The following is a 91,933-nucleotide window of genomic DNA, read 5'->3' as shown; positions in this document are numbered from 1 at the left end:
GGGGGGGATTCGAACCCCCGTTAGGCTATTAACCTAAACACGCTTTCCAGGCGTGCGACTTAAACCACTCATCCACCTCTCCAGAACCCTGGATCGATACGCTGGGCGTTTCGTTCACAGAGGCTGCGCAGTATATAAGCCCTACTCATCCCGCGCAAGTGTTTTATAAGCCGAATGGGAAAATAACTGATCGACATAATCAGCCACGCCGTCGCGCTCGCGCCGCAGCCAATCGGCAATGGCCGAGCGGAAGCGCGGATCGGCGATATAGTGGGCGGAAACCGTCCGCTCCGGCTCGAAGCCCCGGGCTTGCTTGTGCTCGCCCTGGGCGCCGCCCTCGAACGTCCCCAGCCCCTGGCGGATGGCGTACTCCAGCCCCTGGTAATAACACAGCTCGAAATGCAGGCAGGGCACCTCCTCCAGCGCGCCCCAGTAGCGGCCGTACAGCGCGTCGCCGTCGCGGACGCACAGGCTGGCGGCGATGCCGCGCCCTTCCCGGCTGGCGATGAACATCACGCAATGCCCGGCCAGCCTCTCGCCTATCCGCCGGAAAAACTCCAGGTTCAGATAAGGCAGGGAACCATGCTCCAGATAGGTCTGCCGGTAGCAACGGAAGAACAGCTCCCAATCCGTCGCGGCGATGTCGCCGCCATCCAGCGCGCGCACCTCCACGCCGGCGTCCGCCACCTTGCGCCGCTCCTGGCGTATCTTCTTGCGCTTGTCGCGGCTCAGCGTGGCGAGAAAGTCGTCGAAATCGGCGTAGCCGCGGTTGCGCCAATGGAACTGCACGCCGTCGCGCAGCAGCCAGCCCGCTTCCCGCAGCCGGCCGGCCTCTTCCGCGGTCGGAAACAGCACGTGGGCCGACGACAAGCCATTGTCGTCCACCAGTTGCCGCAGGCCGGCGATCAGACTCGTCTGCTCGTCCGCGCCGCCCAGCAGCCGGCTGCCGGTGACCGGGGTGAACGGCGAGGCCACCACCAGCTTCGGGTAATAGTCCAACCCGGCGCGGGCGTAAGCCTCGGACCAGGACCAGTCGAACACGTACTCGCCGCGGCTGTGCCGCTTCAGATAGGCCGGCGCCAGCCCCACCGTTCGTCCGTCGCGCTCCAAGGCCAGCGGCAACGGCCGCCAGCCCGTCTCGCCGCCGACGCAGCCGGTTTCCTCCAGCGCCGCCAGCCATTCGCAGCCGACGAACACCTCCGCGCCCTCGCCGGCCGGCCACGCCGGTTGCGCGATGGCGGCCACGCCGTCATACAGTTGCAGCTGCAATGCTTTTCCTTTCTGAGAGCCTGTTCAGGTAAAATCGAACGATCAAGAATCATCGGTGCCCTCTCAAGATGCGTATCGCACTCGCCCAGTTCAACCCCGTGGTCGGCGACATCGCCGGCAATGCCAAAAAAATCGTCGACCTCGCCAACGCGGCCCTGGCCCAGGGCGCGGACATCCTGCTGACGCCCGAACTGGCGCTGACTGGATACAGCCCGGAAGACCTGCTGCTGCGCGACAGCTTCTACCGCGAGGTGGCCAAGGGCCTGGACGCCATCGAGCAACTGGACGGCATCACCGTGATCGTCGGCCATCCGGCGCGGATAGGCAATGAGCGCTTCAACGCCGCCACCGTGCTGCGCGACGGACATCGGCTGGGCCAGTATCACAAAATGCAGTTGCCCAATAATGAAGTCTTCGATGAATGCCGCTACTTCACCCCCGGTGCCGCGCCGCTGGTGTTCGAGCAAAACGGCGTCAAGGTGGGCGTGCTGATCTGCGAGGACATCTGGCATCTGGAGCCGGCCGCGGAAACCGCCGACGCCGGCGCCGAGCTGATCGTGGCGCTCAACGCCTCCCCCTTCCACCGCGACAAGATCGAAACCCGCCAGCAGATGGCGCGCTTCCGCGTCGAGGAAACCGGCTTGCCGATGGCCTATGTCCAGCTGGTGGGCGGCCAGGACGAACTGGTGTTCGACGGCGCGTCGTTCGCGCTGAACAAGGCAGGCGAAGTGGTCGCCCAGGCGAAGGCCTACGACGACGAACTGCTGCTGGTCGATTACGCCGACGGCGACTTCCAGCCCGGCAAGCGCGCCGCGCTGCCGGACGCGCTGGAAAGCGTCTACCGCGCGCTGGTGGTCGGCGTGCGCGACTACATCGGCAAGAACGGCTTCCCCGGCGCGCTCTTGGGCCTGTCCGGCGGCATCGACTCCGCGCTGACGCTGGCGGTGGCGGTGGACGCGCTGGGCGCGGACAAGGTGCACGCGGTGATGATGCCCTCGCGCTACACCGCCGACATTTCGGTGACCGACAGCCGCGACATGATCGCCCGCCTAGGCGTGAAGTACGACGAAATCGAGATCTGGCCGATGTACGAGAGCTTCATGGCCGCGCTCGCGCCGTCGTTCGCCGGCCTGGAAATGGACACCACCGAGGAAAACCTGCAGGCCCGCATCCGCGGCACGCTGCTGATGGCGCTGTCCAACAAGAGCGGCAAGCTAGTGCTGACCACGGGCAACAAGTCCGAGATGACCACCGGCTACTGCACGCTGTACGGCGACATGGCCGGCGGCTTCGCGGTGCTGAAAGACGTGGCCAAGACCCTGGTGTTCGAGCTCTGCCGCTGGCGCAACACCGTGTCCGACGTGATCCCGGAACGCATCATCACTCGCCCGCCGTCGGCCGAGCTGCGTCCGGACCAGAAGGATCAGGACAGCCTGCCGCCGTACGAGATTCTGGACGCCATCATGGCGCGCTACGTCGAGGATAACCAGTCCGCCGCCGACATCATCGCCGCCGGCTATGCCGAGGCGGACGTGAACCGCGTGGTGCGGCTGTTGAAGATCAACGAGTACAAGCGCCGCCAGGCGCCGGTGGGCCCGCGCGTCACCCCGCGCGGCTTCGGCAAGGACTGGCGCTACCCGATCACCAACAAATTCAGCTGACGCTCGCCCGGTCGGCCGCCTGCCAGCCGTCGACCGCGCGCGCAGGTCAAAAGCATAGTCATTTCAGCTGCGATATAATCCCGGGATACCCAGACGATCCGCCAAGATCGCGCACCATGGACATTAACAGGACCTTGACCACAATGACCCGCATGAAACTGGCGGCCGCCGCCGCTCTTTCCTCCCTCGCCCTGCTCACCGGCTGCGCCACGCCGCTGGCCGGCAAGACCCCCGACGAAGCCACCCGCAAGGTGATGCTGCAAAACTGGCAGAACGCCAGCTACAACTTCGACGCCCAGATCGGTTTCGACAAGCTGGCCTTCGCGGACGCCGACTCCGACGGCGGCGCCAAGTCGGCCAAACCCGACATCGCCGACATTATCGATCAGGTGGGCCGCTCCATCCGCGTCAACGTCACCGGCGCGGTCGACGCGCCGACCGGCCGCGTGGAAGCCATTCCCGAGCTGCGCTTCGAGCGCCGCAACCTGATGTCCAGCATCAAGGTCCCGCTGCAATTCCACGCCCAGGACATGTCGCTGCTGGTGGATCCGTCCGCCGTCGACCTGTTCCTGCCCTCGCTGCGCAAACAGTCCGGCAAATTCATCCGCGCCAAGCTGCCGGCCGAGATGGCCAGCCAGATTCCGCTGAAGGCCATGTACCAGGCGATGCCGAAGATCATCGACGACGCCTACGCCCAGGCGGACAAGCAGGCGTTCAGCTTCCAGCCGCTGGACGCCTATGCCGGCGAAATCGGCGCGCATTACAAGCTGCGGATGGATCTGAGCCGGGAACAGGAGCAAAAGCTGACCCTGCAGATGCTGGAAGGGCTGGCGAAAGTGGCGCACGAGCAGATCAAGCCCTCTGCAGACAAACCCGGCGAAGACAAGTCCGGCGCCGAGGCGATGATTCGCCTGGTGCAGGGCCTGGTCAAACTCGATCCGATCAGCGGCGACAAGAGCCGCACCGTCAGCGACATCTACGCCAGCCGCGGCGGCGACCTGCTGGCCCTGCGCCAGAAAGTCCACATCGAAGCGCCCGAGTTCAGCGGCGACGCCTACGTCAACGTGCGCTACAGCCATTACGGCAAGCCGCAATTCGTCTACCAGCTGAGCGAAAACGACATCGTCGACTTCGACAAGCTGGACCTGCCGGATTGGCTGAAGGACAGCGACAAGCTGCTGCCCGGCGAGCACGCCGAAGCCCCCGCGCCCGCCGCGGCGGCCGAGCCTCAGGCTCAGGTGGCCCAGCCCCAGGCCAAGCCCAAGAAGAAGCGCAAGACCCGCCGCGCGCAATAATCGCCAACACAATCGCCCGGCCCGGCGCTGAACCGGGCCGGCGCCACGCCGGTCTTATCCATTTTCACTCCGGCCCGCACCGCCCGCGAGGACATTGACGCCATGAAACCGTTTTTCCCGATGCTGGCCGCCGCCGCCATCGCCGCCAGCCTGGCCGCGCCGGCCCAGGCTTCCGCCATCGCCCAGCTCAAAGCCTTCGTCTCCGGCAGCAAGACGCTGTCCGCCGACTTCAGCCAGACCGTCAGCAACAAGGGCAAGCGCGAGGAAGCCAGCGGCCGGCTGGAAATCGCCCGCCCCGGCAAATTCCGCTGGGAATACAGCAAGCCCTACTCGCAACTGATCATCGGCGACGGCAAGACGCTGTGGATCTACGACCAGGACCTGGCCCAGGCCACCCGCAAGGCCCAGGGCGCCGCGCTCGGCTCCAGCCCGGCCGCGCTGTTGGCCGGCAGCAACGAGATCGAGCGCAGCTACAAGCTGAACGAGGCAGGCAAGCAAGGCGATCTGGAATGGCTGGCCGCCAGCCCGAAAAAACAGGACAACACCTTCAGCGCCATCCGCATGGGCTTCAAGAACAATATGCTGGTGGAAATGCAGCTGACCGACAGCTTCGGCAACGACACCCGCATCGTGTTCAGCAAGCCGCAGCAGAACGCCGCGTTGCCGGCCTCCCGCTTCGCCTTCGCTCCGCCCAAGGGCGTGGACGTGGTCAGCGGCGACTGATCTTGCTTTCCGCTTGAAAAAGCCCGCCGAGAACGGCGGGCTTTTTTTCGCGCGTCACGCCGGCTTGAGCGCCCGGGTGGCGATGAAGGTGGGCAGATAGCGGTCGATCAGGAAGCGCGGCCGCGGCTGCCAGTCCTCGTGGAAACCGGCGATTAGGAAGCCCACCGCCGTCTGCCCGCCGATCAGCTCGGCCAGGCTGTGGCCGAACACCAGCGCCTCCCCCCTGCCCCGCTTCGCCTGCAGCTCGGCCGCAGACAAATGCGCGGGATCGGCGTACGGGATGGCGAATCGCGGCCGGATCAGCCCCTGCTCCCGCAACGCCGGATCGCGGTCGGCGACGAACACCGCCGGATTGTAGAAGCTGGCCAGCAAGCGCCCGCCCGGCCTCAGCACGCGATGGCACTCGCGCCACACCGGCGCCACGTCCGGCACATAGAGATTGGAGATCGGGTGGAACACGCAGTCAAAGCTCGCGTCGGCGAAGCGCGACAGATCGCGCATATCGCCCTGTTCCAGCCGCAGCGCCAGGCTCTCGCGCTCGGCCACCTCGCGGTCGCGCGCCAGTTGTTCAGCGGACGCGACCACTCGCAATCGGCGCGCGCCTGGCGGTCCCAGGCGGCCTGGTTGTAATGGAAAACCTCGTGTTGTTGAACGGCATCGGGCATCTTGCCCTCCATTGAGGGAAGGGAAAGCAATACCGACGCGCGCGCTGCGCGGAAACCGCCCATCCCAGGCTCAAACGGGACAGGAAGGGTTCGGAACGGATTGTCGACAACAGGCAATGCGCACGCTCGCACGCGCCGGACGACGGAACGAATCGGGGATGCGGAGGCATCCGGGCATCACTTGTTCATTTCGACAGGGCTCCTGAGGATGAAATCGGGGTAGGAAGGGCCGGTTCTAGCGAAACGGCCATGACAAGACAATACCCGCTTACACGCCGCGGCGTTCGTACACCGCCTGCGCCAGCGTGCCCAGGTCGACATACTCCAGCTCGCCGCCCGCCGGCATGCCGCGCGCGATGCGCGTGACCGACAGGCCGCGCTCCTTGAACAGCTCGCTGAGCATGTGGGAAGTCACCTCGCCTTCCGCGGTGAAGTTGGTGGCGATCACGATCTCGCTCACCCGACCATCCAGCGCCCGCGTCAGCAGCTTGTCCAGGTGCAGATCCTTGGGGCCGATGTTGTCCAGCGGCGATATCCGCCCCATCAGCACGAAATACAGGCCTTCGAAGCACTTGGCCTGCTCCAGCATCATCAGGTCTGCCGGCATCTCGACGATGCACAGCTGATCCTGGCGGCGCTCCTCGTCGGCACAAATGGCGCACAGCTCGGCCTCGCTGAAGGTATTGCAGCGCTGGCAATGGGTGAGCTGGGTCAGCGCCCGGTCCAGTGCGCGCGCCAGCTTGTCGGCGCCCTGCTTGTCCCGCTGCAGCAGATGGAACGCCATCCGCTGCGCGGTTTTCGGCCCCACGCCCGGCAAGACTTTCAACGCGGAGATCAATTGCTCCAGCGCGGGAGGATTCTTCATCGACACGGCATCAACCTGGGAAAAGCGGCCAGACGGCCGCGATCGGAAATCATCAAAATCAGCGGTAGCGCCGGCGCAGTCGGTAATGGTGCCAGGCGAATACCAACCGGAACAAGGGCCGGCACACCGGCAGCATCCAGGCGCAACGCGGCTGGAACGCCACCCGGTCCACCACCTCGCAGCCGCCCGCTACCGCCCTCACGCGGCGGCGATGCCACCAGACGCGCTGCCCCAGCATGCTCGAGCGCTCGTCGAAGGCGCCGGGCTCGAGGCGCAGCAAGGTCAGGTCGTCGCACTCCACCGGCAGGCAACCCAGCAACAGCATCCAGCAGTGGCCTATGCGCGTCGGCTGCTCCAGCCGCGCGGGCAGATCGCCCGGCGGCAGCCGCATCCGCAGCCATGGAAAGAACTCGTCGTCAATGCCGCGCCGGCTGACCGCGTCGGCCCATACCGCCTCCGGCGGGCGCGGCAGACGGCTGCGCAAGGTGAAGTGTCCGAACACGGCGGCTCCGACAAAAAAGGCCCGTCGCCGGGCCCTGGGATCAGAACGGGAGCTTCATCCCGGCCGGAAGGTTCAGGCCGTTGGTGAAGCCGGACATCCGCTCCTGGGTGGTGGACTCGACCTTGCGCACCGCGTCGTTGAACGCGGCGGCGATCAGGTCTTCCAGCATCTCCTTGTCGTCCAGCACGCTGTCGTCGATGGCGACGCGCTTGACGTCGTGGGAGCAGGTCATGGTGACCTTGACCATGCCGGCGCCGGACTGGCCTTCCACTTCCACTTTGGCCAGCTCTTCCTGGGCCTTCTTCATGTTTTCCTGCATTTGCTGGGCCTGTTTCATCAGGCCGGCGATACCAGCTTTACCGAACATCGCGGTCACTCCTGTACGGGTTGAATGGTCTCGATGAGCAGCGTGGCGCCGAATTCGCGCACCATCTGCTGCACCACCGGATCGTTTTGCATGCACTCGCGGGCGACGGCCAGCTGCTCCTGGCGCAGCCGGGCGTCGGTCATCGCCGGGGTTTCCATCCCCAGCTCCTCCACCGTCACCGCGAGATCCACCGCGTGGCCGAAGCGTTCGGCCAGCGCGGCTTTGAGTTTTTCCTGATAATCGCGTCCGCTCATGTGGCGGAAGCTCTCCGGCACCGCCAGCTCCAGGCGGTCCTGGCTCCAGTTCTTCAAGACGGCGTTGTGCGCCAGCATCCGCGCGGCGCCGAGCTTGACGCCCAGATCCGCCACCAGCCGCTGCCAGTCGCCGTCGAAACTGTAGCTGGACGGCTCATCCTCCAGCGGCGGTTGCTGCATGTAGGCCGGCATCGCGTCGTCGTCGGACCACGGCGCGTCGATACTCTCCTCCTCGTCGCGCTCGTCCTCCGCCTCCTGAACGGCAGCCGCAGGCGCGGCGTGAACCGGTGCCGGCTGCAAACGCGGCTCAAGCTGGATTTCCGGCTTGGGCTGCGCCGGCGGAGTCGGATCCGCCGCGACCGGCTGCGACCGGGGCGCGGGCTCTGGCTCCGGCTCGGCGGCCGGGGGGGATTCCGCTGCGGCGCGGGGCTTGCCTTGCGGCTGCCCGCCAATGCCGGCGGCCTGCAGCGCGCGCGCGGCCGGCGACATGCCCCGCTCCGCCGGCACCGAAGCGCTGGCGACCGACGCGGCGGACACTGACGCCGGCGCGGGGCGCGGCGACGAAACCGCCGCGGCCGGGCGCGCCGGCGCCGCGCTCTCCGCCGGCGCGACGACCGGATGGAAGGCCAGCATCCGCAGCAGCGCCATATTGAAGCCGGCATGCTCGTCCGGCGCCAGCGCCAGGTCCTTGCGGCCGTGGATGGCGATCTGGTAGTACAGCTGAACGTCCTGCGGCGCGATGGCGTCGGCCAGCGCGAACAAGGCTTCGCGCTCGGGCTCGTCGTCGGGCAGCGCCGCCGGCACCGTCTGCGCCAGCGCCAGTTGCTGCAACAGCACCGCCAGCTCGGACAGCGCGGAATCGAAGCTGACGCCGCGCTCGGCCAGGCGGTCGGCCTCGGCCATCAGCGCCGGGCCGTCGGCCGCGGCCAGCGCCTGCAGCAGGGTGAACAGATAGCGGCGGTCCACCGCGCCCAGCATCGCGCGCACGCCGTCTTCCCTGACCTCGCCCAGGCCGTAGGCGATGGCCTGGTCCAGCAGCGACTGCGCGTCGCGCATCGAGCCGGACGCGGCGCGGCCCAGCAGCGCCAGCGCCGGCGCCTCGTACTGGATGCCCTCGACGTCCAGCATGTGGGCCAGGTGGGTCGACACCTGCTGCGGCGTCATGTTGCGCAAGGAAAACTGCAGGCAACGCGACAACACCGTCACCGGCACCTTCTGCGGGTCGGTGGTGGCCAGGATGAACTTGACGTGGCCCGGCGGCTCTTCCAGCGTCTTCAGCATCGCGTTGAACGCGCTCTTGGACAGCATGTGCACTTCGTCGATGATGTAGACCTTGAAGCGGCCCATCGTCGGCGCGTACTGCGCGTTTTCCAGCACTTCGCGGATGTTGTCGATGCCGGTGTTGGACGCGGCGTCGATCTCCAGGAGGTCGACGAAGCGGCCGGTGTCGATCTGGCGGCAGGCCTGGCACTCGCCGCAGGGCTCTGCCGTGGTGCCGGTTTCGCAGTTCAGGCTCTTGGCCAGAATCCGGGCGATGGTGGTCTTGCCTACTCCCCGGGTGCCGGTCAGCAGGTAGGCGTGGTGGAGCCGCTGCTCTTTCAGGGCGTTGGAGAGGGCGCGCACCACGTGCTCCTGGCCGACCAGGTCGGCGAAGCGTTTGGGGCGCCACTTGCGGGCAAGGACTTGATAGCTCATGGGGGCGGATTTTAATGGGAATTGCCGCGCAAGGCGACAGGTTTCACCGGCGCGGCCTTCCAGGCGGCGCCGGCGTCTTGTTGCGGGAGCCCGCGGCTTACTGCGCGGCGGAGGCCGGGTCCGGCCGCTGCGCCAGCGACGCGTAGTAGCGCTGGCGCAGCTGGCCGGCGATCTCCTGCACCGCCTTGGCGTACAGCGTGCTGCGGTTGTAGCGGGTGATCGCGTAGAAATTGTTCAGGCCCAGCCAGTACTCGGTGACGCCGGGCGCGGTCTCCAGCGAGAACAGCACCGCCGGCACGTTGTCGGCCAGCGGGGTTTGCGGGGCCACGCCCATCTTGCGCAGATCGCCCACCGTGTAGCGCAGGTTGAATTTGTCGGCCAGCAGCTTGTCGACCTGGGCCTCCGGCGCCACGCTGGCCGGCGCCACGATGTCGTCGCCGTGCCTCCAGCCGTGCAGCTGGAAGTAATGGGCGACGCTGCCGATGGCGTCGTGCGGGTTGCTCCAGATGTCGCGGTGGCCGCTGCCGTCGAAGTCCACCGCCCACTTGCGGTAGCTGGACGGCATGAACTGCGGCAGGCCCATGGCGCCGGCGTAGGAGCCCTTCAGCGTCAGCGGATCCTTGCCCTCCTCCTTGGCCAGCAGCAGGAACTGGGTCAGCTCGCCGCGGAAGTACTCGGCGCGGCGCGGGTAATCGAAGCCTATGGTGGACAGCGAGTCCACCAGCCGGAAGCTGCCGGTGTTGCGGCCGTAATGGGTTTCCACGCCCAGGATGGCGACGATCACCTCCGGCGCCACGCCGTACTCGCGCTCGGCGCGCGCCAGGGCGTCGGCGTTTTCCTGCCAGAACGCGGTGCCGTCGACGATCAGCCTGTCGTTGACGGTCGTCGCGCGGAACTGGTACCACGGCCGCGAGGTGGACGGCTTGTCGAGGATGCGGATGATGTTGGGCTTCAGTTCCACATTGGCGAACACCGCCTCCAGCTCGGGGCGGTTGAACTGGCCTGCGGCCACCTGCTCGTCGATGTAGCGCTGCACGTCGGGGCGCGCCAGAAAGGCGGCGTCGGCCTGGGCTGGCGGAGCGGTAAAGGCCGCGCCGGCCAGGGCGGCGGCGATGGCCAGTTTCAACATCGATTTCATGATTCTGCTTTCTTTTGGGTATGGCTCGAGTTCATTCGCGGAAGGACAGCGCGTTGCTGACCAGACGGGCGGTGATGTCGACGATGGGAATGACCCGCTCATAGGCCATGCGGGTGGGGCCGACCACCCCCAGCGTGCCCACCACCTGGCCGTTGATGCAGTAGGGCGCGGTCACCACCGAGCATTCGTCCAGCGTCATGACTCCAGACTCCTCGCCGATGAAAATGTTCACCCCCTGCGCCTCCCGGCCCTGCGCCAGCAGTTTCAGGAGTTCGGTCTTGCGCTCGAACACGCCGAACAGCTCCCGCAGCCGCGACAGGTCGTCGGACAGGTCGTGCACCTGCAGCAGCCGCGAGCCGCCGCTCACCACCACGTCCTCGTTGCGCTTGGCCAGCGTCTGCTGGCCCAGCCTCACCGCGGCGGCCATCAGCTCGGCGATGTCGCCCTGCAGCTGCGCGAGCTCGCTCTCCACCCGCGACGTGACGGCGCTCAGGCCTTGTCCCGCGTAATGCTGGTTGATGAAGTTGCCGGCCTCCACCAGCTCCGACGGCGTGTAGTCGCGCTCGGTGTTCAACAGGTGGTTCTGCACGTCGCCGTCCAGCGTCACCAATATCATCAGCACGCGTCGATCGGACAGGCGCAGGAATTCGATCTGGCGGAAGGCGACGTCGCTGCGCTGCGGCGTCAGCACCACGCCGGCGAAGCTGGTCAGCTCGGACAGCAGCGACGACGCCGCCTGGGCGATGCGCTGCGGACTGTCCGGCTGCAGATTGGCCTCCAGCTCGTGGCGCGACAACTCGTCCAGCGGCCGTATCGTCAACAGCCGGTCGACGAACAGCCGGTAGCCGCGCGCGGTGGGAATCCGTCCCGCCGAGGTGTGCGGCGAGGCGATCAGGCCCATGTTTTCCAGATCGGCCAGCACGTTGCGCACCGTGGCCGACGACAGCTCCACCCCTGGCAGCAGCGACAGGGTCTTGGAGGCGACCGGCTGACCGTCGGCGATGTACCGTTCGATCAGCGCCTTCAGCAAATGTTGGGCGCGTTCGTTCATCATGTCCCCATTGTACACATCCTGCACCGCGCCAAAAGGGGGCGTGGCGCGGCTTTACGACCATGGCACGAAAACCGCCCTCCCCAAGCTGCTGTTAGCCCTCTGGTTTTCTGCGATAATCGCCCCCATCATTGGTCCGACTACCCCATTGGAGACAGCATGGCTTCCGAAGACAAGAGCAAGGCGCTGGCCGCTGCCCTGGCCCAGATTGAAAAGCAGTTTGGCAAGGGCTCGATCATGCGCATGAGCGACAACCAGATCACCGAAAACCTGCAAGTGATCTCCACCGGCTCGCTGACCCTGGACCTGGCGCTGGGCGTCGGCGGCCTGCCGCGCGGCCGCGTGGTCGAAATCTACGGCCCGGAATCGTCCGGCAAGACCACCCTGTGTCTGCAGGCCGTGGCCGAAGCGCAAAAACTGGGCGGCACCTGCGCCTACATCGACGCCGAAAACGCGCTGGACCCGGTCTACGCGCAGAAGCTGGGCGTCAACGTCGAAGACCTGCTGATCTCGCAGCCGGACACCGGCGAGCAGGCGCTGGAAATCTGCGACATGCTGGTGCGCTCCAGCGGCGTGGACGTGATCGTGGTCGACTCCGTCGCCGCCCTGGTGCCGAAGGCGGAAATCGAAGGCGAGATGGGCGACAGCCACGTCGGCCTGCAGGCCCGCCTGATGAGCCAGGCGCTGCGCAAGCTGACCGGCAACATCAAGCGCACCAACACCCTGGTGATCTTCATCAACCAGATCCGCATGAAGATCGGCGTGATGTTCGGCAACCCGGAAACCACCACCGGCGGCAACGCGCTGAAGTTCTACGCCTCCGTGCGCCTGGACATCCGCCGCACCGGCGGCATCAAGAAGGGCGAGGAAGTGATCGGCAACGACACCCGCGTCAAAGTGGTGAAGAACAAGGTTTCCCCGCCGTTCCGCCAGGCCGATTTCGAAATCCTGTACGGCGAGGGCATCTCGCGCCAGGGCGAAATCATCGAGCTGGGCGTCAAGCACGGCTTCATCGACAAGTCCGGCGCCTGGTACGCCTACAACGGCCAGAAGATCGGCCAGGGCAAGGACAACACCCGCGAATGGCTGAAGGCCAACCCGGCCATCGCCGAGGAAATCGAACGCAAGATCCGCGAAGCGGTGGGCATCAAGATCGAGATCAATGAAGCCCAAGGCGACGAAGAGTTCGCCGACGACGCCTTCGACGCCTGATGGCGGCGGAAGGCAAAAGCCTGAAGGCGCGGGCCGCCGAACTGCTGTCCCGCCGGGAATACACCCGGCAGGAACTGGTTCGGCGGCTCGCGCCTTTTGCTGACAGCGAGGAAGAGCTGAACGCGGCGCTGGACGAGCTGGCCGCCTCGAACTGGCAGTCGGACGACCGCTTCGCCCGCCAGTTCGCCAGCAGCAAGGGCGCCAAGTTCGGCAGCCGCCGCCTGGCGCAGGAAATGCGCCAGCGCGGCGTGGACAGCGAAACCATACGCGAGGCGCTGTCCGGCCAGGACGACCTTGCCAGCGCGCGCGAACAGTGGCGCAAGAAATTCGGCCGGTCGCCGGCCGACGCCGCGGAAAAGGCCAAGCAGTACCGCTTCCTGGCGCAGCGCGGCTTTCCCGCCGACGTGATCCGCCAGGTGCTGGCGGGCGGCGGAGACGACGACTTCTACGAGGATTGAGCCATGGCCACGCGCAGCATCGCCACCGAAATCGACATCGCCGCCAGCCCGGAGCGGGTGTGGCAGGTGCTGGCCGACTGGCGGCGCTACCCGGAATGGAACCCGTTCATCGTCGGCCTGCATGGCCGCCACGAAGCCGGCGCCCGGCTGGTGGCCACCCTCCACCCGCCGGGCGGACGCCGTCTGACTTTCCGGCCGCGGCTGAGCGAATTCGCCGCCGGCAGCCTGATGGCTTGGCGCGGCAAGCTGCTGCTGCCCGGCCTGCTGGACAGCGAGCACCGCTTCCGGCTGGAGCCGCTGGACGGCGGCGGCGCCCGCCTCCGACATGACGAGAATTTCTCCGGCATTCTGCTGCCGCTGGTCGGCGACGGATTGCTGGAACGCTCGCGCCAAGGCTTCCTGCAGATGAACCAGGCCTTGAAGCGGCGCTGCGAAGCGCTTGCCAGCCAGGCCCCGGCTTGACACAATCGATGGATTCGTCCTGGCACGGCGCCCGGACCAGATTTTGAAAATTGACCGAAAATCATGAAAACTTCTGAAATTCGCAAGAAATTCCTGGATTTCTTCGCCTCCAAAGGCCACCAGGTTGTTCCCTCCAGCAGCCTGATCCCCGGCAACGACCCGACGCTGATGTTCACCGTCGCCGGCATGGTGCAGTTCAAGGACGTGTTCCTGGGCTTCGAGAAACGCGATTACACCCGCGCCACCACCAGCCAGAAATGCCTGCGCGCGGGCGGCAAGCACAACGACCTGGAAAACGTCGGCTACACCGCGCGCCACCACACCTTCTTCGAAATGTTGGGCAACTTCAGCTTCGGCGACTACTTCAAGCGCGACGCCATCACCTTCGCCTGGGAATTCCTCACCGGCGAGCAATGGCTGGCCCTGCCTAAAGAAAAGCTGATGGTCACGGTGTACGCGTCCGACGACGAAGCCTACGACATCTGGCACAACACCGTCGGCGTGCCGGCCGACAAGATCGTCCGCATCGGCGACAACAAGGGCGCGCCGTACGCGTCCGACAACTTCTGGACCATGGGCGACACCGGCCCATGCGGCCCGTGCACCGAGATCTTCTTCGACCACGGCCCGTCCGTCGCCGGCGGCCCTCCGGGCAGCCCGGACGAGGACGGCGACCGCTTCATGGAGATCTGGAACAACGTCTTCATGCAGTTCAACCGCGACGAAGCCGGCACGCTGCATCCGCTGCCCAAGCCATCGGTCGACACCGGCATGGGCCTGGAGCGACTGTCCACCGTGCTGCAGCACGTGAAGTCCAACTACGAGACCGACGCGCTGGCCTGTCTGGTGCGCGCCGCCGCCCGCGAAACCGGCGTGCCGTACAGCCAGGATGTGCCGTCGCTGAAAGTGATCGCCGACCACATCCGCGCCTGCTCCTTCATGGTGGCCGACGGCATCCTGCCGTCCAACGAGGGCCGCGGCTATGTGCTGCGCCGCATCGCCCGCCGCGCGATCCGCCACGGCTACAAGCTGGGCCAGAAGGGTCTGTTCTTCCACAAGATCGTCGCCGACCTGGTCGCCGAGATGGGCGACGCCTATCCGGACCTGCGCGAGAAGCAGGCGCATATCGAAGACGCGCTGCGCGCCGAGGAAATCAAGTTCGCCGAGACGCTGGAAATCGGCATGGGCCTGGTGGACTCCGCGCTGGAAGGCGGCAAGAAGGCGCTGGACGGCGACACCATCTTCAAGCTGTACGACACCTTCGGCTTCCCGGTGGACCTGACCGCCGACATCTGCCGCGAGCGCGGCATCCACGCCGATCTGGAAGGCTTCGAGCGCGCGATGGAAGCGCAACGCGAGCGCGGCCGCGCCGGCTCCAACTTCAAGATGAGCGGCAAGATCGCCTACAACGGCGACGACACCCGCTTCCACGGCTATGACAAGTCCAGCGTCGACGCCAAGGTGCTGGCGCTGTACAAGGGCACCGAGCCGGTCGACAGCCTGTCCGCCGGCGACGAAGGCATCGTGGTGCTGGACCACACCGCCTTCTACGCCGAAGGCGGCGGCCAGGTGGGCGACGTCGGCGAAATCTCCGCCGCCGGCGGCATCGCCGCGCTGTTCGACGTGGCCGACACCCAGAAAATCCAGGGCGCGGCCTTCGGCCACAAGGGCAAGCTGGCCCGCGGCGCGCTGAAGGTGGGCGACGCCGTCACCGCCACCATCGACCTGCACCAGCGCCAGGCCAGCGCCCGCAACCACTCCGCCACCCACCTGCTGCACGCGGCATTGCGCCATGTGCTGGGCGCCCACGTGGCGCAGAAGGGCTCGCTGGTCAACCCGGAGCGCACCCGCTTCGACTTCGCCCACGGCGAAGCCGTCACCGCCGCGCAGATCGCCGAGCTGGAGCGCGTGGTCAACCATGTGATCGCCGCCAACTACGAGGTCAAGGCCGAGCTGATGAGCATGGAAGCCGCGCAGAAATCCGGCGCGATGATGCTGTTCGGCGAGAAGTACGGCGATGAAGTGCGCGTGCTGACCATGGGCGACTTCTCCGCCGAACTGTGCGGCGGCACCCACGTCAAGCGCACCGGCGACATCGGCCTGTTCAAGATCGTCGCCGAAAGCGGCGTGGCCGCCGGCGTGCGCCGGATCGAGGCTGTCACCGGCGAAGGCGCGCTGGCCTACATCCAGGCCCAGGACGCGCTGATCAAGGAAGCCGCCGGCGCGCTGAAGGCGCAGACCAGCGACGAGGTGGTCGCCAAGATCGGCGCGCTGCAGGACAACGTGAAGGCGCTGGAGAAAGAGCTGGCCAAGCTGAAGGGCCAGCTGGCCGCCTCCGCCGGCGACAGCCTGTCCGACGCCGCCGCCGACGTGAACGGCGTCAAGGTGCTGGCTGCCGAACTGCCGGGCGCCGACAACACCGCGCTGCGCGAAACGCTGGACAAGCTGAAGGACAAGCTGGGTTCCGCCGCCATCGTGCTGGCCGCCAAGGGCGACGGCAAGGTGGCGCTGGTGGCGGGCGTCACCGCCGACCTGACCGGCAAGCTGAAAGCCGGCGAACTGGTCAACTTCGTCGCCCAGCAAGTGGGCGGCAAGGGCGGCGGCCGTCCGGACATGGCCCAGGCCGGCGGCACCCAGCCGGAAAACCTGGACGCCGCGCTGAAAGGCGTGCAAGCCTGGGTGGCGGGCAAGCTGTAAACCGCCGCTGTTGCGCAGAACAAACGGCCGCATGGATTCCATGTGGCCGTTTTTCATATGTTCATAATTTCTGGTTACACTCGACGGCGGCCCATCCTCAGGAGCACGCCATGAGCGATACCGCATTCCGCCTCGCCGGCTGGGACGACCTCCCCGCCATCCGCCTGTTGTTGCAGCAAGCCTTCACCCCCTTGCAAGAGATATTGCCCAGCCGCCCCACCGCATTGGACGAAACCATAGGCAGCCTGACCGGACACCTGGCCAGCGGCAGCCAGATCTTCGTCGCCGAGCGCGGAGGACAGCCGCTCTCCTGCCTGCTGGTGCTGCCGCCCGACGATGGCTGCGCGGAAGTCAAGCGCGTCTGCACCCATCCGGATTGGCAAGGCCACGGCCTGGGATCGGCGCTGATGAGCCATGCGGAACGGCAGCTCAGCCTGCAGGGCGTGCAAAGGCTGAAACTGTCCACCCGCCGCCGCCTGCCCGACAACCTGCGCTTCTACCAGCGGCTGGGCTACAGCCAGAGCGCGATCCAGCCCTACCCGGCCGGCATCGACGACGAGCGCATCGAACTGAGCAAGACGCTGGCGGCAGCCTGAGCGTCTTGTAATAGCCGGAACAATTCAAACCAACAAAATCTGTGAGTTTGTTTCAAGTCAAAGCACGAGAAATCATAAATTACTAATATAACCATGCTTCTTATGGCTTCTCCTTTGTTGTTTGCTTCGATGCCCCGGTACCCCCGGGGCTCTTTTTTTGTCCGTCGCGCTTATAGTGGGAAATGAAAACATGCTGCCGCACCGGAGACATCCATGCGCGTCGCCCTCATCGCCCTGCTCTGCCAATTCCTGGCCCTGCCCGCCCGCGCGGAAGCGCCGCCTCCCGAACTGTTCGCCCTGACCGAGTCCCTGCCCCCTCTCAGCTATGAGGAGGGAGGCGAACACAAAGGCTTTTCCAACGAATTGCTGCGGATGATGCTGCGCGAGAGCGGCTTGCGCGCCGTGATTGAAGTCAAGCCATGGAGCCGGGCACTGAGGGAGGCGCAGCAAACGCCCAATACCCTGCTCTATCTGACGGTCAGAACGCCGGAACGCGAAGCGTGGTTCAAATGGATAGGCCCGGCGCTGCCGCTGCCGATCGAGGTATTCCGGCTGGCCGGACCGCATGCGCCGCCGCCATCGCCGGACGAGATCCGGCGGGCCAAGATCGCGGTGGCGCGCGACACCCCGGGAGAGAAGATACTGGAGGAAAAGGGCCTCGCCGCCAACGACAATCTGGTGCTGACCAACGATGAGGCCCAATCGGCCAAACTGCTGTACGCGCGCCGCGTCCAGTTCAGCGCCGGCGTCGGCCTGTTCCAGCGCTACGCCGCGCGCCAGCAGGGGCAAAATCCGGAACGGCTGGAGCCGGTGCTGGTTCTGGACGACCGCACCCGCTTCTATTTCGCGCTGCAGAAAGACAGCAAGCCGGAATACGCCGCCCGGCTGCAGGCGGCGCTTGACAAGATCAAGCAGGATGGCCGCTACGCCGCGCTGCTGAAGGGTTACAGCCATCCATAGGCAGCAAGCGGCAAAGGAAGGTCGACGCAGAATCGAGCTTCGTCAAACGCCAGCGCCGCTGACAAAAGCCCCTAGCCAAGGCGCGCCGACGCAGACAGTACGCATGGCACGACAAGGAGGCTCAACGCAGGATAGGGGCTTTTGTCAGCGGCGCAAAAAATTACAGCACCAGCTTGCCGCCCGCCAACGCCAACATCACCGCCAGCGCTGGCCGCAGCCAGTGGTCCGACAGTCGGCCGGCCAAGCGGCTGCCCAGCCAGATGCCCGGCAGGGAGCCGCTGAGCAGCTTCAGCAGCAGCACCCAATCCAAATGGCCCATGCCGGCATGGCCCAGGCCGGCGACTAGCGTCAGCGGCACCGCATGGGCGATTTCGGTGCCGACCAGCCGCGAGGTGGGCAGGGCCGGGTACAGCATGAACAGCGCCAAGGTGCCCAGCGCCCCGGCGCCGATCGAGCTCAGCGTCACCAGCACGCCCAGCATCACGCCCACCAGCGCCGTCGGCCACCAGCGGCCATCGGCGCCCAGCTTGGCGGCATGATGGCCGCCGATCTTCAGCAGCCAGGGTTTGAACAGAATGGCGAAAGCCGTCAGCAGCAACGCCAGCCCCAGCACGAAGCGGAACAGCGCGTCCATCACCTGGGCCGGCACGTGCAGCCAGGACAGCAGGCCAAGCGTCAGCAGGGCGGCCGGCACGCTGCCCAGCGACAGGTGCCAGGTGATGCGCCAATCGATGTGGCGCTGCTTGTGGTGGACCGCCACGCCGCCGGCCTTGGTCACCGCGGCGTACAGCAGGTCGGTGCCGACGGCGGTCGCCGGCGAAATGCCGAACCACAGCAGGATGGGCGTCATCAGCGAGCCGCCGCCCACGCCGGTCAAGCCGACGATGAAACCGACGGCCAGACCCGCCATCGTATATCCCAAATCCATGGGAGCCCCCATTCATGCTGCAAGATGTCGTTGATCCTACGCGCTTTGCTTATAACAATTTAGACCAATTAGCTACAACTTTATGATCAAGAAAACTAACCCATGCCTCCATGCAGGTTTCACCGCAACGTCAAGCCGGCGTAACACGGCTCGACTATGTTTCGATATGAACAAAACGACAAGGAACGCCACAGCCCCTTCCCGATTTACACCCAAGTGCTTTACAAACCAGGCAAATCGCGTCAACTTGATACTGTCAGGGCGCAGCCTGACCGCTTGCGACACCCAACAGCACGCCAGCCGCCAGGCCCCCTGAGAAGCCCACGTTTCGAGATCGAAAGGTGCAGGATGATTTCTCGTATCCCCCTGAGCGTTCGCAGAAAACAAGCCCGTGACCAACATGAAAGCTTTCTCTACGCAGTAGCCAAGCCCCAGCTGAGCGACGAGGAACGATCCCGCCAGCAGAAGGTCCGCCAGCGCGCGCACGACCGCGATGACGCCCGCTTCCTCGCCGATCGCTGCGACGATCTGTTCTGAACCCCTCCGCCCGGGGCCGCTGTGGCCCCTACAGCCTTCCCCGCCCAAGGCTGAGCGCCTCCTGTTTTTCTTTACATCCCTCTCTCCCGCCCTAACGGCCCGTTGATGCCCGACGGACAAAGCCTCCAAACTCGCAGACATCCCGGCTCTCCAGCTAAAGAAAATCAAAAAAATAGCCAAACCGCTAATTAATCGATCAAAAAATTGTCAATTGAGATAATTTTTATAGTTTCTTTATGTCGCCCAGCGCTCTTTTGTCAGGTTTTTGACGCCGGTTTGATTACCTTCCACATCGCACATTACGCATGGAGATTTTCATTATGGATCTGCTCTACCTGGGCCTCATCGCGCTGTTCGGCGCGCTGACTTGGCTCTTGATCGCAGCCTGCGACCGTTTGGGAGGCAAGCAATGACTGCCTGGTACTTGATCAGCGCCTTGCTGGCGCTGGGACTGTTTGTCTACCTGATCTACGCATTGGTCAAACCGGAGAATTTCTAATCATGAGCACACCCGCCATGCTGCAACTGGGCTTGTTCCTGGTTGTGCTGATCGCGCTGGCTTGGCCGCTGGGCGCTTACATGACGCGCGTCATGCAGGGGGAAAATGTCGGGCCGGTCCGCTTCTTCGCTCCGCTTGAGCGCGCCTTCTACCGCCTGGCCGGCATCAAGCAGGATGAGGAGATGGGCTGGCGCGGCTACGCGGTGGCGCTGATCCTGTTCAACGTGCTGGGCGTGGCCGCCGTCTACGCGCTGCAACGGCTGCAAGGCATGCTGCCGTTCAATCCGCAGGCGATGGCCGCGGTATCGCCGGACTCCTCGTTCAACACCGCCATCTCCTTCGTCACCAACACCAACTGGCAAGGCTATGGCGGCGAAACCACGATGAGCTACCTGACCCAGATGCTGGGCCTGACGGTGCAGAACTTCGTGTCCGCCGCCACCGGCGCCGCCGTGGTGATCGCGCTGATCCGCGGCTTCGCCCGCCACAGCAGCGCCAAGATCGGCAACTTCTGGGTGGATGTCACCCGGATGACGCTGTACGTGCTGCTGCCGCTGTCGCTGGTGTTCGCGCTGGTTTTCACCCAGCAGGGCGCCATCCAGAACCTGTCCGCCTACAAGGACGTCCATACCGTCGAAACCGTCAAATACCAGCAGCCCAAGCAGGACGCCAAGGGCAACCCGGTGCTGGGCAAGGACGGCAAGCCGGTGATGGAGGACAAGACCAGCCAGACGCAGACGCTGCCGATGGGCCCGGTGGCCTCGCAGGAAGCGATCAAGATGCTGGGCACCAACGGCGGCGGCTTCTTCAACGCCAACTCCGCCCACCCGTATGAAAATCCGACCCCGCTGGCCAACTTCCTGCAGGACATCGCGATCTTCCTGATCCCGGCCGCGCTGTGCTTCCTGTTCGGCCGCATGGTCGGCGATCGCCGCCAGGGCTGGGCCATCCTCGCCGCGATGACCATCATGTTCGCCACCGCGGTAGTGGTGGAAACCAGCGCCGAGCAAGCCGGCGTGCCGCAATACAGCTCGCTGGGCATAGACCAGCGCGCCAGCCAGCTGCAATCCGGCGGCAATATGGAAGGCAAGGAAGCCCGCTTCGGCATCATCGACACTTCGCTGTTCGTCGCCGTGACCACCTCCGCCTCCTGCGGCGCGGTCAACGCGATGCACGATTCGCTGACGCCCGTCGGCGGCCTGGTGCCGATGTTCCTGATGCAGCTGGGCGAAGTCGTGTTCGGCGGTGTCGGCTCCGGCCTGTACGGCATGCTGATCTTCGCGATCCTGGCGGTGTTCATCGCCGGCCTGATGGTGGGCCGCACGCCGGAATACCTGGGCAAGAAGATCGAAACCTACGAGATGAAGATGACCGCGATCACCATCCTGGTGACGCCGACCCTGGTGCTGGCGCTGACCGCGATCGCCGTCAGTCTGGCGGCGGGCAAAGCCGGCATCGCCAATCCGGCCGCGCACGGCTTCAGCGAGATCCTGTACGCGTTCACCTCGGCCGCCAACAACAACGGCAGCGCCTTCGCCGGCCTGTCCGCCAACACGCCGTTCTACAACATCATGACCGGCATCGCGATGTTCTTCGGCCGCTTCTTCATGATCGTGCCCATCCTGGCGATCGCCGGCTCGCTGGCCGCCAAGAAGCGCCTGGCCGTCACCGGCGGCACCCTGCCGACCCATGGCCCGCTGTTCGTGGTATTGCTGATCGGCACCGTGCTGCTGGTTGGCGCGTTGAACTATGTTCCGGCCCTGGCACTGGGTCCGGTGGTTGAACATCTGCAGATGATCGCCGCCCGCTAAGCGCCCGTCAGTCAAGGAAACTCGATATGAACGACAAGAATCATTCCAAACCGCTGGCGGCCTCCCCCGCCGCCAGCCACAAGAGTGCGAGCAAGTCGATGTTCGACCCGGCGCTGGTGAAGCCGGCCATCGCCGACTCGTTCAAGAAACTGTCGCCGCGCACCCAATGGCGCAACCCGGTGATGTTCGTGGTGTACGCGGGCAGCATCCTGACCACTGGCCTGTGGATACAGTCGCTGGGCGGCCAGGGCGAAGCCCCGTCCGGCTTCATTCTGGGCATCGCGTTGTGGCTGTGGTTCACCGTGCTGTTCGCCAACTTCGCCGAGGCGCTGGCCGAGGGCCGCAGCAAGGCCCAGGCCGCCAGCCTGCGCTCCGCCAAGAAGAACGTGGTGGCCAAGAAGCTGGCCGGCGGCAATCACGGCGCGGCCAAGAGCATCGTCGACGGCGCCAGCCTGCGCAAGGGCGACTACGTGCTGGTGGAAGCCGGCGACGTGATCCCGGTGGACGGCGACGTGATCGAAGGCGTGGCCTCGGTGGACGAATCGGCCATCACCGGCGAATCGGCGCCGGTGATCCGCGAGTCCGGCGGCGACTTCTCCTCGGTCACCGGCGGCACCCGCGTGCTGTCCGACTGGATCGTGGTGAAGATCACCGCCAACCCGGGCGAAACCTTCCTCGACCGCATGATCGCGATGGTGGAAGGCGCCAAGCGCCAGAAGACGCCGAACGAGATCGCGCTGACCATCCTGCTGGTGGCGCTGACCATCGTGTTCCTGATCGTCACCGTGACGCTGCTGCCGTTTTCGCTGTTCAGCGTGGACGCGGCCAAGGCCGGCACGCCGATCAGCATCACCACCCTGGTGGCGCTGCTGGTCTGCCTGATTCCGACCACCATCGGCGGCCTGCTGTCCGCCATCGGCGTGGCCGGCATGAGCCGCATGATGGGCTCCAACGTGATCGCCACCTCCGGCCGCGCGGTGGAAGCCGCCGGCGACGTGGACGTGCTGCTGCTGGACAAGACCGGCACCATCACGCTGGGCAACCGCCAGGCGTCGACCTTCATTCCGGCGCCGGGCGTATCGGAGAAAGACCTGGCCGACGCCGCCCAGCTGGCGTCCTTGGCCGACGAAACGCCGGAAGGCCGCAGCGTGGTGGTGCTGGCCAAGCAGAAGTTCAACCTGCGCGAACGCCAGCTGGCCAGCCATGAAGCCGTGTTCATCCCGTTCACCGCGCAAACCCGGATGTCCGGCATCGACTACGACGGCCGCCAGATCCGCAAGGGCGCCATCGACGCCATCCGCCGCCACATCGCGGAACAAGGCGGACAGTTCCCGGACGCGCTGGCGAAAAGCGCAGAGGAAGTGGCCCGCCGCGGCTCCACCCCGCTGCTGGTGGCCGAAGGCGACCGCGCGCTGGGCGTGATCGAGCTGAAGGACATCGTCAAGGGCGGCATCAAGGAACGCTTCGCCGAGCTGCGCCAGATGGGCATCAAGACGGTGATGATCACCGGCGACAACCCGCTGACCGCCGCCGCCATCGCCGCCGAGGCCGGCGTGGACGACTACCTGGCCGAGGCCACGCCGGAAGCCAAGCTCAAGCTGATCCGCAGCCATCAGGCCGAAGGCAAGCTGGTGGCGATGACCGGCGACGGCACCAACGACGCCCCGGCGCTGGCCCAGGCCGACGTGGCGGTGGCGATGAACACCGGCACCCAGGCGGCCAAGGAAGCCGGCAACATGGTGGATCTGGACTCCAATCCCACCAAGCTGATCGAGATCGTCGAAATCGGCAAGCAGATGCTGATGACGCGGGGCTCGCTGACCACCTTCTCCATCGCCAACGACGTGGCCAAGTACTTCGCCATCATCCCGGCGGCGTTCGCCAGCACCTATCCGCAGCTGAACGCGCTGAACGTGATGGGTCTGAACAGCCCGGCCTCGGCCATCATGTCGGCGGTGATCTTCAACGCCGTCATCATCGTGGCGCTGATTCCGCTGGCGCTGAAGGGCGTGAAATACCACGCCCGAAGCGCGGCCGAACTGCTGCGCGGCAACCTGCTGGTCTACGGCCTGGGCGGCCTGCTGGTGCCCTTCGCCGGCATCAAGCTGATCGACATGCTGCTGGGCGCGATGGGCCTGGTGTAAGCGGCGGCCGCGGTTCCCGGCATGCCGGGAGCCCGGCGACGCGGCGCGCTCCGCGCCAACAGAATGGAAAGGATTATCATGAAAGTCATTCGTCCCCTGCTGGTGGTATTCGGCGGCCTGTCGCTGATCACCGGCCTCGCCTACCCGCTCGTCACCACCGGCATCGCCCAGGCGGCGTTCCCGGCCCAGGCCAACGGCAGCCTGATCGAGAAAGACGGCAAGGTGGTGGGCTCGCGCCTGATCGGCCAGAATTTCGCCGGCGAGCAATACTTCTGGGGCCGCCCGTCGGCCACCAGCCCGATGCCCTACAACGCCGGCAACTCCGGCGGCTCCAACCTGGGGCCGACCAATCCGGCGCAGCTGGCCGCGGTGAAAGGCAATGTGGAAGCCATCCGCAAGGCGCACCCGACCCAGACCGGCCCGGTGCCGGTGGACTTGGTGACCGCGTCCGCCAGCGGCCTGGACCCGGAAATCTCGGTGGCCTCCGCCTATTACCAGATTGACCGCGTCGCGGCCGCGCGTAAACTGCCGGCAGACGCGGTGCGCAAGCTGGTCGACAGCCGCATCGTCGGCGAAACCTTCGGCTTGCTGGGCGAGCCGCGCATCAACGTGCTGGAGCTGAATCTGGCGCTGGACGAACTCTCCAAGAAGGCTTAAACCCGCATGACCGATCAGCGCCCCGACCCGGATGCCCTGCTGGATGAACTGAAGCGCGAAGAGCTGGAGGCGCATCGCGGACGCCTGAAGATTTTCTTCGGCGCCTGCGCCGGCGTCGGCAAGACCTTCGCCATGCTGGCCGCCGCGCGGGTCAAGCAACAGGAAGGGGTCAAGGTGCTGGTCGGCGTGGTGGAAACCCATGGCCGCAAGGAAACCGCGGCCCAGCTGGACGGCCTGGAAGTGCTGCCGCCCAGCCGGATCGAGTACAAGGGCCGCGCGCTGTCGGAATTCGACATCGACGCGGCGCTGGCCATCAATCCGCAACTGATCCTGATCGACGAGTTCGCCCACTCCAACGCCCCCGGCTCGCGCCACCCCAAGCGCTGGCAGGACGTGGAAGAGCTGCTCGCCGCCGGCATCGACGTCTACACCACTCTCAATGTGCAGCATTTGGAGAGCCTTAACGATGTGGTCGGCCAGATCACCGGCATCATCGTCAGGGAAACGCTGCCCGACCATGTGTTCGACATGGCCGATGAAGTCTCTCTGGTGGACCTGCCGCCGGACGAGCTGCTGTCCCGCCTGGCCGCCGGCAAGGTCTATCTGCCGCAGCAGGCCGAGCGCGCGGTCAAGAATTTCTTCCGCAAGGGCAATTTGCTGGCGCTGCGCGAGCTGGCCCTGCGCCGCACCGCCGACCGCGTCGACGCGCAGATGCGCGCCTACCGCGCCGACCAGTCGATCAAACCGGTCTGGCACGCGCGCGAGCGGCTGCTGGTCTGCGTCGGCCCCGGCCCGGGCACGGAAAAGCTGGTGCGCAGCGCCAAACGGCTGGCCGCCAACCTGGATGCCGACTGGATCGCCGTCTACGTGGAGACGCCCAAGCTGCAGCGGCTGCCGGAAGAGCAGCGCGCGCGGATCTTGAAGGGGCTGAGGCTGGCGCAGGAGCTGGGCGCCGAAACCACGGTGCTGGGCGGCAGTTCGCTGGCCGCCACCTTGCTGGCCTACGCCCGCACCCGCAACGTATCCAAGCTGGTGGTGGGCAAATCCAACCGCGGCTGGATCGCCCGGCGGTGGGAAGGCTCGCTGGTCGCCGAGCTAAGCCGCCTGTCCGGCGATGTCGACGTCTACGTGGTGGCGCATGAGCTGGAGGAAGACGCGGACAAACGCGGCAAGCGCGTGCCCAGCCTGCTGTTCAGTGACAGCGAGTCCGGCAACGCCGCGCGCGGCTACCTGGCCGCCGCCGCCATCTGCTTCGCCACCACCGAGCTCAACCACCTGCTGGTGCCCTACTTCGCGCTCTCCAACGTGATCATGGTGCACCTGCTGGCGGTGGTGCTGATCGCCACCCGCTACGGCCGCGGCCCCGGCGTGCTGGCGTCCTTCCTGTCGGTGGCGGCGTTCGATTTCTTCTTCGTGCCGCCGCAGCTGTCGTTCGCGGTGTCCGACACCCAGTACCTGCTGACCTTCATCGTGATGCTGGTGGTGGCGCTGATCATCAGCCAGCTGACCGCCCGCTTCCGCTTCGAAGCCACCATCGCCACCTACCGCGAGCGCCGCACCCGCGCGCTGTACGACCTGGGCCGCGAACTGGCCGGCGCGCTGACCGCCTCGCAAATCATCGAAACCGCGGTCGGCCGGCTGGAGCCGCTGTTCCGCGCCAAGGTGATGCTGTTCATTCCCGACAGCGAGGACCGCCTGCGCGCCGCCACCGACAGCGGCAACGACGCCGACGCCGGCGTCGCGCAGTGGGTGTTCGACAACCAACAGCCGGCCGGCCTCGGCACCAACACGCTGCCGTCCAACGCCGCGCTCTATGTGCCGCTGAAAGCGCCGATGCGGGTGCGCGGCGTCATCGCGCTGTTGCCGGAGGAAACCGTCCACCCCTTCCTGCCGGAGCAACAGCGGCTGCTGGAGACGTGCGCCGCCCAGATCGCGCTGGCGCTGGAGCGGGTGCATTACGTGGAAGTGGCCCAGGACGCCATCGTGGCGATGGAGTCGGAGCGGCTGCGCAACAGCGTGCTGTCGGTGGTGTCCCACGACCTGCGCACGCCGCTGACCAATATGCTGGGCATGGCCAATATGCTGAACGCCCCCGCCCTGCCGCCGGGCCAGCAAGCCGAAATCGCCCAATCCATCCAGGACGAGGCGCTGCGCATGACCAAGCTGGTGACCAATCTGCTGGACATGGCCAAGCTGCAGTCCGGCGTCAAGCTGAACAAGGAATGGCAGCTGCTGGACGAAGTCGTCGGCAGCGCCGTGCGCGCCTGCGAGCGCAGCCTGCGCCACCACAAGCTGGAGCTGGATCTCAGCCGCGACCTGCCGGTGCTGGAATACGACGCGGTGCTGATCGAGCGCGTGCTGGTCAACCTGCTGGAGAACGCCGGCAAGTACACGCCGGCCGGCTCGCGCATCGAACTGGCCGCCCGCCACGACGGCGACAAGGTGCGCATCACCGTCACCGACGACGGTCCGGGCCTGCCCGCCAGCATGGAGCACCGCGCCTTCGACAAATTCACGCGCGGCGCGCCGGAATCCACCACGCCCGGCGTCGGCCTGGGCCTGGCCATCTGCCGCGCCATCATTGAAAACCACGGCGGAACGATAGAAGCCGGCAATGCCCGTCCGCACGGCGCCCGCTTCTCCTTCACGCTGCCGGCCGGCTCGCCCCCCGCGCTGCCGCCGGACGATGCCTGAAACCACAAGAGCGACAAGACATGAACGACCCACCCATTTCCGTAGTGATCATCGAAGACGAAAAGCCGATCCGCCGCTTCCTGTCGGCGGCGCTGGAAGAGGAGAATCTTACCGTCTTCGAGGCCGAGACCGGCAAGCAGGGACAGATAGAGGCGGCGACCCGCAAGCCCGATCTGGTCATTCTGGACCTGGGCTTGCCGGACATGAACGGCATAGACGTGATCAAGAGCCTGCGCGAGTGGAGCGACATCCCCATCCTGGTGCTGTCGGCCCGCACTCAGGAGACCGAGAAAGTGGCGGCGCTGGACGCCGGCGCCGACGATTACCTGACCAAGCCCTTCGGCGTCGCCGAATGCCTGGCTCGAATCCGTGTGCTGCTGCGCCGACGCATCCATGGCAGCGCGGCGGCGCAGCAAACTTTCCAGTTCGGCGACATCAAGGTGGATCTGGTGAACCGCCTGGTGCACAAGGGCGAAACGCCGGTGCATCTGACGCCCATCGAATATCGGCTGCTGTCCACGCTGATCCGCAACGCCGGCAAGGTCATCACCCACCGCGAGCTGCTGCTGGCGGTATGGGGGCCGTCGTTCTCCGAGCACAACCAATATCTGCGCGTCTACATGGGGCATCTGCGGCAAAAACTGGAAGACAATCCGGCGATGCCGCGCCACATCGTCACCGAGACCGGCGTCGGCTACCGGCTGGTGGAGCAGGAGCTGCGCCAGCCTGCGGACTGAAAGACCCGGCCCGTCAGCGCGCGGCGGCGCCGGACAGCAGCATGCCGATGAAGGCGTCGATGTCGCGCTCGGCATCCAGTTGATCGGTCAACAGCCGATACCAACAGAAGCCGAATATCATGTCCAGCAACAGCTCCAGGTCGGCGTCCGCCGCCAGCTCGCCGCGACGCGCCGCGCTTTCCAGCAGCTGGCGCGGCAGCTCTCGCCGGCGGCCCATGAATTCGTTCTTCATCTGCAGCAAGGTCTGCGGGTCCAGCTGCGCCTCGGCGATCACGCTGCGGAACGCCTCGCCGCAGATCGAAGATCGCCATACCCGCCACAGATTGTGCAACAGAAAAGACAGATCCTCCTTCAGCGAGCCGCATTCCGGAAACTGCCTCACCTGCCCGCTTTCGCTTTCATATACCTCGGCGATCAGCGCCGCCTTGTTCGGCCACCAGCGATAGATGGTGGGCTTGCTGGCGCCCGCGCGCCGCGCCACCGACTCGATGCTGATGCCGCAGTAGCCGACTTCCTTGAGGATTTCTATCGTCGAAGCCAGGATCGCCTGATGCGTCTGCGGATTGCGCGCCGCCCCGGTCGAGCTTCTGATGGTGTTCTGCGACATGGAAAGCCATCCTCCTATTCTATTCATGATGAAGTGCCGCCGGCGCTCTGGCGCGCCTCTCCGGCAGATCTCGGCGCGGCATGGAAAGCTGCGCGGGCATGATAGCAAGACGGCCTGGGCGGCTTCTTAATCGAAAGAAAAACGAAACGTTTCGTTTTATTATCAAGAACGCGCACACAATGAAATGACGGCACCTGCGGACCATGAGCGCCTACCGCGCCGACATCCCGGCCTTGGCAATACAAGGAAAGGAATCGGCACCTGCGCGCGAGGCGACTGCGCCGAGATCAAAAATATCGTGAGCGGCAACATATCACCGAACCACCCGGCCGCAACACCCATCGCCGCCGCCTCCCGCCTCTTCTTCGCAAAAAAACAACAATGAATCGGCAAATCCCGCAGGTTGAAAATTAATTCAAAAATAAAATTCATATTAAAACAATATCAAAACAAACAAACTCAACTCCATCCGACGGCCCAACCTGACCTCCATCACCCAACAAGATTCCCAATCAAAAAACCTTGCCCTCGAACAACAAAACCATACAAGCGACAACAAAAATTTCCAACCCAAGCAAAAACTGTCCACTTTTCATCAATTGCGCGGCAAAAAAATCCCACTTTGCTTAGTCTAGATTGATTAATCATCAAGACAAACCAGACTAGAACAGACATTCACGCCGCGCTCACATCTGCCGTCCGGCATCGAATAATTCAAATCTTCAACCCTCATAAAGTTTCAACTCATTTATTTCAAACGTGAAAAAGATAATTGCTGTTCGGCTGAAATTATAAGTTCACGAAATTTACCATTGACACAAAATGCCATCGGCATGCTAACTAAAAAAAGGAAACGGTACGTTTCGTATTTTTTAGCGGCATGCCCATTCCATCGTGCCGGAAGCTTAGGCGCGGAAGCAGGCCACGCCGCCCACGCACAACCCGTTTAGCGAAAAGGAAGCGCCATGAAGAAGGCAGGCATAGTGAGCTATGGCAGCGCCGTCCCGGTTTGCCGGCTCAAGATAGAAGACGTCGTGGACGTCTGGAAAAACACCGAGGCCGCGCTGGTGCGCGACCATCTGGGGGTCAGCGAGCGCGCGGTGCTGCAACCCGACGAGGACGTGATCACGCTGGGCGTGCTGGCCGCGCAGCGCGCGCTGGAGCACGGCGGACATCCCAGGCTGGACGCGCTGTACCTGGGCACCTGCACCAACCCGTACGAATCCCGCGCCTCCGCCGCCGTGATCCTGGAAATGCTGGGCCAAGGCTATGACCTGTACTGCGCCGACATCCAGTTCGCCGGCAAATCCGGCACCTCCGCGCTGCAGATCGGGCAGGCGCTGGTCGCCGCCGGCATGGCGGAGCACGCGTTGATCGTCGCAGCCGACGCCATCGGCCGCCACACCGCGCCGGGCGATCTGACCGAGTCCTACGCCGGCGCCGGCGCCGCCGCGCTGGTGCTGGGCAGCGGCAAGGTCATCGCCGAGATCGACGCCACCTTCTCCTGCGCCGCCGACGTCGCCGACAACATCCGCCCGCAAGGCGAGCGCTACATCCGCTCCGGCATGGGCCTGGGCTCGGACAAGAACGGCATCGGCCTGGAAGAGCAGACCCGCCGCGCGGTGCGCGGCCTGCTGGACAAATTGAAGGCTTCGCCGTCGGACTTCGATTACGCGGTGTTCCAGCAAAACGTGGCATCGACGCCGCGCTCGCTGGGCCGCCAGCTGGGCTTCGCCGCCGAGCAGGTGGAAGCGGCGCTGTTCGCCGGCAGCGTCGGCGATACCGGATCGGCAAGCCCGCTGCTGGGCCTGATCCAGGTGCTGGACCAGGCCCAGCCCGGCCAACGCATCCTGCTCGCCTCCTACGGCTTCGGCGCAGGCAGCGACGCCGTGGCGCTGACGGTGACCGACGAAATCGTCGAACACCAGCGCCGCGCCAAGCCGCTGGCCGCGCAACTGGCCGCCAAGCGCCACATCGATTACGGCACCGCGATCAAGTACGAGTTCAAGTACCTGCGTCCGGACTACGCCCTGACCGCCTACCTCTGAGATCGAGCAACAGGAGAATAATCATGAGCGCACGACGCGTCGCCATCGTGGCCGCGGCCTACACGCCCAAGCCGGGCAGCAGCCGGGTCCGCCAAACCTTCAAGGAAATGATCGTCGAATCGTCCTACCAGGCCTTGTCCAACGCCGGCATGGACGCCCGCGAAATCCAGGGCGTGGCCTATGGCTACCACGGCGAGGGCATTTCGGAGTACGGCGGCCTGGGTCCGACCATTTCCGACACGCTGGGCGTCAGCCCCGCCCCCACCTTCATCACCAGCTCGAACTGCACCAGCAGCTCGGTATCGTTCCAGATGGGCCACCAGATGGTCGCGTCCGGCGAGTACGACATCGTGCTGTGCGGCGGTTTCGAGAAGATGACCGACCATTTCAACTACGCCGAATACATCGGTTCCAGCACCGAGTGCGAGTACGACTACTTCCTCGGCATCTCGCACACCGACGCCTTCGCGCTGGCCACCTCGGAATACTTCCATCGCTACGGCTACGCCGGCCGCGAAGCCGACGTGCTGGCCGCCTTCGGCCGCCAGATGCGCGTCTACGCCCACAACACGCCGACCGCCACCCGCTACGGCCAGCCCATTCCCTCGCTGGAAGAGCTGAAAAAGAGCGAGGCGCACGGCTCCATGCTGGCCTGGGGCGAGGCCAGCGGCTGCGCGATCCTGGTGGCCGAGCACCTGGCGCACAAGTACACCGACAAGCCGGTGTTCATCAAAGGCTGCGCCTACACCGGCGTGTCGCACTACTTCGGCACCCGCTACCACAATCCGACGCTGCGCCACCCCGGCCTCGCCACCGACACCGGCATGGCGCTGTCCGCCAACTCCGTCGCCTGCGCCGAGATCGCCTACAAGAAAGCCGGCATCAGCGCCAAGGACATCGACGTGGCCCAGGTTTATGACCTCTTGGGCGCCGGCCTGATCCAGATGGAGTCGATGGGCATCTGCAAGCCCGGCCAGGCCGGCCACTTCGTGCTGGAGGGCGGCATCGCCATCGACGGCGAAACCCCGCTGAACACCGACGGCGGCAACATCGGCCGCGGCCACGCCTCCGGCTGCGACGGCATCCTGCACATCACCGAGCTGTTCCGCCAGCTGCGCGGCGAATCCGACAACCAGGTGAAGAACGCGCGCATCGCGGTATCGCAGAACCTCGGCGGCTACGCCGCCCACAACTCGGTCATCGTACTGGGCAACGAATAAGGAGCGTAAGCATGTCCCTGTATCCGGAACACATCCACCGCATGACCACCGCCAGCATGCTGCGCGAATGGCGCGAGCATGGCGGCAAGTACCGACTGGAAGGCACGCGCTGCAAGGCGTGCGGCGAAATCTTCTTCCCGCGCCGCAGCGTGTGCGGCGCCTGCAATTCGCTGAGCGTGGAAACCTACCGCTGCGCCCGCGCCGGCGTCATCGTCGCGCTGTCGGAAGCCGCCAACCCCATTCTCGCCGGCATGGGCTACGGCGAGACCGTGCCGCGCCACATGGCGATGCTGAAGCTGGACGACGGCATCGGCCTCGCCTCCGAAGTGGTGGACGTGCTCGACCCGTCCCGGCTGAAAATCGGCGCCCGCGTGCGCATGGTGCTGCGCAAGCATGTGCGCGAGAGCAATCTGGCCTGGCAATACGCCTACAAGTTCGTGCTGGAAGACTGATCCCGGCCGGGCGGGACGCGTCGCCCCGCCCGGCGCCCTGAATGAAAACAACGCCACCCGAATCTTAGCCACTCACTGATATAAAGGTCCGAACCATGTCCACGCTCTGCCAACCGTCCGTGCTGTTCCCGCAATACAAGATCACCCAGGCCCAGATGATCGAGCACCTGGAAGAACTGCACGGCGATCACCCGCGCCTCCCGCTGGCGCGCAGAATGATCCAGAACACCGAGGTGAACACCCGCCACCTGGTGCTGCCGATCGACGAATTGTCGGTGCACACCGGCTTCACCCACCGCAGCATCGTCTACGAGCGAGAGGCGCGGGCGATGTCGTCCAAGGCCGCGCTGCAGGCGCTGGAAAGCGCCGGCCTGACGCCGCAAGACATCCGCATGGTGATCGTCACCTCGTGCACCGGCTTCATGATGCCGTCGCTGACCGCCCACCTGATCAATGATCTGAACATGGCGCAATCGACCATCCAGCTGCCCATCGCCCAGCTCGGCTGCGTGGCCGGCGCCGCCGCCATCAATCGCGCCCACGACTTCGCCAGCCTGGGCGGCCGCAACCACGTGCTGATCGTATCGCTGGAATTCTCGTCGCTGTGCTACCAGCCCGACGACACCAAGCTGCATGCCTTCATCTCGTCGGCGCTGTTCGGCGACGCCGTGTCGGCTTGCGTGGTGCGCGCCGACGACGAAGCCGCAGGCTTCCACATCAAGGGCACCCGCTCCTTCTTCCTGCCCAAAAGCGAGCACTTCATCCGCTACGACGTCAAGGACACCGGCTTCCACTTCACGCTGGACAAGGCGGTGATGAACTCGATCAAGGACGTGGCGCCGGTGATGGAGGAACTAAACCAGCAGGTGTACAACCAGCAGTGCGCGTACAACGACTTCTTCGTGTTCCACACCGGCGGCCGCAAGATTCTGGACGAGCTGGTCAACAAGCTGGAGCTGCCGGCCGAAAAGGTGGCCCACTCCCGCAACAGCCTGTCCGAAGCCGGCAACATCGCCAGCGTGGTGGTGTTCGACGTGCTGAGCCGCCGCTTCGCCGCCAACACCGAAGAAGGTTCGATCGGCATGCTGGCCGCCTTTGGCCCGGGCTTCACCGCCGAGATGGCGGTGGGCCAGTGGGCGGCCTGAGGCCATCCGCCTGACAGGCGCGCCAGGACGGCGCGCCTGCTCCCTCCCGTCGTCACCTTCCCTTTCGCCACTTCCGCCGCGGCTCGCCGCCGGCCATCGGCTCCCGATCCGCGCGGGCGGCCGCGGACCGGCGCGCCCGCCGGCGACGCCTCAGGAAAACGCGATGAACAAGACCACGCTGCCCGGCCCCGGCGCCGGGCGACACGAAACCATCATGGTGCTGCTGCTGTCGCTGGGCTTCGGCCTGGTGGGGCTGGACCGCTTCATCATCCTGCCCTTGTTCCCGGTCATCATGCGGGATCTGCAGATGAACTATCAGGACCTGGGCAACCTGTCCGCCGCGCTGGCCATGGCCTGGGGCCTGGCCGCGCTGACCGTGGGCGGCATGGTGGACCGCCTGGGCCGCAAGACGGTGCTGGTCGGCTCGCTGTTTCTGGTTTCGGCGCTGTCCGGCCTGTCCGCGCTGGCTGGCGGCCTGTTCGGGCTGCTGGCGCTGCGCGCGCTGATGGGCGTGTGCGAGGGCCTGTTCACGCCCGCCGGCATCACGGTCGCCACCGAGGTGTCCCACCCGGACCGGCGCGGCTTCAATCTGGGCGTGCAGCAGGCGTTGTTTCCAGTGCTGGGGCTGGCGCTGGGGCCGCTGATCGCCGTCTGGCTGCTGGAAACGCTGCACTCCTGGCGCGGCGTGTTCGCGGTGGTGGCGCTGCCCGGCTTCCTGCTGGCCTGGCTGATCCACCGCCACTACCGGCCCGAACTCGGCCACCAGCCCCCCGCGTCCGGCCGGCCCGCCGACGCCCCCCTGCCGTGGCGGCAATTGCTGCGGCTGGGCAATATCCGGCTCAACGTGCTGCTGATGTTCTGCATCCTGGCCTGCCAGTTCGTGCTGTGCGCGATGCTGCCCAACTACCTGACCGACCACCTGCGGCTGTCGACGATGGAAATGGCGTCGGTGATCTCCGCCATCGGCATCGGCGGCTTCATCGGCCAACTGATCGTGCCCGGCCTGTCGGACCTCTATGGCCGCAAACCGGCGGTGATGCTGTCGTTCGCCGCCAGCGCGGCGCTGGTGCTGCTGCTCAAGCTGGCGCCGGCCCAGCCCTGGCTGCTGTTCGTCCTGCTGTTCGGCATTTCCTTCTTCAACTGCAGCCTCACCTGCCTGACCGTGGGCCCGCTGACCGGGGAGTCGGTGCCCGCCGCGCTGCTGCCGGCCGCCACCGGCATCGTGGTGGGGCTGGGCGAGGTGCTGGGCGGCGGCGCGGCGCCGGCGCTGGCCGGTTTCGTCGCCACCCGCTTCGGCCTGCCCGCCATCCTCTACGTGGCGCTGGGCGGCAGCCTGGGCGGCCTGGCGCTTTCCACGCGGCTGAAGGGGCCCCGGGAAGAGCCTTCCAGCCTGCCGATACCGGATGAGATCCCGCCGTCTGCGCGCGCGCTGCCGGAACGGGGCTAGCGGAAACGCGGTGTTGACAGCCCGCTGCCATCGGCATAATCTAATGCTCATGCGCCGATTTGACACAGCTTGCGGGCGCTCGATAAATGCCAGCTAAAGCGTATCCGGATCAACCCGCTTGCGCTTAATGGCCAGCGGGTTTTTTCATGGCTGGCCGGCATGCTCTCCCGCAGGCGGTTTCGAATCGGTTCAGGCGCCGAGTTAATGACAACTTGCAGGGCGCCGAAAAATCCTGCTAAAGCGTCGCCGGCCATCCAGGCCCGGCACGCGCAGCGCGACCGAACCTGGGAGAGCCAAAAATGTACGACTGCCTGCAAGACAGCTATGCCGATTTCTCTTTTGCGATTTTTGATGCCGTGGGAAGACCTCGCCCCCTCTGTGGCAGCCTGAGCGCCACACCGCTGCCGTCCGGCGACGACAGCGCCCTGCACGACCTCGCCGCCTTCGCCCGCGACCAGGGCTATGACATAGACCGCTGCGAACAGCAACTGACCGTCCGCGACATCAGCCTGGCCGACGCGCTGGCGATCAACACCCGCTTCGGCGGCGAGCTGATCATCAGCTGCGATCTGCGGCGCGATCCGCCGGTGCGGTTCTAGACGCGTCAGGCGGCGCCCTGCCGAGCGCCGGGGTCGATACCCGGCCGCGCAGCGTGTCGATGTCCACGGGGCTTGGCCGTCCTCATGCAGACAGTATGCGGGCGGGACGGCTATAATCGGCAGTTTCTGCCCCAAATCCGCAGGACCGCATGCTGTTCGAACTCAACCGCGCCTCGCGCGCCGAAATCCTGGCCGAAGCGCGCCAGATCGCCAGCCTCGCGCTGCCGATGATGGTCGCCCAGATCGCCCAGGTGGCCACCAGCTTCGTCGACACCGTGATGGCCGGCCGCGTCGGCACCGACGACCTGGCCGCGGTGTCGCTGGGCGCCAGCGTGTTCATCACCGCCTACGTGACGCTGATGGGCGTGGTCGCCGCGCTCAACCCCATCCTGTCCCACCACCTGGGCTCCCGCGACCAGCGCGCCTTCGGCCGCGACGCGGCCCAGGGCCTGTGGTTCGGCCTGCTGCTCGGCATGCTGGGCGGCGGCCTGATGCTGGCGCTGGAAGCGCCGCTGCGCCACTGGCTGCACCTGCCGCCCGACGTCACCGACAAGGTGATGCTGTTCATCACCGGCGCGGCCGTCGGCATGCCGGCGGCGATGATTCACCGCGCCTTGCACGCCTACGCGTCCAGCCTGGGCCACCCCAAGGCCATCATGGTGGTCAGCCTCTTGGCGCTGGCGCTGAACATTCCGCTCAACTACATTCTGATCCACGGCCTGTTCGGCATGCCGAAAATGGGCGGCGCCGGCTGCGGCTGGGCCACCGGCATCGCGTTCTGGTTCAACTGCCTGGCGCTGCTCGCCTATGTCAGCTGGCACCGCAATTTCCGCGACAACCGCATCCTGGCCGGGCTGGCCGCGCCGGATTGGCGCCGCTTCCTCGCCTTCCTGAAGCTGGGCGTGCCCATCGGCCTGTCCTTCTTCGTCGAAGTCAGCCTGTTCTCCTTCATCGCGCTGCTGATCGCCGAGCTGGGCACCGTGGTCGTGGCCACCCACCAGTCGGTGCTGAACTTCTCCAGCCTGATCTACATGCTGCCGCAGAGCGTGGCCACCGCGCTGTCGGTGCGGGTCGGCCACCACGCCGGCGCCGGCGACTACAAGGCCGCCCGCTTCATCTCCGGCGTCGGCATGCTGATGGGGCTGGCGATGGCCGGCGGCGCGATGCTGCTGGTGCTGCTGCTGCGCGAGCCCATCATGTGGATGTACAGCGCCGATCCCAGAGTGATCGCGATGGGCACCACGCTGCTGTTGTTCGCCGCCGTCTATCAGTTGACCGACGCCGCCCAAACCATCGCCTCCGGCGCGCTGCGCGGCTACAAGCTGACCGCCGTGCCGATGCTGATCCACATCACCTCGTTCTGGATGGTGGGCCTGGGCCTGGGCATGCTGCTGGGGCTGACCGACTGGATCGTGCCGCGGATGGGCATCTACGGCTTCTGGACCGCGCTGGTGATCAGCCTGACCGTGGCCGGCCTGCTTCTGACCTATTATCTGGCCCGCGCCAGCCGCAAGCGGCTGCACCGCGACCAAGGAATCCTGTTATGACCCTGCAGTTTCGCGCGGCTGTCGACCTGCGCCCCCACAACACCTTCGGCATGGCGGTCCGCGCCGCTCACTTTTGCCAGCTGGACGATGCCGCCGACCTGCCGGCCCTGCTCGCGCATCCGCTATACCGGCAAGGCCCGGTGCTGTGGCTGGGCGGCGGCAGCAACCTGCTGCTGACCCGCGACTACCCCGGACTGGTGGTGAAGGTGGCGCTGACGGGCATCCGCCTGCTGGACGAGGACGGCGACGACGTGATCGTCGAGGCCGCCGCCGGCGAAAACTGGCACGGCTTCGTCCAATACGCGCTGGCCCAGGGCTGGTATGGCCTGGAGAACCTCAGCCTGATCCCCGGCACCGTCGGCGCGAGCCCGGTGCAGAACATCGGCGCCTACGGCGTCGAGGTGAAGGACCGCCTGCTGGAGGTAGTCTGCGCGCAGCTGGACCGGAACGGCGAGGCGCTGACGCTGTCGAACGCCGAGTGCCGCTTCGGCTACCGCGACAGCGTGTTCAAGCGCGAGGCCGCCGGCCGGCTGCTGGTGACGGCGGTCCGTTTCCGGCTGTCCCGCCGCGCGGATCTGCGCACCGGCTACGGCGACATCCAGAAACAGCTGCAGGCGGACGGCGTGGAGCAGCCGACGCCGCTGGACGTCAGCCGGGCGGTGGTCGCCATCCGCCGGAGCAAGCTGCCCGATCCCGCCGTGCTGGGCAACGCCGGCAGCTTCTTCAAGAATCCGGTCATCGACGCCGGGCAGGCCGCCGCGCTGCTGGAGCGTCATCCGCAACTGCCGCACTATCCCGCCGCCGACGGCCGGGTCAAGCTGGCCGCCGGCTGGCTGATCGATCAATGCGGGCTGAAAGGCTATCGCGACGGCGACGCCGGCGTGCACGACAAACAGGCGCTGGTGCTGGTCAATCACGGCCAAGCCACCGGCGCCCAAATGCATGCGCTGGCACGCAAGGTGCAGGACTCGGTAAGCGAGAAATTCGGCGTGGCGCTGGAACCGGAGCCGCTGATCCTGTAAGCGCCCATCCCCCGACAACGCAATGTCTTTGGAGAGCAAATGAGCAAGCAAGCGGAAGTGCTGGTATTCGATCTGGGCGGCGTGCTGGTGGACTGGAACGGCATCGACCCGCTGCTGCGGCTGTCCGGCGGCCGGCTGGAACGCGAACAGGCGCGCCTGTTCTGGATCGACAGCCCCTGGGTGGCCAAGCTGGATTTGGGCGAATGCGCGCCGCGCGAGTTCGCCGCCGCGATGACCGACACGCTGCAGCTGGGCGTGGACGCCGACGCGATGCTCGGGCAGCTGTCCGACTGGCTGGCCGGCGCCTACCCCGGCGCGGCGGAATTGCTGGCCGAACTGTCGCGCCGCTTTCCGCTGGCCGCGCTCAGCAACAACAACGCGCTGCACTGGGACAAGATAGACCGCGAATTCGGCCTGCTGCCCCACTTCCGGCACACCTTCGCCTCCCACTTACTGCATCTGCGCAAGCCGGACGCCGCCATCTACCGCCACGTCCAGCAAACTCTGGGCGTCGCGCCCGAAGCCATCGCCTTCTTCGACGACAACATCGAATGCGTGGAGGCCGCGCGCGCTCAGGGCTGGCAAGCCTTCCACACCGCGGGCCTGCCCCAGGTCCGCGCCGCGCTGCAGGCGCAGGGCTGGCTATAAGGCGATCACGCCGCCGGCGCGCAGGAACAGGTAAAGCACGGCCAACAGGCCGATCAGCCAGGCCAGCGAACGCAGCGCCGCCTTGTCCGCCACGTACAGCAGGCCATGCGCGACGCGCGCCAGCGCGAACACGGCGGCGGCGGCGTTCATCTCCGCCACCGGCACCTTCATCAGCCAGGCGGCCGTAACCGCCGCCAGATAGGTGGGCAGCGCCTCCCAGGCATTCTGCTGCGCCCAGTTGGCGCGCTGGCGGCGGCCGTCCAGCTGCGCCGCCCACTCCCGCGGACGATGGTTGTCGTAACGGACCCCGGCCTTGGCCACGCCGGCCCAGATCAGCGGCAGCGCCGCGGCCAACAACAGACTCCATAGCACGAACGGCATCGACTCCTCCTTGTTTTGACAGCGGCAAACGCCGCTCAGCCGGGGCCCGGCTTGCCTCCAAGGTAGCGCCCGTCATCGAAAGTCGCCACCCAGCGCGGCTTGTACACCACCAGCACCGCGAGCAGCAAGCCCGTGGTGAAGGCTTCCGACCACGACAGCAGAAAATAATAAGGCAGCGCCTCCTCCAACAACGCGTCCCAAGGATAGGCGCCGGCCAGCCCCAGCGCCAGCACGCCGCACAAGGCCGCCGCCAGCAGGCTGGCTCCGCCGGCCAAAAAGCCGTTGACGAAGACGTAGATGAAGAAATGCGCGGGCAAGCGCCGCCGCGCCAGCTCCAGCATGCCGGACGTCACCGCCACCGCGGGCAGCGCCGTCAATAGCCAATTGAGCCCCAGCGCCCGCCAGTCGGCGTGGCCGGCCGCGGCCAGGGCCAGCTGCACCGCCGCCAGCGCCAGCATGGCCAGCCACGGCCCCATCAGCAAAGCGAACAAGGCCGCGCCCAGCAGATGGAAGGACAAGCCCGGCTGCAGGCCGCCGCGCAGCAGCCATAGCGCCAGGTCCAGCACGCAGGCCCCCATCCAGGCGTTCAGCGCCGCCGGGTCGAGCGCGCGCCATTTGACCCGGCAGGCGGCAAAAGCCAGCGCCGCGGCCGCGAGCGCGCCGCCCAGCCACGGCGCCCAGCCGGCAAACAGCAATGCGGACAAATCCATGACGTTCAAATTAAAAGAAACCGGGCTCCAGCATAACAGATGCCCGCCTCCCTTCCCGGACTTTCGCCGCCGCCGGACGCGCCAACTCGGCCGCCTGCCGTTACAATACGCTTTTGGATGGAGACCTTCATGCTGCCTGCCCACCACCTGATCGCCCAACACGTATCTCTGGCCCTGGCCGAAGATATCGGCCCCTGCGACTGGACCGCCCGACTGATAGCCGCCGACAAAACCGGCGCCGCCCGCGTGATCGCGCGCGAAGACGGGGTGATCTGCGGCCAGGCCTGGTTCGACGAGTGCTTCCGCCAGGTGGATACTCGCTGCGCGGTGGAGTGGCTGGCGGCCGAGGGGGAACGCGTGGAAGCGGGCCGCGAGCTGTGCCGGATCAGCGGCCCGGCCCGCGCGCTGCTCACCGCCGAGCGCAGCGCGCTCAATTTCCTGCAGTTGCTGTCCGGCGTCGCCAGCGAGACCCGCCGCTATGTCGACGCGGCAGCCGGCCATCGCGCCCGCATCCTGGACACCCGCAAAACCGTGCCCGGCCTGCGCCTGGCGCAAAAGTACGCCGTCACCGTGGGCGGCGGCGCCAATCAGCGCATCGGCTTGTTCGACGGCATCCTGATCAAGGAAAACCACATCATGGCCGCCGGCGGCGTCGCCCAGGCGATGGCCCAGGCGCTGGCCGACCTGCCGCCGGGCGTCACGCTGCAGATCGAGGTGGAGTCGCTGCCGCAACTGGAGGACGCGCTGAACCACGGCACCAAACTGGTGCTGCTGGACAATATGTCGCTCGACGACATGCGCCGCGCGGTGAAGATCAGCGCAGGCCGCGCCGAACTCGAAGCCTCGGGCGGCATAGACCTCGACAGCGTGCGCGCCATCGCCGCCACCGGCGTCGACCGGATCTCCGTGGGCAAGCTGACCAAGGACGTGCGCGCGCTGGATCTGTCGATGCGCTTCACCCTGTAACGCGCTACGCAGCCATGGGCAGAGCTGTCATACTGGGGACATGCCTACTATAAGCAAAGCATAACCCTTACCGTTCATGGACATGACTCCGCCCAGATTCGGCTCCCGCTCCGCCCGCCACGCCAAATGGGGCGCCGCGCTATTGTTGCTGGTGACCCTCGCGCTGCTGGCAGTGGACCTGTCCACCAGCTACCGCCAGCAGGAAACCGAGGCCGGCCGGCAGGCCAGCGGCCTCAGCCAGCTGCTGGCGGAAAGGCTGAGCTCCGGCATACACGAAGCCGGCCTGATCCTGCAGAGCAGCAACCAGATTCCCGAAGTCCAGCACCTGCTGCGCAGCGGCGCGCTGGAGCCCGGCGCGCGCCAGAACCTGACGCAGAAACTGCAGCAGCAGCTGCAGCTGGCGCCCTACCTCAGCCGCGTCGAAATCGTGGACACCGCCTGCCAGACGGTGTTCAGCAGCAAGCGCGACAGCCCATCCCACCCGCACCACAACGAATTCTGCCGCTGGCTGCACCGGATCGATCCCCAGGAAAGCAACTACACCACGGTGATACACAGCCCCACCGACGGCGGCATCGTGCTGGCCAACAAGCTGTACGACGGCGAAGGCAATCTGATCGGCATGGCCACCGGCCTGATCAAGCACAACTTCATCCAGGACGAGGTCAGCCGGCTGACGGTGGGGGAGCACGGCGAGATCCTGGTGCTGGACCAGCGCCAGCTGACGGTGACGCGCTGGCCGCAAACCAACGGCAACGACCCGCAAAGCTACCGGCCGCTGCAGCCGCGCGAGATCCTGTCCCACGACCCCGGGCAGATGCTGTTCGACGCGCCGTCCAGCTTCGACGGCCGCGAGCGGCTGTACAGCATGCGCCAGACCGGCAACTACCCGTTCCAGGTGGCGGTGGGCCTGTCGCGGCGCGACTTCACCCGCTACGTCTGGGACAAGGCCTGGCTGGCGATCCCCGGCTGGCTGTTCCTCGCCGCGCTGACCCTGCTGGCGCTGCGCAAGCACCTGTCCAATCTGCGCCAGCACCAGCAGCTGCTGCAAGGCAACGAACGCATCCGCGCCAGCGAGGAGCAGGCCAGGCTGATTCTCGACACCGCGCCGCTGGCGCTGCTGCTGGTCAATCCCCAGACCATCCGCATCCGCCACGCCAACTCACCGGCGCGGGAAATGCTGGGCCTGCCGCCGCGCGACCCCGAACAGGCCGCCGACAATGAACTGAACCTCCCCTTGAAGCTGCAGCCGGTTGAGCAATGGCTGCGCGAGGGAGAGGACGCGTTGCAGCAAGAGGTGGAGCTGGAGCTGGAAGACAAGAGCAGGCTGTGGGCGATCGCCTCGCTGCGCCGGCTGGGACACGACAGCCAGCCATCCGCGCTGATCGCGCTGTACGACATCTCCGGCCGCAAGCTGCTGGAACAGCAATTGCACGAAAGCAATCAGCAACTGGCTGAAATGGCGGTCACCGACCCGCTGACCCGCCTGTACAACCGCCGCCACGCCGACATGGTGCTGCGCGACGAGATCAGCCGCTGCGAACGCTACGGCCAGACCATGGCCATCGCGGTGTTCGACATCGACCACTTCAAGCGCTTCAACGACCAATATGGCCACCAGGCCGGCGACGACGTGCTGGTGGCCGTCGCCAACGCGCTGCGCGACACCACCCGCAACACCGACATCAACGCGCGCATCGGCGGCGAGGAGTTCATGGTGATCTTCCCCTACACGCGGCTTCGCGACGCGCAAAAAGTGATGAGCCGGCTGCAGATCGCGTTGACCCACACCACCTTCCCCTTTGTCGAGCAGCGCATCACTTTCAGCGGCGGCGTCACCGACTGGCGGCCGGGCGACAGCCCGGCGCTGATGATGTCGCGCGCCGACAAGCTGCTGTACGACGCCAAGCAGTCAGGCCGCAACGTGGTGCTGTCGGATCAGGAAGAAGCGTAGAGCCTGGCCTGCCCGAGACGCCACGCTTGGCAATCCCGGGCGACGCGGCGGAGAACGGCGTGACAGGGATGACCCGCCCGCAGAACGGCTTTGGGTGGGCGCCTAAATCGATGCGCCGCCCAGCGCGTCGGCCAGCATCCACATCATCGCCGCGGTCGCGCCCCAGATGGTGTGCCGGTCCCACTGCAGCGACAAGTACTGGCCGGCCACGCCGTCGCGGACATAATCGTGGCGGCTGTACGCCTGCCGGTCCAGCAACAGCGGCAGCGGCACTTCGAACACCTCGGCCACCTCGTCCGGCGCCGGCGCCAGCGCCAGCGGCGGATGCAGCAGCCCCACCACCGGCGTGACCAGATAGCCGGTCACCGTCACGTATTCCGGCAGGCTGCCCAGCACCCGCACCGATGACTCCGGCAGGCCGGTCTCCTCGCGCGCCTCGCGTAGCGCGGCCGCCTGGGCCGAGGCGTCGCCGCTCTCCAGCTTGCCGCCGGGAAAGCTGACCTGGCCGGGATGGCTGGACAAATGGTCGGTGCGGCGGGTGAACAACACCGTGGCGCCGTCCGCATGCCACACCAGCGGCACCAGCACCGCGGCCGCCTTCAGCCCGGGCGACGCCGCCCGATAGGGCAGATCGGCCACCCGGCCGGTGAAATCGTAGGACTGCAGCCGTCCGGCGATCATCGCGGCGGCCTTGTCTGCCTCCATGGACCACATATCGTTATCCTTTTGTCTCCCGGCGCCCGCTCTTGCGGCGGACATGTCTCCAATGTACCAAAAAAAATGCCAGACCGGCATGGTCTGGCATCTTGGCTGGCGGATATCGCTCAGCGGCGCATCGAGTCGAAGAAAGCCTGGTTCGACTTGGTGGCCTTGATCTTGTCCTGCAGGAATTCCATCGCCTCCAGGTCGTCCATCGGGTACAGCAGCTTGCGCAGCACCCAGATGCGCTGCAGCTGATCCTGCGGAATCAGCAGCTCTTCGCGGCGGGTGCCGGAGCGGTTGATGTTCATCGCCGGGAAGATGCGCTTTTCGGCCATCTTGCGGTCCAGATGGATTTCGCAGTTGCCGGTGCCCTTGAATTCTTCGTAGATCACATCGTCCATGCGGCTGCCGGTGTCGATCAGCGCGGTGGCGATGATGGTCAGGCTGCCGCCCTCCTCCACATTGCGCGCGGCGCCGAAGAAGCGCTTGGGGCGCTGCAGCGCGTTGGCGTCCACGCCGCCGGTCAGCACCTTGCCGGAAGCCGGCACCACGGTGTTGTAGGCGCGGGCCAGACGGGTGACGGAATCCAGCAGGATGACCACGTCTTTCTTGTGCTCGACCAGGCGCTTGGCTTTCTCGATCACCATCTCGGCGACCTGCACGTGGCGGGTGGCCGGCTCGTCGAAGGTGGACGACACCACTTCGCCGCGCACCGAGCGTTGCATTTCCGTCACTTCTTCCGGACGCTCGTCGATCAGCAGCACGATCAGCACCGCGTCGGGGTGGTTGGCGGTGATGGCGTGGGCGATGTGCTGCAGCATCACGGTCTTGCCGGACTTCGGCGGCGCCACCAGCAGCGCGCGCTGGCCGCGGCCGATCGGCGCGATCAGGTCGATGATGCGGCCGGTGATGTTTTCTTCGGCGCGGATGTCGCGCTCCAGCTTGAACTGCTCGGTCGGGAACAGCGGCGTCAGATTCTCGAACAGAATCTTGTGCTTGGAGTTCTCCGGCGCCTCGCCGTTTACCTTATCCACTTTCACCAGCGCGAAATAGCGCTCGCCGTCCTTGGGCGTGCGGATCTCGCCTTCGATCGAATCGCCGGTATGCAGGTTGAAACGGCGGATCTGGGAAGGGCTGACGTAGATGTCGTCCGGGCCCGCCAGATAGGAGGTATCCGGGCTGCGCAGGAAACCGAAGCCATCCGGCAACACTTCCAGCGTACCCTCGCCGAAAATGCTCTCGCCCTTCTTGGCCTGGTTCTTCAAAAGCGCAAAGATCAGGTCCTGCTTGCGCAACCGGTTGGCGCCGTCGATCTCGTTGGAAATGGCCATTTCAACGAGCTCGGATACATGGAGATGTTTGAGATCAGATAAGTGCATAGCGGTCGTGAGGTCGACTCGGTAGTAATGAGGCGGAGCGCCTATCGGGGGTGTGGAAGCGTAAACGAAACGGGCGGCTTGCTTATGCCACCCGTCATGAAAGATTGTGCGTGGAGAATAGACGCTTTACAGTTGACTGTCAATGAAGGCGGTCAGCTGGCTCTTGGACAGCGCGCCGACCTTGGTGGCGGCGACTTGGCCGTCCTTGAACAGCATCAGGGTCGGGATGCCGCGGATGCCGAATTTGGGCGGAGTCTGCTCGTTCTGGTCGATGTTCAGCTTGGCGATTTTCAGCTTGCCTTCGTATTCCTTGGCCACTTCGTCCAGGATCGGGGCGATCATCTTGCACGGACCGCACCATTCGGCCCAGTAATCGACCAGCACCGGGCTGTCGGCCTTCAGGACTTCGTTTTCGAAAGAATCGTCGGTTACGTGCAGGATCAGATCGCTCATGGCTTCCTCGTCAAAATTTAGTGTGCTTAATTCGGGATGGTAGCAAGCGGCGGAGCGGGCGGCAACCTGCGCCACAAAGTTCCGATCCCCCTCCGCCCAAGGGGTTATCCTTGCCGAAACCGGCGCTTAGCTTCCACGACGCTGCTGCAAACCGCCGGCATTCGGTATAATGGCTGGCTGTTTACATATGAAGGACACCAAATGGGCTTTCTGCAAGGCAAGAAAATCCTGATCACCGGCATGATCTCCAACCGCTCGATCGCCTATGGCATCGCCCAGGCCTGTCATCGCGAAGGCGCCGAGCTGGCGTTCACTTACGTGGTGGACAAGCTGGAGGACCGTGTCCGCGAAATGGCGGCCGATTTCGGCTCCAAGCTGGTTTACCGCTGCGACGTGCAGAACGACGACGAGATCAATCAGCTGTTCGCCGACCTCGCCAAGCAATGGGACGGTCTGGACGGCCTGGTGCACTCGATCGGCTTCGCACCGCGCGAAGCGCTGGAAGGCGACTTCCTGGATTCTCTGAGCCGCGAAGCGTTCCAGATCGCCCACGACGTGTCGTCCTACAGCTTCCCGGCGCTGGCCAAGGCCGCGCGTCCGATGATGCAGGGCCGCAAGGCCGCGCTGCTGACGCTGTCCTACCTGGGCGCGGTGCGGGCGATTCCGAACTACAACGTGATGGGCCTGGCCAAGGCCAGCCTGGAAGCGTCGGTGCGCTTCATGGCCGCCAGCCTGGGCAAGGAAGGCATCCGCGTCAACGGCATCTCCGCCGGTCCGATCAAGACCCTGGCCGCCGCGGGCATCTCCGGCTTCTCCAAGTTGCTGAACATGGCCTCCAGCCAGGCCTGCCTGCGCCGCAACGTGACCACGGAAGAGGTGGGCAACGCCGCCGCCTTCATGCTGTCCGACCTGGCCTCCGGCATCACCGGCGAGATCACCTATGTCGACGCCGGCTACAGCGTCAATGCCTTGAACGTGCCGGAAGAATAAACGCCTCCGCGTTCCAGACGCCGACGGCGCAGGCACTGCCTGCGCCGTTTTACATTCAGGCCCCGCCAGCAAAGCCCTCTCCGCCTCTTGCGCGCCGCGCGCCATGCGCGTCAATCCAGCGCCTTCCCCTCGTCCAGCGCGCGCAGCGCCTCGATGGAGCAGCCGAAGGCCCGGTCCAGGTCCGGCAGCAGATTCACGGCCGACGCCAGATCCTCGCCCTTGCCCAGTTGCTCCAGCGCCAGGCACAGCGAGGCCAGCGGCTGGGCGCCCACGCTGCCGGCGCAATTCTTCAGCGCATGCGCCGCGCGGAACAGGCCGGCGCCATCTCCGGCGTCCACCGCCTGCCGAATGTCGATCAGCAGCCGCGGCCCCTCGTCCATCCAGGCGCTCAGCATGCGCGGCAGCAAATCCGCCTTGATTCCCCGGATCGCATCCAGCGTGCCGGCGTCCAGCCACTCTCCATCGCGGCGCTCCGCATCGCCCGCCGCCGCCGCCGGCCCGGCAGGCGCCTCATCCCCCAAAGGCAGCCAGCGTGCCAGCGCCGCCCCTAGCTCCTGCTGGGTAAAAGGTTTGGCCAGATAATCGTCCATGCCGGCCTCCAGGCAGCGCTCCCGCTCGCCCAGTCCGGCATTGGCGGTCAGGGCGACGATGGCCAGGCGCGCGCCATCGCCGCGCGCCTTCTCCCTTTCCCGGATCGCGCCGGTGGCCTGCCAGCCGTCCATCACCGGCATCTCGCAGTCCATCAGCGCCAGATCGAACGCGCCGTCCTGCCACAAGCGCAGCGCCTCTTCGCCATTGCGCGCCAGCGCCATCTCGCAACCCAGATTTCCCAACATCGCCGTCGCCAGTTCCTGATTGACCAGATTGTCCTCCACCAGCAGGACCCGGCCCTTCAACTTCGGCTGCCGGTCGTCTCCGCCCCCTTCCCCCGGCCCCGCCCTGGCGACGGACGATCCCAGCTGCAACAGGGCGTTGTACAGCTCGGACCGCCGCACCGGCTTGGTCAGCACCTGGCGCGCCAGTTGCGCGGCGCCGTTCAACTGCTGGAGGTCGTCGGCGGCGGAGCTGAGGATGATGGCCGGCGGCGCCGACGTCCCCAGCCGCTCCCGCACCAGGCTCAGGAACATCTGCCCGTCCATCTCCGGCATCATCATGTCGGAGATGATCAGATCCGCCTCATGCCCCGCAACCAGCCAGTCCAGCGCCTTCCCCGGCTCATGAAAGGCGTGGATGTGGCACTTCCACGACGCCAGCTGCTGTTCCAGGATTTCCAGATTGGTGACGTTGTCGTCCAGCACCAGCACCCTCATCCGCGCCACGCCGTCGGCCGGAGGCGGCGACGGCTGGCTGCTCGGCGCGCGCGGCAGGGTCAGCGTGAAGTGGAACTCGGCGCCGGCGCCGGGCTCGCTCGCCAATTCGATGCTTCCGCCCATCATGCCCACCAGCCGCTGGGAGATCACCAGGCCCAGCCCGGTGCCGCCGAAGCGCCGGGTGGTGGAGCTGTCGGCCTGGGAGAAAGGCTGGAACAGCCGCTTCTGCTGCTCCGGCGAGATGCCGATGCCGGTATCCCGGACGCTGATCCGGCATGTCAGCGCCGACGCCGTTTCCGCCACGCTGTCCACGCGCGCCAGCACCTGGCCGGACTCGGTGAACTTGATCGCGTTGCCCAGCAGATTGGTCAGCACCTGGCCCAGGCGCTTGCCGTCGCCGACCACGTCCACCGGCATCAGCGGCAGCGAGCACATCAGCTCCAGCCCCTTGCCATAGGCTACCGGCGCCAGCCGCTCGACGATTTCTTCTACCAGCAGATTGAGAGAAAACGGCCGGTTGTCCAATTCGAACTTGCCGGCTTCTATCTTGGAGAAGTCCAGGATGTCGCTGATGATGGCCAGCAGGTTCTCGCCGGAACGATGCACCACGCTGACGTAGTGGCGCTGCCGCTCGTCCAGCCGGGTTCGCCGCAGCAGATCGGTCATGCCGATCACGCCGTTGAGCGGCGTGCGGATTTCATGGCTCATCACCGCCAGGAATTCGCTTTTGGCGCGATTGGCCGCCTCCGCCGCGTCGCGCGCCTCGGTCAGTTGGGCGTTGGCATCCAGCAAGGCCTGGCTGCGGGCCTCCAGCGCCATCTCGCGCTCATGCAGCTTCTGGTACAGCCGGACGCGATTGAGCAGCAGGTTGTCGTCCAGCGGCTTCATCAGGTAATCCACCGCGCCCAGGCCGTAGCCGCGGCCGATGAATTCGTCGGCCTTGAAAATGGCGGTGACGAAAACGATGGGAATGCCGCGCGTGCGTTCGGTCATCTGCAGATGGCTGGCGGTTTCGAAGCCGTCCATGCCCGGCATCTGCACGTCGAGCAGGATCAAGTTGACCTCCCGCTCCAGCGTGATCAGCAGGGCCTCCTCGCCGGAGCCCGCCTCCAGCACCTCGCAATCGTCCAGCCGGCCCAGCAGAGCCTGCAGGGTGACGCGGTTGTTGCCGTTATCGTCCACCACCAGTATCACGAATTTCCGGCTCATGACGCGGCGCTCCGTCCCACGCGATAGATATGGCTGCCGCTGCGATAGAGCTCGAAGCCCATGTCCAGCGCCAGGCGGTTCAGGCCGTCCTGCGGCCCCAGCACCAGGAAGCCCTCGGCATGCAGCGATTGCGCGAAGCGCCGCAGCACCTGGCGCTGCAGTTCGGTGTCGAAATAGATCAGCACATTGCGGCAGACCACCAGCTGGAATTCATTGAAGATGCCCTCGTCGGTCAGCGAGTGGCGGTAGAACAGGATACGCTGGCGCAGATGGTCGTCGGCCTGCAAGAAGCGGCCGTTCCGCGACAGATAAGCGTCGAACAGCCGCTTGCCGCCGCTGCCCAGGTAGTTGGCGCGGTTGGCCTCCAGCGCCTGGGCGGGAAACAGCGCGCTGCTGCCCTGGGCCAGCAGATAGGGATTGAAGTCGGTGGCGAACAGGTGGCTGCGGTCCAGCAGGCCCAGCTCGTCCAGCACGATGGCCAGCGAGTAGGCTTCCTCGCCGCTGGAGCAGCCGGCCGACCACAGCTTGATCAGCGGAAAGCTGGACAGGTAGGGCAGGATTTCCTCGCGAAGCAGCTTCAGCTGCTCAGGATGGCGGAAGAAGCTGGTCACGCCCACCGGCAGCTCCGCGCACAGGCGTTCGAACAGCGACACGTCGGACAGCACCGCGCGCTGGAAATCGGCGAAGCCGCCCATGTGGAACTGCCCCATCAGGTTGCGGATGCGGCGCCTCAGGCTGTCGCGCTGGTAATTGCGGAAATCGTAGCCGTAATGGCTGACCAGCGCCGCCAGGAACAGCTCCAACAGCTCGCCCTCCGGCTGGGCCCCGGCGCCGGCCGCCGCGGCGGCGGCCACGCTGGCGATCGCCGGCAGCCTCATCAGGTAATCGTAATGGCCGGCGTTGCGCGCCGCGTCCGGCATCACGCGCGCCGGCGCGCATTCGCCGCCGTCCTGGATGATCACGCAGGCGCCGGCGGCGCGCAGCGCGGCGCAGCCGTCGGTGCCGTCCTGGCCGAAGCCGCACAGCAGCACCGCCATCGCCTCCGCGCCGTATTCGCCGGCCAGCGACTCGAACAACACGTCTATCGACGGCCGCGCGAACTGGATCTGGCGGTCTCGGGTGAGATAGACAAAGCCATGGCCCACCCGCATGTGGTGGCCGGGCGGGGCCACGTAGATCGTCCCCGGCTGCACCGGCGCCATATGCTGCGGCATTTCCACGCGGTAGCCGGTGCGCGACTTCAGCAACTGGTCGAGCAGATTCACCTGATTTTCCTGCACATGCTGGGCGACGAAGACCGCCATCTCCGACACCGGCAGCCGCTCGACGATGTGCAGGATGCATTCCAGGCTTTGCGCGGACCCCGCCAGCGCCAGCGCCCGCGGATTCGGCCGCGCTTCAACCGGCGCGGTCTGGCCGGACACCAGCCGCACGGGCAGGTTCAGCCGCGTCAGGCTGTGCGCCAGCAAGGCATGGTAGGCGACAATCTTCAGCTTGCCGCCGCCGTTCAGCCGATCCGCCATCGCGCACAACAGCTCCACGCACAACAGATCGGCGTCGTAAAAGCTCAACTCCAGCGCCTGCTCCGGATTGGCGCGCAGCAGATCCAGCACCACATTGCGGTCCTCCTGCCGGTCCAGCCGCCCCAGAATGGCGACCTTGCACTGGCCGGAGCGCTGCTGCACCGTCACGCTCACTTAGCCCGCCCCCCGCACCATTGCGCCACTTTGGCCACCAGCACGTCGTAATCGACCGGCTTGGACAGATAGTCGTCGGCGCCGGTGGCCAGGATCTTCTCGCGCTCGGCCGGCAGCGCCTTGGCCGTGATCGCCACCACCGGAATGTCCTTCCAGGCCGGATTGGCGCGGATGGCGGCGATGGCCTGGTAGCCGTCCATTTCCGGCATCATGATATCCATCAGCACCAGATCCACGGACTGGTGCTGCAGGAATTCCAGCGCCCGCCGGCCGTTGACCGCGCTGTTGAGCTTGGCGCCGTGCCGCTCCAGCGCCGCGGTGATCACGAACAGATTGCGCGGATCGTCATCCACCACCAGCACGTGCCGGTCGGCCAGCAGCTTGCTGCCAGGGGGCGCGATCGGGGCCTTGAGCTCGGCCCGCTGCCTGGGCACGTCCTGCAGGAAGCGCTCCACGTTTTCCAGCAGCCGCTGGCCGGCCTGCGGCGTCTTGACGATCACGCAGTCAGAATAGGCCCGCAACGCCGCCTCGTCCTCTTCGCTGGGCTTGCCGCTGGCGTAAAACACCAGCGAGATGTCGGGATCGACGCCGCGCAAGGCCTCGGCGACGGCCATGCTGTCGGCGATCTCCGCCTCGCCCAGGTCCAGCACCGCCAGTTGACTATGATGCCGCTTCAGCAGCGCCTTCCAGTCGGCGTCCGGCGCGGCCGCCACGATGTCGCCGCCGATGCCGCCCACCAACTTGGACACCTCGTCGCGGCTGATGCCGCCCCGCTCCACCACCAGGATGCCGCCGCTCTTGCCCCCCACCGCCTTGACCAGCTCGGCCTCGGCCGCCGCCAGCAGCTTGTCGCTGGCGGGCTTGCGCAGGAAGCCGATGGCGCCCTGCTGCAGCAGCGCCTCGTCGCGGTCGCGCGCCGACACGATGTAGACCGGGATGTCCGCCAGCGCAGGCCGCGTCTTGATCTCGTGCAGCACCTGGGTGCCGTCCATGTCGGGCAGACCAAGGTCCAGCAGGATGCCGGCTAGCCCGTGCTCGGCGGCCAGCGCCAGCCCCTCCTCGCCGGTCTGCGCCAGCAGCGTCTTGTAGCCCAGCCGCCGGTTCATCGCCACCAGCATCTGGCCGAACACCGGATCGTCGTCTATCAGCAGAATCGCCTTGTCGCCTCGCCGCAGCGCCGCCCTGTCGTCCGCCACCGCCAGCGAAACCGCCCCGGCCGACGCCGCTTCCGGCCTGCCGCGATCAGGCAGCCAGACGATGAACTCGCTGCCTTCGCCCGGCTCGCTTTCCAGCTCGATGGTGCCGCCCAGCATCTGGGCGAAACGCAGGCTGATGGTGAGGCCCAGGCCGGTGCCGCCGAATTCGCGCGAGGTGGAGCCGTCGGCCTGCTGAAACGCCTCGAAGATCACGCTTCGCTTCTCCGCCGGGATGCCGATGCCGCTGTCGCGCACGCTGATGCGTATCGGCAGCGCCGCGTCCGGGTGGCGGCTCATGGAGAGCGTGACGCCGCCGCTGCGGGTGAACTTGATCGCATTGGTCAGCAGATTGCGCAGGATCTGCGACAGCTTGTCCGGATCGGATACGAAATCGCTGTTCAGGCTGTCGTCGACGACGAAGTTCAGCCCCTTGTCGCGCGCCAGATGCTCGAACATGCCTTGCAGCTCGCTGCATACGTCCCGGCTGCTCAGCGTGGCCAGATGCACGTCCATCCGCCCGGCTTCCACCTTGGACAGATCCAGCACGTCGTTGATCAGCCGCAGCAAATCCTCGCCGGAGCGGTGGATCACCTGCGCCCATTTCAGCGCCTCGTCCTTCACCGTGCCGTCCTCGTTGTTCACCATCATCTTGGACAGCAGGATGATGGAGTTCAGCGGCGTGCGCAGCTCGTGCGACATATTGGCGAGGAACTCCGACTTGTACTTGCTGGCCTGGTCCAGCTGCTTCGCCCTGGCCTCCTGCAGCAGCCTCGACTCTTCGAGCTCGCGGTTCTGCTGCTCCAGCTGCTGCTGCGACTCCTCCATCTGCGCATTGGTCTGCTGCAGCTCTTCGGTCTGCTGCCGCAGTTGCTGCTGCGCCTCTTCCATCTGCGCGTTGCTCTGCTGCAGCTCCTCCGATTGCTGTTGCAGTTGCTGCTGCTGCTCCTCCATCCGCGCATTGCTTTCGCGCAGCTGCTCGCTCTGCTCCCGCATTTCCTTTTCCGCCGCCTCGCTGGCGGCCAGCAGCTTGCGGATATGGACCCGCTGCTCGGCGACGAACAGGAAAGACGCCAGCATGCCGCCGACATTGGACAGGAACTCCAGCTTGCGCTCGTCGAAATGCTCGAAGCTGGACAGCTCGATCACGCCGACCAGCTCTTTTTCGTGCAGCAAGGGATAGGTGTAGGTGTAGCGCGGCAGAGCCAGCATGGTGCCGGTGACGATGGGCGCGGCGGCGTCATCGCCGCCGACTTCCAGGATGATGGGCTTGCGCTCGCGCGCCACCTGCCCCACCGCGCCCTCGCCCAGCGCGAAGCTGGCGCCCAGGTTGTTGCGCTCGGTGTACATATAGCTGCCGACCAGATCCAGCCGCAGCTCGTCCTCGCGGTACAGATAGAACACGCCGCGCCCGGCGTCCAGGTAGCGGCCGATCAGGCCGATGGCGGCGTCCGCCAGCTGCTCGGTGGACAGATCCCCGGTCAGCGCGGCGGAGATCTGGCTGTAGCCGTCCTTCAGCCAGTTGCGCCGCTCGTCCTCGGCGCGGGCGCCGCGCAGCATCCGTATCATCTCGTTGATGGCGATGCCCAGCCTGTCCTTGTCCGACGCCAGCTTCACCTCCTGGCTCAGGTCGCCCTGGCCGATGGCGTAGGCCCGGCTGGCCAGATCCTCCAGCGACGCGATCAGGCATTGCAGCCGGGCCATCAGGCTGCTGTCGTCGCCGGGCCGCAACAGGATGTCGCTCGCCAGGTCGCCCTCCGCCAGCCGCGCCGCGATGGCCGCCGCCTCGGAAGGCTCGCCGCCCAGCTGCCCCAGTATGGAGCGGCTGGTCCAGTAGCCGATCAACGCGATGGCGATCAGCATCAGCGCGCAGATCACCAGCGTCAGCACGATGGCGTTGTGCTTGGTGACGACGGCCTCGTCGGAAAACTTCTTGGCGATGACGATGTTGTAATCGATATGCTTGTCGATCAAGTCCAGCATCTGATCCGAAATCGGGTCCAGCGCCAGCAGCAACTGATGCGCCCGGGCCGGGCCCTGCCCGCCGCTGGCACCGGCCTGCAAAACCAGGTCCAGGCCGGCCTGATAGCGCTGCCAGACCGGTTTTTCCTTCTCCAGCCAGGACTTGTCTATTTCGTCGGCGAAGCAATTGCCGCCGACGCAGCCATCCGTTTCATAAGACCGAATCGAATTGCTCACCAGCTCGCGGGCCGCCTTGACCTTCTTTTCTATCTTGGCCCGCTCGCCCTTTTCCGTGTCGTAGTCGAGCCGCCCCGCCTGCGTGCTGCAATCCTGGAAGCCGCGCCGCAGCTCGCCCAGCACCTTGAGGCTGGGCACCGCGTTGGCGTTGCCGAAGTTGGCGCCGTCGTACACCTTCTCCATCAGGTATTGCTCCAGACCGGTCAACAGCGCCAGGCCCAACAGCGCCGCCAACACCAGCAATGCCATGTTCTTGCCGACAGTAAGCTTCACTCCGCTCTCCCGATCGCCGCCATGCCGATGTTGAAGTGTAGACAATTAGGAATACTACTAATGGATTTGAAAACGACTAGACTGGATGTGGTGGAATTATTTGCGGGAGAAGCCGAATGCCGGTGCCAGGTGACATTCTGGTTGTCGACGACACCATGACCGCGCTGATGATGCTGGTGGCCCTGCTGTCCACTCAGGGCTATCAGGTCAGCTCCGCCCAGAGCGGGACCGAAGCGCTGGACCTGGTGCAAAAACATCCGCCCGACCTGATCCTGCTGGATTTCAGCATGCCAGACATGGATGGGCTTGCCGTGTGCCGCGAGCTCAAGCAGAGCCCGCGCACCCGCGACATTCCCGTGCTGTTCCTCAGTTCGGTCAACGATTCGCAAACCAAGGTCGACGGCTTCGCCGCCGGCGCGGTCGACTTCATCATCAAGCCTTTCGAGCGCAGCGAGCTGTTGGCGCGCGTCAACACCCACCTCGACCTGGCCCGGCTGAAGAAACGGCTGAGCAAGCTGGTGGAAGAAAAGACCGAATCGCTGCGGTTGAGCGAGCAGCGCTTTCGCGCGCTGATCGAACAGGCGCCGGAGGCCATCCTGGTGTACAACCTGGACAGCGGCCGCTTCGTCGACGCCAACCAACAGGCGGAGAAACTGACCGGCCGCTCGCTGCAGGCGCTGGTCGGCACCAGCCCCACCTCGCTGTACGCGCCGGAACAGCCCGACGGCCTGCCCGTCGCGGAAAGCGTCACCCTTCACGCCGAGCGGGCGCAACAAGGCGAGATCGCGCCGTTCGAACGCATCCTGCAGCGCCCCGACGGCAGCACCATTCCCTGCGAAGTCCGGCTGAGCAAGCTGCCCAGCGAAACCGGCCACTTGCTCCGCGTCAGCTACATCGACATTTCCTCGCGTGTGGCCGCCCAGGAAAAAATCAACCGCCTCGCCTATTTCGACACGCTGACCGGCCTGCACAATGAAAGCGGGCTGCTGGAGCAATTGAACGCCTTGTTCGCCATCTCCGACCACCCCTTCGCCGCGCTGCTGGTGGACCTGGGCGACTTCAAGTTCATCAACGACGTGTACGGCAACCGCATCGGCGACCTGCTGCTGCGCCATGTCGCGCAGCGGCTGCGGAAAACGCTGGGGACGCGGGGACACGCCGCCCGGCTGGGGGGCGTGGAGTTCGCGGCCATCCTCACCGGCGTGGCGGACGCCGCCGAGGCGGAGACCATCGCCGGGCAGGTGCTGGATGCGATCAGCGAACCGTTCCCGGTGGACGAGATGATGCTCAGCCTGACCGCCAGCGTAGGCGTCAGCCTGGGTCCGGCGCACGGCGCCGACGGGCAGGAACTGCTGACCCGCGCCGACATGGCGCTATACCAGGCCAAGCAGCGCGGCACCCGCAGGATCCAGGTCTACGAAGAAGAGCTGGGCCGCCAGATGCGGGAGCGCGTCGAGCTGGAAAAATCGCTGCGCCATGCGATAGACCATGGCGAGCTGGTGCTGCACTACCAGCCGCAGATCGAGCTGTCCACCGGCCGCGTGGTGGGGGTCGAGGCGCTGGTGCGCTGGCAGCATCCGAAAAAAGGCATGATCCCGCCGATGCAGTTCATCCCCATCGCCGAACAGTCGGGCCTGATCCTGCCGCTGGGGCGCTGGGTGCTGCGCGAAGCCTGCCGCCAGCTGAAGGCGTGGCAGGACAAGGGCGGCGCCGAGCTGAGGATGGCGGTGAACCTGAGCGTCGCGCAATTCACCGACCACGAGCTGCCGGAATTCGTCGCCGGCGTGCTGAAGGAAACCGGGGTGGCCGCCCGCCACCTGGAGCTGGAAATCACCGAATCCTGCACCATGCTGTCGCCGCAGCAATCCATCACCATGATGGAGCAGTTCCGCGCGATGGGCATACACAGCTCGATAGACGACTTCGGCACCGGCCATTCCGCGCTGGCCTACCTGATCCGCTTCCCGGTGGACACGCTGAAGATAGACCAGTCCTTCATCCGCAATATCAACAATGACGAAAAAGGCACCGCGCTGTGCGACACCATCGCCTACCTCGCCCACCGCATGGGCCTGCAGGTGGTGGCCGAAGGCGTGGAAACCCAGCAGCAGCTGACTTTCCTGACCAGCATCCACGTCGACGTGGTGCAAGGCTACCTGCTGTGCAAGCCGCTGCCGGCCGCCGAGGTGGAGGACTTCATCCTGCGCCAGGCAGACGCCAAGCCCCAGCCCGGCGTGGAATACTTCTGACCCCAGCCATTGCCGCGTCCGCCGATACGGTGTATCACTCCGGCATCAACGCCAGGAGCCCCTCATGCCGGACGACCATCAACTCGCCGCCCACGCCGCCGCCGCGGCCGCCCGATTGCTGCTGGACCTGCGCCGCCGCCACCCGGAGGGCGGCAAGGCGCTGGGCGCGCGCGGCGACGCCGAATCCAACGCCTTGATCCTTGAACTGCTGCGCGCGGCGCGCCCGGACGACGGCATTTTGTCCGAGGAGTCCGCGCCGGATCCCGCCCGCCTGGGCGGGCGCAGGGTCTGGATCGTCGACCCGCTGGACGGCACCCGCGAATATTGCGAGCCAGGCCGCGACGACTGGGCGGTGCACGTCGCGCTGGCGGTGGACGGCGCCCCCGCCGCCGCCGCCGTGGCGCTGCCAGCCCGCGGCGAGCTGTTCTCCACCCCCGCCCCCCGGCTTGCCGCCGCGCCGTCGGGCCGGCTGAAAATCCTGGTCAGCCGCAGCCGCGCGCCGGCGCTGGCCGAACGCGTCGCCGCCCGGCTGGACGCCGAGCTGGCGCCGATGGGCTCGGCCGGCGCCAAGGCGATGGCGGCGCTGCGCGGCGAGGCCCACGCCTATCTGCACGCCGGAGGCATGAATGAATGGGACACCTGCGCGCCGGTGGGCGTGGCCTTGGCCGCCGGCCTGCACGCGTCGCGGATAGACGGCGCCCCCTGCATGTTCAACCAGGCGGACGTGAAGATGCCGGACCTGCTGATCTGCCGGCCAGAACTGGCGGAGACGCTGCTGGCGGCGATCACGGCGGAGCGGACGCCGGGCGATTAAATACCGCCCCAAACTCGCGGCGCACCTAGGCAAAACACGCCGACACAGGCCGTCAATCAAACACAGCCCTGAAACTGTTTCTATCAGCCGATCTCAGGCAGCCAGCGTCGGATCGGCCCCAGATCGAGATGCTTCTCCAGCATGTCCGCCAGCTTGTCGATATTGGCCTCGCGCAGCGCCGGGTAGTCCAGCGCCTCCGGCTCCGCCAGCCCCGCCCAGCGCAAGATGGCCTGGCAGGCGGCGGGTTCGTCGAACACGCCGTGCAGATAGGTGGCGAAGATCTGGTCGTCTTCCGAGCGCGCGCCGTCGGCCGAGCCGTCGTCAAAGCGCACCGCGGGCCTGGCCAAGGCCGGCCCTTGGCTCACCCCCATGTGGATTTCGTAGCCGGCGGCCTCAGCGTCGTCCAATGTCAGCCGGCCGCGCATCCGCGTCAGCCGCTTCTCCGGCGCCAGCGTGGTTTCCATATCCAGCCAGCCCAAGCCGTCGCCGCTGCCCGGCTCGCCCTCCAATCCATCCGGATCGTGCAGCTTCTTGCCCAGCATCTGCAGGCCGCCGCAAATGCCCAGCACCTTGCCGCCGTAGCGCAGATGGCGGCGCAGCGCCGCCTCCCAGCCTTGGGCGCGCAGCCAGGCCAGGTCGGCCAGCACGTTCTTGCTGCCGGGCAGGACGATCAAATCGGCCGGCGGGATGGGCTGGCCGGCGCGCGCCAGCGTGAATTCCACCTGCGGGTGCAGGCGCAACGGATCGAAATCGGTGTGGTTGCTGACGCGCGGCGCGGCCGGCGCCACCACCCGCAGCTTGTCGCCGCCGCCCGATGCGCATCCGGGCTTGTCCAGCCCCATGCTGTCCTCGGCCTCCAGGTGCAGGTCGTACAGATAGGGCAGCACGCCCAGCACCGGCTTGCCGGTGTGGTTCTCCAGCCACTCGACGCCGGTTTTGAGCAAGGACGGATCGCCGCGGAAGCGGTTGATCACCAGGCCGACCACGCGGGCGCGTTCGGATTCTGACAATAGCGCCAGCGTGCCGGCCAGGTGGGCGAACACGCCGCCGCGCTCGATGTCGGCCACCAGGATCACCGGGCAGTCCACCGCTTCTGCGAAGCCCATATTGGCGATGTCGCCGTCGCGCAGATTGATCTCGGCCGGGCTGCCGGCGCCCTCGGCGACGATGCATTGATACTGTTCCGCCAGCCTGGCGTGCGACGCCAGCACCGCCTTCATCGCGACCGGCTTGTAGCCGTGATAGCCGCGCGCCTCCATATTGCCGATGGCGCGGCCCTGGATGATCACCTGCGAGCCGGTGTGGCTGTTGGGCTTGAGCAGCACCGGGTTCATGTCGGTGTGCGGCTCCACGCCGCAGGCCAGCGCCTGCACCGCCTGCGAGCGGCCGATCTCGCCGCCGTCCGCCGTCACCGCGCTGTTCAGCGCCATGTTCTGCGGCTTGAACGGCGCCACCCGCACGCCGCGCCGGGCCAGCAGCCGGCACAGACCGGTGGCCAGCGCGCTCTTGCCGGCGTCGGACGTGGCGCCCTGGATCATGATGGTTTTGGCGGTCATGGCGATCTCCCTGCGCATGGATGGCTGACAACGCTTAGAATGGCGGCTTGATTCATTCCGGCCGCCCAAAGCGCGACAGACTTGCGCATTGGATAATTCCCGGCGGCGGCCGGCCATTATATAGGGCTGTTCGTTGAATTCCGCACTGTTTCTGCCGATCGCGCTGCTGCTGGACCGCTTGCTGGGCGAACCGCCGCGCTGGCATCCGCTGGTCGGCTTCGGCCGGCTGGTCAAGGCCGTGGAGCGCTTGGCCTACCCGGCAGCGCCGGAGGCTGAGCCGGTCTGGCGCATGCGGCTGCGCGGCGCGGCGGCCATCGCGCTGCTATTGGCGCCCTTCACGCTGGCCGCCTGGGCGCTGGCGAGGCTGCCGCTGCTGGAGATTATGGTTCCGGTCGCCCTGCTCTATCTGGCCGTCGGCGCCCGCAGCCTGGCCCAGCACGCCGAGGTGGTGCGAAAAGCCTTGGCCGACTGCGACCTGGCCCTGGCCCGCGAGCGGGTGGGCTGGATCGTCAGCCGCGACACCAGCGAACTGGACGAAGCCGGCGTGGCGCGCGCGACGATTGAGTCGGTGCTGGAAAACGGCAGCGACGCCGTCTTCGCCGCGCTGTTCTGGTTTCTGGTCCTGGGCGCGCCCGGCGCGGTGCTGTACCGGCTGGCCAACACGCTGGACGCGATGTGGGGCTACAAGAACGATCACTACCTGCACTTCGGCTGGGCCGCCGCCCGCTTCGACGATGTTTTGAACTATATCCCGGCGCGTCTGGCCGCCCTCACCTATCTGCTGCTGGGCAATGCCGCAAAGGGCTGGCGCTGCTGGCGCACCCAGGCCCCCACTTGGTACAGCCCCAACGCCGGCCCGGTGATGGCCGCCGGCGCCGGCGCGCTGGGCGTCAGCCTGGGCGGCGGCGCGCGCTATCACGGCCAGTGGAAGGAACGTCCGCCGCTTGGCTGCGGTCCCACTCCCACGCACGAAGACATCGGCCGCGCGGTGCGGCTGGTCAACCGGGGCATGTGGCTGTGGGCGGCATTGTCGCTGGCGGCCGCCATCTTGATCGGAGCGATCCATGCTTGAACACGGAGGCGGCCTGCTGCGCGCCGCGGCCGAATACGGCATTCCGGCCGGAGACTGGCTGGACCTGTCCACCGGCGTCAATCCCAACGGCTGGCCGGTGCCGCCGCTGGCGGCCGACAGCTGGCTGCGGCTGCCGCAGAACCATGACGGGCTGGAGGCGGCGGCGGCGGAATATTACGGCAGCGACAAGCTGCTGGCCGTGGCCGGCTCGCAGCCGGCGATCCAGTTGTTGCCGCGGCTGCGCGCGCCCTGCCGTGTCGGCATGCTGGCGCTGTGCTACGCCGAGCACCCGCACCACTGGCAGAAGCGCGGGCACCAGCTGTTCCGGCTGTCGCCTGACGAGCTGGCCGCCGGCATAGACCAGCTGGACGTGGTGTTGCTGTGCAACCCCAACAACCCCACCGGCGACCGCTTCGACCCGGTGCTGCTGGAAAACTGGCGGCAGCGGCTGGCCGCGCGCGGTGGCTGGCTGGTGGTGGACGAAGCGTTTCTGGACGCCGCGCCGGAAGACAGCATGCTGCCGCGCATCGGCAAGCCGGGACTGATCGTGCTGCGCTCGATCGGCAAATTCTTCGGCCTGGCCGGCGCGCGCGCCGGATTCGTGTTCGGCTGGCCGGAACTGCTGAACGCCCTGGCCGAGGAACTGGGGCCATGGACGGTGGCTGGCCCGGCGCGCGAGGCGGTGAGGCTGGCGTTGCGCGACACGGCCTGGCAACAGGCGATGAAAACCAAGCTGCAACGCGACAGCTCCAGGCTGCAACGCTGCCTGGAGCGGCACGGCCTGCCGCCCGCCGGCGGCTGCGAGCTGTTTCAGTGGACGCCGGACGCAAACAGCTTGTCCACGCACCGCTACCTGGCCGGCCGCGGCATCCTGACCCGTTATTTCGAAGCCATACCCAGCCTGCGCTTCGGCCTGCCCAAGGCCGACGCCGACTGGGTGCGGCTGGAGCAGGCGCTCACCGACTGGCGGCGGCACGCGCTCGGCGCATGAGACCGCGCGACGGGCCCGGACGCCGCTCCGGCGCTACGGTTCACAGCATCGGCGTTGTCACGTATGATCCAGTCCAATCAATGACGGTGCCCCTTGATGGGTGAAACGGGAACGCGGTGCGAAACCGCGGCTGCCCCCGCAACTGTAAGCGCAGAGTCCACGCCTGACGCCACTGGCCCCTAGCAAGGTCGGGAAGGCGGCGCCGGACGACGACGCGCGAGCCAGGAGACCGGCCGTCATGCGTGTCGACGCAAGCAGAAACCGGGCGGGGTGTACCGGGGGATACGCACATGCGCCGCCCATGAAAAACCAGCGGACTGTGCCCTCGCTTGCGCGACGTGAATCGTCTTCGAGGGCACCATGCATCCATCCACCGCGCCGGCCGCCGGCCGCCGCCTGGCGCGCCACGCGCCCATTCTCGCCGGACTGATCCTGGCCAATCTATTGGCCTGGGCCTGGGCGTTCGCCGCCTTCGCCGATCACCCGGCCCAGCTCGCCACCGCGCTGCTGGCTTATCTGTTCGGCCTGCGCCACGCAGTGGACGCCGACCACATCGCCGCCATCGACAACACCGTGCGCAAGCTGATGCAGGAAGGCCGCCAACCGTCGGCGGTGGGCCTGTTCTTTTCGCTGGGCCACTCGGCGGTGGTCGTCATCGCCGTGGCGCTGATCGTGTTCGCCGCCAGCGCGCTGCAAAGCCGCGTCACTGGCTTCAAGGAGATAGGCAGCGTCATCGGCACCAGCGTGTCGGCCTTCTTCCTGCTGACCCTGGCCCTGATCAACCTGTCGTCCCTGCGCGCGGTGTGGGGGGCCTTCCGCCGCGCCCGCGCCGGCGAAGCCATCTGCGATGAACAACTGAATCTGCTGTTGAACAACCGCGGCCTGATCGCGCGCCTGCTGCGCCCGCTGTTCAAGATGGTGACCAAGAGCTGGCACATGCTGCCCATCGGCTTTTTGTTCGGCCTCGGCTTCGACACCGCCACCGAAATCGGCCTGTTCGCCATCGCCACCTCGCAAAGCGCCCACGGCGTGGCGCTGTGGCACATCATGGTATTCCCGGTGCTGTTCGCCGCCGGCATGGCGCTGGTGGACACGCTGGACAGCATGATGATGGTGGAAGTGTACGGCTGGGCCTTCGTCAATCCGGTGCGCAAGCTGTGGTACAACCTGACCATCACCTTCGTCTCCGTCGTCGTCGCCGTCGGCATCGGCGGGCTGGAAGGCCTGGGACTGCTGGCCGACAAGCTGCAGCTCACCGGCGCGTTCTGGGACTGGATCGCCGCGCTCAACGACAACCTGGCCCACTTCGGCTACTTAGTCGTCGCCGTCTTCCTGTTCACCTGGCTCGCCTCCGCCGGCATCTACAAATGGAAGCGTTTCGACCAACTGACGCCGGAGGCGCGATGAGAACCCACGACAAACACGTACTGATGTGCACCGGTCCGCGCTGCACGCCGGACGGCCAGGGATCCGAGGCGATGTTCCTGCACCTGGGCCGCGCCATAGACGCCTGCGAAGGCCTGCGCGCCAAGCGCACCCGCAGCCACTGCTTCGCGGTGTGCAAGGAAGGCCCGGTGATGGTGGTGTACCCGGACGGCGTCTGGTACCGCAAGGTCAGCGAAGCCGACGTCGAACGCATCGTCTGCCAGCATCTGAAGGGCGGCGTCCCGGTCGAAGAGCTGGTGTTCCATAAAACCGGCATCGGCGACATCGAAACGGAACCGCAGGCATGAACGCAGAAATCGCACTATTGAGCCACGCCGGCACCGACCTCGCCGCGCTGTCGCGCGCGCGTTGGCCGGAAGATTTTCCCGTTGTCGCCGGCATTTCGCTGCAAGGCATCGCCGACGAAGCCGCGATGCAGGCGCTGCTGGACGGCCAATTGGCCGATGTCCGCGCCATCGTGCTGCGCGTGCTGGGCCGCGCCGACGCGATACCGGGCCTGGAGTCGCTGCTGGCCCACGCTCGCCGGCTGCAGGCCGCCGTCATCGTGGTCAGCGGCACCGGCGAGCCGGACCCGGAGCTGCAGGCCCTGTGCAGCGCACCGGTATCGCTGCAGCAGGACGTCCACGCCTATCTGCAGGCAGGCGGCAGCGCCAACCTGGGCGAGATGATGCGCTGCCTGGCCGACCGGCTGCTGCTGACCGGCTTCGGCTACCAGAGCCCGCAGCCGCTGCCGGAGCACGGCGTCTACCACCCGGAGCTGGCCGCGCCCTGCTCGCTGGAAGATTGGCTCGAAATCCGCGATCCGGACTGGCCCACCATCGGCCTGTGCTTCTACCGCGCCCACTGGCTGTCCGGCAACACCCGCTTCATCGACCTGCTGGTGGATTGCCTGGCCGAGCGCGGCGTCAACGCGCTGCCGGTGTTCACCTCGTCATTGCGAACGATACAAGACGGTGGCCTGCCGGCGGCGCTGGCGTTGCTGGCCGACCCGCGCGCCCAAGTCTCCCTGCTGATCAACACCACCTCGTTCGCGATGGGCGACATCAACAACGACGGCCCCACCCAGCCCGGCTGGGCGGTGGAGGCGTCGGACCAACTCAACCTGCCGGTGCTGCAGGCCATCACCAGCAGCATGACCCGCGAGCAGTGGGAAGCGTCCGACCGCGGCTTCAATCCGCTGGACACCGCGATGAACGTGGCGCTGCCGGAATTCGACGGCCGCATCATAGGCGTGCCCCTGAGCTTCAAGCAGCCGGCGGAGGCAGGCCAGGCCGAGCAATACGCGCCGCTGCCTGACCGCGCCCGCCGCCTGGCCGGCATCGCCGCGCGCCTGGCGCGGCTGCGCCATGTGGAAAATGCCGACAAGCGCATCGCCTTCATCTTCACCAACTCCAACAGCAAGGCCTCGCAGATAGGCAATGCGGTGGGTCTGGATTCCCCCGCCTCGCTGTACGCGATGCTGCGCGGCATGCAAGGCCGCGGCTACCGGATGGATGAGCTGCCGCCGGACAGCGACGCGCTGATGCACGAGTTGATAGACCACGGCGCTTACGACCAGGACTACCTGAGCGCCGAGCAGATGCGCAAGGCCGCCGCCCGCGTGCCGGCCAAGCGCTACCAGGCTTGGTTCGACGAGCTGCCGGACGCGCTGCGCGGCAAGATGCTGCAACGCTGGGGCCAGCCGCCGGGCGGCGCCTACGTCGACGGCGACGAGCTGGTGTTCTCCGGCCTGGACTACGGCAATGTCTTCGTCGCGCTGCAGCCGCCGCGCGGCTACGGCATGGACCCGGACGCCATCTACCACACGCCGGACCTGCCGCCCACCCACCACTACTACGCGCTGTACCGCTGGCTGCGCGACGACTGGCGGGCCGACGCCATCGTCCACGTCGGCAAGCACGGCACGCTGGAATGGCTGCCGGGCAAGGGCGTGGGCCTGTCGCAGAACTGCTTCCCGGACGCGCTCTTGGGCGACATGCCGCTGTTCTACCCCTTCATCGTCAACGATCCGGGCGAAGGCTCGCAGGCCAAGCGCCGCGGCCACGCGGTGATCATCGACCACCTGACGCCGACCATGACCACCGCCGACAGCTACGGCCCGCTGGCGCAGCTGACCCAGCTGGTGGACGAGTACTACCAGGTGGAGCTCTTGGACCCAAACAAGCTGCCGCTGCTGCAGCAACAGATCTGGGACCTGATCAAGGAAGCCAAGCTCGACACCGACCTGGCGGCGATGCTGAAGCACGATCATGACCATGATCACGGGCACGAGCCTCACCACGAACACGGCCATGGCCATCATCACGACCATGATCACCCGCATGGCGGACACCAGCACGCGCCCGCCGCCGTCCACGGCAAATACCGGCCGCAGGCGGCCAAGCCGGCGGCCGCGATGAAGCCGGCGACGGCCGCGGCGGCGAAATACCGCCCGGCCAAGGCCGCGCACGGCCACGATCATGGACACCATCACCACCACGATCATGGCGACCATGGCCATCACCACGGCCACCATGACCACCATCATCATGATCATCACGGCCACAACCACGACCACCACGACCATGACCACGATTGGGACGACACGCTGAACGAGGACGGCGTGCCGCTGAGCCTGGCCAAGATGGACGGCGTCGACGTCGCCCACCTGATCGAGGACATAGACGGCTATCTGTGCGAGCTGAGCGCGGCGCAGATCCGCGACGGCCTGCACGTGCTGGGCAACGCGCCGCAGGGCGAGGCGCTGATCGACATGCTGCTGGCGCTGACCCGGCTGCCCAACCTCGGCATCCCGGGCCTGCCCGCCAGCGTGGCGGCGGCCTGCGGCGGCGACTGGCCGCTGTGGCAGCAGAATCAGGGCAAGCGGCTGGCCGATGCCCCAATTGAATTAGCTAGGCTAGCAGGCCAGGCCCTGGTCACCCGCGCCGACGCGCACGACGCGGTGCTGAAGCTGGCGCGCGCGCTGATCGCCGATCTGGCCGCGCGCGGCTACGACGCCGCCGCCATCCCGGCCGCCGTCGAAAACATCCTGCCCGGCATCGAGCCGAACACCGATCTGGAGCGGGTGCTGAACTTCGTCTGCGCCGAACTATGCCTCAAACTCGCCCGCACCGCCGAGGAGATAGACAACCTGCTGCGCGGCCTGGAAGGCGGCTACGTGCCGGCCGGCCCCAGCGGCGCGCCGACGCGCGGCATGGCCCACATCCTGCCCACCGGCCGCAATTTCTACTCGGTGGACCCGCGCAGCCTGCCGTCCAACGCCGCCTGGCGCATAGGCGATGGCCTGGCGCGCGAGATGCTGGCGCGCCATCTGAAGGAAACCGGCCAGTATCCGGAGTCAGTGGCCATCAGCGTGTGGGGCACCAGCGCAATGCGCACCCACGGCGACGACATCGCCGAAATCCTGTCCCTGCTCGGCGTCAAGCCGCGCTGGCAGCAGGAAAGCCGCCGGGTGCAGGGCCTGGAAGTCATTCCCCTGGCCGAACTGGGCCGGCCGCGCATCGACGTCACCGTGCGCATCAGCGGCTTCTTCCGCGACGCCTTCCCGCACCTGATTTCGCTGATCGACGAGGCGGTGCACACCGTGGCGCGGCTGGACGAGCCGGCGGAGCAGAACTTCCTGCGCAAGCACTACCTGGCCGACCTGAAAAACGAACTATTGAGCGCGCTGCCCGACGCCGACGCGCAATCGCTGTACCGCGTGTTCGGGGCCAAGCCGGGCAGCTACGGCGCCGGCATCCTGCCGCTGATCAACGAGCAGAACTGGCAGAACGACGCCGATTTCGCCACCGCCTACGTCAACTGGGGCGGCTACGCCTACGGCCGCGAGGCCAACGGCGCCGACGCCCGCGACGCGCTGCGCCATCGGCTGGCGGGCGTGGAAGTCGCCCTGCACAACCAGGACAACCGCGAGCACGACATCTTCGACAGCGACGACTACCTGCAATACCACGGCGGGATGATCGCGACGATACGCAGCCTCAGCGGCCGCCAGCCGCGCGCCTTCTTCGGCGACAGCCACAATCCGGAGCTGCCTGCGGTGCGCGGCCTGAAGGAGGAAGTGCTGCGCGTGTTCCGCTCGCGGGTGGCCAACCCCAAGTGGATCGCCGGCATCCAGAAGCACGGCTACAAGGGCGCGCTGGAGCTGACCGCCACCGTCGACTACCTGTTCGGCTACGACGCCACCGCCCAGGTGGTGGACGACTGGGTCTACGAGCAGTTGGCGCAAAGCTACGCGCTGGACCCGGCGATGCAGCAATTCTTCGCCGACAGCAACCCCTGGGCGCTGAACGCCATCACCGACCGCCTGCTGGAAGCGGCGCAGCGCCAGCTGTGGGCCGAGCCGGACCCGGAGACGCTGGCCGCCTTGCAACAGTTGCACCTGGATAGCGAAGCGCTGCTGGAAGCGCGTGGAGAAAACCAAGCATGAGCCCGATTTACCCGTTCGCCGCCATCGTCGGCCAGGAACAACTGAAGCAGGCGCTGCTGATCTGCGCGGTGGACCCGACGGTCGGCGGCGTGCTGGTGCGCGGCGACAAGGGCAGCGCCAAGAGCACCGCCGCGCGCGGCCTGGCCGCCGTGCTGCCAGCCATACGCCGGGCGAGCGGCTGCGGCTACAACTGCGAGCCCGACCATCCGCTGCCGCTGTGCCCGGTGTGCTCCGGCGACGCGCGCGCGCTGCATGACGGCCCGGTGCCCTTCATCAACCTGCCGCTGGGCGCCACCGAAGACCGGGTGCTGGGCAGCCTTGACTTCGAAAAGGCGCTGCAGGGCGGCAAGCAGGCGTTCAAGCCCGGCCTCTTGGCGGCGGCCCACCGCGGCATGCTCTACATCGACGAAGTGAACCTGCTGGCCGACCATCTGGTGGACGTGCTGCTGGACGCCGCTGCGATGGGCGTCAATACCGTGGAGCGCGAGGGCCTGGCGGTCAGCCACCCGGCGCGGGTGACGTTGCTCGGCACCATGAACCAGGAGGAAGGCGATCTGCGGCCGCAATTGCTGGACCGCTTCGGCCTGATGGTGGACGTGGCCGCGCCGCGCGAGCCTGTCCTGCGCGCCGAGGTGGTGCGCCGCCGCCTGGCCTTCGAGGCCGACCCGGCCGGCTTCGCCGCGCAATGGCAAACCGACAGTGAGGCGCTGCGCGAAAACATCGCCGCCGCCCGCGCGCTGCTGCCGCAAACCCAGCTCAGCGATAGCCTGTTCCACTTCGTCAGCGAACTGTGCTGCGAATTCGACGTCACCAGCCTGCGCGCCGACATCGTGCTGAACAAGGCCGCGCGCGCGCTGGCCGCGCTGGACGGCCGCATTGACGCCTCTGCTGAAGACATCCGCGACGCCGCCCGGCTGGTGCTGCCGCACCGCCGCCGCCGCAAGCCCTTCGAGCAGAGCGGGCTGGACCAGGACAAGCTGGAGCGGATGACGCAGCAGGCGTCCACGCCGCCTCCTCCGCCGACACAGGACCAGGACGAGGCCACGCAGCCGCCGCCGGACGCCGACGGCGAGCAGGAGCCGAAGCCTTCCGGCCATGGTTCGGAGCAGATCTTCTCCGCCGCCCCGGCCGGCGACATCGCCCGCATCCGCGTCCAGGCGCCATCCCTCAGCGACGCGGCCGGCCGCCGCAGCGACGGCGCCAGCCGCCAGCGCGGCCATTACGTGCGCGCCGAGGCCAATCCGCAGCCGGCACAGCTGGCGGTGGACGCCACGCTGCGCCACGCGATCTTGCGCGATCCGGGCAATTTTTCCGTCACCCGCGCCGACCTGCACGACAAGGTCCGCGTCGCCAAACAGGGCAACCTGATCCTGCTGGTCGTCGACGCGTCCGGATCGATGGCTGCCCGCCAACGGATGGAGCAAGTCAAGGGCACGGTGCTGAGCCTGTTGGAAGACGCCTACCGCAGGCGCGACCAGGTGGCGCTGATCGCCTTCCGCGGCCAGCAAGCCGAACTGTTGCTGCCGCCGTGCAACCGCGTAGAGCAGGCCGAAGCCGCGCTGCGCGAGCTGCCCACCGGCGGCCGCACGCCGCTGGCGCACGCGCTGGCGCTGGCCGCCGACACGCTGTCCCGCCAGTTGGGCGGCCCGGCGCCGCTGTTGGTGATCCTGAGCGACGGCCGCGCCAATGTGGCGCTGGACGGAGACGGCGACCCGTGGCGGCAGGCGCTGGACCTGGCCGGCCAGCTGGCCGGCGCGCCGGCGCTGGTGCTGGACACCGAGCAGGACTTCGTCCGCCTGGGCCGCGCCCGCGAGCTGGCCGAGGCGCTGGGCGCCGAATACCTGGCTTGCGACGCCCTCACCGGCGAGCAGCTGACATTGACGATTCAACAAAGACTGGGCCGCTGAGATGACGGGCAAGGTTTACCTGATAGGCGCCGGCCCCGGCGACCTGGACATGCTCACGCTGAAGGCCGCGCGCTGCCTAAAGCTGGCCGACGTGGCGCTGGTGGACGATCTGGTGCATCCGGACATTCGCACCCTGCTGCGGCCGGACGCCGAGATCGTACCGGTCGGCAAGCGCGGCGGCTGCCCGTCGACGCCGCAGGCGGCCATCGAGCAGCGCATGATAGACGAAGCCCGCGCCGGCAGGACGGTGGCGCGCCTCAAGGGCGGCGACCCCTTCGTCTTCGGCCGCGGCGGCGAGGAAATGCTGACGCTGCAAGCGGCCGGCGTCGAGGTGGAAATCGTCAACGGCCTCAGCGCCGGCCTGGCGGTGCCGGCCACGCTGGGCATCCCGCTGACCCACCGCCATTTCGTCCACGGCGTGACCTTCGTCTCCGGCCACCCGCACCAGGACGGCGACGAGCCCAATTGGCAGGCGCTGGCGCAAAGCGGCATGACGCTGGTGATCTATATGGGCGTCAAGCGGCTGCCCTTGATCCGCGCCGAGCTGCTGCGCCACGGCCTGAAACCCGACACCCCGGCGGCGGCGATAGAAAACGGCACGCTGCCGCAGCAACGCCAGGTGCTGAGCACGCTGGACGCGCTGGAACAAGACATGAGCGCGGCCGGCATCCACAGCCCGGCGCTGATCGTCATCGGACCGACGGTGGCGCTGGCGTCCTGTAGCCCGTCCGCCGCCAACGACATAACGAAGGAATACGCATGATCATCTGCATAGGCGCCGGCCCCGGCGACATCGGCTACCTGCCGCAGCGCTCGGCCCAACTGATACGCGAGGCCGACGTGGTGGCCGGCTTCAACGCGGTGGTGGACGTGGTCCGCCCGCTTATCCCGGACAGCGCCGAAGTGATCCAGATGGGCTACCGCGACCAGGTGGCCCAGCTGGACATCGTCGCCGAGCGCCACCGCGCCGGCAAGAAGTGCGTGGTGGTGTTCATGGGCGACATCCATTTCAGCGGCTTCCAGTACCTGGAGCGGGTGGAGCGCGCCTGCGGCCACCCGGTGGAAACGATACCGGGCATCTCCTCGGCGCAGATCCTGGCCTCGCGCGGCAAGGTGTGCTTCGACGAAACCAGCTTCATCACCTTCCACCGCCGCGGCGACCTGACCCCGTTCAAGCGCCATCTGGTGCATGTGCTGCAGGACGGCCGCAACGCCATCGTGATCCCCTGCCCGTGGGACGAGGCGCGCTCCTTCATGCCCTGGCACATCGCCGCCTACCTGCTGGAAAACGGCATCCCGGCCGGCCAGCGGGTGGAAGTGTGGGAAAACCTGACCCGCAACGAGGCGGAATGGCGCGGCACGCTGGCCGAGTGCGCAGAGCAGCGCTTCTCCGACATGAGCATCATGCTGATCCGCACGCTCGCGCCGATGGACAGCCAGATCGAGCCGACCCACAAATGAGCCCGCAAGACTACGCCATCGTGCTCGCCGGCCACGGCAGCCGCGACCCGGACGGGGTGAACGAGTTCATGCAGCTGGTGGACGCGCTGAAGGCGCGCGCCGGCGACCGCCCAATCGCCCACGGTTTTCTGGAATTCGCCCGCCCGACCATAGACGAGGCGGTGGAGCAGGTGCTGGCCGCCGGCGCCAAGACCGTGGTGATGGTGCCCGGCGTGCTGTTGGCCGCCACCCACGCCAAGAACGACATGCCCAGCGAGCTGTTGGCGCTGCGGCAAGCCCATCCGGGCGTCGACTTTCACTTCGGCGCGGCGCTGGACCTGCATCCGCGGCTGTTGGCGCTGTGCCGCCAGCGCATCGTCGAGTCCGAGGCCGCCTCGCCGCAGACCATCTCGCGCAACGACGCCTGTCTGGTCGTCGTCGGCCGCGGCACCTCGGACCCGGACGCCAATTCCGAAATCTCCAAGCTCGCGCGCATGCTGGAGGAAGGCCTGGGCTTCGCCGCCTCCTTCGTCTGCTATTCCGGCACCGCCAAGCCCCTGGTGGCCGATGGCCTGCGCGCCGCCGCCATGCTGGGCTACCGCCGCATCGTGGTGCTGCCCTACTTCCTGTTCGACGGCGTGCTGGTCAAGCGCATCTACGGCGCGGCGGCCGACCTGGCGGCGCGCCATCCGGAGATCGAGGTGCTGAGCGCCGGCTACCTGGGCCCGGACGCCCAAGTGGCCGAGGTGTTCCTGGAACGGGCGCAGGAAGGCGTGGAAGGCCGCGCCGCGATGAACTGCGCGCTGTGCAAGTACCGGGTGCAGATCGTCGGCTTCGAGCAGCAGGTGGGCGAGCCGCAGCGCGGCCACCACGGCAAGGTGCGCGGCCTGCTGGAACGCGAGCCTGCCGCCAATCAGCCGCCGGCCTGGAAGCGCTACGCCCCGCATCCGATCGAGGCGGAAAGCATGCGCATCATAGCCGAAGGCCGCGACTGGTCGGCCTTCCCGGCCGAGCAGCGCACCGCGCTGATGCGGCTGGTGCACACCACCGGCGACTTCAACAGCGTGGACGACCTGTTCTTCTCGCCCGGCGCTTGCGAAACCGGCATGCGCGCGCTGCTGCGCTGCCGCCGCGTGGTCACCGACGTCACCATGGTGGAAACCGGCCTCAAGCGCGAAGTGCTGCGCCAGCTGGAAGTGGAAACCTGGTGCGGCGTGCACGACGAGGAAACCCGGCTGCTGGCCGAGGCCAGCGGCCTTACCCGCTCCGCCGCCGGCATCCGCCGCGCCTGGCAGAAGTTCGGCAACGACTGCGTGGTGGCGATAGGCGACGCGCCGACCGCGATCCGCGAAGTGGTGCGGCTGGTGCGCGAGCACGGCTGGCGGCCGCAACTGGTGGTCGGCCTGCCGGTGGGCTTCGTCGGCACCCGCGAATGCAAGGAGGAGCTGCGCGCGCTGCTGCAAGTGCCGCGCATCACCAACCGCGGCACCCGCGGCGGCTCGCCGTGGGCGGCCACCGTGGTCAACGCGCTGATGATAGACGCGATCGAACACGTCCATCAGCAGCAGCAACGGGAAGAGTGAACCCGGTGCGCCAGCCTTACGACCTCGCCGCCCCCGCGCCCAACGGCATGCGCCGCGGCCGCACCACCGGCAGTTGCGCCACCGCCGCCGTCAAGGCGGCGCTGATGCTGTTGCTGGACGGCGTGGACGCCGACGAGGTCTTCATCAGCCTGCCTGACCCGGACTTCTACCTAGCGGTGCCGGTGCAAAGCGTGGCCTGGCTGGACGAAAACACCGTGCGCGCCGAAGTGCTGAAGTACGCCGGCGACGACCCGGACAACACCGACGGCGCGACGATCTTCGCCGAGGTGAAAGTGAACGGCAGCGGCGCGCTGCGCTTCCTGGCCGCGCCCGGCGTCGGCATGGTCACCCAGCCCGGCCTGCGCATCCCGCCCGGCGAGCCGGCGATCAACCCGGTGCCGCGCCAGATGATGCGGATGGCGGTGGAGGAAGCGCTGGCCGGCCGGCCCGACCCCGGCTTTGACCTGGCGATAGGCTGCGTCGACGGCGACAAGATCGCCAAGCGCACCTTCAACCCGATGCTGGGCATCGTCGGCGGCATCTCGATATTGGGCACCAGCGGCATCGTCGAGCCGATGTCGCAGGCGGCGTGGATCGCATCGATCGAGGTCTATGTGCGGGTGGCGCTGGGCGAGTTGCCGCCGGCCATCGCCTTCACCCCCGGCAAGATAGGCCGCGGCTACGCCGCCGACACGCTGGGGCTGGCCAAGAAACAGGTCGTCCAGATCGCCAACTTCGTCGGCGACTCGCTGGACTTCGCCGAGTCGGTGCTGATCGAGCAGGGCCGCATCCTGGACACGCTGTGGGTGCTGGGCCACCCGGGCAAGATCGCCAAGCTGCTGGACGGCGTGTGGGACACCCACTCCGGCAAGAGCGGCATGGCGATGGACGCCGTCGCCGGTGTCGCCGCCGACCTGGGCTATGCGCCCGGCCTGGTGGCGCAAATCAAACAAGCGAATACCGTGGAGAACGTAGTGCAGATCATGAGCAGCCAGCCGGACGCCCGCGGCTACTGGATGGAAATAGAACGCCGCACCGCCGCGCGGATGGCCACCAAGGTGCCCAGCGTGCGGCAAGTGGCGGTGCGCCTCTTTAGCATGGACGGCACGCCGCTGGGAGAAGCCGCATGAAGCTGGGCACGCTGATAGGCATAGGCGTCGGGCCGGGCCCGGCCGGGCTGATTCCGGTGGCGGCGCTGGCCGCCTTGCGCCAGGCCGACATCGTCTACCTGCCGCGCGCCACCTCCAGCGACACGTCCGTCGCCCGCCAGTGCCTGGCCGGGCTGGAATTGGATGAGAGCCGCTTTCGCGAAATCGAGTTCGAGATGAATCCGGACCGCGGCGCGCTGTCGCGCCATTACGGCGCGCTGGCCGAGCGACTGGCCGCCGAATTGGAAACCGGCCGGAACGTCGCCTACCTGACCATAGGCGATTCGATGACCTACTCCACTTACGGCTACCTGCTGGCGGCGCTGCGCGAAATGCTGCCGCAGCTGGAGACGCAGACCTTTCCCGGCGTCACCAGCTTCGCCGCCACCGCGTCGGCGCTGTCCTGGCCGCTGGGCGAAGGCAAGGAACGCATCCTGATCCTGCCCTGCCCCGACGACATGGCCGAGCTGCAAGCCGATATCGACAGCCACGACATCGTGGTGCTGATGAAGATAGGCAAGCGGCTGCCCGACGTGCTGGCGCTGCTTAACCAGATGGGCATCGCTCAGCTGTGCGCCTTCGCCCGCCGCATCGGCCTGCCCGGCGAAGTGCTGTGCGCCGACGCCTCGCAATTGACGGCCGACGCCAGCGGCTACCTCGCCACCATGCTGATCCGCAAAACAGCCAGAGAAAGACGCCATTCATGAAAGTGTATTTCATCGGCGCCGGCCCCGGCGCCGCCGATCTGATCACGCTGCGCGGCAGCCGCCTGTTGGCCGCCGCCCCCATGGTGCTGTACGCCGGCTCGCTGGTGCCGGCCGAGATGCTCAGCCACTGCCGTCCGGACGCCGAAATCCACGACACCGCCGAGCTGAACCTGGACCAGCAGGAAGCGCTGTACCGCCGCGCCCAGGCCGAGGACAAGGACGTGGCGCGGCTGCACTCCGGCGACCCGGCGATCTACGGCGCCACCAATGAGCAGATGCGCCGGCTGGAAGCGCTTGACATAGCTTATGAAGTCGTCCCCGGCGTGTCCTCGTTCACCGCCGCCGCCGCCGCGCTGGGCAGCGAACTGACCCGGCCCGAGGTGTCGCAATCCATCATCCTTACCCGCACCAGCGGCCGCGCCAGCGCGGTGCCGGAGACCGAATCCATCGCCAGTTTCGCCGCCCACCGCGCGACGATGTGCATCTTCCTGTCCGGCCAGCGGCTGAAGCAGACCGTCGCCGACCTGGCGCTGCACTACCCGCCCCACACCCCGGTGGCGCTGGTGCGCCGCGCCAGCTGGCCGGACCAGTCCGTCCACCGCAGCACGCTGGGCAAGATGCTGTCCGAGGTGAAGCAGAAAGACTGGCTGCTGACCACGCTGCTGTTGGTCGGCGAAGCGCTGTCGCGCGAAGGCGGCGTCGAATCCAGCCTGTACGCGGCCAGCTTCACCCACATCTTCCGCGACGGCGACGACCGCAAGACCAAGCGGGCCAGCCTGCAGAAAGAAAACCAGGCATGAGCCGCGCCGTGTGGCTGGTGCGCGCCGAGGCGCTGCCCTTGGGACAGAAACTGGCATCGGAGCTGGACGCCCGGCTGTACCAGCCGTGGCTAGAGCCCGGCATAAGCGGCCGCGAGCAATTCCGCGCCGCCTTCCATGCGCACAGCCACTGGGTGTTGGTGATGGCCAGCGGCATCGCCGTCCGCTATCTGGACGGCCTGCCGCAAAGCAAGTACAGCGACCCGGCGGTGGTGGTGATGGACGAAGCCGCCCGCTTCGCCATCCCGCTGTTGTCCGGCCACGAAGGCGGAGCGAATGACCTTGCCTACCAAGCGGCGCGGCTGACCGGTGCCATCCCGGCCGTCACCACCGCCACCGAAGCAGTGAAGCCGCTGACGCTGGGCATCGGCTGCCGCCGCGGCAAAAGCGCCGAAGCCATCGAACAAGCCGTGCTGCAAGCCCTGGCCGGCCGGCCGCTGACCGACGTGCGCGAAGCGGCGACGATAGACCTGAAGGCCGACGAAGAAGGCCTGTTGGCATTCTGCGCCCGCCACGCGCTGCCGCTGCGGGTCATCGCCCGCGAAGACGTCGCCGCCCGCGGCTGGACCAGCGCGCCGTCGGACTGGGTGCGGCGGAACGTCGGCGTGGACGGCGTGTGCGAGCCGTGCGCGCTGATCGCCAGCCCGCGGGGGCGGCTGATCGTGCCCAAGACGGCTGTGGATGGGGTGACGGTGGCCATTGTCGAAGACAGCGCCTTTTAAATACGCAGGCCCAAATGACTTCGACGCCATCCACTCCCCCTTCATCCCCGCCGGAGCAAACATGCTTGGCAAGGTTTTAAGCTGCCGCTTGTTTGAGCCGCGCGACGCTAGCGCGTTGCCGCTGAGCAAATCAGAGATTTGCACGCATGGAGTTCGGCAGCGCCTTGCCAGCCTGATTTTCACCGGGAATTCGCGCGGCGCAGGGGCGGCCTGGGTTGTAAGCGTGCGAATCTTTGATTCGCTCAGCGTAGGGGCTGGTCGCGCAGCCCCCTTACCCGCCCGCTGGGCGGAACCACACATCACCAGCGCCAAAACAATTACAGAATGCAAAATCAAGAGAACAGAACCATGACCGGCAAACTCTACCTCGTCTCGGTCGGCCCCGGCCGCGCCGAGCTGATCCCCGACCTCGCCCGCCAGGCGCTGGCCGCGAGCGACGTGATCGTCTCCTACGACCTCTACCTGACCTGGGTGCAAGCCTGGATCGCCGGCAAAGACATCCGCACCCTGCCGCTGACCCAGGAGCGCGAACGCGCGCAGCTGGCGCTGGAAGAAGCCCGCGCCGGCAAGACCGTGGCCCTGCTGTCCAGCGGCGACATCGGCGTCTACGCGATGGCCACGCTGGCCTACGAAGACATGCGCGAGGACGATGTGTTCGACGTGCAGCTGATCCCCGGCATCACCTCCGCCAATTCCTGCGCATCGCTGCTCGGCGCGCCGCTGTCGCATGACTTCGCCACGCTGAGCCTGTCCGACCTGCTGTGCCCGTGGGAGTGGATCGAAACCCGCGCCCGCCACATCGCCCAGGCCGACCTGGCGGTGGTGTTCTACAACGTGCAAAGCCGCCAGCGCCAGGAAGGCGTGTACCGCATCCTGGACATCATGCTGGAGCATAAAAAACCGGAGACGCTGTGCGGCATCGTCCGCAACGCCTACCGCGAGGACCAGGCGGTGGAGATCGTCACGCTGGCCGAGCTGCGGACCCGCCGCTTCGACATGCTGACCAGCATCGTCATCGGCAACCGCTTCACCCGCCGCAAGCGCGAGTGGATGTTCACCCCGCGCGGCTACTTCAACTGGGACAACAGCAGCGACACGGTGAAGGCCGACGCGCTGCCCGCCGGCGCCGCCTGGGTGTTCTCCGGCACCAGCGACGGCAACGCGCTGTCGCGCGCCATCGCTGAAACCGGCCGCGCGGTGGTGGTCAGCAGCGCCAGCGACTACGGCAACGAACAGGCGCAGCAGGCCGTGCCCGGCGTCGCCACCGTCAGCGGCCGCCTGGGCGTGGAGCGCCGCCGTGAGCTGCTGTCCGGCAGCCAGGCTTCGGCCATTGTCGACGCCACCCACCCCTATGCCAGCGAGATGTCGCAGCAGCTGATGGCTCTGGCCGAGGAACTGGCCCTGCCCTATCTGCGCTACGAACGGCCGGCGAGCGGCAGCGCGCATCCGGTCATCCGCTGCGCCGACAGCGATGCCGCCGCCAAACTGGCGATGGCGAAGGGCAGTCGCATCTTCCTCGCCACCGGCAGCAAGGAGCTGCACCGCTTCCTCGCCGCCGACGCGGAGCAGAAGCATCAATGGTTCGTGCGGCTGGCACCTGACCCGCAGCATTTGCAGCGGGCGCTGGACCTGGGTCTCCCGCGTTCGCGCATCTGCGCGATGCAGGGCCCGTTCTCGCAAGCCGCCAACGAGGCGCTGTGGCGCGACTGGGGAATCGACTGCGTGATCAGCAAGGACGGCGGCGAGGCCGGCGGCTTCGACGCCAAGGCCGCGGCCGCCGCCGCGCTGGACATACCGTTCATCGTCATCGACCGGCCGCAGCTGGATTATCCGCAGGCCTTCAGCGACTTCGCCTCGCTGCTGGCGGCCCTGCCGCAGGGAGGCCAGGCATGAGCGCGCCGCGCCTTCCCGTCACCGTGCTGACCGGCTTCCTCGGCGCCGGCAAGACCACGCTGCTGTCCAAGCTGCTGGAGAACAACAAGCAGCGCCGGCTGGCCATTCTGGTCAACGAGTTTGGCGAAGTATCGATAGACGGCGGCCTGCTGCGCGACGCCGACGCCGGCGGCGTGGAAATCCACGACTTGGCCAACGGCCTGGTCGCCTACGACGACGACGCCGACTTCCTGCCCACCATGCTGGCGCTGTGGCAACGCCGCCAGCAGATCGACCACGTGCTGATCGAAACCTCCGGCCTCGCGCTGCCCAGCGCGGTGATGGCGCAGCTGCAAAGCGAGGCGCTGGCGCCCTATTTCGTGCTGGACGCCACGCTGGCGGTGGTCGACACCCCGCTGCTGCTGGCCGGCCATTTCGCGCCGGCCGGAGACGGCGGCAAGACCGACGCGGTGGCGGAGCTGTTCGACCAGCAGCTGGGCCACGCCGACATCGTGGTGCTGAACAAGATAGACGCGCTGTCCGCCGACCAGCTGCTGGCGGCGGAAGAAGCCGTGCGCAAGCAAGCGCCGTCGATCCGCTTCATCGAACTGGCCTATGAGGCCAAGCTGGACACCCGGCTGACGCTGGGCCTGCATCTGCACGAGGCCTCGCCGGCCGCGCACCGCCATTACGGCCCGGTGGCCAGCATGCCGGGGCTGGCGATGCGGCCGCTGGCCAACCAGGCCTTGCTGGACGGCCACAGCCACGGCGGCCAGGCCGCGCACAGCCACGGCCTGGCCACCCACAAGCATTTCCACGAGCAGGACCCGGGCTGGCAATCGTTCATGATCCGCAGCAAGGAAGCGCAGCATGCCGACAAACTGGCCGCCGCGCTGGAAGCCATCGCCCGCGAGGAGCCGCTGCTGCGCATCAAGGGCTTCGCCGCCTGCGCCGACGGCCCCGGCCGCCTGCTGGCCCAGGGCGTGCGCAACCGCATCGAGCTCAGCCGCGACGAAGCGCTGGCCGCGCCGCGCCAGGCGCAGCTGGTGTTCATCGGCTACCACCCCAGCCGCCCGCGCGTGGTGGCCTTGCTGCGCGACATCACCGGCGCGCACTGGAGCTAGCCGGTGAGCGCATTGGAACTATGCGGCCTGGACTGGTCGCCCGACGCCGCAACAGCGCCTGAGGCCAGGCTGCTGCGCGACATCGCGCTGACCGTTCGGCCCGGCGAATTCGTCGGCGTCATCGGCCCCAACGGCAGCGGCAAGACCAGCACGCTGCGCTGCGCCTTCCGCTTCAACAAGCCGCTGGCCGGCGAAGCCAAACTCGACGGCGCCGACATCTGGGGCCAATCCGCCGCCTCTTTCGCCCGCCGCGTCGCGGTGGTGCTGCAGGAACTTCCGGAGGACTTCGGCCTGACCGTGCGCGAGGTGGCCGATATGGGCCGCATTCCGCACCAGTCGCTGCTGCGCGGCGGCAGCGCCGCCGACCACGCCATCGTCGACGACGCGCTGGACCAGGTGGGACTGGCGGCGCAGCAACACCAGCCTTTCGCCACCCTGTCCGGCGGCGAGAAGCAGCGCGCGCTGCTGGCGCGGGCGCTGGCCCAGAAGCCGGAGCTGCTGATCCTGGACGAGCCGACCAACCACCTGGACCTGCGCCACCAATTGTCGCTGCTGCGCCTGGTGCGCCGGCTGGGCATCGCCGCCGTCGCCACCCTGCACGACCTGAACCTGGCCGCCGCCTTCTGCCACCGGCTGTACGCGCTGAAGGCCGGCCGCGTCGTCGCCAGCGGCGCGCCGGAAGCGGTGCTGACGCCGGCGCTGCTGGCCGAAGTGTTCGGCGTGCGCGCGCTGGTTGACCGCCACCCGCAAGCCGGCCATCCCCGCATCACCCTGTTGGAAGAAGAAAACGCATGAAACTGAACCCGCCTTTGCTCATCGCCTGCGGCCTGGCCGCGCTGCTGTCGGCCCAAGTCCACGCCACCCGCTACCCGCTTACCGTGGACAGCTGCAACCGCAAGGTCACCTTCCAGCGCGCCCCGCAGCGCGCCGTCAGCCACGACATCAACCTCACCGAGATGATGGTGGCGCTGGGCCTGCAGAACCGCATGGCCGGCTACACCGGCATCAGCGCCTGGAACAAGCTGAACGCGCCGCTGAAGCAGGCGCTGGGCTCGTTGCCGGAGCTGGCCGGCGACTATCCGTCGTCGGAGGCGCTGCTGGCCCGCAACGCCGACTTCTTCTTCGCCGGCTGGAACTACGGCCTGCGCGTCGGCGGCCCGGTGACGCCGGCCTCGCTGGCGCCCTTGGGCATCCAGGTCTACGAACTCAGCGAATCCTGCGCCCACGTGATGAAGCGCCCGGCGGCCAGCCTGGACGACGTCTACCGCGACATAGGCAACCTCGGCCGCATCTTCGACGTCGAGCCGCGCGCGCAAAAAGTGGTGGCCGACATGCGCGCCAAGGTGGACGGCGTCTCCGCCCGCGTCGCCAAGCGCAAGGCCACGCCGTCGGTCTTCGTCTACGACAGCGGCGAGGACCGCCCCTTCAGCGCCGGCCGGCTGGCGATGCCAGACGCGCTGATCCGCGCCGCCGGCGGCCGCAACATCCTCGCCGACGTCAACGCCAGCTGGACGCGCGTCGACTGGGAAACCGTGGTGGCGCGCAATCCGCAGGCCATCGTGATCATCGATTACGGCAAGGTCACCGCGCAGCAGAAGATCGCCTTCCTGCAGAAACACCCGGCGCTGAACAAGATCGCGGCGGTGCGCGACAAGCGCTTCATCGTGCTGCCCTACGACAGCGCGACGCCCGGCATCGCCAACGCCGACGCGGTGGCGACGCTGGCGCGCGGCCTGCACCCGGAGGCCTTCGCCAAGTGATCCGCGCCGCCGTCAACCGTCCGCCGGCCTGGCCGCTGCTGGGCGCCTTGCTGGCCCTGCTCGCGCTGTCGCTGCCGCTGGCTTCCGGTCTCGGCGCCGCGCCGGTGGAGTTCGCCGTCAGCTCCAACGTGCTGCTGCACCAGCTGGGCCTGCCGGTGGCGCCGGCCTGGCAGCCGGGCCAGGACCTGATCATCTGGCAGCTGCGGCTGCCGCGCGTGCTGCTGGGCGGCATGGTCGGCGCCGGCCTGGCGCTGGTGGGCGCGGCGCTGCAGGCCACCACCCGCAACCAGCTGGCCGACCCCCACCTACTGGGCGTCAGTTCCGGGGCCACGCTGGGCGCGGTGACGGTATTGCTGTTCAGCGGCAATGTGCTGGGCGGCGCCACCCTGCCGCTGGCCGCCTTCGCCGGCGCCTTGCTGGCCACCCTGCTGGTCACCGGCATCGCCGTGCGCCAGCGCCGCTTGCAGGCCGAACGGCTGCTGCTGGCCGGCGTGGCCGTGTCCTTCCTGCTGATGGCGCTGGCCAATCTGATGCTCTACCTGGGCGATCACCGCTCGGCCTCGGCGGTGCTGTTCTGGATGCTGGGCGGCCTGGGCCAGGCGCGCTGGGAGCTGCTGCCGGCGCCGCTGGCCGCGCTGTGCCTGGGCCTCGTCGCGCTGCTGGCGGTGGCGCGGCCATTGAACGCGCTGATGGCAGGCGAGCAGACCGCGGTCACGCTGGGTATACGCGTGACCCGGCTTCGGCTGGCGGTGTTCGCCGCGTCGTCGCTGCTGACCGGCACCATGGTGGCGGTCAGCGGCGCGATAGGCTTCGTCGGCCTGATGATTCCGCACATCGCCCGCCGCTGCGTCGGCGCCGACCACCGCCGGCTGCTGCCGGCCTGCGCGCTGTTGGGCGCGCTGTTCCTGATCTGGGTGGACGCCGCTGCGCGCACGCTGATCGCGCCGGAAGACATCCCGGTCGGCGTCGGCACCGCCGCCGTCGGCGGCGCCTTCTTCATCTGGCTGCTGCGCCGCTGACGGCGCGCGCCCCACACAAGGACGACACTATGAAAACCGATCCGGCCTCCCACCAGCGCATGACCGAGAAGCGCAAGGCGGGCTTCGAGAAGAAAAAGGCCGCCGCCACCGGCGAGAAGGGCCTGCTCATCGTCAACACCGGCACCGGCAAGGGCAAGAGCAGCGCCGCCTTCGGCATGGGCCTGCGCGCCGTCGGCCACGGCATGCGCCTGGGCGTGGTGCAGTTCATCAAGGGCGCGCTGCACACCGCCGAGCGCGATCTGCTGGGCGGCTTCGACAATTGCGATTTTTACACCATGGGCGAAGGCTATACCTGGAACACCCAGGACCGCGAGGCCGACATCGCCACCGCGCGCAAGGGCTGGGAGCAGGCGCTGGCGATGCTGGCAAGCGACGATTACGACATGGTGATCCTCGACGAATTGAACGTGGTGCTGAAATACGAATACCTGCCGCTGGACGAGGTGCTGGCCGCCTTCGCCGCCCGCCCGGCGATGCAGCACGTGGTGGTCACCGGCCGCCACGCGCCTGAAGCCTTGCTGGAAGCCGCCGACCTGGTCACCGAAATGCGGCTGGTCAAGCACCCGTACCGCGAGCAAGGCATCAAGGCGCAGCGCGGGGTGGAGTTCTGATGACGCCGCGGTCCTGCCCGGCGCTGTTTCTGACCGCCCCCGCCTCGCACCAGGGCAAAACCACGGTGACGGCGGCGCTGGCCCGCCATCACCGCAATCAGGGCCGCCGGGTGCGGGTGTTCAAGACCGGACCGGATTTCCTCGATCCCTATATTCTCGAGCGGGCCAGCGGCCACACCGTCTATGGCCTGGACCTGTGGATGAACGGCGAGGACGACTGCCGCGCCCGGCTGCATCAAGCCGCCGCCGACGCCGACCTGATCCTGATCGAGGGCAGCATGGGCCTGTTCGACGGCACGCCCAGCAGCGCCGATCTGGCCGCCCTGCTCGGCGTGCCGCTGGCGGCGGTGATAGACGCCGCTGGCATGGCGCAGACCTTCGCCGCCGTCGCCCACGGACTGGCCAGCTTCCGCCCCGGCCTGGCCTTCCACGGCTTCGTCGCCAACCACGTCGCCAGCGCGCGCCACGCCGAGATGCTGGCCGAGCAGTTGCCCGCCCATCTGCCGCTGCTGGCCGCGCTGCGCCGCGACGAGGCGGCGCGGCTGCCGGAACGCCACCTGGGCCTGGTGCAGGCGCAGGAGATCGCCGATCTGGACGACCGCCTCGACCACGCGGCGTCGCAGATCGCCGCCACCGCGCTGGCCGAACTACCGCCGCCAGCGGCGTTTCCCGCCGTGAAACAGGTCGAGTGGCCACAACTACTGGCCGGCAAGCGCATCGCCATCGCCCGCGACGCGGCCTTCGCCTTCGTCTATCCGGCCAATCTGGAAACGCTGGTCCAACTGGGCGCCGAGCTGGCCTTCTTCTCGCCGCTGGCCGACATCGCGCTGCCCGACTGCGACGCCGTCTATCTGCCCGGCGGCTACCCGGAGCTGCATCTGGGCGCGCTGTCCGCCAACACGGCGCTGAAAGCGGCGCTGCATGCGCACATTGAGGCCGGCAAGCCGCTGTACGCCGAATGCGGCGGCATGCTCTACCTGCTGGACAGGCTGAGCAATCGCAACGGCGACAGCGCGGCGATGCTAGGGCTGCTGCCCGGCCACGCCAGGCTGCAAGAGCGGCTATGCGGGCTAGGCCTGCAGCAGATGGACTTTCCCGGCGGCGCGCTGCGCGGCCATACCTTCCACTACACCCGGCTGGAAACGGCGCTGGCGCCGATTGCCCGCGCCGCGCGCGCCAGCGGCGCGGGAACCGGCGAGGCGCTGTACCGCCGCGGCAGCCTGCTGGCCAGCTATTTCCACGCCTATTTCCCTTCAAACCCGATCGCCGCAGCAAGGTTGTTCCTGAAATGAGCCGTTACCCGCAATCCGACATCGACGCCGTCTACCGCGCCATCCGCGAACGCCGCGACATGCGCCACTTCAAATCGGACCCGGTCGATCCCGACACCCTGCAGCGGCTGCTGGCCGCCGCCCACTGCGCGCCCAGCGTCGGCTTCATGCAGCCATGGCGCTTCATCCGCATCCGCGACATGGATTTGCGCCATCGCCTGCACGCGCTGGTGGAGGAAGAGCGCATCCAGACCGCCCGCGCGCTGGGCGAGCGCGAAGAAGAATTCATGAAGCTGAAGGTGGAAGGCCTGCTGGATTGCGGCGAAGTGCTGGTGGCGGCGCTGATGGACGGCCGCGAGCGGCACGTGTTCGGCCGCCGCACGCTGCCGGAGATGGACCTGGCTTCGGTAGCCTGCGCGATCCAGAACATGTGGCTGGCCGCCCGCGCCGAGGGCCTGGGCCTGGGCTGGGTGTCCATCTTCGACCCAGCCAAGCTCGCCTCTCTGCTGGCGATGCCCGCCGGCGCGCGGCCGGTGGCGATCCTGTGCATCGGCCACGTCGAGGCTTTTTACCAGAAACCGATGCTGGAACAGGAAAACTGGGCGCGGCGGCAGAACCTGGCCGATCTGGTCTACGACGAGCGTTGGCCGGAAGCCTGAAATCATGCGCTGGCGCTAAGCGGCCGTCACGCCGGCACGTCCCACTGCGGATTCCACGCCACTTCCCACAAATGGCCGTCCGGGTCCTGGAAATAACCGGCGTAACCACCCCAGAACGTGTCCTGGGCCGGCTTGACGATGGCCGCGCCCGCTTGCCTGGCCTGCGCCATTACCGCGTCCACCTCCGCGCGGGAAGCGACGTTGTGGCCTATCGTCAACTCGGTGGCGCTGGCCGGCTGCAATGGCAGGCCGGCGTCTCGCGCCAGGCTATCCCGCGGAAACAGCGCCAGCCTCAGCCCGCCTTCCAGCTCGAAAAAAGCGACAGCGCCGTGCTCGAACTCGGCGCCGACGATGCCCTCGCTCGCCAATCCCAGCCCGTCGCGGTAAAACGCCAGCGAGCGTTCCAGATCGTCGACGCCCAGCGTCAGCAAGGTGATGCGCGGCTTCATGATCGCCTCCTCAGCGCCCCTTGAACTTGGGCGGCCGTTTGTCCAGAAACGCGCGGGTGCCGATGCGGAAGTCCTCGCTCTGCGCCGCCAGGCCGAAGTAGTCTGCGCCCAGCCGCGCCGATTCGTCCTCGGACAAGGACAGGCCGCGATGCATCGCCTCCCAGCTCAACCTCACCGCCAGCGGCGATTGGGCCAGCACCTCGCCCAGCAGCGCCTCCGACTCGGCCATCAGCGCTTCGGCCGCCGCCACCCGGTTGACCAGGCCCAGCCGGTACGCTTCGTCTGCGTCTATCAGCCTGCCGGTCAGCAGCATCTCCGCCGCCCTGCCCTTGCCGATCAGCCTGGGCAAGCGGGTGGTGCCGCCGAAACCGGCCACCGCGCCTATCTTCACTTCCGGATGGCCGAAGCGCGCGTGCGAGGCCGCCACCCGCAAAGCGCATGCCTCGGCGATCTCCAGGCCGCCCCCCAGCGCGTCGCCGTTGATCGCGGCCAGCACCGGCTTGCCCAGCGTCTCGATCAGGCCGGTGACCGCCACCGCCAGTCTGGCCAGCTCGCGCACCTCAGCCGCCGGCGCCCGGTTCAGGTAGCGGATGTCGGCCCCCGCGGAAAACACCCGGCCATGGCCGGTGATGATCACCGCCCTCACCGCGTCGTCGGCCGCCGCCCACTCCAGCGCGGCCAGCAGCTGCCGCAGCAACTGGCGGTTCATCGCGTTCAGACAGTCCGGCCGGTTCAGCTCCAGCCGCGCGATGCCGCCCTCCGTCTTGCTGCGCACCACATCCCGTTCCAGCATCCCGCCTCCATGCCTGCCGCGCCGCCCGGGAGCGGCATCAAGTTATAAGATTCGGCCGGATGCCGCACGCGCCAGACCAGCGCCGCGCCCTCTCGAATCAGCCATCGGCCAAGCGTGCGTCCGCGCCAGCCTGCTCAGCCTGCCGCCAGCCAGTCCAACGCCTCCTCCCGGCTCAGAAACAGCCGCGAGAAACGCCCGCGCCTCGCTTCGCGCAGGTATTCGCCGAAGCGCTCGCCATAGTCTCGCTCCGCCTCTATCACCACCGCGGTCTGCATCCGATAATTCTGCAGCTTCTGCAGGAATTCGCCGGCGAACCGGCTGCTCAGCTGGAAAAAAGCCGCCGGCAAAACCTCATGCGAAATCAGCAAGCGTTCGCAGCCTTCGCCGATGCAGGCGGAAACCAGCTCCACGGCCTGGGACGCGTCGCTCAACTCACCACGCCACTCCAGCGCGCGATGCTCGCCCGAAACCAACACTTGATAAGGCATAATCTTTCCCAAGCGAAATCAGCCGGAACGGCGCGCGCGCGTCGCCGAAAGCACGACGGAAGAAGTGAAGCCGACGATCGCGCCGGCGAAGATCTTGGCGATGTCCAGGAAACCGGCCACCAGCGCCGAGCCCTTGCCGGCGCCGGCCACCGAATCGGCGAACAGCGGAAACAACAGGCCGAAGCCGGCGAAAGCCAGGCACAGCAGCGCGCATACGCAGGTAAAAGGGGGAAACAGATCAAATAAGCCGGGCCGCTCCGCCACCGAGCGCCCTTGCAGCAGCTCGTCCACCGCCTGGCCCAGCGCGCTGACGTCCATCCCGGCCACGGCCGGGTCGCCGCCGGACTGGGCGCTGGCAATCTCCTGCGCCCGCTCCCGTATTTGCCGCCTCAGCATCGCCAGCCTGTCATCCAACGCCGCCTCCAAGCTGGGCGGCCAAGCCGCGCCGCTTCCTGCTCCGCTTGCGCTCATGGTGGAATCTCCGTTGCGATCAGTCGATCATGCCATTCTGAAACATCGCATCAAGCACAATGGCATTTAAATCCGCGCCCGGCGTCCATGGCAAGTCCAAACGACACGCTACGCCGCAAAAAGACGGAGAGCGCAGCCGGCATCAGCCAAAGAAAGCGCCGCATGGCGCTTGTGTCAGCTGCCGGATATCAGCCGCCTCTGCAAGCAGACCGGGCACAGGCAGTCGCTGTCCGCGCCGCTCGGCGACAGTTCCAACGGCAGATCGGCGCACCAGCAGCCGCCGCTCTCTCCGCCCGCGCCGCAAGTGAAGCCATTGCCGCATTGCGGACAGGTCTTGGCCTGCACCGGCAGCGGCAGGGCCAACAGCCGCCGCCACACTTGCTCCTTCCGCTCCTTGTCGTAGCTGGACCAGCCGGCGATCTCGTCCAGCGTGCGGCGGCAGCCGGTGCAGACCTGCCCGCTGTCGTCCAGTCGGCATACGCCGATGCAGGGCGATGGCGGCGGCGTTTCCATGCTTGCCCGTTTCATGCGCCTCTCCCTTTGAATGTGTCGTTGACGATATTAGCCCGCGGCTCGCCGCTTGTCCGCGCAAACAAAAACGGCGCGGATATCCGCGCCGTTTGCCGTGAAGCGAATCCGCTTACTTGGCTGCGGAAGCGTCCTTGGCCGCCGCGCCGCCGCCCACGGTTTCCATCACGGTCCACTGGCCGTTCTGCACCTTGTAGACGGTGATGCCGCCATCCTTCAGATCGCCCTTGTCGTCATAGGTCCAGTTGCTGGACGTCACGCCCTGGTGGGTGATCTTGGCCAGCACCGGCAGGTAGGCCTTCGGATCGGCCGAGTTGGCTTGCTCCATCGCCTGGATCAGCGCGCGGGTGGCATCGTAGCCGTACGGCGAGTAGGTGGCCACGTCGGACTTGAAGCGAGCCTTGTAGCGGGTTTCGTAGTCTTTGCCGCCCGGCATCTGCTCCAGCGGCAGGCCCGCCAGCGAGGCGATGGTGCCGTCGGCTTCCTTGCCCGCCAGTTGCAGGAAGGTCGGGGTCTTGGTCATTTCGCCGGAGATCAGCGGAGCCTTGAGGCCCAGGCGCTTCATCTGCTTGACCATCGGAGCGGACTGCGCGTCGGCGCCGCCGTAGAACACCACGTCCGGGTTCGCGCCCTTGATCGAGGTCAGGATGGCGGTGAAGTCGGTGGCCTTGTCGTTGGTGAACTCGCGCTTCACCACGTCGCCGCCGGCGGGGCGCGCAGCCTTCTCGAACTCGTCGGCCAGGCCCTGGCCGTAAGCGGTGCGGTCGTCGACGATGACGATCTTCTTCGCGTGCAGCTTCTCAACCGCGAACTTGCCCATCACGCTGCCCTGCTGGGTGTCGGAGGTCATCGAGCGGAAGGTGTTCTTGAAGCCCTGCGAGGTAAACACCGGCGAGGTGGCCATCGCGATCATCGGGATGCCGGCGTCGGAATAGATCTTGGAAGCCGGGATGGCGGTGCCGGAGTTGAAGTGGCCGATGATGCCGGCGACTTTCTCGTCGACGAACTTCTGCGCCAGCTGGGTGGCGGTTTTCGGATCGGCCTGGTCGTCCTGGGCATTGAGCTCGAAGGTCACCAGCTTGCCGGCGATGGTCGGCTTGGCGGCATTGGCGTCTTCGATGGCCAGGGTCACGCCATTCTTGTATTCCTCGCCGTAGTGCGATTGCGGGCCGGTGAGCGGAGCGGCAAAGCCGATCTTGATCACGTCGCCGCCTGCGCTGGCCTGGGCCGGAGCGGAGGCGCCGGCCGCGGGCGCGGCTTCTTCCTTCTTGCCGCAGGCGGACAGGGCGACAGCGGCTGCAACCGCCAGGGTCAGGGTGGACAGCTTGGATACTTGCATCTCTTCGTTCCTCTTCCTTATTGCTTCAACTTCGCGCTTCTACACAACCGGCTTGGGGCCGGATCCCAGTCTTGCTCTTAAAGTAAAAACTCTGGCCGCATTATTCCAACGCGGCCAGAGGCTGGCAAGTTGATCATTCGGTCATGCTCATCAGGCTGGCATTGCCGCCTGCCGCCGTGGTATTGACGCTGAGCGCGCGCTCCACCACCAGCCGATGCACATTGTAGCCATTTTCGCCGCGCAGGATCAGCGGAACCAGCGCGCCGTCGCGGGCGGCCAGCTCGCGCCGGGCCTCCTCGGCCTTGGCGCCGACATACAACACCGCCTCGACGTCCGCTTCCAGCACATCGGCCACAACAGATACATGACCATTCAAGGCGGAGGCGAATCGACGGCCCAGTTCGCCATCGGCGACTACCGCGCGGTTGCCCGCTGCGAAGGCGGCGGCCAATTGCTCGGCCAGCGCCTGCGCGTCGTCGGCGACGCAGCCGATGCGGCCGCGGCCGGCGAAGGACAAGACATTGTTCTCGCCGGTCGGCCCCGGCAAGATTACGTTATGCGCCAGCGGGCTTTCCTTGCGCGCGGCGGCGATGACGCCATCCACAGCCAGGCCCTGCGCCTTGGCCGCGGCGGCCAAGGCATCCAGCGCGGACAGATCGGCAGCCTGATGCGCGGCCGCCAGCTTGGGCTGCCAGGCGGCGCGGGTCAGACGGTACAGGTAGTACGGGCCGCCGGCCTTGGGACCGGTACCGGACTTGCCCTCGCCGCCGAACGGCTGCACGCCCACCACCGCGCCGACGATGTTGCGGTTGACGTAGATGTTGCCCACCTTGATCTTGCCGCAGATGTCGGCGATGGTTTCGTCGATGCGGCTGTGGATGCCGTGGGTCAGGCCATAGCCGGTGGCGTTGATCTCGGCCACCACCTTGTCCAGATCCGACGCGGCATAGCGCAGCACATGCAGCACCGGGCCGAACACCTCGCGCTTGAGCTCCGACAGATTGTCGATCTCGAACAGCGTCGGCGCGACGAAAGTGCCCTGCTCGCACTCGGCGGACAGCTTGGTCTGGTGCATCGCGCGGGCGGAGTTCTTCATCCTGGCGATGTGGGCCAGCAGGCCGGCCTGGGCTTCGGCGTCGATCACCGGGCCGACGTCGGTGGTGATCTTGGCCGGATTGCCGACTTCCAGCTCGTCCATCGCGCCCTTGATCATCGCGACCACCTTATCGGCGATGTCATGCTGCAGATACAGCACGCGCAGCGCGGAACAGCGCTGGCCGGCGGAATCGAAAGCCGAGCTCAGCACGTCGGTGACCACCTGTTCCGGCAGCGCCGAGCTGTCGACGATCATCGCGTTCATGCCGCCGGTTTCCGCCACCAGCACCGGATCGTCATGGCGCTTGGCCAGCGTGCGGTTGATGATCTGCGCCACTTCGGTGGAGCCGGTGAAGATCACGCCCTGGATGCGCGCGTCGCCGGTCAGCGCGGCGCCGACCACCTCGCCGCGGCCCGGCAGGAACTGCAGCGCGGCGCGCGGAATGCCGGCCTCGTGCAGCAGGCGGATCGCGTAGCCGGCGATCAGGCTGGTTTGCTCGGCCGGCTTGGCCAGCACGGTGTTGCCGGCGGCCAAAGATGCGACGACCTCGCCGATGAAGATGGCCAGCGGGAAGTTCCACGGGCTGATGCACACCACCGGGCCCAGCGGCTGATGGCTGGCGTTATCGAACTCGGACACGATCTGCGCCGCGTAATAGCGGCAGAAGTCCACCGCCTCGCGCACTTCGGCGATGGCGTTGTTCAAGGTCTTGCCTGCCTCGCGCACCGCCAGGCCCATCAGCGCCGGCATATTCGCTTCCATCAGATCGGCCATGCGCTTGATGCTGGCGGCGCGTTCGGCCACCGGCGTCGCGGCCCAGGCGGCGGCGATGTCCGCCGACTGCGCGAGCGCGCGATCCACGTCGGCGGCGGTGGCTTCCAGCACCTTGCCGACCACATCGCCATGATCGGCCGGATTGCGCACTTCCAGCAGCTCGCCGTCGGTGACATCGCCGTCGCCCAGCATCGGGAACGCCGCCCAACGCTGCTGCTCCGACGTCTGCAGGCCCAGTTGCAGCGTGGCCAGCACGTGCTCGCTGGACAGGTCCAGACCCTTGGAATTGCGGCGGCCGTCGCCGTACAGCGACTCCGGCAGCGGAATCTTGCTGTGCGGCATGCCGGCGGAGGCGGCCGCTTCGGCCACCGGATCGGTCACCAGTTCGTCAAGGGACACGCTTTCGTCGACGATGCGGTTGACGAAGGACGAGTTGGCGCCGTTTTCCAGCAGACGGCGCACCAGGTAGGCCAGCAGGGTCTCATGCGAACCCACCGGCGCGTAGATGCGGCAGGCCTTGCCCAGCTTGTCCTTGCCCACCACCTGGTCGTACAGGGTCTCGCCCATGCCGTGCAGGCACTGGAATTCGTAATCCTTGCCGGCGGCCAGGTTGTAGACCGCCGCCAGGCTGTAGGCATTGTGAGTGGCGAACTGCGGATAGATCGCGTCCTGGGCGGCCAGCAGCTTCTTGGCGCAGGCGAGGTAGGACACGTCGGTGTACACCTTGCGCGTATACACCGGATAGCCCGGCAGGCCGTCCACCTGGGCGCGCTTGATTTCTGCATCCCAGTAGGCGCCCTTCACCAGCCGCACCATGAAGCGATGGCCGGTGCGGCGCGCGAGGTCGATCAGGAAGTCGATCACGAAGGGACAGCGTTTCTGGTAGGCCTGCACCACGATGCCGATGCCTTCGAAGCCGTTCAGATCCGGATCGTTGGCCAGCGCCTCGACCAGGTCCATCGAAATCTCCAGGCGGTCCGCCTCTTCGGCGTCGATGTTCAGGCCGATGTTGTACTGCTTGGCCAGCAGGAACAGCGCCTTCAGCCGCGGCAGCAATTCGGCCATCATCCGCTCGTGCTTCAGCCGGCTGTAACGCGGATGGATGGCGGACAGTTTCACCGAGATGCCGGGGCCGTCGTAAATGCCGCGGCCGTTCGATTCTTTGCCGATCGCGTGGATGGCGGTGACGTAGTCCTTCAGGTAACGCTGGGCGTCGGCCTCGGTCATCGCCGCCTCGCCCAGCATGTCGTAGCTGAAACGGTAGCCGCGCGCTTCGCGCTCGCGGCCGTTGGCCAGCGCCTCTTCAATCGTTTCGCCGGTGACGAACTGCTTGCCCAGCATGCGCATCGCCATGTCGACGCCCTTGCGGATCAGCGGCTCGCCGCCCTTGGCGATCAAGCGCGTCATCGCGGCCGACAGGCCATTGGCGCTGTGCGAGGAAACCAGTTTGCCGGTCACCAGCAGGCCCCAGGCCGCGGCGTTGACGAACAGCGACGAACTGTTGCCCAGGTGGGCCTTCCAGTCGCCGCGGGAAATCTTGTCGCGGATCAGCTTGTCGGCCGTTTCCCGGTCAGGGATGCGCAGCAGCGCCTCCGCCAGACACATCAGGGCGATCCCTTCGCTGCTGTCCAACGAGAACTCGTGCATCAGCGCGTCCACGCCGCTGGAGCGAGTGCGCTCGCGGCGGACCTCGGTCACCAGCCGGCGCGCGAGATCTTGCACTGATGCGACCTGCTCGGGACTCATCGCCGCCTGCGACAACAGCGCCTGTACGCATTCGCGTTCATCGCGCCGGTAAGCGGCGGTGATGGCGTCGCGCAGAGCGGACTGCTGATGAGCAAAGGATTCGAATTGCATGGGTTTCTCCGATATTGTTTGCAGCCCCGGCCTCGCGTCCGGGTGAGCCGTCTATTGTATACAAGAGATGACGGTTTTGTTTGACAATATAAAATATTCTTTAGCACTTAAACGCTATCAAAATCAGCCCGCGCAAGGCTTTCCAAGCGGATCAAATCACTTGCGATTCCACCCTCAGGGCATGATCAGGCCAAGATATTACCCACAACCCTCCCCAATTTATCGCCCCAAGAGCGCCTGAAGCCAGCGCTCATTTCAGACTTGATAGCAATCGAATACTGTCTGCATTTCATAGGTCAGATTAATATACAGCGGCAGGATGCGACAAAAAATTTCACCCCGGCCTTGGGCGGGGCCGAAAACGCAAAAAGCCCCAGGCTCTGGCCTGGGGCTTTTATGGGGAATCTGGCGATGTCCTACTTTCACATGGCGAATGCCACACTATCATCGGCGCTAAGGCGTTTCACGGTCCTGTTCGGGATGGGAAGGCGTGGGACCACCTCGCTAAGGCCACCAGACATAAACTGGCACAAACTTGAAGAAGCCTGGGCTGGTATTCAACCAGCCCGCATATATTCGGTATTTGATGTACGTCGCACATCCACTCTCGTCACTTAGCCTCGCTAAGCCACTCAAATGATAGGATCAAGCCTCACGAGCAATTAGTATCGGTTAGCTTCACGCCTCACAGCGCTTCCACACCCGACCTATCAACGTCCTGGTCTCGAACGACTCTTCAGGGAGGTCAAGCCTCCAGGGAAGTCTCATCTTCAGGCAAGTTTCCCGCTTAGATGCTTTCAGCGGTTATCTCTTCCGAACTTAGCTACCCGGCTATGCCACTGGCGTGACAACCGGTACACCAGAGGTTCGTCCACTCCGGTCCTCTCGTAC

The 91,933-nt window shown here is 66.9% G+C and carries 76 protein-coding genes, 1 rRNA gene, 1 pseudogene, 1 riboswitch and 1 other annotated feature; of the genes and pseudogenes, 51 read left to right on the top strand and 27 right to left on the bottom strand.

Annotation, left to right across the window (positions count from 1 at the left end):
- Window positions 1-141: 141 nt before the first annotated feature.
- Window positions 142-1,269, bottom strand: a complete 1,128-nt coding sequence (locus ACY3GB_RS21795) for a GNAT family N-acetyltransferase (protein ID WP_463090577.1) — start codon at window positions 1,267-1,269, stop codon at window positions 142-144.
- Between the two features lie 68 nt (window positions 1,270-1,337).
- Here ACY3GB_RS21795 and ACY3GB_RS21790 point away from each other — a divergent pair, with 68 nt between their 5' ends.
- The 3 genes from ACY3GB_RS21790 (at window position 1,338) to lolA (ending at window position 4,948) form a co-directional block, all read left to right on the top strand.
- The gene (locus tag ACY3GB_RS21790; RefSeq protein WP_463090576.1) at window positions 1,338-2,930 is read left to right on the top strand and encodes an NAD+ synthase; all 1,593 of its coding nucleotides are present in this window, start codon (window positions 1,338-1,340) and stop codon (window positions 2,928-2,930) included.
- 143 nt (window positions 2,931-3,073) lie between these two features.
- Entirely contained in the window at window positions 3,074-4,225 is a 1,152-nt protein-coding gene (locus tag ACY3GB_RS21785) for a hypothetical protein (RefSeq protein ID WP_463090575.1), read from the top strand.
- A 102-nt stretch (window positions 4,226-4,327) separates the two neighbouring features.
- Window positions 4,328-4,948 carry an outer membrane lipoprotein periplasmic chaperone LolA gene (gene lolA / locus ACY3GB_RS21780; RefSeq protein ID WP_463090574.1) on the top strand — a complete coding sequence of 207 codons (621 nt, stop codon included), beginning with the start codon at window positions 4,328-4,330 and terminating at the stop codon, window positions 4,946-4,948.
- Window positions 4,949-5,002: 54 nt separating this feature from the next.
- Here the strand turns inward: lolA and ACY3GB_RS21775 are convergent, their stop codons facing one another.
- The 7 genes from ACY3GB_RS21775 to hrcA all read right to left on the bottom strand — a co-directional run bounded on the left by ACY3GB_RS21775 (window position 5,003) and on the right by hrcA (window position 11,488).
- Window positions 5,003-5,533: a class I SAM-dependent methyltransferase gene (locus ACY3GB_RS21775; protein WP_463090974.1), complete on the bottom strand. Its 531-nt coding sequence runs from the start codon at window positions 5,531-5,533 to the stop codon at window positions 5,003-5,005.
- A gap of 348 nt (window positions 5,534-5,881) precedes the next feature.
- A complete protein-coding gene (recR, locus tag ACY3GB_RS21770) occupies window positions 5,882-6,478 on the bottom strand; it encodes a recombination mediator RecR (RefSeq protein WP_463090573.1) in 597 nt (198 codons plus the stop codon).
- A 58-nt stretch (window positions 6,479-6,536) separates the two neighbouring features.
- Window positions 6,537-6,980 carry a hypothetical protein gene (locus ACY3GB_RS21765; protein WP_463090572.1) on the bottom strand — a complete coding sequence of 148 codons (444 nt, stop codon included), beginning with the start codon at window positions 6,978-6,980 and terminating at the stop codon, window positions 6,537-6,539.
- Between the two features lie 40 nt (window positions 6,981-7,020).
- Window positions 7,021-7,347, bottom strand: a complete 327-nt coding sequence (locus ACY3GB_RS21760; protein ID WP_463090571.1) for a YbaB/EbfC family nucleoid-associated protein — start codon at window positions 7,345-7,347, stop codon at window positions 7,021-7,023.
- A 5-nt stretch (window positions 7,348-7,352) separates the two neighbouring features.
- Entirely contained in the window at window positions 7,353-9,296 is a 1,944-nt protein-coding gene (gene dnaX / locus ACY3GB_RS21755) for a DNA polymerase III subunit gamma/tau (RefSeq protein WP_463090570.1), read from the bottom strand.
- Window positions 9,297-9,393: 97 nt separating this feature from the next.
- Window positions 9,394-10,434, bottom strand: a complete 1,041-nt coding sequence (mltB, locus tag ACY3GB_RS21750; protein WP_463090569.1) for a lytic murein transglycosylase B — start codon at window positions 10,432-10,434, stop codon at window positions 9,394-9,396.
- Between the two features lie 31 nt (window positions 10,435-10,465).
- Window positions 10,466-11,488 carry a heat-inducible transcriptional repressor HrcA gene (gene hrcA, locus ACY3GB_RS21745; RefSeq protein ID WP_463090568.1) on the bottom strand — a complete coding sequence of 341 codons (1,023 nt, stop codon included), beginning with the start codon at window positions 11,486-11,488 and terminating at the stop codon, window positions 10,466-10,468.
- 156 nt (window positions 11,489-11,644) lie between these two features.
- Here hrcA and recA point away from each other — a divergent pair, with 156 nt between their 5' ends.
- The 6 genes from recA (at window position 11,645) to ACY3GB_RS21715 (ending at window position 17,870) form a co-directional block, all read left to right on the top strand.
- Complete coding sequence (gene recA, locus ACY3GB_RS21740) at window positions 11,645-12,697, top strand: recombinase RecA (protein WP_463090567.1); 1,053 nt, start codon at window positions 11,645-11,647, stop codon at window positions 12,695-12,697.
- Complete coding sequence (recX, locus tag ACY3GB_RS21735; protein ID WP_463090566.1) at window positions 12,697-13,155, top strand: recombination regulator RecX; 459 nt, start codon at window positions 12,697-12,699, stop codon at window positions 13,153-13,155. Before recA ends, recX begins: the two co-directional genes overlap by 1 nt.
- Window positions 13,156-13,158: 3 nt before the next feature.
- A complete protein-coding gene (locus ACY3GB_RS21730; RefSeq protein ID WP_463090565.1) occupies window positions 13,159-13,617 on the top strand; it encodes an SRPBCC family protein in 459 nt (152 codons plus the stop codon).
- 63 nt (window positions 13,618-13,680) lie between these two features.
- Window positions 13,681-16,314 carry an alanine--tRNA ligase gene (gene alaS, locus ACY3GB_RS21725; RefSeq protein WP_463090564.1) on the top strand — a complete coding sequence of 878 codons (2,634 nt, stop codon included), beginning with the start codon at window positions 13,681-13,683 and terminating at the stop codon, window positions 16,312-16,314.
- A 110-nt stretch (window positions 16,315-16,424) separates the two neighbouring features.
- Window positions 16,425-16,910 carry a GNAT family N-acetyltransferase gene (locus ACY3GB_RS21720; RefSeq protein ID WP_463090563.1) on the top strand — a complete coding sequence of 162 codons (486 nt, stop codon included), beginning with the start codon at window positions 16,425-16,427 and terminating at the stop codon, window positions 16,908-16,910.
- A 213-nt stretch (window positions 16,911-17,123) separates the two neighbouring features.
- Window positions 17,124-17,870, top strand: coding sequence for a substrate-binding periplasmic protein (locus tag ACY3GB_RS21715; RefSeq protein ID WP_463090562.1), 747 nt, complete (start codon window positions 17,124-17,126; stop codon window positions 17,868-17,870).
- A gap of 160 nt (window positions 17,871-18,030) precedes the next feature.
- On the opposite strand, the gene ACY3GB_RS21710 is transcribed toward ACY3GB_RS21715, so the two are convergent.
- Window positions 18,031-18,798 carry a sulfite exporter TauE/SafE family protein gene (locus tag ACY3GB_RS21710; RefSeq protein WP_463090561.1) on the bottom strand — a complete coding sequence of 256 codons (768 nt, stop codon included), beginning with the start codon at window positions 18,796-18,798 and terminating at the stop codon, window positions 18,031-18,033.
- A gap of 348 nt (window positions 18,799-19,146) precedes the next feature.
- Between ACY3GB_RS21710 and ACY3GB_RS21705 the strand changes: the two genes are divergently transcribed.
- From ACY3GB_RS21705 to kdpE, 7 genes are all read left to right on the top strand, one after another.
- A complete protein-coding gene (locus tag ACY3GB_RS21705; protein WP_011135152.1) occupies window positions 19,147-19,335 on the top strand; it encodes a hypothetical protein in 189 nt (62 codons plus the stop codon).
- Between the two features lie 409 nt (window positions 19,336-19,744).
- Window positions 19,745-19,834, top strand: coding sequence for a K(+)-transporting ATPase subunit F (gene kdpF, locus ACY3GB_RS21700; RefSeq protein WP_021476355.1), 90 nt, complete (start codon window positions 19,745-19,747; stop codon window positions 19,832-19,834).
- Window positions 19,835-19,836: 2 nt separating this feature from the next.
- A complete protein-coding gene (gene kdpA / locus ACY3GB_RS21695) occupies window positions 19,837-21,645 on the top strand; it encodes a potassium-transporting ATPase subunit KdpA (RefSeq protein ID WP_463090560.1) in 1,809 nt (602 codons plus the stop codon).
- Between the two features lie 26 nt (window positions 21,646-21,671).
- Window positions 21,672-23,789 carry a potassium-transporting ATPase subunit KdpB gene (kdpB, locus tag ACY3GB_RS21690; RefSeq protein WP_463090559.1) on the top strand — a complete coding sequence of 706 codons (2,118 nt, stop codon included), beginning with the start codon at window positions 21,672-21,674 and terminating at the stop codon, window positions 23,787-23,789.
- A gap of 78 nt (window positions 23,790-23,867) precedes the next feature.
- Window positions 23,868-24,446, top strand: a complete 579-nt coding sequence (gene kdpC / locus ACY3GB_RS21685) for a potassium-transporting ATPase subunit KdpC (RefSeq protein ID WP_463090558.1) — start codon at window positions 23,868-23,870, stop codon at window positions 24,444-24,446.
- A 6-nt stretch (window positions 24,447-24,452) separates the two neighbouring features.
- Window positions 24,453-27,140 carry a DUF4118 domain-containing protein gene (locus ACY3GB_RS21680; protein ID WP_463090557.1) on the top strand — a complete coding sequence of 896 codons (2,688 nt, stop codon included), beginning with the start codon at window positions 24,453-24,455 and terminating at the stop codon, window positions 27,138-27,140.
- Between the two features lie 20 nt (window positions 27,141-27,160).
- Complete coding sequence (gene kdpE, locus ACY3GB_RS21675; protein ID WP_463090556.1) at window positions 27,161-27,877, top strand: two-component system response regulator KdpE; 717 nt, start codon at window positions 27,161-27,163, stop codon at window positions 27,875-27,877.
- Between the two features lie 13 nt (window positions 27,878-27,890).
- On the opposite strand, the gene ACY3GB_RS21670 is transcribed toward kdpE, so the two are convergent.
- Window positions 27,891-28,484, bottom strand: a complete 594-nt coding sequence (locus tag ACY3GB_RS21670; protein ID WP_463090555.1) for a TetR/AcrR family transcriptional regulator — start codon at window positions 28,482-28,484, stop codon at window positions 27,891-27,893.
- A gap of 965 nt (window positions 28,485-29,449) precedes the next feature.
- On the opposite strand from ACY3GB_RS21670, the gene ACY3GB_RS21665 reads away from it, so the two are divergent.
- From ACY3GB_RS21665 to ACY3GB_RS21625, 9 genes are all read left to right on the top strand, one after another.
- Window positions 29,450-30,532: a hydroxymethylglutaryl-CoA synthase gene (locus ACY3GB_RS21665; protein ID WP_463090554.1), complete on the top strand. Its 1,083-nt coding sequence runs from the start codon at window positions 29,450-29,452 to the stop codon at window positions 30,530-30,532.
- A gap of 23 nt (window positions 30,533-30,555) precedes the next feature.
- Entirely contained in the window at window positions 30,556-31,752 is a 1,197-nt protein-coding gene (locus tag ACY3GB_RS21660) for a thiolase family protein (RefSeq protein WP_463090553.1), read from the top strand.
- A gap of 11 nt (window positions 31,753-31,763) precedes the next feature.
- Window positions 31,764-32,204: a Zn-ribbon domain-containing OB-fold protein gene (locus tag ACY3GB_RS21655; RefSeq protein WP_021476365.1), complete on the top strand. Its 441-nt coding sequence runs from the start codon at window positions 31,764-31,766 to the stop codon at window positions 32,202-32,204.
- 95 nt (window positions 32,205-32,299) lie between these two features.
- Window positions 32,300-33,349, top strand: coding sequence for a type III polyketide synthase (locus ACY3GB_RS21650; RefSeq protein WP_463090552.1), 1,050 nt, complete (start codon window positions 32,300-32,302; stop codon window positions 33,347-33,349).
- Window positions 33,350-33,512: 163 nt separating this feature from the next.
- Window positions 33,513-34,796 carry an MFS transporter gene (locus tag ACY3GB_RS21645; protein WP_463090551.1) on the top strand — a complete coding sequence of 428 codons (1,284 nt, stop codon included), beginning with the start codon at window positions 33,513-33,515 and terminating at the stop codon, window positions 34,794-34,796.
- A 299-nt stretch (window positions 34,797-35,095) separates the two neighbouring features.
- On the top strand, window positions 35,096-35,395 hold the full coding sequence (locus tag ACY3GB_RS21640) for a hypothetical protein (protein WP_463090550.1): 300 nt from the start codon (window positions 35,096-35,098) through the stop codon (window positions 35,393-35,395).
- A 149-nt stretch (window positions 35,396-35,544) separates the two neighbouring features.
- Entirely contained in the window at window positions 35,545-36,942 is a 1,398-nt protein-coding gene (locus ACY3GB_RS21635; protein WP_463090549.1) for an MATE family efflux transporter, read from the top strand.
- Window positions 36,939-37,964 (top strand): UDP-N-acetylmuramate dehydrogenase, encoded by a 1,026-nt coding sequence (gene murB / locus ACY3GB_RS21630; protein ID WP_463090548.1) that lies wholly within the window; start codon window positions 36,939-36,941, stop codon window positions 37,962-37,964. The genes ACY3GB_RS21635 and murB overlap by 4 nt, the downstream gene beginning before the upstream one ends.
- Before the next feature lie 39 nt (window positions 37,965-38,003).
- Window positions 38,004-38,612: an HAD family hydrolase gene (locus tag ACY3GB_RS21625; protein ID WP_463090547.1), complete on the top strand. Its 609-nt coding sequence runs from the start codon at window positions 38,004-38,006 to the stop codon at window positions 38,610-38,612.
- On the opposite strand, the gene ACY3GB_RS21620 is transcribed toward ACY3GB_RS21625, so the two are convergent.
- Both ACY3GB_RS21620 and ACY3GB_RS21615 read right to left on the bottom strand, forming a co-directional pair.
- Window positions 38,607-38,993, bottom strand: a complete 387-nt coding sequence (locus ACY3GB_RS21620; protein WP_463090546.1) for an MAPEG family protein — start codon at window positions 38,991-38,993, stop codon at window positions 38,607-38,609. The genes ACY3GB_RS21625 and ACY3GB_RS21620 overlap by 6 nt on opposite strands.
- Window positions 38,994-39,028: 35 nt before the next feature.
- The gene (locus tag ACY3GB_RS21615) at window positions 39,029-39,703 is read right to left on the bottom strand and encodes an energy-coupling factor ABC transporter permease (protein WP_463090545.1); all 675 of its coding nucleotides are present in this window, start codon (window positions 39,701-39,703) and stop codon (window positions 39,029-39,031) included.
- A 129-nt stretch (window positions 39,704-39,832) separates the two neighbouring features.
- On the opposite strand from ACY3GB_RS21615, the gene nadC reads away from it, so the two are divergent.
- Together nadC and ACY3GB_RS21605 are read left to right on the top strand one after the other, a co-directional pair.
- On the top strand, window positions 39,833-40,669 hold the full coding sequence (gene nadC, locus ACY3GB_RS21610; protein ID WP_463090544.1) for a carboxylating nicotinate-nucleotide diphosphorylase: 837 nt from the start codon (window positions 39,833-39,835) through the stop codon (window positions 40,667-40,669).
- Window positions 40,670-40,751: 82 nt separating this feature from the next.
- Window positions 40,752-42,623, top strand: coding sequence for a sensor domain-containing diguanylate cyclase (locus tag ACY3GB_RS21605; RefSeq protein WP_463090543.1), 1,872 nt, complete (start codon window positions 40,752-40,754; stop codon window positions 42,621-42,623).
- Window positions 42,624-42,725: 102 nt separating this feature from the next.
- Here the strand turns inward: ACY3GB_RS21605 and ACY3GB_RS21600 are convergent, their stop codons facing one another.
- The 3 genes from ACY3GB_RS21600 to trxA all read right to left on the bottom strand — a co-directional run bounded on the left by ACY3GB_RS21600 (window position 42,726) and on the right by trxA (window position 45,157).
- The gene (locus ACY3GB_RS21600) at window positions 42,726-43,337 is read right to left on the bottom strand and encodes a CoA pyrophosphatase (RefSeq protein WP_463090542.1); all 612 of its coding nucleotides are present in this window, start codon (window positions 43,335-43,337) and stop codon (window positions 42,726-42,728) included.
- Between the two features lie 110 nt (window positions 43,338-43,447).
- Window positions 43,448-44,704, bottom strand: a complete 1,257-nt coding sequence (gene rho, locus ACY3GB_RS21595) for a transcription termination factor Rho (protein ID WP_021476377.1) — start codon at window positions 44,702-44,704, stop codon at window positions 43,448-43,450.
- 126 nt (window positions 44,705-44,830) lie between these two features.
- Window positions 44,831-45,157 carry a thioredoxin TrxA gene (gene trxA / locus ACY3GB_RS21590; protein ID WP_463090541.1) on the bottom strand — a complete coding sequence of 109 codons (327 nt, stop codon included), beginning with the start codon at window positions 45,155-45,157 and terminating at the stop codon, window positions 44,831-44,833.
- Window positions 45,158-45,358: 201 nt separating this feature from the next.
- Here trxA and fabI point away from each other — a divergent pair, with 201 nt between their 5' ends.
- On the top strand, window positions 45,359-46,147 hold the full coding sequence (fabI, locus tag ACY3GB_RS21585) for an enoyl-ACP reductase FabI (RefSeq protein WP_021476379.1): 789 nt from the start codon (window positions 45,359-45,361) through the stop codon (window positions 46,145-46,147).
- A gap of 110 nt (window positions 46,148-46,257) precedes the next feature.
- Here fabI and ACY3GB_RS21580 read toward each other — a convergent pair whose 3' ends face one another.
- From ACY3GB_RS21580 to ACY3GB_RS21570, 3 genes are read right to left on the bottom strand one after another with little or no spacing between them, the layout of a single operon-like run.
- Complete coding sequence (locus ACY3GB_RS21580) at window positions 46,258-48,666, bottom strand: response regulator (protein WP_463090540.1); 2,409 nt, start codon at window positions 48,664-48,666, stop codon at window positions 46,258-46,260.
- A complete protein-coding gene (locus ACY3GB_RS21575) occupies window positions 48,663-50,363 on the bottom strand; it encodes a chemotaxis protein CheB (protein WP_463090539.1) in 1,701 nt (566 codons plus the stop codon). The genes ACY3GB_RS21580 and ACY3GB_RS21575 overlap by 4 nt, the downstream gene beginning before the upstream one ends.
- Window positions 50,360-54,028 carry a response regulator gene (locus ACY3GB_RS21570; protein WP_463090538.1) on the bottom strand — a complete coding sequence of 1,223 codons (3,669 nt, stop codon included), beginning with the start codon at window positions 54,026-54,028 and terminating at the stop codon, window positions 50,360-50,362. The genes ACY3GB_RS21575 and ACY3GB_RS21570 overlap by 4 nt, the downstream gene beginning before the upstream one ends.
- A 116-nt stretch (window positions 54,029-54,144) precedes the next feature.
- Between ACY3GB_RS21570 and ACY3GB_RS21565 the strand changes: the two genes are divergently transcribed.
- Window positions 54,145-56,277, top strand: coding sequence for a two-component system response regulator (locus ACY3GB_RS21565; RefSeq protein WP_463090537.1), 2,133 nt, complete (start codon window positions 54,145-54,147; stop codon window positions 56,275-56,277).
- A 64-nt stretch (window positions 56,278-56,341) separates the two neighbouring features.
- Window positions 56,342-57,091 (top strand): 3'(2'),5'-bisphosphate nucleotidase CysQ, encoded by a 750-nt coding sequence (locus tag ACY3GB_RS21560; RefSeq protein ID WP_463090536.1) that lies wholly within the window; start codon window positions 56,342-56,344, stop codon window positions 57,089-57,091.
- An 83-nt stretch (window positions 57,092-57,174) separates the two neighbouring features.
- Here the strand turns inward: ACY3GB_RS21560 and ACY3GB_RS21555 are convergent, their stop codons facing one another.
- Window positions 57,175-58,647 (bottom strand): cobyric acid synthase, encoded by a 1,473-nt coding sequence (locus ACY3GB_RS21555; protein WP_463090535.1) that lies wholly within the window; start codon window positions 58,645-58,647, stop codon window positions 57,175-57,177.
- A gap of 133 nt (window positions 58,648-58,780) precedes the next feature.
- Between ACY3GB_RS21555 and cbiB the strand changes: the two genes are divergently transcribed.
- The 21 genes and pseudogenes from cbiB (at window position 58,781) to bluB (ending at window position 83,247) form a co-directional block, all read left to right on the top strand.
- Entirely contained in the window at window positions 58,781-59,719 is a 939-nt protein-coding gene (cbiB, locus tag ACY3GB_RS21550) for an adenosylcobinamide-phosphate synthase CbiB (RefSeq protein WP_463090534.1), read from the top strand.
- The gene (gene cobD / locus ACY3GB_RS21545; RefSeq protein ID WP_463090533.1) at window positions 59,712-60,710 is read left to right on the top strand and encodes a threonine-phosphate decarboxylase CobD; all 999 of its coding nucleotides are present in this window, start codon (window positions 59,712-59,714) and stop codon (window positions 60,708-60,710) included. The genes cbiB and cobD overlap by 8 nt, the downstream gene beginning before the upstream one ends.
- Window positions 60,711-60,777: 67 nt before the next feature.
- Window positions 60,778-60,962: riboswitch (cobalamin riboswitch) on the top strand.
- 108 nt (window positions 60,963-61,070) lie between these two features.
- Entirely contained in the window at window positions 61,071-62,117 is a 1,047-nt protein-coding gene (locus ACY3GB_RS21540) for a HoxN/HupN/NixA family nickel/cobalt transporter (protein ID WP_463090532.1), read from the top strand.
- Window positions 62,114-62,443 carry a (2Fe-2S) ferredoxin domain-containing protein gene (locus tag ACY3GB_RS21535; RefSeq protein ID WP_463090531.1) on the top strand — a complete coding sequence of 110 codons (330 nt, stop codon included), beginning with the start codon at window positions 62,114-62,116 and terminating at the stop codon, window positions 62,441-62,443. Before ACY3GB_RS21540 ends, ACY3GB_RS21535 begins: the two co-directional genes overlap by 4 nt.
- Window positions 62,440-66,585, top strand: coding sequence for a cobaltochelatase subunit CobN (locus ACY3GB_RS21530; protein ID WP_463090530.1), 4,146 nt, complete (start codon window positions 62,440-62,442; stop codon window positions 66,583-66,585). The genes ACY3GB_RS21535 and ACY3GB_RS21530 overlap by 4 nt, the downstream gene beginning before the upstream one ends.
- A complete protein-coding gene (locus tag ACY3GB_RS21525) occupies window positions 66,582-68,492 on the top strand; it encodes a putative cobaltochelatase (protein WP_463090529.1) in 1,911 nt (636 codons plus the stop codon). Before ACY3GB_RS21530 ends, ACY3GB_RS21525 begins: the two co-directional genes overlap by 4 nt.
- Window position 68,493: 1 nt before the next feature.
- Window positions 68,494-69,255: a uroporphyrinogen-III C-methyltransferase gene (cobA, locus tag ACY3GB_RS21520; RefSeq protein ID WP_463090528.1), complete on the top strand. Its 762-nt coding sequence runs from the start codon at window positions 68,494-68,496 to the stop codon at window positions 69,253-69,255.
- Window positions 69,252-69,953 (top strand): cobalt-precorrin-7 (C(5))-methyltransferase, encoded by a 702-nt coding sequence (locus ACY3GB_RS21515; RefSeq protein WP_463090527.1) that lies wholly within the window; start codon window positions 69,252-69,254, stop codon window positions 69,951-69,953. The genes cobA and ACY3GB_RS21515 overlap by 4 nt, the downstream gene beginning before the upstream one ends.
- Window positions 69,950-71,515, top strand: a complete 1,566-nt coding sequence (locus ACY3GB_RS21510; RefSeq protein WP_463090526.1) for a precorrin-8X methylmutase — start codon at window positions 69,950-69,952, stop codon at window positions 71,513-71,515. Before ACY3GB_RS21515 ends, ACY3GB_RS21510 begins: the two co-directional genes overlap by 4 nt.
- A gap of 5 nt (window positions 71,516-71,520) precedes the next feature.
- Window positions 71,521-72,645 (top strand): cobalt-precorrin-5B (C(1))-methyltransferase CbiD, encoded by a 1,125-nt coding sequence (cbiD, locus tag ACY3GB_RS21505; RefSeq protein ID WP_463090525.1) that lies wholly within the window; start codon window positions 71,521-71,523, stop codon window positions 72,643-72,645.
- The gene (gene cobI, locus ACY3GB_RS21500) at window positions 72,642-73,370 is read left to right on the top strand and encodes a precorrin-2 C(20)-methyltransferase (protein WP_463090524.1); all 729 of its coding nucleotides are present in this window, start codon (window positions 72,642-72,644) and stop codon (window positions 73,368-73,370) included. The genes cbiD and cobI overlap by 4 nt, the downstream gene beginning before the upstream one ends.
- Window positions 73,367-74,170 (top strand): precorrin-4 C(11)-methyltransferase, encoded by an 804-nt coding sequence (gene cobM, locus ACY3GB_RS21495; RefSeq protein ID WP_463090523.1) that lies wholly within the window; start codon window positions 73,367-73,369, stop codon window positions 74,168-74,170. The genes cobI and cobM overlap by 4 nt, the downstream gene beginning before the upstream one ends.
- Window positions 74,167-74,910, top strand: coding sequence for a cobalamin biosynthesis protein (locus ACY3GB_RS21490; protein ID WP_463090522.1), 744 nt, complete (start codon window positions 74,167-74,169; stop codon window positions 74,908-74,910). Before cobM ends, ACY3GB_RS21490 begins: the two co-directional genes overlap by 4 nt.
- A 348-nt stretch (window positions 74,911-75,258) precedes the next feature.
- Entirely contained in the window at window positions 75,259-76,803 is a 1,545-nt protein-coding gene (gene cobJ, locus ACY3GB_RS21485; RefSeq protein ID WP_463090521.1) for a precorrin-3B C(17)-methyltransferase, read from the top strand.
- A complete protein-coding gene (locus ACY3GB_RS21480; RefSeq protein WP_463090520.1) occupies window positions 76,800-77,906 on the top strand; it encodes a CobW family GTP-binding protein in 1,107 nt (368 codons plus the stop codon). Before cobJ ends, ACY3GB_RS21480 begins: the two co-directional genes overlap by 4 nt.
- Before the next feature lie 3 nt (window positions 77,907-77,909).
- Window positions 77,910-78,443, top strand: a pseudogene (locus ACY3GB_RS21475) (ABC transporter ATP-binding protein); the annotation flags it as partial.
- A 254-nt stretch (window positions 78,444-78,697) separates the two neighbouring features.
- Window positions 78,698-79,666: an ABC transporter substrate-binding protein gene (locus ACY3GB_RS21470; protein ID WP_463090519.1), complete on the top strand. Its 969-nt coding sequence runs from the start codon at window positions 78,698-78,700 to the stop codon at window positions 79,664-79,666.
- The gene (locus ACY3GB_RS21465) at window positions 79,663-80,685 is read left to right on the top strand and encodes a FecCD family ABC transporter permease (RefSeq protein WP_463090518.1); all 1,023 of its coding nucleotides are present in this window, start codon (window positions 79,663-79,665) and stop codon (window positions 80,683-80,685) included. Before ACY3GB_RS21470 ends, ACY3GB_RS21465 begins: the two co-directional genes overlap by 4 nt.
- A gap of 29 nt (window positions 80,686-80,714) precedes the next feature.
- A complete protein-coding gene (gene cobO / locus ACY3GB_RS21460; RefSeq protein WP_463090517.1) occupies window positions 80,715-81,317 on the top strand; it encodes a cob(I)yrinic acid a,c-diamide adenosyltransferase in 603 nt (200 codons plus the stop codon).
- Window positions 81,317-82,609, top strand: a complete 1,293-nt coding sequence (locus ACY3GB_RS21455; RefSeq protein ID WP_463090516.1) for a cobyrinate a,c-diamide synthase — start codon at window positions 81,317-81,319, stop codon at window positions 82,607-82,609. Before cobO ends, ACY3GB_RS21455 begins: the two co-directional genes overlap by 1 nt.
- Entirely contained in the window at window positions 82,606-83,247 is a 642-nt protein-coding gene (bluB, locus tag ACY3GB_RS21450; RefSeq protein ID WP_463090515.1) for a 5,6-dimethylbenzimidazole synthase, read from the top strand. Before ACY3GB_RS21455 ends, bluB begins: the two co-directional genes overlap by 4 nt.
- Before the next feature lie 26 nt (window positions 83,248-83,273).
- Here the strand turns inward: bluB and ACY3GB_RS21445 are convergent, their stop codons facing one another.
- From ACY3GB_RS21445 to rrf, 8 genes are all read right to left on the bottom strand, one after another.
- Window positions 83,274-83,696 carry a VOC family protein gene (locus tag ACY3GB_RS21445; RefSeq protein ID WP_463090514.1) on the bottom strand — a complete coding sequence of 141 codons (423 nt, stop codon included), beginning with the start codon at window positions 83,694-83,696 and terminating at the stop codon, window positions 83,274-83,276.
- 10 nt (window positions 83,697-83,706) lie between these two features.
- Window positions 83,707-84,489, bottom strand: a complete 783-nt coding sequence (locus ACY3GB_RS21440; protein ID WP_463090513.1) for an enoyl-CoA hydratase/isomerase family protein — start codon at window positions 84,487-84,489, stop codon at window positions 83,707-83,709.
- A gap of 134 nt (window positions 84,490-84,623) precedes the next feature.
- The gene (locus ACY3GB_RS21435) at window positions 84,624-84,977 is read right to left on the bottom strand and encodes a DUF4180 domain-containing protein (protein ID WP_463090512.1); all 354 of its coding nucleotides are present in this window, start codon (window positions 84,975-84,977) and stop codon (window positions 84,624-84,626) included.
- A gap of 18 nt (window positions 84,978-84,995) precedes the next feature.
- Window positions 84,996-85,448: a hypothetical protein gene (locus ACY3GB_RS21430; RefSeq protein ID WP_463090511.1), complete on the bottom strand. Its 453-nt coding sequence runs from the start codon at window positions 85,446-85,448 to the stop codon at window positions 84,996-84,998.
- 174 nt (window positions 85,449-85,622) lie between these two features.
- Window positions 85,623-85,976, bottom strand: a complete 354-nt coding sequence (locus ACY3GB_RS21425; RefSeq protein WP_463090510.1) for a cysteine-rich CWC family protein — start codon at window positions 85,974-85,976, stop codon at window positions 85,623-85,625.
- 112 nt (window positions 85,977-86,088) lie between these two features.
- Window positions 86,089-87,315: a branched-chain amino acid ABC transporter substrate-binding protein gene (locus ACY3GB_RS21420; protein WP_463090509.1), complete on the bottom strand. Its 1,227-nt coding sequence runs from the start codon at window positions 87,313-87,315 to the stop codon at window positions 86,089-86,091.
- Window positions 87,316-87,448: 133 nt separating this feature from the next.
- Window positions 87,449-91,042, bottom strand: coding sequence for a trifunctional transcriptional regulator/proline dehydrogenase/L-glutamate gamma-semialdehyde dehydrogenase (gene putA, locus ACY3GB_RS21415; protein ID WP_463090507.1), 3,594 nt, complete (start codon window positions 91,040-91,042; stop codon window positions 87,449-87,451).
- 403 nt (window positions 91,043-91,445) lie between these two features.
- A 5S ribosomal RNA gene (rrf, locus tag ACY3GB_RS21410) occupies window positions 91,446-91,560 on the bottom strand.
- A 136-nt stretch (window positions 91,561-91,696) separates the two neighbouring features.
- Window positions 91,697-91,933, bottom strand: a sequence feature (23S ribosomal RNA rRNA prediction is too short).

The organism is Chromobacterium sp. Ag138 (assembly GCF_055181315.1).
This window is presented reverse-complemented; position numbering and strand designations above follow the sequence as displayed.

What these genes read in the sequence shown, in the direction of transcription:
- ACY3GB_RS21655 (WP_021476365.1), top strand. Translation starts at nt 31,764, where the DNA reads ATGTCCCTGTATCCGGAACACATCCACCGCATGACCACCGCCAGCATG.
- ACY3GB_RS21625 (WP_463090547.1), top strand. Translation starts at nt 38,004, where the DNA reads ATGAGCAAGCAAGCGGAAGTGCTGGTATTCGATCTGGGCGGCGTGCTG.
- ACY3GB_RS21525 (WP_463090529.1), top strand. Translation starts at nt 66,582, where the DNA reads ATGAGCCCGATTTACCCGTTCGCCGCCATCGTCGGCCAGGAACAACTG.
- nadC (WP_463090544.1), top strand. Translation starts at nt 39,833, where the DNA reads ATGCTGCCTGCCCACCACCTGATCGCCCAACACGTATCTCTGGCCCTG.
- cobD (WP_463090533.1), top strand. Translation starts at nt 59,712, where the DNA reads ATGCTTGAACACGGAGGCGGCCTGCTGCGCGCCGCGGCCGAATACGGC.
- kdpA (WP_463090560.1), top strand. Translation starts at nt 19,837, where the DNA reads ATGAGCACACCCGCCATGCTGCAACTGGGCTTGTTCCTGGTTGTGCTG.
- ACY3GB_RS21730 (WP_463090565.1), top strand. Translation starts at nt 13,159, where the DNA reads ATGGCCACGCGCAGCATCGCCACCGAAATCGACATCGCCGCCAGCCCG.
- putA (WP_463090507.1), bottom strand. Translation starts at nt 91,042, where the DNA reads ATGCAATTCGAATCCTTTGCTCATCAGCAGTCCGCTCTGCGCGACGCC.
- ACY3GB_RS21425 (WP_463090510.1), bottom strand. Translation starts at nt 85,976, where the DNA reads ATGAAACGGGCAAGCATGGAAACGCCGCCGCCATCGCCCTGCATCGGC.
- ACY3GB_RS21680 (WP_463090557.1), top strand. Translation starts at nt 24,453, where the DNA reads ATGACCGATCAGCGCCCCGACCCGGATGCCCTGCTGGATGAACTGAAG.
- ACY3GB_RS21540 (WP_463090532.1), top strand. Translation starts at nt 61,071, where the DNA reads ATGCATCCATCCACCGCGCCGGCCGCCGGCCGCCGCCTGGCGCGCCAC.
- kdpC (WP_463090558.1), top strand. Translation starts at nt 23,868, where the DNA reads ATGAAAGTCATTCGTCCCCTGCTGGTGGTATTCGGCGGCCTGTCGCTG.
- ACY3GB_RS21600 (WP_463090542.1), bottom strand. Translation starts at nt 43,337, where the DNA reads ATGTGGTCCATGGAGGCAGACAAGGCCGCCGCGATGATCGCCGGACGG.
- ACY3GB_RS21640 (WP_463090550.1), top strand. Translation starts at nt 35,096, where the DNA reads ATGTACGACTGCCTGCAAGACAGCTATGCCGATTTCTCTTTTGCGATT.
- ACY3GB_RS21440 (WP_463090513.1), bottom strand. Translation starts at nt 84,489, where the DNA reads ATGCTGGAACGGGATGTGGTGCGCAGCAAGACGGAGGGCGGCATCGCG.
- mltB (WP_463090569.1), bottom strand. Translation starts at nt 10,434, where the DNA reads ATGAAATCGATGTTGAAACTGGCCATCGCCGCCGCCCTGGCCGGCGCG.
- ACY3GB_RS21665 (WP_463090554.1), top strand. Translation starts at nt 29,450, where the DNA reads ATGAAGAAGGCAGGCATAGTGAGCTATGGCAGCGCCGTCCCGGTTTGC.
- ACY3GB_RS21790 (WP_463090576.1), top strand. Translation starts at nt 1,338, where the DNA reads ATGCGTATCGCACTCGCCCAGTTCAACCCCGTGGTCGGCGACATCGCC.
- ACY3GB_RS21620 (WP_463090546.1), bottom strand. Translation starts at nt 38,993, where the DNA reads ATGCCGTTCGTGCTATGGAGTCTGTTGTTGGCCGCGGCGCTGCCGCTG.
- trxA (WP_463090541.1), bottom strand. Translation starts at nt 45,157, where the DNA reads ATGAGCGATCTGATCCTGCACGTAACCGACGATTCTTTCGAAAACGAA.
- ACY3GB_RS21420 (WP_463090509.1), bottom strand. Translation starts at nt 87,315, where the DNA reads ATGCAAGTATCCAAGCTGTCCACCCTGACCCTGGCGGTTGCAGCCGCT.
- rho (WP_021476377.1), bottom strand. Translation starts at nt 44,704, where the DNA reads ATGCACTTATCTGATCTCAAACATCTCCATGTATCCGAGCTCGTTGAA.
- ACY3GB_RS21635 (WP_463090549.1), top strand. Translation starts at nt 35,545, where the DNA reads ATGCTGTTCGAACTCAACCGCGCCTCGCGCGCCGAAATCCTGGCCGAA.
- ACY3GB_RS21445 (WP_463090514.1), bottom strand. Translation starts at nt 83,696, where the DNA reads ATGAAGCCGCGCATCACCTTGCTGACGCTGGGCGTCGACGATCTGGAA.
- cobO (WP_463090517.1), top strand. Translation starts at nt 80,715, where the DNA reads ATGAAAACCGATCCGGCCTCCCACCAGCGCATGACCGAGAAGCGCAAG.
- dnaX (WP_463090570.1), bottom strand. Translation starts at nt 9,296, where the DNA reads ATGAGCTATCAAGTCCTTGCCCGCAAGTGGCGCCCCAAACGCTTCGCC.
- ACY3GB_RS21535 (WP_463090531.1), top strand. Translation starts at nt 62,114, where the DNA reads ATGAGAACCCACGACAAACACGTACTGATGTGCACCGGTCCGCGCTGC.
- ACY3GB_RS21715 (WP_463090562.1), top strand. Translation starts at nt 17,124, where the DNA reads ATGCGCGTCGCCCTCATCGCCCTGCTCTGCCAATTCCTGGCCCTGCCC.
- ACY3GB_RS21615 (WP_463090545.1), bottom strand. Translation starts at nt 39,703, where the DNA reads ATGGATTTGTCCGCATTGCTGTTTGCCGGCTGGGCGCCGTGGCTGGGC.
- kdpE (WP_463090556.1), top strand. Translation starts at nt 27,161, where the DNA reads ATGAACGACCCACCCATTTCCGTAGTGATCATCGAAGACGAAAAGCCG.
- murB (WP_463090548.1), top strand. Translation starts at nt 36,939, where the DNA reads ATGACCCTGCAGTTTCGCGCGGCTGTCGACCTGCGCCCCCACAACACC.
- cobJ (WP_463090521.1), top strand. Translation starts at nt 75,259, where the DNA reads ATGACCGGCAAACTCTACCTCGTCTCGGTCGGCCCCGGCCGCGCCGAG.
- ACY3GB_RS21705 (WP_011135152.1), top strand. Translation starts at nt 19,147, where the DNA reads ATGATTTCTCGTATCCCCCTGAGCGTTCGCAGAAAACAAGCCCGTGAC.
- hrcA (WP_463090568.1), bottom strand. Translation starts at nt 11,488, where the DNA reads ATGATGAACGAACGCGCCCAACATTTGCTGAAGGCGCTGATCGAACGG.
- ACY3GB_RS21470 (WP_463090519.1), top strand. Translation starts at nt 78,698, where the DNA reads ATGAAACTGAACCCGCCTTTGCTCATCGCCTGCGGCCTGGCCGCGCTG.
- ACY3GB_RS21430 (WP_463090511.1), bottom strand. Translation starts at nt 85,448, where the DNA reads ATGAGCGCAAGCGGAGCAGGAAGCGGCGCGGCTTGGCCGCCCAGCTTG.
- ACY3GB_RS21560 (WP_463090536.1), top strand. Translation starts at nt 56,342, where the DNA reads ATGCCGGACGACCATCAACTCGCCGCCCACGCCGCCGCCGCGGCCGCC.
- ACY3GB_RS21605 (WP_463090543.1), top strand. Translation starts at nt 40,752, where the DNA reads ATGACTCCGCCCAGATTCGGCTCCCGCTCCGCCCGCCACGCCAAATGG.
- ACY3GB_RS21565 (WP_463090537.1), top strand. Translation starts at nt 54,145, where the DNA reads ATGCCGGTGCCAGGTGACATTCTGGTTGTCGACGACACCATGACCGCG.
- ACY3GB_RS21645 (WP_463090551.1), top strand. Translation starts at nt 33,513, where the DNA reads ATGAACAAGACCACGCTGCCCGGCCCCGGCGCCGGGCGACACGAAACC.
- ACY3GB_RS21555 (WP_463090535.1), bottom strand. Translation starts at nt 58,647, where the DNA reads ATGACCGCCAAAACCATCATGATCCAGGGCGCCACGTCCGACGCCGGC.
- cobA (WP_463090528.1), top strand. Translation starts at nt 68,494, where the DNA reads ATGACGGGCAAGGTTTACCTGATAGGCGCCGGCCCCGGCGACCTGGAC.
- lolA (WP_463090574.1), top strand. Translation starts at nt 4,328, where the DNA reads ATGAAACCGTTTTTCCCGATGCTGGCCGCCGCCGCCATCGCCGCCAGC.
- kdpF (WP_021476355.1), top strand. Translation starts at nt 19,745, where the DNA reads ATGACTGCCTGGTACTTGATCAGCGCCTTGCTGGCGCTGGGACTGTTT.
- bluB (WP_463090515.1), top strand. Translation starts at nt 82,606, where the DNA reads ATGAGCCGTTACCCGCAATCCGACATCGACGCCGTCTACCGCGCCATC.
- ACY3GB_RS21660 (WP_463090553.1), top strand. Translation starts at nt 30,556, where the DNA reads ATGAGCGCACGACGCGTCGCCATCGTGGCCGCGGCCTACACGCCCAAG.
- ACY3GB_RS21510 (WP_463090526.1), top strand. Translation starts at nt 69,950, where the DNA reads ATGAGCCCGCAAGACTACGCCATCGTGCTCGCCGGCCACGGCAGCCGC.
- ACY3GB_RS21785 (WP_463090575.1), top strand. Translation starts at nt 3,074, where the DNA reads ATGACCCGCATGAAACTGGCGGCCGCCGCCGCTCTTTCCTCCCTCGCC.
- cobM (WP_463090523.1), top strand. Translation starts at nt 73,367, where the DNA reads ATGAAAGTGTATTTCATCGGCGCCGGCCCCGGCGCCGCCGATCTGATC.
- recX (WP_463090566.1), top strand. Translation starts at nt 12,697, where the DNA reads ATGGCGGCGGAAGGCAAAAGCCTGAAGGCGCGGGCCGCCGAACTGCTG.
- alaS (WP_463090564.1), top strand. Translation starts at nt 13,681, where the DNA reads ATGAAAACTTCTGAAATTCGCAAGAAATTCCTGGATTTCTTCGCCTCC.
- ACY3GB_RS21435 (WP_463090512.1), bottom strand. Translation starts at nt 84,977, where the DNA reads ATGCCTTATCAAGTGTTGGTTTCGGGCGAGCATCGCGCGCTGGAGTGG.
- ACY3GB_RS21580 (WP_463090540.1), bottom strand. Translation starts at nt 48,666, where the DNA reads ATGAGCCGGAAATTCGTGATACTGGTGGTGGACGATAACGGCAACAAC.
- kdpB (WP_463090559.1), top strand. Translation starts at nt 21,672, where the DNA reads ATGAACGACAAGAATCATTCCAAACCGCTGGCGGCCTCCCCCGCCGCC.
- ACY3GB_RS21650 (WP_463090552.1), top strand. Translation starts at nt 32,300, where the DNA reads ATGTCCACGCTCTGCCAACCGTCCGTGCTGTTCCCGCAATACAAGATC.
- ACY3GB_RS21490 (WP_463090522.1), top strand. Translation starts at nt 74,167, where the DNA reads ATGAGCCGCGCCGTGTGGCTGGTGCGCGCCGAGGCGCTGCCCTTGGGA.
- ACY3GB_RS21515 (WP_463090527.1), top strand. Translation starts at nt 69,252, where the DNA reads ATGATCATCTGCATAGGCGCCGGCCCCGGCGACATCGGCTACCTGCCG.
- cobI (WP_463090524.1), top strand. Translation starts at nt 72,642, where the DNA reads ATGAAGCTGGGCACGCTGATAGGCATAGGCGTCGGGCCGGGCCCGGCC.
- ACY3GB_RS21670 (WP_463090555.1), bottom strand. Translation starts at nt 28,484, where the DNA reads ATGTCGCAGAACACCATCAGAAGCTCGACCGGGGCGGCGCGCAATCCG.
- recA (WP_463090567.1), top strand. Translation starts at nt 11,645, where the DNA reads ATGGCTTCCGAAGACAAGAGCAAGGCGCTGGCCGCTGCCCTGGCCCAG.
- ACY3GB_RS21455 (WP_463090516.1), top strand. Translation starts at nt 81,317, where the DNA reads ATGACGCCGCGGTCCTGCCCGGCGCTGTTTCTGACCGCCCCCGCCTCG.
- ACY3GB_RS21480 (WP_463090520.1), top strand. Translation starts at nt 76,800, where the DNA reads ATGAGCGCGCCGCGCCTTCCCGTCACCGTGCTGACCGGCTTCCTCGGC.
- ACY3GB_RS21530 (WP_463090530.1), top strand. Translation starts at nt 62,440, where the DNA reads ATGAACGCAGAAATCGCACTATTGAGCCACGCCGGCACCGACCTCGCC.
- ACY3GB_RS21710 (WP_463090561.1), bottom strand. Translation starts at nt 18,798, where the DNA reads ATGGATTTGGGATATACGATGGCGGGTCTGGCCGTCGGTTTCATCGTC.
- ACY3GB_RS21760 (WP_463090571.1), bottom strand. Translation starts at nt 7,347, where the DNA reads ATGTTCGGTAAAGCTGGTATCGCCGGCCTGATGAAACAGGCCCAGCAA.
- ACY3GB_RS21720 (WP_463090563.1), top strand. Translation starts at nt 16,425, where the DNA reads ATGAGCGATACCGCATTCCGCCTCGCCGGCTGGGACGACCTCCCCGCC.
- recR (WP_463090573.1), bottom strand. Translation starts at nt 6,478, where the DNA reads ATGAAGAATCCTCCCGCGCTGGAGCAATTGATCTCCGCGTTGAAAGTC.
- fabI (WP_021476379.1), top strand. Translation starts at nt 45,359, where the DNA reads ATGGGCTTTCTGCAAGGCAAGAAAATCCTGATCACCGGCATGATCTCC.